Below are 109564 nucleotides of genomic sequence, written 5' to 3' on the forward strand. Positions count from 1 at the left end.
AAGAAGTCTTCCCAGGTGGCGTCGTCGCCGCCGAGCAGTTCGGCAACGGCCTCGCGGTCGCTCGGCAGGCCGGCCGCCTCGAACAGCGCGCCGTTGTAGCAGAGGCCCTGCGGGCCGATGTCGGTGCCGTAGCCGATGATGCGGCCGCTGGGGTCGGTGGCCTGGGCGAGCTTCCAGTCGACCCAGTCCGCCTTGCGGTCGTTGATGCCGTAGTCGGCCAGGTCGACGAACTGGTCGGAGACCTCCATGATCGAGCCGAGCCAGCCCTCTTCCAGCGCGACGATGTCGGAGAGGCCGGAGCCCGCCGCGATCTTCGTGAAGGTGTCGGTGCGGGCGTTTCCACCGGTGTCGATGTTCGTCGCGGTGATCGTGACGTTCTCGTTCTCCGCCTCGTACTGCTTGTACAGCTCGTCGTAGCCGAAGGTGCCGAACGTGGTGATGGTCAGTTCGACCGGGGTGTCGGATGATTCCGGCGACGTTCCTGCGCCGGAGGCGCAGCCTGTGGCCAGTAATGCGAATGCTGCTGCGCCGGCGACGGTGGCAACAGCAGTTGTGCGTCGTGAGAGCTTCACGGTCACTCCTTTGTGCGTGGTGTGTGGGTGGGTATTTTGTTGTGGTTGTTGCTAGAGAGCGCTCTCACTGCGGGGCAAGAGAGCGCTCTCACGACTGCTCAGCCGATGCTAGGGAAGGCGGGCGGGCTTTGTCAAGAGAGCGCTCTCTCGAATTTTTCTGGGCGCAGGGGTCCGGCCGCGCCGGGGCCGCGCGGAATGCCCAGCCATGCCGAGTACGCTCGGGAGTGTGTCTGAACTGCAACGCCCCCGTCGCCGGCTCTCCCGCCAGGTGCGGCTGCGGCGTACGATCGCCGCGGCCGTTCTCGCCGGCGTGATCGCCGGGGTCATTGCCATCGGCGCGGCGGCCGGCGCAGACCGCGACGCGCAGGCCTCGAACGAACCGAGCGAAACGCCGACCGCGACGCCGGACCCGACGCCGAGCGAGCCGGCGCGCCCGTCGCCCGACGTCACCGCGCCCCCGGTGCTCGTTCCGAGCTTCGACAAGTCCGCGCGCTCGATCGACGACCCCAATAGCATCTGGCTCGTGGTCAACAAGCTGCGCCCGCTCAACCCCGCCGACTACGCGCCCGCCGACCTCGTGACCGTGCCGGTGGCGCACACGTGGGACCCGCTCATGCGCCAGGAGGCCTCGGACGCCATCGTCGCGATGTTCGCCGCCGCGACATCCGAGGCGGGGCTCTCATTGGCCTCGAACAGCGCCTACCGCAGCTACTCCACGCAGGTCGAGCTCTACGCCGGCGACGACAACCTCACTGCGCGCCCCGGCTACAGCGAGCACCAGACCGGGCTCACCATGGACATCGGGGCCACCTCGGGCGTGTGCTCGCTGGCCACCTGCTTCACCGACACGGCCGAGGGCGTCTGGCTCCGCGACAACGCCTGGCGCTTCGGCTATTTGCTGCGCTACCCGGCCGACAAGACCGCGGTGACCGGCTATGACTTCGAGCCGTGGCACTTCCGCTACATCGGCGTGGAGCTCTCCACCGAGATGCACAACACCGGCTTCAGCACGCTCGAGGAGTTCTTCGGCCTGCCCGCCGCCCCGGCCTACCCGTAGGCGCTATGCGTGACGGGCCTCCGCGGCCTGCGCCGGCTGGATGACGATTCCGCCCATGTACGCTTCTGCCGCCTCGCAGCGGATTCCGTCGCAGTAGACGATGAGCCCGAAGCGGGTTTCCTCCAGCTCTGCCGGCATGCCGCCGTCGTAGAACGCCGCAACGCCCGCGCCATGGGGTGTCGTGTTGCCCACCCTCACGGGTCTGCCCGCCGCATCGGTGCTGCGGGCCACGCACGCTCGACAGAGATGCTGCGGGTAACGCTGGCTGGTTGCCGTCGGCCCCGCGCAGATCCCGCACGCCTGCTCGCTGTTCACCCTCGAAGCCTACCGGCCGCGATTGACGGGAGACCGGTGCGCGGCCAGCGTGACGTGCGCCAGACTGGGGGGCGCGGATGCCGCACGCTCCGCCCGACGAGGGGAGCTCCGTGAGCGCGAACACCGGGCAGCCCGCGCAGCACGCCGGGCCAGCGTCATCCGGCACGTCATTCGGCACGTCATTCGGCACGACATCTGGTGCGCCGGCCGGCGCCGCCCGCCGTAACCGCCGGTTCAGCCGGCGCCGCGGCTGGGTGCCGCTCACCATTCTGATCGTCAATCAGCTGCTCGCCGGCGTCGGCGTCGCCTCGGGGATCGCCGTCGGCGGTGTGCTCGCCCGCGAGCTCACCGGCGCCGTCACCCTCGCTGGCCTGGCGCAGACCGCCAGCGTGCTCGGGGCCGGCCTCGTCGCGATCCCGATGGCGCGCCTGGCCACCCGCGTCGGGCGGCACTGGGCACTCGCCAGCGGCTACGCCCTCGCCGTCCTCGGCGCCGTGCTCATTCTGGCCGCGGCGGCATCCGGCATCCTGCCGCTGCTCTTCCTCGGCCTCGGGGCGTTCGGGGCCGCCAGCGCCGCCGGCCTGCAGGCGCGCTTCGCCGCGACCGAGGTCGCAGCGCCGGGCTACGAGGCGCGCTCCATGTCGCTGGTTCTCTGGGCGACCACGATCGGCTCGGTCGCCGGCCCGAACCTCTCCACGATCGGCGCCCAGGTCGGCACCGCGCTCGGGATGGAGCCGCTGGCCGGCCCGTTCCTGTTCTCGGCCGTGGCCTTCGCTGCAGCCTCGCTGCTCGCTGCCCTGCTGCTGCGCACCCCGCCGGCCGGGGCGCTGGCGGCGGATGCCGCGGAGAAGGGCGCCGCGGCATCCGTCGGCGATGCAGGCAACCCGCAGCAGCCGGCACAGCCCGCGCAGCCGGCGGTGCGCACGCTGGACGCCCTCCGCATCGCCATGCGCCAGCCGCGCGCCGCCGTCGGCGTGCTCGCGATCGTCTGCTCGCACACCGTCATGGTGGGCGTCATGGTGATGACCCCGGTCAGCATGCACGAGCACGGCCTCTCGCTCGGCCTGCAATCGCTCGTGATCAGCATCCACATCTTCGGCATGTACGGGGCCAGCCCGCTGATGGGCTGGATGGCGGACCGCTGGGGCTCCGAGCGGGTCATCGCCCTAGCTGTCGCCCTGTTCACGGTGGCCGCGCTCATCGGCATCACGGTGCCCTCCGACAACATGATCGCCGTGCCGATCGCGCTCGGCCTGCTCGGGCTCGGCTGGTCGGCCGGCATGATCGGCGGTTCGGCGCAGCTCACCCAGGCCGTCGACCGCGAGGTGCGCGTGCCGCTGCAGGGCGCGACGGATGCGGCCATGAATCTGGCCGCGGCGAGCTCGGCGGCGCTCTCCGGCGTGATCCTGGCCTGGGGCGGGTTCCCCGCCTTGAATGCCCTCGCCCTGCTCGTCCTGGTGCCGCTGGTGCTGTTCGCGCTGCGCGCCCGACGCGTCGGCTGAGGCTCGATTCCGGGGGACAAAACCGATCGATACACTCCCCCTTTCGGGGGTGAGAAACCCTCATTTCTCACCTTCTGTGCAGCATCTGCACAGATCTCTGACATTTGGGCTTGTTCTGGTTGATGGTCCCCATTGGCTGATCAGAACGGATTTATGCGTCACCGTATCCCCATGCTCCTCACTCTTCCCGGCCACCGCCGAAACCTCGCCGGCGGCGCTGCCGGCCTCGCAGCCGTCGCCTGCGGCCTCCTCGTCGTGGGCCTCGGAACGGCCCCCGCCGGTGCCCAGACCGCGAGCGCGGCGGATGCCTTTGCGAAGCCCGCCACGACCCGGCGCGCGGCCCCGGCCAACACCGTGACGCCCATCCAGGAGCCCGTCAAGGTGCCCGTCGCCCTCGCCACGCCGGCCGTGGCATCCGGACCCGTCACCGGTGGCACCGTCGTCACCGTCGCCGGCGAGGAGCTGAACCAGGTCAGCGCAGTGCAGGTTGGCGGCGTGCCAGCCGTCGTCGTCGAAGCCACCCCGACCGCGCTCAGCTACCAGGTGCCCGTGGCCGCCGAGTTCGCCACCGGCACCGTCTCCGTCGAGCTGTTCGACGGCGCCGGCGCGGCCGTGCCCACCGCCGACCCCGTCGCCCTCGAGGCCGAGGCCGCGGCACAGGCCGCCGAGGAGGCCGCTGCGAAGAAGGCCGCCGCCGCGCAGGCCGCCGACCCCACCGTGCCCGTTGCCGCGCCCGCCGCCTTCGGGCGCCCCGCCGCCGAGTACGGCAGCGCCGAGCTGCGCTCCCTCGTGCTGAAGCCGGGCGTCGTCCTGCCCGCACTCCCCGCCGCACCCGCCGCCGCCCCCGCGCTGCTGAGCTTCGAGTACCTGCCCGACCCCCGCGTCACCGCGCAGACCGACTACGTGCTGCAGTACTGGGCCAACTACAACCCCGCATACATCGCCATCAACGGCAACGACTGCGTGAACTTCACCAGCCAGGGCCTCCTCGCCCGCGGCTGGGAGATGGACGGCGAGTGGAACTACGGCGCAGCCGGCGGCTCCGCCCCCTGGGTCAGCTCCACGGCGTTCCACAACTACATGGCCGCGCACCCCGAGCGCGGCACCGCGCTGGGCGATGACCAGCGGGCATCCGTCAAGGTCGGCGACGTCGCGCAGTTCGACTGGGACAACTCCGGCGACCGCGACCACACCTCCACCGTCACCCGGGTCGACAAGACCGCGGACGGCGTCACCATCTACGTGGCCGGGCACAGCAAGGATTCCGACTATTGGAACGTCGACCAGGCCATCGCCGGCGGCGGCTCCGTCTCGTACTGGAGCCTCAGCTAGCAGACCGCTGCCCGCGGAACCCGGTGCGCGCCGGGCGCCTTCCAAGAATCATGTGCTGAACTAGAGCGCTCGACCTGAAGGAAGCTCACATGCCACGTCCCCGCTGGTTCCTCCCCACCGCCCTGCTCGCGCTGCTCACCGGCACGATCGTCGCCGGGGTCGCGATCCTGCCCGGCCTCGGAGAGGCGGCCCCGGATGCCGGCATCGCCGGACTGCAGTCGGCCGCGCCGTCGCAGGAGCGTGCCGGCCGGGTCGACGCCGCGCCCGAGGTGCAGGCGCAGCTGGACTACGTGCACGCGCACTGGGACAGCTACAACACCGCCGAGTACGGCGTGCTCGACGACAACGACTGCGTGAACTTCACCAGCCAGTCGCTCGTCGAGCGCGGCTGGGAGATGGACGAGGAGTGGTGGACGGAGGGCACCGGGATGGACTTCGACTACACCCCGGCCTGGGTGAGCTCCACGGCGTTCATGAACTACCTCGACGAATCCGGCCGGGCCACGGCGCTCAGCGACGAGCAGCGCTCAGAGGTCAAGCTCGGCGACGTCGCCCAGTTCGACTGGGACAACTCGGGCGACCGCGACCACACGGCCGTCGTGACCGCCATCGAGGGCTCCGGCGACGACATCCAGATCTTCTACGGCGGGCACACGGATGACACCGACTTCCGCTCCGTCGACGAGGCAATCACCGAGATCCACCCCGGTGCGAGCGTCTACTACTGGAGCATCCCCTAGCGCGAACGCCCGCCCGCAGCCAGCCAGCGGATGCGGCGCCCGCAGCCACCCGAAAAATCGTTTCAACACGTGCTTTCGGGGCGCGCATCCGCCGACCGGCTACACGCGCGGGTGACGCGCGGCCGCTACCCGAGCGCGGCGTCGACGATGAGCCGGGCCTCCGCCTGCACCTGGCGCAGGTGGTCCTCGCCGAGGAACGACTCCGCGTAGATCTTGTAGACGTCCTCGGTGCCGCTGGGCCGGGCCGCGAACCAGGCGTTCTCGCTGACCACCTTCACGCCGCCGATCGCCGCGTCGTTGCCGGGCGCCCGCGAGAGCTTCGCCGTGATCGGCTCGCCCGCCAGCGTCGTGGCCGTGATGGCGTCGCCGTCGAGCCGGCCGAGCGCTAGCTTCTGGGCGGGGGTCGCCGCGGCATCCACCCGCTCGTAGACGGGGTCGCCGTGCTTGGCGACGAGGCCGGCGTAGAGCTCCGACGGCGACTTGCCGGTGACCGCGCGAATCTCGGCGGCGAGCAGGCAGAGCAGGATGCCGTCCTTGTCGGTGGTCCAGACGGTGCCGTCGAAGCGCAGGAACGAGGCGCCGGCGCTCTCCTCGCCACCGAAGCCGACCGAGCCGTCGACGAGGCCGGGCACGAACCACTTGAAGCCGACCGGCACCTCCCAGAGCCGGCGGCCGAGCGCCGCGGCCACCCGGTCGATCATGCTGGAGGAGACGAGGGTCTTGCCGATCGCGGCATCCGCCCGCCAGCCGCTGCGGTGCGTGTACAGGTAGTCGATCGCGACCGCGAGGAAGTGGTTCGGGTTCATCAGCCCGCCGTCGGGCGTGACGATGCCGTGCCGGTCGGCGTCGGCGTCATTGCCGGTGAGGATGTCGTAGTCGTGCTGGTGGGCGAGCACGGAGGCCATCGCCGAGGGGCTGGACGGGTCCATCCGGATCTTGCCGTCCCAGTCCAGCGTCATGAAGCCCCACTGCGGGTCGACGGCCGGGTTCACGACGGTCAGGTTCAGCCCGTAGTGGTCGCGGATCGCTCCCCAGTAGCCGACGGACGCGCCGCCGAGCGGGTCGGCGCCGATGTGGATGCCGCTGCGCTTGATCGCCGCCATGTCGATGATGTTCTCGAGGTCCTCGACGTAGCGGCTGCGGAAGTCGTACTGCTCCACGGCGCTCGGCTCGGCCCGCAGCACCTCGTGCAGCCCGCCGGCGATCAGCTCGTTGGCGCGCTTGGCGATCCAGCCGGTCGCGTCGGAGTCGGCCGGCCCGCCGTGCGGCGGGTTGTACTTGAAGCCGCCGTCGCTCGGCGGGTTGTGGCTCGGCGTCACGACGATGCCGTCGGCCTCGCCCTCGGCCCGCGTGGCCGGGTTGTTGTTCCAGAGCAGGATGGCGTGGGAGAGGGCCGGCGTCGGCACGTAGTCGTCGAACTCGTCCACCAGCACACGCACCTTGTTGCCGACCAGCACCTCGAGCGCCGTGGTCATGGCCGGGGCGCTCAGCGCGTGGGTGTCCGCGCCGATGAACAGCGGGCCGGTCACGCCCTGCGCGGTGCGGTACTCGACGATCGCCTGCGTGGTGGCGGCGATGTGGTCGTCGTTGAAGGAGGTCTTCAGCGAGCTGCCGCGGTGGCCGCTGGTGCCGAAGGCCACCCGCTGCGAGGCGTCGGCGGCATCCGGCTTCAACTCGTAGTAGGCGCGCACCAGGGCGTGTACGTCGATGAGGTCGGATGCCTGGGCCGGGGTTCCTGCGCGATCAGTCATGGCTCCAGTCTGGCACCGAGCGGCGCTGCCGGCCACGCCCGATCCCGCCCGCCGCAGCCGCCTCGGGGCTGACGCGGGCCGCGCCCGCTGCCGCCCGCCGCATTAGGCTGTGAGCCATGCCTGCACTCCACACCCAGACGACCGAGGTCAGTTACAGCTATCTGGGCCCGGCCGGCACCTTTACCGAGGCGGCGTTGAAGCAGGTTCCGGATGCCGCGGGCAAGACCTGGCACGCCGTGAACAACGTCGGCGAGGCGCTCGCCGACGTCGTCTCCGGGCGCAGCACCGCGGCGATGATCGCCATGGAGAACTCCGTCGAGGGCGGCGTCTCCGCCACCCAGGACGCCCTGGCGAACATGCCCGGCCTGCGCATCATTGGCGAGTACCTGGTGCCGGTGCGCTTCGAGCTGGTCGCCCGGCCCGGCACCGCGCTGGCCGACGTGCGCACCATCAACGCGCACCCCGTCGCCTACGCCCAGTGCGGCACCTGGCTGAACCAGGCGCTGCCCGGACACGGCCACATCCCGGCCTCCAGCAACGTGGCCGCCGCCGCGACCCTGCTGCACGGCAGCCTCGCGGATGCCGCGATCGCCCCGATCGGCATCACCGAGCACTACCCGCTCGACGTGCTGGCCGAGAACATCGGCGACAACAACAACGCCGTCACCCGCTTCGTGCTGGTCAGCCGCAGCCGCGTCATCCCCGCGCCCACCGGCGCCGACAAGACCAGCCTCATCGTCGAGCTGCCGGACGACGTCTCCGGCTCACTGCTCGGCATGCTCGAGCAGTTCTCGACCCGCGGGGTGAACCTCAGCCTGATCGAGTCCCGGCCGATCGGCGACGCCCTCGGCCGCTACCGCTTCATCATCGACGCCGACGGCCACATCAGCGACGAGCGGATGGCCGACGCGCTGCTCGGCCTGCGCCGGTTCAGCCCGAACGTGCTCTTCCTGGGCTCCTACCCGCGCGCGGACAAGCAGGCCATCGAGTTCACGTCCCGCTACGACGATGCGATCTTCGTCGAGGCCCGCCAGTGGCTGGCCGGGCTGCTCGACCCGACCCCGGAGGGGTAGCCCGCCGGTTACTGCGCGCGCGGCACCCGCAGCAGCAGCGCGCCGGCATCCGTCTTGAAACCGACGGCCGTCGCGACGCCGAACTCGTCGCCGTCGATCTCGAGCTCCTGCGCGCCGTCTTCGATGCGCAGCTCGATGGCCGTGCCGCGCAGGTAGACCATCTCGCTGCGCTTGTCGCCGCCGGTGAGGTCGAGAAACTGCCGGCCGACCGAGGTCTTGCGCAGCACCCGGTTCTCCCAGGCCACCCGGCGCCAGATCATCAGCCAGCCCCAGGCGTTCTTCGGCTGCAGCACGGCGACGTCGAGGAACCCGTCGTCCAACTCGGCGTCCGGGATCAGCTCGATGTTGCCCGGCAGCATGCCGAGGTTGGCCACCAGCACGGTGGCGACCCGCACCCGGTGGGAGTGTCTGCCCTCCATGCGATAGTGCAGGTGGAAGGGCTTGGACATGGGCAGAATTCGCAGTCCCGCATCGATGTAGGCCAGCCAGCCGACGCGCTTCTTCAGCGCCGGGTCGGTGTTGGAGATCATGGCGGCGTCGATGCCCACCCCGCTCATCACGAGCGAGACGTGCTGCTCGGTGCTGGAGTCCGGCCGGGTCACGTCGACCAGCAGGGCGTCGATGGGGCGCTCGGCGCCGGTGAAGGCGATGTCGAGCGCGGCCGGAACGTCGTTCACGGGAATCTCGAGGTTGCGGGCGAGCAGGTTGCCGGTGCCGGCGGGCACGATGCCCATGGCGGTGCCGGTTCCGCGCATGCCCTCGGCCACCGAGCGCACCGTGCCGTCGCCGCCGGCGGCGATCACCAGCGGCAGCCGCATCGCGACAGCGCGCTCGGCCATGCTCCGGCCCGGGTCGTCGGCTTCGGTCTCCAGCCAGACGGATGCTGCCCAGCCGTGCCGTTTCTCGGCCTGGTGCACCGCCTTCTTCAGCTCGTCCACGCCGCTCTTGCTCGGGTTGAAGACGATCGCGGCGCGCGGCTTGGCGGCGGCGGGGGGAGCCGCGGCATCCGGACTACTCAGGGTGGGCACGACACAAAGCTACGGCATCGGGGCGCGCGGGCCCTGAGCGGGCGGGGCGCGCCCGGCTCGCGGCGGAACTGGCGGGCGACGCGATTGGTAGACTGACCCGGTGATTGATCCCGTACTGCTGCGCGAAAACCCCGATCTCATCAAGGCCTCACAGGAGGCACGCGGTGATTCCGTCGAGCTGGTCGATGAGGCGCTCGCCGCCGATTCCGAGCGCCGCGCCGCCATCGCGCTGTTCGAGCAGCTCCGCAGCGAGCAGAACGTCTTCAGCAAGAAGGTCGGCCGCGCCGCTCCGGAGGAGAAGAAGGCGCTGCTCGCCGAGGTGCAGGAGCTCTCCGCGCGGGTCAAAGCCGCCAGCGCCGCCGCCGGCGAGGCCGAGGCGCGCTTCACCACGGCGATCCGCGCCATCGGCAACCCCATCATCGACGGCGTCCCGGCCGGCGGCGAGGACAACTTCGTCACGCTGCGCACCCACGGCGATACCCCGAGCTTCGACTTCGAGCCGCGCGACCACCTGGAGCTCGGCGAGCTGCTCGGCGCCATCGACATGGCCCGCGGGGCCAAGGTCAGCGGCGCCCGCTTCTACTTCCTCAAGGGCATCGGCGCCCGCCTCGAGATCGCGCTGATGAACATGGCGCTGGACCGGGCGCTCTCCGCCGGGTTCACGCCGCTCATCACGCCCACGCTGGTGCGCCCCGAGATCATGGACGGCACCGGGTTCCTCGGCGAGCACTCCGACGAGATCTACTACCTGCCCGTCGACGACCTCTACCTGACCGGCACCAGCGAGGTCGCCCTCGCCGGCTACCACTCCGACGAGATCCTCGACCTGTCGGCCGAGCCGCTCCGCTACGCCGGCTGGTCCACCTGCTACCGCCGCGAGGCCGGCTCGGGCGGCAAGGACACCCGCGGCATCATCCGCGTGCACCAGTTCAACAAGCTGGAGATGTTCGCCTATGTGCTGCCCGAGAACGCCGAGGCCGAGCACGACCGCCTCGTCGCCCTGCAGGAGGACATGCTGCAGGCCCTCGGCCTCAGCTACCGCGTCATCGACGTCGCAGCCGGCGACCTCGGCTCCAGCGCGGCCCGCAAGTTCGACATCGAGGCCTGGGTTCCCACGCAGGGCGCCTACCGCGAGCTGACCAGCACGAGCAACTGCTCCACCTACCAGGCGCGCCGACTCGACATCCGCTACCGCACCGACTCGGGCAAGACCACCCCGGTCGCCACCCTGAACGGCACGCTGGCCACCACGCGCTGGATCGTCGCCATCCTCGAGACGCACCAGCAGGCCGACGGCTCCGTCATCGTTCCGGAGGCGCTGCGGCCCTACCTCGGCGGCCTCGAGAAGATGGAGCCGCTCCAGCGATGACTTCCCCCCGGTGGCTCGTTGCCCTCGACGTCGACGGAACGATTCTGCACGAAGACGAGACGCTGACGGATGCCGTCCGCGACGCCATCGTGGCCACCCAGGCGGCCGGCCACGAGGTCACCCTCGCCACGGGGCGCAGCTGGGAGAGCTGCTGGCAGCTGATGGAGAAGATCGGCCTCACGCCGGAGTACGTGGTCTGCGCGAACGGCGCCCTGATCATGCAGCGCGACGCCGCCGCGTCGCACGGCTACCGCCGGGCGCACGTGGAGACCTTCGACCCGAAGCCCGTGCTCGACCGCATCCGCGACCACCTGCCAGAGGGCCGGTTCATGGTCGAGGACGCCGAGGGCTACCGCTTCTACACCGACGGCATGCTCGACTGGAACCTCGAGAAGGCGCGCAAGGTCGAGTTCGACGAGCTGAGCGACTCGCCGGCGACCCGCGTCGTCGTGCTCTCTCCTGACCACGACCTCGAGGAGTTCCTCAGCATCGTCGCGGGCATGGGCCTGCACCAGGTGACCTACTCGGTGGGCTGGACGGCCTGGTTGGACATCGCGCCGGAGGGCGTGAACAAGGCCACCGCCCTCGAGCGGGTGCGCGAAGCGCTCGGCATCCCGCGCTCCCAGTTGCTGGTCGCCGGCGACGGGCGCAACGACATCGACATGTTCGCGTGGGCCAGGGCCGAGGGCCGGGCCATCGCGATGGGCCAGGCGCCGGAGGAAGTCCTGGACGCCGCGAGTGAGGTCACCGGCAGCATCGAGGCCGACGGTCTCGCCACCGCTCTGCAGGCGTTCGCCGCCGGAAACTGAGCGCGCAGCGCCGCGCAGTTGCTGCGAAAAAGCCGGGAACTGGCGGTGCAGGTGCCGGGATCCAGTGTGCGCGCAGGATCGACTGGCATCCTAGAAATCCTGCGTTCAGCTAGAATCGGGCCTTGTTCGTTTCTTTCAGCCCTTCGTTCGTGAACGAGGATGATGGAAGTGTTCGGGAGGGCTGTCCGAGCGGCCGATGGAGCCAGTCTTGAAAACTGGTGGGCAGAAATGTCTCGTGGGTTCGAATCCCACGCCCTCCGCACTGTGTGCTTCGGGCACTTTATGAAGGGAAGTCAGTGAGCGAAGAGTTGCGCCCCCGCAGTCGCCGATCGATGAGAACGCCGACGATTGCCCGGCACGGTCGACTGAAGAAGTCGAACCCATTCGCCACCATCACCCGGTTCCTCGCCGCTGCGCTCGCCGTGCTCATGGTCAGCGGGGCATCCGTCGCCGCCATCGCCGCGTATGACCTCGCCGCGAGCGTCAAGCCCGGTGTCGAGCTGGTCGGCGACGACACCCCGGTCTCGATCCCGAAGATCGGCGCCTGGGAGGGCGGGCTCAACCTGCTCTTGGTCGGCAGCGACAGCCGCAAGGGCCAGGACCCGGCCTTCGGCGAAGACGACACCGGTGACCTCAACGACGTCACCATGCTCCTGCACGTGTCCGCCGACCACTCCAGCGCCACCGTGGTGAGCTTCCCGCGCGACATGTACGTGCCGATCCCGTCCTGCCCCGACCCGGAGGACGAGGACAACCCCTACCCGTCGATGAGCTACCAGAAGATCAACACCACGCTCAGCTACGGCGGACTGCCCTGCACCGTGCTCACGGTGGAAGAGCTCACCGGCCTCGACATTCGCTTCGCTGCCGAGGTGCAGTTCAGCGGCGTCATCGCCATGTCCAACGCCGTCGGTGGCGTGCCGGTCTGCGTCGGCGCACGCATCGAAGACGAGTACACGGGAATCTTCCTCGACCCGGGCGAGCACACGCTGATGGGCGTCGACGCGCTGCAGTTCCTGCGCACCCGCCACGGCGTCGGCGACGGCAGCGACCTCACCCGCATCGGCAACCAGCAGGTGTTCCTCTCCTCGCTGATGCGCACCATTAAGAGCGCAGACACGCTCAGCGATCCCGCCAAGCTCTACTCGCTGGCCAAGGCGGCCCTCAGCAACGTTGTCCTCTCCACCCAGCTGCAGAACGTCGACAACATGGTCGCCATCGCGATGGCCCTCAAGGACATCCCGCTCGAGCAGATCAACTTCGTGCAGTACCCGACCGGGTCCGTCGACGGTGGAGTTGAGCCGAACGTGGAGGCCGCAGACGCGCTGCTCGCGGCGCTCGTCGCCGACCAGCCGATCCAGCTCGGCGGCGCGACGGGCGGCACCCTGCCCGACCCGAACGCTCCGGTCGACCCGAACGCGACGATCGACGCCAGCGCCGTCGACGCGGACGGTGCGGTTGTCCCGGACGCCGCGGCCGACCCCGGCGCGACCGTGCTGCCGAGCGACATCCTGGGCCAAAGCGCCGGTCAGTACACCTGCTCCGACGGCCGCACGCTCGACGACCAATAGTTCGGAAGCCGCGATGGTCAAAACCGCTCCAAAAAGCGGATATGATTGTCGTCGTGTGTTCGCCTCGGCAAGCACACAGAGGAACCGTCGCATAGTTCGGCCTAGTGCACCACCCTGCTAAGGTGGAGTACCCTTTACAGGGTACCGTGGGTTCAAATCCCACCGGTTCCGCACTTCACAAAAACCCCCGCCTCGGCGGGGGTTTTTGCGTGAGTGGCCCATCGCAGCAGGAAGCCCCGCTCCGCCGACTCGAGGGGGCTGCCGAACGGTCGCGCGGTTGCCTCAAAGCAGCCGCGGCCCCCCCACTCTGGTGGGAGAGAATTGCGCGTGTTGGCTGTACGGTGAGAGTTTCTTACCTCGAGAGCGAGAACTTCAGAGTCATGCCGCGCACCACACCGCCTATTCCAAATGAAGCCGAAACCCCTCGCGCCAGCTTCTTCACGAAGCCGACTACTCGCCGCACGGCGGCGTTCGTGAGCGGCGGCGCTCTGCTGTTGGGTCTGATCTTTGGCAGCTCGGCGGCTGGTGCCAGCGGTTCCTCGGAGATCGCAGAGTTGAAGTCCGAGCTCGCACAGTCCGAAGAGGCATCGCTCGGCCTTGCTGCTGAGCTGGAGCAGCTGGAGAGCGACCACGAGAGCATCAGCGCATCCGAGGCAAAGAAAACCAAGACGATCGCCGCTCTGCAGGCAGACGCCGGCACCGCCGCGACCGCAGCCATAGCGCAAGCGGAGAAGATCACTGCGCTTGAGGCAGAACTTGCTGCGGCAGCTGCCGCGGTGGCCGCCGCCGCCCCGCCGGAGCCGGCCCCCGCCCCCGTTGCCGACACCCCCGTGACCAACACCTACTTCAAGAACTGCACCGCTGTGCGCAACGCGGGGGCCGCGCCGATCCGTGCCGGCGACCCCGGGTACGGCTCGCACCTTGACCGCGACGGAGATGGCGTGGGCTGCGAGTAGCGCCACGCTGTCGTTCCGGCGCTCGGTCACTCTGACACGCGGACGGGCAGATCCCGGCCGTGAACGGTGAGAGCTGCCAAGCACGCAGCCGCCCCCCGGGCGGCATCCAGAAACGCGTTTGGCCCTGCCCGCTGCGCGGGTGTGGGGGCTCAGTCCGGCTCGTCTGAGAAGGTTCGGACCACGCCGTGGGGCAGCGCTCGATTCAATCGCCCACCTCGGGGCCGATGAGGAGTCACGACGGCTTTGGAAGGCGGGTCGAGTGTATGCGGATCCCGGTATGCGGTCTGGATTTCGGCGGTGCCCTAGAGCGAACGGCGTCTGAGAGCGCTCAGTAGTGGCTCGTCAGGAAGTTCCTGATCCGCTCCAGGCCTTCGACGAGCTGGGAGTCATCGAGTGCATATGAGAACCGCAAGTGGCCAGGCGCGCCGAAGGCCTCGCCGGGAACGACTGCCACGTCGACTTCCTCCAGCAGCAAGGTCGAGAGCTGGAGGGTGCTGGTGACCGGCGCGCCGTTGAGCTTCAAAGCTCCGTCGAGCACGGCGCGGACATCCGGGAAGATGTAGAAGGCGCCGAGCGGCTTCGGGACAACGAATCCGGGAACGGTCTTGAGGATGTCGTATGCGATCAGCCGTCTCCGGTTGAAGACCGCACGCATCTGCCCGGGAAAGTCGCTGTTGTCGGCGAGAGCGGCGAGCGCGGCGCGCTGAGAGATGTTCGAAACGTTCCCGGTGGTGTGCGACTGGAAGTTCTTGACCGCCTCGATGACTGCGGGCGTCGAAATCGCCCAGCCGAGGCGCCAACCGGTCAGCACGTGGCTCTTCGCCAGTCCGTTCACGATGATGAGCTGATCGCGCGGCACGAAACGTGAAATCGAGGTGAAGGAGGCCGCGTCGTAGACGAAGTCGTGGTAGATCTCATCGGACATCACCCAGATGCGATTCTCGGTCACCCAGCGGCCGATCGCTCGGATCTCGTCCTCGGTGTAGACGGAGCCGGTGGGGTTTGACGGCGAGGTGAAGATGAGCAACTTGGTGCGCGGCGTTCTGGCGCGCTCCAGCTGGGCCACGGTGGTCTTGTAGCCAGACTCCGAGTCTGTCTCGACGGGCACGGTGATGCCGCCGGCGAGCTTGATCTGCTCGGGATAGCTCGTCCAATAGGGCGCGGGGAGAATGACTTCGTCGCCGGGGTTGAGCACCGCCGAGAGGGTGTTGAAAATCGCCTGCTTGCCCCCATTGGCCACTGCCACGTCGGCGGCGGAGAAGGACGTTCCGCTGTATCCGCTCGTGTACTCGGCGATCGCGGTGCGAAGTTCTGGGAGCCCCGTTGGGCCGCTGTAGTGGTGGTTCTTCGGCTCATCGATCGCCCGCTTGGCCGCCTCGGTGATGAAGGCGGGCGTGTCGAAGTCCGGCTCACCGGCGCCGAATGCGATGACGGGCCGCCCCTGGCTCGAATACAGCTTGGCCAATGCGTCGATTGCCTGGGGTGCCGACTCTGACACGGAAGCCAGGAGTCGAGACACGGTCAGATCAGTCATTGCGCTTCACTTTCTTCGGAGTGCCGGATGAACTCGACCACTTCTGCACCCGCACCGCCAAGTAGGAGAGCGCGAGGCAGAGCGCGACGTAGATGGAGCCCATGACCATGGCCGCGGGGATGATGGGGCTGCCGTACTGCATCTGGGTTCCGTAGAACTTCGCCAGATAGAGCAGCTCGGGATAGGTGACCATGAAGCCGAGGGCAGTGTCTTTGAGGGCCACGACGAGCTGGGAGATAATTGCGGGCAGCATGTTGCGGATCGCCTGCGGGGCCAGGATGACGGCGAGCACCTGGCCCTTGCGGAGCCCAATCGCTGCACCGGCCTCTGACTGGCCCTTGGGCAGCGAGTTGAGGCCCGCCCGGAAGATCTCCGCAAAGACAGAACCGTTGTAGATGGCGAGCCCCACCGTCACAGCGATGAATGGTGTGACGAAGGTGGCGCCGAGCACCGGCAGTCCGTAGTAGATCAGCATCATCAGCACGAGCAGCGGGATTGCGCGGAACGTCTCGGTGAGCCACGTGACGGAGGTGCGGACCCACCGCGCCGGTGAGAGCCGGCCCAGGAGGAGCAGCACGCCGAGTATGAGGGCGAGAATCGCCCCGGTGGCGAAGGCGCGGAGGGTCGACCCGGTGGTTTCCAGAATCTCGCGTTGGACGAGCGGGAAGGTGAAGAGTTCCCACTTGGCTGCCGCGAACTGTCCCGACTTGTAGAGCTGAACGACGATGAAGCCGAGGATGAGTGCGACGACGGTGATCGTGACGAATCCGGCGATGTTGCTCTTGCGTCGTCCCTTGGGGCCGAGCACGTCGAAGAGCTCTTGGGTGGCGTAGCTCACGATTGCGCCCACTTTCTTTCGAACTTTCGTTGCACGGCAGCCAGGCCCATGACGAGCAGGAAGAAGAAGAATGCCACCCACAAGAGGGTGGCGAGGAGGTTCTCGCCGCGCTCCGACATGTTGGCGGAAATTGCCCCGGCCTGCATGACGGAGAAGCCGCTCGCGACCGTGGTGTTCTTGAGCAGGGCGATGAAAACGCTGATCAGTGGCGGCACGACGTTGCGGAAAGCCTGCGGAACGAGGACGACGGTGATGACCTGGTCGAATGTGAGGCCGATCGCACGGGCCGCCTCGGTCTGCCCAACGTGGATGGAGTTGATTCCGGAACGGAAGACCTCGGCAACATAGCTGGCGGTATAGAGCACGAGCGCGATGATCGCGAGGGTCGTGTAGTCCAGCGCCGGAAGGCCGAGCTTGGGGTACCCGAGCGCGAAGAACATCATCAGCAGCGCGAGGGGCGTGTTCCTCAGTAAGTTGACGTACGTCGTGCCGACCGCCCGCATTGACGAGGAGGGCGAGATTCGCAGCACACCGATGACCACGCCGAGAAGTAGCGAGAACACCGCTGAGACGGCAAACATGAGCACCGTGTTCGCGAACCCCAGGACAAACAGGTCGAGGTTGTTGAGGAGAACATCCATGGGGGAATCCGTTCCGTAAACTGCTGAGCCTGCAGGGAGAGAGCCGCCGGGGGCGCGGCCCTCTCCCCGTCATATGGTCTGTGGCGACCTAGTAGTTGTCGACCGCTGCCGGCTCGAGCTCGACGCCCGAGGTGCCCAGAGTCTTGTCGTAGATCGCCTTCCAGACATCGGGGTTCTCGACGAGCAGACTGTTGACGAAGTGGCGCAGCGCTGTGTCGCCCTTGGCGATGCCGATGCCGAAGCCTTCGTTCGTGAACGGCGTGCCCACGACCTTCAGCTCGTCGGGGGCCAGCGTGACGTAGCCGATGAGGAGGGCCTCATCGGTGGTCACCGCATCGACCTGGTTGCTGAGCAGCGCATCGACGCACTGCGCCATGTTGTCGAACTCGACCGTTTCGACATCGGGGTGGTTCGTCTTGATGTACTGGATCGGTGTGGAACCGGTGATCGAGCACACCTTGTGCCCGGCGAGGTCTGACTCGCCCGCGATGGAGGTGTTGTCCTTGCGCACGAGGATGCTCTGACCGGTGGTCATGTACGGTCCGGCGAAATCGACGAGTTCTTTGCGCTTGTCGGAGATCGTGTACATGCCGACGATGAGGTCCACGTCGCCGTTGCTCAGCGACTGCTCCCGGCTCTGGCTCGGGATCGTGACGAACTCGATGCTTTCCTTGGCGAAGCCGAGCTCGGCGGCGAGCCAGGTGGCTAGCTCGATGTCGAAGCCGGAGCGGTCGCCGGTGGCAGAATCGCGCACGCCAAAGCCCGGCTGGTCTTCCTTGACCCCGAGAACAATGGTCCGGTTCTTCGTCATCGCGTCGAAGGTGGGGCTGCCGTCGATGGTGACGCTCGTCGCCACGGGGGACTCTGCGTCGGCCTTGACTGCATCCTCCTCGGGCGCCGCGGCGGTCGATGCGCACGCGCTCAGCATCAGTCCAGCGATTGCGGCTCCGGCGATCGCGATGGATAGGCGTTTTGTGATCATGGTTTCTCCTCGGGGGTGTGGCTTGGGGGTGATGGGGTCTAGCGGGCCAACACTTTCTGAAGAAAGTCACGGGCGCGCGTGGTTTTGGGGGCGGAGAAGAACTCGGTGGGGGTGGCCTCTTCGACTATCTGGCCGTCCGCCATGAAGATGATGCGGTCGGCGGCCTCGCGGGCAAAGCCCATCTCGTGGGTCACGGTGACCATCGTCATGCCGGTCTTCGCGAGGGCAAGCATCACGTCGAGGACTTCGCTGACCATCTCAGGGTCCAGTGCGCTTGTCGGCTCGTCGAAGAGCATCAGCTTGGGGCCCATCGCGAGGGCACGGGCGATGGCGACGCGCTGCTGTTGGCCGCCCGAGAGCTGGCTGGGCATCTTGTCGGCTTGGTCTGCGACTCCCACGCGGTCCAAGTGTTCGAGCGCGAGCGCACGGGCATCCGACTTCTTGGTCCGGCGCACCATCACCGGCCCGAGCATCACGTTCTCGAGCACAGTCTTGTGCGCGAACAAGTTGAAGGATTGGAACACCATTCCGACATCGGCGCGCAACGTCGCCAGTTCGCGCCCCTCGTCAGGCAATGCGACGCCATCAATGAAGATGTCGCCCGAGCTGATCGTCTCCAGGCGGTTGATGGCGCGGCAGAGGGTCGACTTGCCCGCGCCCGACGGACCGATGAGGGCAACGATCTCTCCGCGATTGACGATGGTGTTGACGTCGCGAAGCACGTGATTCTCACCATAGAACTTGTTCACCTTGTTGAGGATCACGAGCGGATTCGTCGCCGTCAGCGAGGGTATCGAGACTGTGTTGTTGAGATCCATTACCTGCGTGCTCATTTCCGGGTCGGTGTCCGTCGGACCGGCCTGCCGGGCGCGTCGGATGACGCGGGCGGCAGGCCAGGCCGGGGAAGGATGGGTGCGGCTACTGCACCCGCTGGATGAGAGCGCGCAATGACTCGTTCTCTGCTTCAGTGAGGTCGGTCAACGGGGGGCGGACGCGGCCGATCTCACGACCGGTCACGTTGAGGCCCGCCTTGATGATCGACACCGCGTACCCCTGCTTGCGGTCGCGGATCTCCAAGAACGGCAGCACGAAGTCGCGCAGGCCGGCGAAGACGAAGTCGTGGTCGCGAGCTCGGACGGCCGCGTAGAAGCTCAGCGCGAACTCGGGAACGAAGTTGAACATGGCCGACGAGTAGGTGGTCACGCCGAGCTCGAGGTAGGGGAGTGCGAAGGTCTCGGCAGTCGGAAGCCCGCCGATGTAGATCAGGCGATCGCCGAGTTGGCTGTAGATCCTCGTCATCTGGTCGATGCTGCCGACGCCGTCCTTGAAGCCGATGAGGTTCCGATTGCGCTCAGCGACACGGGCGACGGTGTCGGCCTGCAGTGACATGTTGGCGCGGCTGTACACGACGACACCCAGGTTGGTGCTCGCGCAGACGCCCTCGATGTACGCGGCCAGGCCATCCTGCGACGCCTCCGTGAGGTAGGGCGGGAACAACAGGATCCCGGCGGCCCCGGCCTGTTCGGCGATGCGGGCCTGCTCGATCGCGTTCGGCAGCGAGCCGCCGGCCGGTGCGAGGACGGGGACCCGTTCGGACGCCTCATCGACGGCGGCGGTGACGACGCGCGAAATCTCGTCGTTGGTCAGCGAGAAGAACTCGCCAGTCCCTCCGGCGGCGAACAGCCCGGCAACATCGTGGCTGCTCATCCAGGCAACGTGCTCGCGGTATCGCTTCTCGTCGAAGCTGAGGTCATCGGCAAAAGCTGTCACCGGGAAGGAGAGGAGACCGCTCCCTATTTTTGCCGCAAGGTCTTCCGGGCTGTACGCAGTCAAAGTCACGTCATCCTTTGTTTTGAGGTGATGAGTCGGGGAGTGGCTTCCCGACGGTTGTCTCAGCGTAAGGATCGCAACATGCCTCATCAACAGCACTTTTGAATGCTCCAATACCTTTCCAGCATGGCTGGGGTGCGGCGCTCACACGAGTGCGGAGGAGCTGAGCCGTTCCAAGGCGTTCCGGGTGGGTCGGAGGGCAGGATTGGTGTTATCCCTCCGCCAGATGGCGTGCAAGTGCACGATGGGCTCACGGTTCTCGGCGATGCTGCGGTAAGCGATGCCTGACATGCCCAGCCGCGTGGCGGAGGCAGGAACGAGAGCGATGCCCTTGTTGGCGGCGACCAGGCTCAGCATGCTGTGCACCTGCGTGATCTCCTGGCTGGGCACAGTGTTCACCGTCGCGAGCACCGTATCGACGAGACTGCGAAAGTACCGTGCCTCGTGCGGCGAGTAGGTGAGGATCTTCTCTCCACTCAGCTCCTCCACCGAGAGGGGGCGGGTCGTGACTGCGAGTGGATGTTTGCTGCCGATCGCGGCAACCAGTGCTTCGCGCCGGACGAGGGTGGACACGAGATCGGGTGACGGTGGCGTTTCGCGCACGAACCCGATGTCCACGGAGCCTCGGAGTACCGCGGCGATCTGATCCCGGGACACCATCTCGTGAATGTCAACGCGCAGTTCGGGTGCCACCGCGTCGATGTTGGCGAGAATGTCACCGAGCAGACCCATGATCCCTGTCGCTGTGATGCCGATCTTGATCTCACCGGCTTCCCCGTCTGCGATGCGCCTGGCGGTGTTCCTGGATGCCTCGGCGATGCTCAGGATCTTCGCCGCCTCGTCGCGGAAGGCCGCGCCGGCGGCTGTCAAGCGCACGCTCTTCTTGCTCCGGTCGAACAACGAGAATCCCAGTTCACCCTCAAGTTTCTGGATCTGCCGGCTGAGCGGCGGCTGCGTCATGTTGAGATGCTCGGCCGCGCGGCTGAAATGGAGTTCATCGGCAAGCACGATGAAGCTTCGGAGCTGGTCAAAAGTGAACATGGCCTCTTCGTTGGGGTCAGTGCTCGCCGCAGTTGTTGATCCGACGATACCTTCGCAGCATAACCCAATGCGTTTTTGGGCTTGGCGCCTCATGAACGCTTCGACCTAGCATGGGCCGGGATACGCACCGAAGCAGCCGGCAGGAGAACACACCATGGCAGACGCAACCACGGCCCGAGACGTCGAACAGATTGCGATTGGGGCGGATCGGGCGGCGGATGTCTGGGCGTCTACGAGTGCCACCGAGCGGGGTCGCGTGCTCAGGGCTGTCGCAGACGCCCTTGACGATGCCGCTGGCGAGCTCATCCCGATCGCGATGGCCGAGACGAACCTCGCTGAGGGACGACTCGCCGGCGAGCTGCGACGCACGACGTTCCAGCTCCGGATCTTCGCCGAGACGCTCGAAGAGGGCGGCTACCTCGATGTGCGCATCGACCACGCGGATGACGGCTGGCCGATGGGCGCGCCGCGCCCCGACCTGCGCCGCTCGCTGATCTCGGTCGGCCCGGTCGTCGTCTTCGCGGCCAGCAACTTTCCGTTTGCGTTCTCCGTTGCCGGAGGCGATACCGCCTCCGCGCTTGCCGCCGGCTCCTCGGTGATTCTCAAGGCGCATTCCGGGCATCCGGGCCTCTCCCAGCGCACCGCCGAGATTGTTGGCGACGCCCTCGCCGGTGCCGGTGCCCCCGCGGGGGTCTTCGCGGTCATCTTCGGCACAGAGGCCGGCCGGCTCGCCTTGCAGCATCCGCTCGTGAAGGCGGGTGCATTCACCGGGTCCATCGCCGGTGGTCGCGCACTCTTCGATCTCGCCCAGTCCCGCCCCGAGCCCATCCCCTTCTATGGGGAGCTCGGAAGCGTCAATCCCGTTTTCGTCACCCGCGCTGCCGCCTCGGCCAGGGGCGAGAGCATCGCGGAGGAGTTCGTGGGATCCTTCACTCTCGGAGCCGGTCAGTTCTGCACGAAGCCGGGCATCCTCTTCGTGCCGCGCGCCTCTGACCTGGCGTCCCGTCTTGCGGGAAGCACGTTGCCGCCGGCGGCGAAGCTGCTCAACGCGCGCATCCAGTCCGGCTTCCTCGATGCGCTCGCCGACGTGCGGAGCCATGCCGCGGTGCGGGTGTTGTGCGCGGGCGACGATGCGACCGACGGGCCGCCGGCCCCCACCCTCTTGGCGACCGACATCGCCGCCTTGTTGGACGATCCACAGGCCCTCCTGGCGGAGGTCTTCGGGCCGGCGGCACTGGTCGTCGAGTACGACGACGAAGCGCAGCTCCTCGATGTCGCCAGAGTCCTGGAAGGCCAGCTCACCGCAACCATCGTGGGGGAGGACGAGGACCAGATCGCGCCCGAGTTGATCCGTTTGCTGGCCAAGAAGGCTGGCCGGGTCCTCTGGAACCAGTGGCCGACGGGGGTCTCGGTGACCTACGCGCAGCAGCATGGCGGGCCATACCCGGCCACCACCGCCTCGGCATCCACCTCGGTGGGCACCGCGGCGATCACTCGCTTCCTGCGGCCGGTGGCCTTCCAGGGGCTCCCTCAGCACCTGCTGGCGGCCGAGCTGCGCGATGAGAACGAGCTCGGAATCCGCCGTCGTGTGAACGGCGCGCTCGGCTAGGCTCTCGCCCGTTCCCTCAGCGGCACCTGCACGCAGCCGCCCCCGGGCGGCATCCAGAAATGCGTTTGGCCCCACCCCCTGCTCGGGTGTGGGGCCAAACAGCGTGCGCCGGCTAGGCCCGCAGGAGAACCTTGCCGATACGGCCCGGCTCCGCGCTGGCGGCGGCCGCCGCCGTGATGTCGCCGAAGTCGAATGTGGCGGCGACGGGCAGCGTCAGGGTGCCGTCGAGCACGCGCCCGATCAGCTCCTGGAACAGCTGTCCCTTGAGCTCTGCCGGCATCTCGCGGCTGACCACGCTGCCCCAGAAGCCCTTGACGGTGATCTGCTTGAAGATGACGTCGCCAGAGGAGAGCTCGAGCTTCGGCGATGCCATGGCCCCGAACACGACGAGGGTGCCGGTCGCCGCCAGCGTGGACAGGACGTCGCCCGCGGCGGCGCCGCCGACGGAGTCGATGCCCACTCGGATGCCGGCACCTTCCGTGAGCGCGGCGAGCTCGGTGCGCCAGTGCTCAGAATCGGTGGAGATGACCTGCTCGATTCCCTGGGCGCGCAGCTCTTCGACGCCCTCGGCGCGGCGGACGAGGCCGACGACGTTGATTCCGCGAGCCGCCCCAAGCTGGGCGACCATGCGGCCCACGGCGCCGTTGGCGGCATTCTGGATGAGCCAATCGCCCGGCTGCAGGTCAAGCGAGTGCAGCAGGCTGAGTGCACTGAACGGCATGGAGACGAGTTGCGCGGCGGCCTCGTCTGACAGGCCTTCCGGCACGGGGATGAGAGCCGACGCGGGGGCGACGAAGTAGTCGGCCCACACGCCGAACGTCCCGCCGGTGGTGACGCGCTGGCCGAGGGCCAGGTGGGTCACGCCGTCGCCGAGCATGTCGACGACGCCGACGGCCTCGGTTCCCGCCTGCGCCGGCAGCTCGGGCTTGAAGCCGTAGGTGCCACGCACCGTCCACAGGTCGTGGTTGTGAATGGGGGAGAGCAGGGTGCGCACGCGCACCTCTCCGGCGCCGGGCAGCGGAAGCGGGCGTTCCTGCAGGCTCAGCACGGCGGCGGGGTCGCCAAATTCGGGGTGGACGAGGGCGTTCATGGTGGTGTTGCTCATCTGGGTAGTCCTCCGAGACTGTAGTGGTGAGGTCAATGTGGGGCGGATGCCCGGGCCGATGCCGCGGGCGGGTCAGCCCTCTGCGGCGGGATGCGCGCCCACGGCGCGCATCGTCTCCGTGAGGTGTTGCAGGGTTTCGATGAGGGAGGCGGCGGACTTCTCGTCCGACAGCCCGGTGCCGGCCGCGATCTTGGCTGGGATGCCGGCGAGCTCGGCGCGCAGCTCCAGGCCGCGGTCGCCGACCATCACGGTCACCACGCGCTCGTCGGCGGTGCGCCGCTCCCGCCGCACGAGGCCGCCCTCCTCCATCCGGCGAAGCAGTGGGGAGAGCGTGCCGGAATCCAGCTGCAGGTGCTCGCCCAGCGAGGACACCGTCTGGTCGCCCTCCAGCCACAGCGTCACCAGCACGAGGTACTGCGGGTAGGTGAGCCCCCACGGTTCGAGCAGGTGGCGGTAGGCCTGGGTCGTGGCGCGGGTCGCCGCATAGAGGGAAAAGCACACCATCTCATCAGTCACGGCCATAGATAAATGGTTGCACACAACTACATTGTGCACAACTTAAGTCGTGCACCGCCCGGCACTCCGGCCCGGCGAAGGGGTCGTCACACGGCCGTCATCTGCGGGCAACCCCAATGAATTGCACGAGCGTACGCTTGAGGGCGTGAACGCGCGACGACTTCCCACGATGTCCGATGACGGCATGAACTTCCACACCCGCAAATGGGTGCGGCCAGAGGACCTGAATGCCAACGGCACCCTGTTCGGCGGCAGCCTGCTCCGCTGGATCGACGAGGAGGCGGCGATCTACGCCATCATCCAGCTCGGCAACTTCCGGGTCGTGACCAAGTTCATCTCCGAGATCGAGTTCCAGGCCTCCGCGCTGCAGGGCGACCTCATCGAGATGGGGCTGATCGCGACGCACTTCGGCCGCACCTCGATCACCATGCGCGCCGTCGTGCGCAACATGATCACCCGGCGGGTCATCCTCTCCATCGAGAAGCTCGTGTTCGTGAGCCTCGACGACGACGGGCGCCCGCAGCCGCACGGCTTCACCCAGATCACGTACAACCGCGACCGCATGCCCACCGAGCACCCGGCGACGGGCGCGATTCGCCTGCCGGAGCGCTGAGCCGCACCGTTCGGCCGTTCGCGGGCTAGTCGGTGATCAGTCGCTTGCCGAGGGCGATGGTGTCGTCGATGCCATAGCCGAGGTGTTCGTAGAAGGCGACGACCTGCGGGTTCGTGGTGCGCACCTGCAGTGACAGTTTGGGGCAGCCCAGCTCGAGCAGGGCGGCCTCCACGTGCGCGACGAGCAGCCGCCCGACGCCCTGCCCCCGCGCATCGGATGCCGTCGCGAGATAGTTCATCCAGCCCCGGTGGCCGTCGTAGCCAGCCATGACGGAGCCGAGGACGCGGCCGCCGTCGTCGGTGGCGACCACGAACAGCTCGGGCTGCACCGTCGCCTTCCTGGCGATGTCCTTCCGCGGGTCGTTCCAGGGCCGGGTGAGCCCGGCATCCTGCCAGAGCGCGATGACCGCGTCGGTGTCCTCGGGGCGGAAGGGTCTGATCTGCATCACAACAGTCTCAAGCACCGAGGGGGCGCCCTGCGCCACTTCGGCGGCTTCCGCGCCACTTCAACGGGCGCGGAGGCCGCCGAACTGGCGCAGGGCGCCGGGCCGGCCCGGGTGGGGCAACGACGCCGGGCGCAGAGGCGTCAGGAGCCCGGGGCCGGGCCGGCAAGCGCGAGGCGGTACGACTGCATCGGGTCGCCACCGAGCGGATGCGGGATCTGCCCGCCGAACGGCACGAAGCCGGCACGCGTGTACATCTCGATCGCTCTGACGTTGGTCGTGCGCACCTCGAGGGTGAGCGAGCGGAACGCGGCGCGTGCGGCGTGTTCCACCGCATCGGCGAGGAGCGCCCTGCCGACGCCGCTCCCGACGCCACCCGGGTGAACGGCGAGGAAGTGCAACAGCGCCTCCCTCGGATCGGCGCGACCGGACTCCACCAGGGCGAACCCGTGCCGCGGGGCATCCACGACGGCGAATCGGACGATCGGATTCCCGAAGGCCGACCGCACTCGCTCGGCCATCGCCTCTGCATCCACGGTGCCGTCCCGCGCCTCGACGGCACGCACCCAGATCTCGGCGCACAGGTCCACGTCGTCGGGCAGCGCTCCCGCGCGGATGCGGAACGCGTCGGCAACATGCGCGAGGCTCATCGCCGCCCCGTGGCTGGCGCACGGTGGCGCACGATCGACTCAGGCATCCTCGTAGGGTAGGCGACTCCCGGCCCTGTCGGAAGTCGGTTTCAATGCGCCGGGTCTGCCTGGTGCGCCGGGCTGGACCGCGGGACACGCGCGAACAGGGTGTAGCCAGGCCCAGAGGGTCGCCGTGCACCCTGATGTTCGCTGTTTCGGCACTCCGAGGTGCGAGCGTTGACATGTGGACAACCCTGAACATATACTCGCCATGTTCATAGTTGTCCACGTACAAAGAAGTTCGGTTCGAATCAATGAAGATTGCAGTTGTCGGCAGTTACGGCGTCGGGCTCACGATGCGCGTTCCCCGCGTTCCCGCCCCTGGCGAGACCGTCTCCGGCGGAGCGTTCCAGGAGGGTCCAGGAGGCAAGGGGTCCAACCAGGCCATCGCCGCGGCGCGCCTCGGCGCCGACGTCTCGTTTCTCACCGCCATCGGCGCAGACGATTTCGGCCGTGCGGCCACGACGCTCTGGCGGGCGGAGGGCGTCGACGCCGAACACGTCGTCACGACATCCGCCCCCACCATGGTCGGGTTCATCCTCGTCGATCCTTCCGGCGAGAACTGCATCTCGATCGCCCCGGGGGCACTCGACGAACTGGATGCCGCATCGATCGAGCCGTTCCGCGCCGAGATCGCCGCCGCCGACATCCTCGTGGTCTCCATGGAGATCCCGCTCGCCGCCGCGACGGCGGCGCTGCGCATCGGCAGGGAGGTCGGCACACCCACGCTGCTGAACCCCGCGCCGGCCCAAGAACTCCCCGACGCGGTGTGGCCACTCGTCGACATCATCACCCCCAACCAGACCGAGGCGCCGGTGTTGCTCGGCCTCGCCCCCGACCATGGGCTGACTGACGCCGAGCTCATCACCGAGCTCCGGCGGCGCACGGGGGGATCGGCCATCCTCACCCGCGGCGGCCGCGGGGCGCTCGTCTCCGACGCCGACGGCACAGCCGAGGTTCCGGCGTTGCGCGTCGAGAAGGTCGTCGACACGACCGGCGCGGGCGACTCCTTCACCGCGGCGCTGGCCGTCGCCATCGCCGAGGGGCGCTCCCTCCGCGACGCGGCCCAGTTTGCCGCCGCCGCGGGCGCCCACGCCGTCACGATCGCCGGCGTCATCCCCTCCCTCCCCACCCGCGACCAGCTGAACCCCGAGATTGGATCGACCCGATGACCGCGACCTCCGTGCTTGCGCCGAAGGCCTCTTTCGACTTCCGCAAGCTTCTCCATGCGCGTGAGGCCGGCGTCTTCGCCGCTCTCGTTCTGCTCTTCATTCTCGGAACGGTGCTGTCGCCGAACTTCGCACAGTCCGGAAACCTGCTCTCGGTCGGCCAGCAGATCTCGCAGATCGGCATCATGGCGATCGGCGCCACCTTCGTCATCATCAATGGCGAGATCGACCTCTCGGTCGGCTCGATCTACGCGCTCGCGGCCATCTCGACCGGCATGGCGATCGCGGCAGGGCTCGCCTGGCCCGTCGCCATCCTGATCGGCCTCGGCGTCGGTGCGGTGGCCGGTCTGCTCAACGGCCTCGCGGTGGTGCTGCTCGGCGTCCCGTCCTTCATCGTGACCCTCGGCAGCCTGAGCGTCTTCCGCGGCATCACGCTGCTCATCTCGGATGGCGCGCCCATCTCGTTGAGCGCGAAGCAGCCCGGTGTGGCCGAGTTCACCCTCCTCGGCCAGGGCCGGCTCTTCGGCGTCGTGCCGATGCAGCTCATCATCTTCGCCGTGATCGCGGCGCTGGGCGTCGTTCTGCTCTCGCGCTCCCGCCTCGGATTCAACACATACGCGGTCGGCGGCAACCAGGAGGCGGCGCGGCTGGTCGGCATCAACGTCAAGACGGTCAAGCTCACCGCCTTCGTGCTCTCCGGCCTCACGGCGGCCATCGCCGGCGTTCTCGGGCTCTCGTTCCTCTCTTACGTGCAGGGTGTGACCGGCACGGGCCTCGAGCTCACCGTGATCTCGGCGGTCATCATCGGCGGCGCCGCCCTGTTCGGCGGCTCCGGAACGATGTGGGGAACCATCATCGGCGTCGCGTTCATCGGCCTGCTGCAGAACATCCTCAACATCAACGGGATCTCGTCCTTCTGGCAGACCGTCGTCACCGGTCTCGTGATCGTCGCCGCTGTCGCGGCCGACACCTGGCAGCGCAAGCGCAAGACCAGGGCCTGAGCCCCCCCCCCGCTCGTCGGGCCGGCCAGTCGGCTGTGCCCCCTCCGCACCACCCCTCTGCACCATCCCGCCCGGACACAACCAAAGGAGTATTGATGTCTATCCGAACCAAGACCCGCCGCTTGCGCGCGGTCGGTGCCATCGCCACGGCAGCTGCGCTTACCCTGAGCGGATGCGGCGCCATCACCTCCGGCAACGACGGCGCAGCCGCCGACGGCAGCTTCCACCTCGCCGACTACATTCAAGAGCGCATCGACGCTGGTGAGCCGCTGCGCATCAAGCTCAGCTACCACGACCCCTCCCTCGCTTTCGCCACCCCCATCAGCGAGGGCATGGAGCGGGCCGGTGAGGAGCTCGGCGCCGATGTGCAGTTGATCGGACCGACGGGTGGGGACGCCGCCAAGCAGGTCTCCGAGCTCCAGACGCTGATCCAGCAGAAGTCCGTCGACGCCCTCGCCGTCTCATCGGCATCCAGTGACGCACTGAAGCCGATCATCGCGCAGGCCTACGACGCCGGCATCCCGATCATCTCCTTCAACACCGACAACCCCGATTCGCAGCAGATGGGCTTCGTCGGCCAGGACCTCAAGGGCTCCGGGCAGTCGCAGGCCGAGGAACTCGTGGCTGCGCTCGGCGCCAACGCCTCCGGAAAGGTCGTCGTGTTCTCCCTCGACACCGGCGCCGGCTGGTCGCACGAGCGATTCAGCGGGTTCGAAGCGGGACTCGAGGGCAGCAAGCTGGAGATCGTCGGGCCGGTGAACGTCGGCAACGAGCCGAACGCCGCCTACAACACCGTCGAGTCGACCATGGCCGGCCAGTCCGGCGTCGTCGCCATCGCCGGCCTGGACTGCTGCTCCACCACCGCCGGTGCACAGTGGATCCAGCAGTCCGGCAACGCGGGCGCCATCACGATGGTCGGATTCGATCTGCTGCCATCGACCGCCGACTTCGTCGAGAACGGCGTCGTGACCTTCACCATCAGCCAGAACCCGGCCGAGCAGGGCTTCCAGGCCGTCAAGGTGCTTTATGACTTCCTGACGAACGGCACCGCGATCAGCGGCGTCGACACCGGCGCGCAGTTCATCACGAAGGAGAACCTCGGCGAAGCAACGGTGGAAGGCTAATGACGACGCTCTCGCCCCTCGGCGGCCCTGAAGATCTGCGGGCTCAGACCGGCGGCACCCAGCCTGCGATTCGAATCCGCGGCCTCAGCCGCAGCTTCGGCCCGGTGCGTGCGCTCGAAGACGTGAGCTTCGACGTGCCGGCCGGCGAGCTGACCGCGCTGCTTGGAGAGAACGGCGCCGGAAAGTCGACGCTGCTCAAGATCCTTGCCGGTCTCCAGCCGCCGAGCGGCGGGAGCGTCACCCTGTTCGGCCGGGAGGTCGACGCCTACGACCCGCACACCATGCTCACCGAGCACAGCATCGCCATCGTGCCGCAGGAACTCTCGCTGCTGCCCGACCGCACCGTCGCCGAGAACATCCTCGCCGGCGTCGAGCCGGGCAACCGCTTGTTCCCGTCGAAGCGCACCATGGTACAGCGCACGCTCGAGCTGCTGAGTGAGCTCGAGCTGCAGCTCGACCCGAACACCGTGGTGCGCACGCTCGACATGGCCACCCAACAGCTGGTCGTCGTCGCGCGCTCCATCGCCCGCGGCTGCCGCGTGCTCATCCTCGACGAGCCGACGGCGATGCTCACCCCGGCTGAGGCCGACCGGCTCTTCGCCCTCATGGCCAAGCTCAAGGCCGGCGGGACGACCCTGCTCTACGTGTCGCACCGGATGCCGGAGGTTTTCGCTCTGGCAGACCAGATCGAGGTACTGCGCGACGGTCGCCACGTCGCATCCTGGCGGCGTTCCGAGACGACGCCGGAGCAGGCCGTCGCCGCCATGGTCGGGCGCGAGCTCGGCCAGTTCACCAGCCGGGCCGAGCTGCACCCGGCCGCAGACCGATCCGGCAGCACCCCCGCCCTCGCGATCGCCGAGCTGAGCGGGCGACGCCACTCGGGAATCAGCTTCGAGGTGCGCCCCGGTGAGATCCTCGGCGTCGCGGGCCTGCCGGACTCCGGCAGGGTCGAGCTGCTGCACAACATCTTCGGGGCAGAGAAGGGCACGGGCGGAACGGTCGCGCTCGCGGGCCAGCTCTATGAGAACCGCAGCCCCATCGCGAGCGTCGCAGCCAAGCTCGCCTTCGTGCCCGGCGAACGCCGCGCGCAGGGACTGCTGACGACGATGAGCGTCGGCGACAACATCGGCGTGCTCACGGTGCGCGCGCTCAGCCGGCTCGGCCTCGTGCGGCGCGGCGCGTTCGACCGCAGCACGAGCGAGCGCGCCACGGCGCTCCGGGTGAAGACGGCGACAATCGACCAACCCATCACCAACCTCTCCGGCGGCAACCAGCAGAAGGCCATGCTCGCCCGCTGGCTCGCCATCGAGCCGACCGTGCTCGTGCTCGACGAGCCGACGCGCGGCGTCGACGTCGGCGCGAAGGCGGAGATCTACGAGCAGCTCTTCGCCCTGTCCAAGGGCGGCGTCGCAATGCTCTGCTCGTCGTCGGACCTCCCCGAGCTGCTGACCATCACCGATCGAATCGCCGTGCTCAGCGAGGGGCGCCTGGTCGGCATCGTCGACACCGCCTCGGCCACCGAGGAGTCGATCATGGCGCTCGCCACCGGCGCGGTCGCCTCGGCCGCCTGAACCACCAACCCAACCCCAACGAAAGGACCGCTATGAAGCGCAACGGCATCCTCAACGCCGAACTGAGCGGTGCACTCGGCACGCTCGGCCACACCGACCTCATCCTGATCGTCGACGCCGGATTCCCGATTCCCCGAGACGCCCACCGCATCGACCTTGCCATCGCCCCGAACCTCCCCGACCTGCGCCAGGTCATCAGCCTCATCGCCGAGGAGATCATCGTGGAGGGCGTCGTGCGCGCCGACGACGTTCCGAGCAACAACCCGCGACTCGACGACTGGCTGAAGGAGCGCTTCGCTGACGCCGAGTTCACCACACGCCCGCACGCCGAGGTGCTCGGCGAGCTCGCCAAGCAGGCGAAGGTCATCGTTCGCACCGGGGCCTTCGAGCCGTGGGGCAACATCGGGCTGTTCTGCGGCGTCGACGTTCCACGCTGGTTCGGCGGCGACGGCGTCATCGCCCCCGACTACTACGCATCCAAACTCTGAACCCCGGGCGTCGTCGGCGCCCACCCCCGGCATGCGCGGCATGCCACACAGCCACGAGAGAAAGATAGACAAGTGACAGAGACAAGCAACCACTCCGACCTCACACTGACCCCCGCCGAGATGGCGCCGTACATTCAGCACACCAAGATCGACGTCGGGGCGACCCGCGACGAGATGGTGGCGCACGCGCAGGAGGCCATCTCGTACGGCTTCAACGCCGCCATGGTGCCGGCATCCTGGGTGCCGCTTGTCGCGGCCGAGCTCGCCGGAACCGGCATCGGCATCGCCTCCGCCCTCGACTTCCCGACCGTCGGTGTGATGACCAGCGCCGGCAAGGCCGCCGAGGCGGCCGAGATCGCGCGGCTCGGGGCGACCCAGCTCGACATCGGCGTGCAGCTCGGCTGGCTGAAGAGCGGCATGTTCGACGAGTTCCGGGAGGACATCGCGGGTGTCGTGCGCGCATCGGGAATTCCCGTCAAGGTAATGCTGGAGCTGCCGCTGCTGACGGATGCCGAGAAGGAGGCCGCGGTCGAACTCGCCATGGAGGCCGGCGCGTCCTACCTGAAGAACGCGAGCAGCGGCCAGATCGAGACCGCGAACCCGACCAGTGTTCGGTTCCTCGTCGACCGTGCCCGCGACGGCGTGCTGGTCAAGGCCTCTGGGTCGATCAAGGGCTACGCGCAGGGCCTCGAACTGTTGCGGGCCGGCGCCGTGCTGCTCGGAACGAGCGCGGGCATCGCGATCGTCACCGACTCGAGCGACGAGAACACGACAAGCTACTGATCGCCCCCACCGCCCCGATTGTGTATACAGTCGGGGCGGTGGTAAGCATTATCGAGTCCTAGGGAGTTTCGTGAGCACCACGTCGAGCGCAGCGATCAATCGCGACGCCCCCGTCGCCATCCATGCGCAGATCTCAGAGGGCATCCGCTCCCGAATCGCATCGGGAGAGTGGCCCGCGCACTATCGGTTGAAGAGCGAGCCAGAGCTCGCTCATGACCTCGGCGTGAGCCGCGGCACGCTCCGCCGAGCCCTGACGACGCTCATCCAAGAGGGACTGCTGCGTCAGGTGCGGGGCCGCGGGACGTTCGTCACCTCGACGACGATCGAGCCTGCCATTGCTCAGAAGCTCAGCACGCTCTCCGAGGACTTCGCGAACCAGGGCATCGTCACCACGACCACGGTCTTGGAATGCTCGCTCATCGACCCGCCGCGGCCGATCGCCGCACTGCTGGACGTTCCCGCCGGCGGCTCCGTGCTGAAGCTGGTTCGTTTGCGCAGCACCGACCGCGGGCCCGTCGCCTTGCTCTTCAACTATGTGCGTACGGACCTCGCGCCCGGAATCGAGGGCGTCGACTTCACGACGGCCAGCCTCTTCGGCACACTGGAGGGCGCCTACGGTCTCAAGATCGATGCCGCCCGACGCACCTTCAGCGCGCAGGCGGCCGAGGCCGACGTGGCCGCGCAGCTCAACCTCGAGACCGGTTCGCCCGTGCAGTACCTGCAACAGGTGACCTACCTCGCCGACGACCGTCCCGTCGAGTACTCCGACGTCTGGATTCACAGCGGACGGCTGCAGGTCACCTCGCTGCTGTCGCGGCGCTAGCGTCTGGGCATGCTTGGCTCCGACGTCGCACAGTGTGCGTACGCGGCGACAGCTCCCACGGATGCGCCTGATCTTTCTGGCAGGGGGCGCCCTGCGCCACTTCGGCGGGGTCCGCGCCACACTATGTGGCGCGGACCCCGCCGAAGTGGCGCGCAGGGTTAGCCGAGGTTCGGCTCCCAGTCGATCGCCGGGGCGATGTGGTCGGCGATGGTCTGCAGCAGGCGCGCGTTGTAGTCGACGCCGAGTTGGTTCGGCACGGTGAGCAGCACGGTGTCGGCGGCCTGCACGGCGGCGTCGGCGGCCAGCTCGGCCGCGATCTGGTCGGGCTCGCCGGTGTAGCTCTTGCCGAAGCGGGCGATGCCGCCGTCGATGTAGCCGACCTGGTCCTGGCTCTCGCTGGAACGGCCGCCGAAGTAGCGCCGGTCCTCGTCGGTGGTGACGGGGATGACGCTGCGGCTGATCGAGACGCGGGGCGTGCGCTCCCAGCCCTGCTCGGCCCAGGCGGCGCGGAACATGGCGATCTGCTCGGCCTGCAACTGGTCGAACGGCACCCCGGTGTCCTCGGTGAGCAGGGTCGAGCTCATCAGGTTCATGCCCTGCTCGGCGGCCCACTGACCGGTGGCGCGGCTGCCGGCGCCCCACCAGATGCGGTCGGCGAGCCCGGGGGACTGCGGCTCGATCGCGAGCGGCTCGTAGCTGCCGGTCATCTGCGGGTTCGGCTCTGCCACGCCGGCGCCGGTGATGGCGGCGCGGAACAGCTCCGTCTTGACGCGGGCGAGGTCGGCATCCGCCATGCCCTCCGGCGGCACGTAGCCGAAGGTGCGGGCGCCGTTCAGGGCAGGCTCGGGTGACCCGCGGCTCACGCCGAGCTGCAGCCGGCCGCCGCTGATCAGGTCGGCCGCGGCCGCCTCCTCGGCCATGTAGAGGGCGTTCTCGTAGCGCATGTCGATGACGCCGGTGCCGATCTCGATGCGCGAGGTGCGGGCGCCGATCGCCGCGAGGAGCGGGAACGGCGAGGCGAGCTGCTTCGCGAAGTGGTGCACGCGGAAGTAGGCGCCGTCGATGCCGATCTCCTCGGCGGCCTCTGCCAGCTCGATGGATTGCAGCAGCACGTCGCTGGCGCTGCGCGTGCGCGAGCCGGGGATGGCCTGGTAGTGCCCGAAGGAGAGGAATCCGATGCGTTTCACACCGAGTGCAGCGTCGGGGATCGCGCCGTTATTCCTGCGTCATAGACTGCCGAGCATGCGATTCGGAACTTTCATCCCCCAAGGCTGGCGCCACGACCTCGTCGACATCGACCCCAGTGAGCACTGGGACACCATGCGGGCCCTGGCCCAGTCGGCGGATGCCGGCCCCTGGGAGTCGATCTGGGTGTACGACCACTTCCACACCGTGCCGGCCCCCACCGACCAGGCCACGCATGAGGCGTGGACGCTGATGAGCGCCTTCGCCGCCGTCACCGAGCGCGTGCGCATCGGCCAGATGTGCACCTGCATGAGCTACCGCAACCCTGCCTACCTGGCCAAGGTCGCGGCGACCGTCGACATGATCAGCGGCGGCCGCACCGAGATGGGCATCGGCGGCGGCTGGTACGAGCAGGAGTGGCGCGCCTACGGCTACGGCTTCCCCGGCATCCCCGAGCGGCTCGGCCGCCTCCGCGAGGGCGTCGACATTATGAAGCAGGCGTGGACGACAGGCGAGGCGACCCTCGACGGCCAGTACTACCAGGTGGACAAGGCCATCGTGCAGCCGATGCCGCCGCAGCAGGGCGGCATCCCGATCTGGGTCGCCGGCGGCGGCGAGAAGGTCACGCTGAAGATCGCGGCGCAGTACGCTGACTACACCAACTTCACCGGCACGCTCGAGGAGTTCGACCACAAGAGCGCCGTGCTGCGCGGGCACTGCGAGGCCATCGGGCGCAACTTCGGCAGCATCACCCGCTCCTCGAACTTCAACACCATCATCGCCGACACCGAGGCCGAGGTGGCCGAGCGCATCGACGCCGTCGAGGCGCGCATGGCCCGCCACGTCGGGGCGGACACCGCCGCCGAGTACGTGCACGCCAACTACCACTCGGGCGCCCCGGGCGTCGGCACGCCGGAGCAGGTGATCGAGCGCCTGCTCGAGCGCCAGAAGCACGGACTCGGCTACTCGATCCACTACTTCCCCGAGGCGGCGTACGACCGCTCGACCCAGCAGCTGTTCGAGCAGACCGTGATCCCGGCGCTCGCCGACTCGGCGGGCGACGAACTGTAGACTGTATACGCAAGCGACGAAGGCGCCCTTACCGGGGCGCCTTTGCGCGTTAAAGCGGGCCGCGCAGCTGCGGCATCCGTCCGGCCTCACCAGGCATCACGCGATCGTCTGCGCTTGCACGCACCCAAGGAGATACACAGTCATGAAGTCGACCCGTATGGTCACCGTCGCCGCGCTCGCCCTGGGCGCCGCACTCGCTTTCACCGGTTGCGCCGCTGAGGCAACCCCCGAGGCGGCCCCCGCCAACACCGCATCCGCCGAGGCCTGCTCCGAGGTGCGCAACGTCACCAACGGCGCCCTGAACACCCTGGCCGGCGACCTCGCCGCCGACCCGGCCGGCAAGTCCGACTACTTCGGCCAGCTGACCGAGCGCGTCGACGCCCTGATCGGAACCGTCGAGAACGACGCGGCCGACGCCGCGTTCTCGTCGTTCTCTGCCGCGCTGGGCGAGGCGGGCGCCTACGTCGCCACCGTGTCGACCGAGGCTCCGGCCGAGGACGCCGAGACCGACCCGGCGCTCATCGCCGCCACCACGGCCGTGCAGGACGCCTCCGTCGAGGCCGCGTCGAACTGCTCCGCCCAGTAACACCACCTCGCGAGCGCAGCAGCTCGCTCGAGCGCTCTGCTCGACACCCGGATGCCGGGGCGACACACTCTGTCGCCCCGGCATCCGTCGTTGGAGGCGCGGCTAGCGGTACTCCGGGTTCGCCTCGAAGCCGAAGCGCTCGCCGTTGTCCCACTCGCGGCGGAGGTTGCCGAAGGCGGGCACGCCGCCGTTGGCCCGGAGCATCGCGGCCAGGTGCATCAGGTTCCAGCTCATGAACGTGGTGTTGCGGTTGGTGAAGTCGCTCTCCGGGCCGCCGGAGCCCGGGTCGAGGTAGCTCGGGCCCGGCCCGATCGCGCCGATCCAGCCGGCATCCGCGGCCGGCGGAATCGTGTAACCGATGTGCTGCAGGCTGTACAGCAGGTTCGACGCGCAGTGCTTGACGCCGTCCTCGTTGCCGGTGATGATCGCGCCGCCGACCTTGCCGTAATACACGTACTGGCCGGCGTCGTTGAACAGGCCGGACATCGCATAGAGCCGCTCCACGATCCGCTTCGTGACCGAGCTGTTGTCGCCCAGCCAGATCGGCCCGGCGACGACCAGGATGTCGGCGGCGCGCACCGTGTCGAAGATCGCCGGCCACTCGTCGGTGGCCCAGCCGTGCTCGGTCATGTCCGGGTAGACGCCGGTCGCGATGTCGTGGTCGATCGCCCTCAGCACGTCGACGTGCACGCCCTGCTTGCGCATCAGCGCGGCGCTCAGATCGATGATGCCCTGGGTGTTGCTGACCTCGGGCGAGCGTTTGAGCGTGCAATTGATGAACAGTGCACGCAGGCCCGCATACTCTAAATCTGTCGGGGAGCTCATGCCCCGTAGTCAAGCACCGCATGCCGGTGCTGGCTAGGGGTGGGGAGGGGCCGCGTGCGGCGCGGGGACGCCGAACGGCACCCGCCGGCCCGAGCTTCGCGGGCGGCGCTTCCACGCCGCGCGCAGGAATTTGCAGCGGTTGTCGTAAACTTGCGCGCATGTCGAGGAGATTGGCCGAAGTCGCCCGCAAGGTGGGCGTCAGCGAGGCGACCGTGAGCCGGGTGCTCAACGGCAAACCGGGGGTCTCGGCCTCCACCCGCGAGTCGGTGCTCACCGCGCTGGACGTGCTGGGCTACGAGCGGCCGACCAAGCTGCGTGGGGAGCGGGCGCGGCTCGTCGGGCTCGTGATGCCCGAGCTGCAGAACCCCATCTTCCCCGCGTTCGCCGAGGTGATCAGCGGGGGCCTGGCCCAGAACGGCTACACCCCCGTGCTCTGCACGCAGACGGCCGGCGGCATTTCGGAGTCAGACTACGTCGAGCTGCTGCTGCACCAGCAGGTGTCCGGTGTGATCTTCGTCGGCGGGGCGTACGCCCAGGCCGACACCTCGCACGACCACTACGAGCGGCTGCGCGAGCTCAAGCTGCCCACTGTGCTCGTGAATGCCCCGGTGCCGGAGCTGAACTTCGCCACTGTCTCGTGCGACGACGCCGTCTCGATGGAGCAGGCGTTCGGGCACCTCGTGCAGCTCGGCCACGAACGGATCGGGCTCCTGCTCGGACCGGTCGACCACATGCCGTCGCGGCGCAAGCTCGCCTCCGCCCTGAAGATCGCCGACAAGGTGGGCGTCGATCTCGGGCCGGAGCGGATCGTGCACTCGCTCTACTCGCTTGAGGCCGGCCAGGCGGCGGCGACCAAGCTCCTCGCCACCGGGGTCACCGGCATCGTGTGCGCGAGCGACCCGATGGCGCTCGGCGCCGTGCGGGCCGTGCGCCGCTCCGGGCTGCGCGTTCCCGACGACGTCTCGGTGATCGGCTTCGACGACTCGGCGCTGATGAACTGCACCGAGCCGCCGCTGACGACGGTGCGCCAGCCGATCGAGTCGATGGGGCGCATGATCATCGAGCTGCTGATGCGCCAGATGAGCAGCGACAATGCGCACGGCGACGAGCTGATCTTCGCGCCGGAGCTCGTCGTGCGGGCCTCCACCGCCCGGCCCCCGCACTGAGCCGGCGGGTTCCGTCAGGCTCAGCCAGCGGGCCTTCTCGGCAGTTTCGCCAGGCATGCCCGCGTGCCCGGGCGTGGGCCTGCCCGCTGAGCGAGCTTGTCGAAATCCCGGCGAATCGAGCGACCAGAGCCGTTTTCGGAGCCGTTTTCCGAGCCGAAATCTGCCGCAAACCGACGCAAGCTAGCGCAAGCCGTTTGCAAATTGTTTAGTACTTGCATCATTTTGTTGCAAACACTACTTTCGACCTCACAACGATGGTGTTGCCCCCGGGCTCCGCCACCGACAACTGGCTCCGGCGCAGAAACTCTGCGCGGCTGTGTGAGGAGAACCCCGAGTGACTCTGCCCGTTCTGGCAACCGACACCATCGAGACGACGGATTCGGATGCCCTCTGGTGGCGAAGCGCCGTGATCTACCAGGTCTACGTGCGCAGCTTCGCCGATGGCAACGCCGACGGCACCGGTGACCTCGCCGGCGTCCGCGCTCACCTCGGCTACCTGAAAGACCTCGGCGTCGACGCCATCTGGTTCAACCCGTGGTACCCGTCGCCGCTGGCCGACGGCGGCTACGACGTGAGCGACTACCGCGACATCCACCCGGCCTTCGGCACCCTGCGCGAGGCAGAGCTGCTGATCGCCGAGGCGCTGGCGCTCGGCATCCGCACCATCATCGACATCGTCCCCAACCATGTCTCCGATCAGCACCCCTGGTTTCAGGCCGCCCTAGCCGCCGGCCCCGGCTCGCCCGAGCGCGAGCGCTTCTGGTTCCACCCCGGTGCCGGCGAGGGCGGCAACGAGATGCCGAACCACTGGGTGTCGAACTTCTCCGGCGACACGTGGACCCGCACCACGAACCCCGACGGCAGCCAGGGCGAGTGGTACCTGCACCTGTTCACCCCGGAGCAGCCCGACCTCAACTGGAACCACCCCGACGTGCGGCGCGAGCACGAGGAGATCCTGCGCTTCTGGTTCGACCGGGGCGTCGCCGGCGTGCGCATCGACTCCGCCGCGCTGCTGGTCAAGGCCGCCGGGCTGCCGGAGGTGCCTGAGGCGCCGGGCCCCGGCGAGCACCCCAACACCGACCGCGACGAACTGCACCAGATCTACCGCGACTGGCGGGCGATCGCCGACTCCTACGAGGGCACCCGCGTGCTCGTCGGCGAGCTGTGGCTGCCCGACGCCGAGCGCTTCGCCAAGTACCTGCGCCCCGACGAGATGCACACAGCGTTCAACTTCGACTTCATGACCAGGCCCTGGGATGCCGCCGAGCTGCGCACCTCGATCGACCAGACGCTCGCCGCGCACGCCCCGGTCGGCGCGCCGTCGACCTGGGTGCTCTCCAACCACGACATCACCCGACCGGTCACCCGCTACGGCCGCGACGACTCCTCCTTCGACTTCCTGAAGAAGCGCATCGGAACCCCGACTGACCTCGAGCTCGGCGTGCGCCGGGCGCGGGCCGCCGCCCTGCTCACGGCGGCGCTGCCCGGGTCGCTCTACATCTACCAGGGCGACGAGCTGGGCCTGCCGGAGGCCGAGGGCATCCCGGCCGCCCTGATCCAGGACCCGATGCACTTCCGCTCCGGCGGGGTGGATCCAGGGCGAGACGGATGCCGCGTGCCGCTGCCCTGGCGCGGCACCGAGCCGCCGTTCGGCTTCAGCGCCGACGCTGCCGAGGCTGCCAACGGCGCCCAGCCGTGGCTGCCGCAGCCGAGCGAGTGGGCGACGCTCACGGTGCAGGCTCAGGAGAGCGACCCACGCTCGATGCTCTGGCTCTACCGCCAGGCCCTGCGCACCCGCAAGCGGGAGGCGGCGCTCGGTGACGGCGGGCTGCACTGGCTGCCGAGCGATCCGGACGTGCTGGCCTTCGCCCGCGGCGACCGCTTCGTCAACGTCACGAACCTCTCGTCGGCGGCGATCCCGTTGCCCGCCCACGACAGCATTCTGCTCAGCAGCAGCGCCCTCGACGGCGGCCTTCTCCCCGCCCAGGCCACCGTCTGGCTCCGAGTTTCCCCGCAACACCCACAGCACCACAAACACACCGAAAGGATCCGACAATGAAGTCTCCAAGACGAGTGCTCATGCTCACAGTGGCGACCCTCGCGGGCGCCGCACTGCTGGCCGGCTGCACGGCCAGCCCCGAGGCAGAGAGTGGCGGCAAGACCAAGATCACCGTGGTCAGCCTCATCCCCGGCACCGAGCAGGCGGCGTTCGACGCCTTCGACGCGCAGGTCGCCCAGTTCGAGAAGCTGAACCCAGACATCGAGGTCGAGGGCGTCGAATACGAGTGGACGGCCCCCACCTTCGCGGCTCAGCTGGCCGGCGGCACCCTGCCGGACGTCTTCCGCATCCCGCTCACCGACGCCAAGACGCTCATCGCCAACGGCCAGCTCGCCGACCTGACCAGCCAGGTCGAGGCGCTGCCCTTCTACGACAAGTTCAACCCGAGCGTGCTCGCGGCCGCGCAGGACGCGAGCGGCAACGTCTTCGGCATCCCGCGTGAGGCCTACGCGATGGGCTTGCAGTACAACCGCGCCCTGTTCGAGGAGGCCGGGCTCGACCCGGAGAAGCCGCCGACAACCTGGGACGAGGTGCGCGAGTACGCCAAGACCATCTCGGAGAAGACCGGCCAGGCCGGCTTCATGCAGATGTCGCAGAACAACACCGGCGGCTGGCAGCTGACGGCGGCGACCGTCGCCCGCGGCGGCGCGATGGAGGAGGTCTCCGGCGACACCGTCACCGTCACGGCCGACAACCCCGCCACCAAGGAGGCCCTGCAGTACCTCAAGGACCTCCGCTGGGGCGACAACTCCATGGGCAGCAACTTCCTGTTCGACTGGGGAACCATCAACCAGGCGTTTGCGGCCGGCCAGATCGGCATGTACACCAGCGGCTCCGACCTCTTCACCTCCCTCACCCGGGAGAACAATCTGAACCCTGACGACTACGGCCTCGCCGCCATGCCGCTCGGTGACTCGCAGGACGCCGCCGTGATGGGCGGTGGCACCCTCAACGTCGTCAACGTGAAGGCGTCGGATGCCGTCAAGGAGGCCGCCGTGAAGTGGATCTCGTTCTACGACCTGAACAAGCTCCTCGACGAGGATGCCGCAGTGCTGGACGCCCAGACGCTCAGCGCAGCCGGTCAGGCCGTCGGAACCCCGGCCCTGCCGATCTTCGACCAGGCGACGCTTGACCAGTCGCGCGAGTGGATCGCCGACTACATCAACGTGCCGCAGGACCAGGTGCGCTTCTTCGCGGAGGGCAACGCCGGCCGCACGATCAACGGCGAGCCGGCCGCGCACACCCAGGAGCTCTACGGCGCCCTGGACGTGGTGGTGCAGGCCGTGCTCACCGACCAGAACGCCGACGTCGACGCCCTGCTCAAGCAGGTGAACACGACCATCCAGGCGCTCGTCGACGCCGACTAGGCGCCGCACGACCGGCGGATGCCGCGCACGGGAGCGCGGCATCCGCCCCTTCTCCCGTTTCACGCACCACGCCAGAGAGAGTCAGCATGAGCCTGCTTGAGCATCCACCGATCGAGAGCGCTGCTCCACCGGAGTCGCCGGGGGCGTCGCGTCGCGTGCGACGCAGGACCCCGTTCACCTGGCTGCGCGGCGGCGGCCTCGGCAGCCTGCTGTTCGCCCTGCCGATGCTTCTCATCTTCGGCATCTTCGCCTGGTTCCCCATCGTGCGGGCCTTCGTGATGAGCTTCCAGAAGACGAACCTCGTCACAGACCCCACCTTCGTCGGCCTCGACAACTTCTTGAAAGTGTTCAACGACCCGGTGTTCTACACGGCCGTGCAGAACACCGCCTGGTTCGCCCTGCTCGCGCTGCTGTTCGGGTACCCGCTGCCCCTCATCGCCGCCGTGCTGATGAGCGAGGTGCGCCGGGCCAAGGGCCTCTACAGCGCGCTCGCCTACCTCCCGGTCGTCGTGCCGCCCGTCGTGGCGGTGCTGCTCTGGAAGTTCTTCTACGACGCCAGCCCGACCGGCGTGTTCAACACGATTCTCGGCTGGGTGGGGATTCCGCCGCAGCCGTGGATCCAGGACGCCACCATGGCGATGCCCTCGCTCGTGCTCGAGGCGACCTGGGCGGCGGCCGGTGGAACGGTCATCATCTACCTGGCGGCGCTCACCTCTGTCGCGCCCGAGCTCTACGACGCTGCCGAGGTAGACGGGGCCGGCATCTGGCGCAAGGTCTGGCACGTCACGCTGCCGCAGCTGCGCGGCATCCTGCTCATCACCTTCATCCTGCAGATCATCGGCACCGCACAGGTGTTCCTCGAGCCGTTCCTCTTCACCGCCGGCGGCCCGGCCAACTCCACCGTCACCGTGCTGCTGCTGATCTACCGCTACGCCTTCCAGAACAGCCTCGGAGGCGACTACGGCGCGGCGACGGCACTCAGCCTGATGCTGGCGATCTTCCTGGCGCTGCTCTCCCTTGTTTACTTCCGCCTCACCAAATCCTGGAGCCAGAATTGACCGCCGCACCGGATACCGACCGCGGTATCGTCTCCGTCTCCGACTGGCGCAAGCCCGGCGTGCGCCGGCCGCTTCGGCTCAGCCACCTCGCGCTGCTCGGTGTGCTCATGGTCTCCGGCCTCGGCCCGCTGCTCTGGCTGGCGAAGGCGGCGATCACACCCACCCAGGACACGCTCCGCACCCCGATGGCGATCTTCCCGAACGGCGTGGACTGGGCCAATCTCAGCACGGCATGGAACACCATCGGCCTCGACGTGCAGTTCATGAACACGGTGTGGGTGGCACTCGGGTCCTGGGCTGTGCAGCTGATCGTCGCCACGACCGGCGGCTTCGTGCTCGCCGTGCTGAAGCCGCGCTGGGCGCCCGTGCTGAACGGCATGGTCGTCGCCACGCTGTTTGTGCCGGCCGTTGTCCTCTTGGTGCCGCTCTACCTCACCATCCTCAACGTGCCGTTCCTCGGAATCTCGCTGATCAACACCTTCTGGGCGGTCTGGTTGCCGGCCGGGGCGAGCGCGTTCAACGTCGTGCTCGTCAAACGCTTCTTCGACGGCCTCCCACCCGAGATCTTCGAGGCGGCCCGCACCGACGGGGCCGGGCCGTTCCGGTTGTTCTGGTCGATCGTGCTGCCGATGTCCAAGCCCATCATCGGCGTCGTGTCGGTGTTCGCGATCATCGCCGCCTGGAAGGACTTCCTCTGGCCGTCGCTCGTGCTCGCCGACCCCAAGGTGCAGCCGCTCTCGGTGCGCCTGCCTGCCCTGCAGCAGACGATCGAGCTCGACGTCTACCTGGCGGCGCTGGCCATCTCGACGCTGATCCCGATCGTGCTGTTCGTGCTGTTCCAGAACATGTTCCTGCGCAGCGCCGGAATGGGCGGAGCCGTGAAGGGCTGAGCGAGGGAGCCTCCGGCTAGAGTGGCCGCACCACGATCGGCGGGAGCGCGGATGGGCACGCACTGGGGCAGGACGGTCGTGTTGGTGCGCGACTACGACGAGGCGATCGCCTTCTACCGCGACGGCTTCGGCTTCGAGGTGCTCTTCGACGAGCCGGGGGAGGGAGGATTCCGGCTGCTGCACCTCGGCACCGGCGGCGAGACCGGCCTCTGGCTGATGCGGGTGCTGCCCGGCGACGAGCACCTGGTCGGTGCGCAGACCGGCGGGCATCCGCTGGGCGTGCTCTACGTCGACGACCGTGATGCCGCGCTCTCCCGCCTGGCCTCGATCGGCACGCTGCCGGCGCAACCACCGGGCGCCGACGCCGACTCCCGCTGGGCGCACGTGAAGGATCTCTACGGCAACGAGATCGTGCTGGTGGAGATGCTCGAGCCGAGCGCCTAGTCTGTCGGCATGGAGCACCCGCGGCTCTTCGAACCCGGCGACCCGCTCGTGCAGCGGGTGCGTGAGCTCTGCCTCGACCTGCCAGAGGCGGTGGAGGTCGAGGCCTGGGGGCGGCCCACCTTCCGGGCGCGCAAGCCGATCTTCGTGCATGTGGGCTCCTCGATGCAGCGGCCGTACTCCATCGTCTTCAAGACCGACCCGGACGAGCACCCTGCCCTGGAGCAGGACGAGCGGTTCTTCCACGCGCCCTACTACGACGGGGCAAAGTGGCTCGCGATCGACTTCGATCAGCCGCGCACCGACTGGCAATTCCTGGCCGAATTGATCGAGACCTCGTACCGGCAGGTGGCCGTGACACGCCAGGCGCGACTGCTCGAATTGGCGAGACCGCGCGGCTCGGGCTATAGTAACTAAGTTGCTTCTGAGCGCCTAGCTCGCCCAGATGCCCAACATGCGCCCGTAGCTCAACGGATAGAGCATCTGACTACGGATCAGAAGGTTGGGGGTTCGAATCCCTCCGGGCGCACAGACAAACCCCCGCAATCATCGCGATTGCGGGGGTTTTTTGTTTCCCGCGACGCCGGCAGCGTGTGTCGAATGATGACAGCGCCCATCGCGCCGGTCACGGGGCTGCGCGATGCTGGATTGATGAACACCCTCCCGTGTCCGCCGACCGACACACTCCGGCAGCAGCGCAGCAGCATCAAGTGGACCCGGTTCCCCGCCGACGTGCTCCCGCTGTTCGTCGCGGAGATGGACTACGCCGTCGCCCCCGCGATTGTGGACAAGCTGGTCGAGCGGGTGCGGAGCTCCGACATCGGCTACCTCGACGGCCCCGGCGAGCTCGCCCCGGCCTTCGCCGCCTTCGCCGGCGACCGGTGGGGCTGGACCGTCGACCCGGCGTCTGTGCACCTGGCCACCGATGTGAGCGTGGGAATCGTCGAGGCCCTGCGGCTGGTGCTGCCGCGCGGCGGGCGGGTCGCGTTCACCCCGCCGGTGTACCCGCCCTTCTACGAACTGGTCGAGGAGGCGGCGGCATCCGTCGTGGAGGTGCCCCTGGTGGAGGTCGGCGGCGCCTGGGCGATCGACCTGGTCGCGCTGGAGCGGGAGTTCGCGGGCGGCGTCGACGCCTTCCTGCTCTGCAACCCGCACAACCCGCACGGGCTGGTGCACGACCCGGCCACGCTGGCCGAACTCGCACGCCTCGCGGCGAGGTACGACGTCTTCGTGCTCTCCGATGAGGTGCACGCGCCGCTCGCGCACCCAGGCGTCACCTTCACGCCGTTTGCGCCGATCGCGGATTCCGCCGGCGGGCGGGCGGCCACGGTGACCTCTGCCAGCAAGGCATGGAACATCGCCGGGGCCAAGTGCGCGCTCATCATCGCGGCGGATGCCGCCACCGCCCAGCTGCTCGACCTGCTGCCAGAGGAGGTGGCGTGCCGCACCAGCATCCTGGGCCTGCACGCCAACATCGTCGCGTTCTCGTGCACCGACTGGCTCGACGAGACGGTCGAGCGGATCGTGGCGAACGACCGCCTGCTCGACGAGCTGCTGCGCGCCCAGCTGCCCGCCGCCGTCTACCACCGCCCGAGCGCCGGCTACCTCGCCTGGCTGGACCTGCGCGGTCTGGGGCTCGGCGCCTCGCCCTACACGCGCATCCTGCACGAGGCTCGCGTCGCGCTCAACGACGGTGCCGCGTTCGGCACCGGGGGCGCCGGTTTCGCCCGCCTGAACCTCGCCTGCTCCCCGGACACCCTGCGGGAGGCCATCACCCGCATCGCCGCTCTCGTCGCGCAGGTCGCCACGGATGACGCAGGCGCCGCAATTCTCGTTACCGAAGGAGCCGGCGATGCCGTACAACGAACTGCCTGAGAGCCGCCAGGCCGAGCTTGCCGCGGCCGCGCCGCTGGCCCCGGCGACGCCCCTGTTCGACTGGGAGGGCTGCGGATTCGACACCCGGCAGGTGCACGCCGGCGACTACTCCGACCAGAACCGCGGGGCGCGCGTGCCCCCGATCACCCTGAGCGCCGGCTACGTCTTCGACTCCTTCGACGACAGCGTCGCCCGCTTCGCCGGTGAGTCGCAGAACCCGATCTACTCCCGTCAGGGCAACCCCACGAACGCCGTCGCCGAGCAGCGGATCGCGTCGCTGGAGGGCGGCACCGCCGCCGTCGCGGTGTCATCGGGGCAGGCGGCGATCACCGCGGCCCTGCTCGCGCTGGCCGAGTCCGGCGAGCACATCGTGTCGACCTCGAGCATCTACGGCGGCACCCGAATCCTCTTCGGCCGCAGCTTCCGCCGCTTCGGCGTGAGCGTCGACTACGTCTGGGACATCGACGACGACGCCGAGTGGGAGCGGGCCATCCGGCCCGAGACCAAGGCGATCTACACCGAGACGATCCCGAACCCGCGCAACGACGTCGTCGACATCGCCCGAATCGCCGAGGTGGCGCGCCGCCACGGCATCCCGCTCGTCGTCGACAACACGGTCGCCACGCCCTACCTGATGCGCCCGTTCGAACACGGCGCAGACATCGTGGTGCACTCCAGCACGAAGTTCCTCTCCGGCCACGGCGCCGGGGTGTCCGGGGTCATCGTCGACGGCGGCCGCTTCGACTGGGGCGCGACCGGCCGCCGCTATCCGCTGCTCACCGACCCGCCCCGGCCGGGGGCCGCCTCCTACCTCGACCGCTTCGGGCCGACCGCGTACGCCCAGTACGTGCGCGAGGCCGTCGTCAACGACATCGGGCCCTCGCTCTCCCCGTTCAACGGCTTCCTGCTGCACCAGGGCATCGAGACGCTGTCGCTGCGGATGGACCGCCACGTCGAGAACTCGCAGACCATCGCCCGCTGGCTCACCGAGCAGCCCGAGGTCGTCGGCGTCGACTACGCCGGCCTGCCGGAGAGCCCGCTGCACGAGCTGGCACAGCGCGACTACAACGGCCGCACCGGCTCGGTGTTCGCCTTCACAGCCGCCGGCGGCATCGAGGGCGCGCGCGCCTTCACCGACGGGCTGCGTGTGTTCAGCCGGATGACGGGCATCGGCGACACCCGGTCGATGGTGTTGCACCCGCTCACCAGCACCCACGGGTCCTTCCCCACCGAGCTGAACGAGCGCCTCGGCATCACCCCCGGCCTGCTGCGCCTCTCGGTGGGTATCGAGTCGGTCGACGACCTGCTCGCCGACCTGCGCCGCGGCCTCGACCGGGTGGCGCTGCTGCGGTAGCCCCGGCCGTGACCGCCCGCCGGCCGGTCAGGCGAGCGCGACGGCGAGGGTGAGCGCGGCCTGGACGAGGCAGCAGGGTGTCATCGTCATCCGTCCCGCGCGGCTGCGTGAGATCCCGTTTCTGCCCGTGCCGAGCAGGAAGCAGCCGAAGAGCGCCCACACTCCCCACCCCGTGAGGCGGGCGGCTCCGGGCCAAACGTGATTGGGTGGGGGTCATGACGATCTCCTCGACACTCACGGAACGGGACCGCCGGCACCTGCGCCGGTGCGTGGACCTGGCGCACGAGGCGCTCGACGCGGGGGATGAGCCGTTCGGCTCGATCCTCGTCGACCAGGACGGCGAAGAACGATTCGCGGACCGCAACCGGGTCGCCGGCGGTGACCACACGCGGCACCCGGAATTTGAGATTGCACGCTGGGCCGCCACCCACCTCACCCCCGCGCAACGCGCCCTGGCGACGGTGTACACCTCGGGTGAGCACTGCCCGATGTGCGCGGCGGCGCATGCCTGGGTGGGGCTCGGCCGGATCGTCTATGCCAGCAGCAGCGCGCAACTCTCGCAGTGGTACCGCGACTGGGGGATCCCGCCGGGCCCCGTCGCTCCCTTGCCGGTGAACACGGTTGCCCCGGCAGTCGCCGTTGCCGGGCCGGACGCCGAGCTGAGCGCGGAGGTCCGGGGGCTCCATGCGCGACTGCGGGGCGTCGAGTAGGCCACTGACGGCCGCCATGGGCAGTCGCTGAGCTGCTGGGGGACCGCCTCGAAAGCGAAGCGCGGCAGAATAGAACAATGGCCGCAGCAGAGAGCACCCGCGAACACCCCGGAACCACCGCACTGTGGGCGGCCCGCGACCAACTCCTCGAACTCCGCACCGATTCGGCGCGGGCGAGCGCCGAGTTCCGCTGGCCGGATGTCGGCCCCGACTTCAATTGGGCGCAGCACTGGTTCGATGTGCTGGCCGCCGGCCCCGACGGCACCGGCAACGACGACACCGCGCTCTGGATCGTCGAGGAGGACGGCCGCGAGGCCCGCTACAGCTTCGCCGAGCTGAGCGCGCGCTCCAACCGCCTCGCCAACTGGCTGCGTGCAGAGGGCGTCCGCCCCGGCGACGCGGTCATGCTCATGCTCGGCAACCGGGTCGAGCTCTGGGACTCCATGCTCGCCGTGCTCAAGCTCGGCGCCGTCATCCTGCCGAGTTCCGTCGTGCTCGGACCGGCCGAGCTGACCGACCGCGTCGAGCGGGCCGCCGTGCGCTTCGTCATCGCCGACCCGACGGATGCCGCCAAGTTCGCCGACGTGCCGGGCGACTACCGCGGCATCTGCGTGGGCGCCGGGGCGGCCGGCAGCGCGACCGCTGCTCCCGCCGGCTGGCTGGACATGGCCGATGCGGCGGCCGCGCCGGCATCCGCCATCGAGAACACCGTCGGCAGCGACGACCCGGCCCTCATCTACTTCACCTCCGGCACCACCAGCCTGCCCAAGATGGTCGTGCACAGCCACCTCTCCTACCCGGTCGGGCACCTGAGCACCATGTACTGGCTCGGCGTGCAGCCCGGCGACGTGCACATGGCCATCAGCTCCGCCGGCTGGGGCAAGCACGCCTGGAGCAGCTTCTTCGCCCCGTGGATCGCCGGCGCCACCGTCTTCGTCTACAACTACGCCCGCTTCGACGCCGCCGCCCTCGTCGCCCAGCTGGACCGCGCCGGCGTGATGACGTTCTGCGCGCCGCCGACCGTCTGGCGGATGCTGATCCAGAGCGAGGTGCGGGTCAAGCCGCACGCACTCCGCGAGCTGCTGTCGGCGGGCGAACCGCTGAACCCCGAGGTGATCGGCCGCATCCGCGAGTGGTGGGGGCTGGACATCCGCGACGGCTACGGCCAGACCGAGACCACCGCGCTCATCGGCAACACCCCCGGCAACCCGATCGTTCCCGGTGCTATGGGGCGCCCGCTGCCCGGCGTGCACGTCGCGCTGATCGACCCGCTCACCGGCAAGCCGACCGCGGGCGACGAGGGCGAGATCTGCCTCGACCTCGCCACCCGGCCGCTCAACCTCATGACCGGCTACCTCGGCGCCCCCGAGCGCACCCGCGAGTCGATGCGCGGCGGCTTCTTCCACACCGGCGACGTCGCGTCCCGCGCCGCCGACGGCACGCTCACCTTCATCGGCCGCACCGACGACATCTTCAAGTCCAGCGACTTCAAGGTCTCGCCCTTCGAGGTCGAGAGCGTGCTGATCGAGCACCCGGCCGTCGCCGAGGCCGCCGTCGTGGGGGCCCCGGATGCCACCAGGCTCAACATCACGAAGGCCTACATCGCCCTGGCCGCCGGCGTCGTCGCCGACGAGGCGACCGCCCTCGCGGTGCTCGCGCACGCCCGCGCTGCCCTGCCGCCGTACATGCGGGTGCGCCGGATCGAGTTCTTCGAGCTGCCGAAGACCGCTTCTGGGAAGATTCGCAGGGTTGAGCTGCGCCAGCGCGAGATCGATGCCGCCGAGGCCGGCCTGCGCGCGCCGGGCGAGTGGCGCGAAGAGGACTTCCCGGGGCTCAAGCGCGGCTGAGTCCCGGCGGAAGATCCGCACGGTGGCGGGCGAGAGCGGCCCGGCGCCGTCTTCGGCGCGCCCGCTCGGCGGTCGCCGCGGCGGGGCGGCCTGGACTGCCGGGGCCGCGCCGGCGCGGCGGGCGCGCGGCCGCCGGAATCCATGCGTTTGGATGCTTTGCCCAGCCAAAAATGAGCTTTCGTCCATTTTCGTCGACCAGCCTTGATGCTTTGCGCCTGACAGCGCCCCGCCGAACGAAGGATCACCGCTCCCGTTATGCTTCACCACTCGCCTGCCCCCACAGCCGCCCCGAGCCGCCCCGACTCCGTCGAAGAATCCGCCCGCTCGCGGCGCCGCTTGAAGGCCACGCGCGTAGCCCGCCGCCGCTTGCTCATCGCCGGCGGTGTGCTCGCCACCTGCGCGATCGTCGGCTCGACCTTTGCGATCAGCGCCGCCTCCGAGAGCCAGGCCGCCCAGCGTGAGACCGAGATGCTGAACGCCAGCGCGTCGCTCAACGACGAGGGGCGTGACGTCTACGGCAACCTCATCGCCGCGCACACCAAGAAGGATGCCGCGGCCACGATCGATGCCGCCGGCGTCGCCCTGGCCGGCGCAGAGGGCAAGGTCGACACGGCCCCGCTGGCGGCATCCGTCGCCTCGCTCGAGGGCTTCGAGCTGCTCGCCGTCGACGAGGTCACCGGGCTCATCGAGCAGACCCAGGCGCAGATCGGCAGCGTGCAGGCCGCCGTCGCCGAGCACGAGCGTGCCGCAGCCGAGGCTGCAGCCGCGCAGGCCGCCGCCGCCGACCGGGCATACGCGAACACCCCGGAGGGCGCCCGGACGGTCGCCCGCGCCATGGCCGCCGAGAAGTACGGCTGGGGCGACGACCAGTTCGCCGCGCTCGAGAAGCTCTGGCAGAAGGAGTCCGGCTGGTCGTACACCGCGTACAACGCGTCGAGCGGCGCCACCGGCATCCCGCAGTCGCTGCCCGGCAGCAAGATGGCCAGCGCCGGCTCCGACTGGGAGAGCAACGCCGCCACCCAGATCGCCTGGGGCCTGGAGTACATCGCCAGCGTCTACGGCAGCCCCGCCTCGGCCTGGTCGCACTCGCAGTCGGTCAACTGGTACTAGGCCCGCACCACAAGACAGCGCCCGGAGATGCTCCGGGCGCTGTTTTTGCACTCCGGGCACTTTCGTGCATAATTGCACTTCGTGTCTGAGAGTGCAAAAAGCCCAGCGGATGCCGCAACGCCAGGCCTGCGTGAGCGGCGCATGGGCCGCACCCGCCGCGAGCTCACCGCCAACGCCCGCCGGCTCACCGTCGAGCACGGCCTGAACGGATTCACCGTCGAGGAGCTCTGCGAGATCGTCGGCGTCTCCCGCCGCACCTTCTTCAACTACTTCCCCTCCAAGGAAGAAGCCGTCATCGGCCACCGCGACGACGGCCTGGACGCCGAGGCGCTCACCGAGTTCATCAACGCCCGGCCCGCCGACTGCGTCGGCCTCTCCCCGACGCTGCTGGACGACCTGCTCGAGATGGTGATCGTGACCCTCGGGCAGTTCCGCGACGAGGGCGCCGACATCACGCCGCCGGAGGCCGTGATCGCCCGCGAGCCGCAGCTGCTCGGCAAGTTCCTCCGCGAGGGTGCGGAGATGGAGCGCCTGCTCGTCGGCGTCATCGCCACCCGCGAGGGCCTGCCGGGGGGCGACGCGGTGGCCGAGATGGCCGTCGCCGTGCTCACCGCCATCGTGCGCCGCGCCGCCGCACTCTTCTTCCGGCCCGGCAACGACATCTCATTCATCGAACACCTGACAAGCTCGGCGGACGCCGCGACCGCGCTCTTCGCCGCCGCGCTCCGCCGGTAGCCGGCCACCCCAGCCTCCCTCTGAACGACACGACGAAAGAAGCGCATGACCGCCGCATCAACCGAGCAACCGCTGCTGCTCACGCAACGACGAATCTGGATCATCTTCGGCGCCCTCATCGCCGGCATGATGCTCTCCAGCCTCGACCAGACCATCGTCTCCACCGCCATGCCGACGATCGTCGGCCAGCTCGGCGGCGTTGAGCACCAGGCCTGGATCACCACCGCCTACCTGCTGGCGACCACGATCGTCATGCCGATCTACGGCAAGTTCGGCGACGTGCTCGGCCGCCGCAACCTGTTCCTCATCGCGATCGCGCTGTTCACCCTGGCCTCCGTCGGCGCCGCGTTCGCGCCCGACTTCTGGACCTTCGTCGTCTTCCGTGCCATGCAGGGCCTCGGCGGCGGCGGTCTGATGATCCTCTCCCAGGCGATCATCGCCGACATCGTGCCCGCGTCCCAGCGCGGCAAGTACCTCGGCCCGCTCGGCGCCATCTTCGGCCTCTCTGCCATCGCCGGCCCGCTGCTCGGCGGCTTCTTCGTCGACCACCTCACCTGGCAGTGGGCGTTCTACATCAACATCCCGATCGGCATCGCCGCGTTCGCCATCGCCTGGTTCACGCTGACCCTGCCGAGCAAGAAGGCGACCAAGCGCGTCGACGTCGCCGGCGTCGTCACCCTCTCCCTGGCCACCACCCTGCTCATCTTCTTCACCGACTTCGGCGGCAAGTCCGACTTCGGCTGGGGCGCCCTCGAGACGTGGATGCTCGGCGCCGGCTTCCTCGCCGCGGTCTCCGCCTTCGTCTGGGTGGAGTCGCGCGCCCAGGACCCGATCATCCCGCTCGGCCTGTTCCGCAACCCGATCTTCATCAACGCCACCGCCATCGGCTTCACCCTCGGCCTCGGCATGTTCTCGGCGATCGCCTTCGTGCCGACGTTCCTGCAGATGTCCTCCGGCACGTCTGCTGCCGCATCCGGCCTGCTCATGCTGCCGATGATGGTCGGCATGATGGGCACCTCGATCTGGTCGGGCCTGGCCATCACCAAGACGGGCAAGTACAAGCTCTACCCGATCGTCGGTGCGCTCGTCACCGCCGCGGCCATGGTCGCCATGACGTCGCTGGCCGCCTCCACTCCGATCTGGCTGATCTGCGTCTACCTGTTCGTGTTCGGCGCCGGCCTCGGCCTGATCATGCAGGTCGTCGTGCTCGTGGTGCAGAACGCGGTCGACCCCGAGATGGTCGGCACCGCCACCAGCACGAACAACTACTTCCGCGAGGTGGGCGCCTCGCTGGGTGTCGCCATCTTCGGTGCCATGTTCGCCTCGCGCCTGTCTGAGAAGCTCACCGACATCTTCGCCGGCTCGGGGGCGGCGGATGCCGGCGGCGCGGCGGCCTCGCTCGACCCGCAGACGCTCGCGAAGCTGCCGGAGCCCGTGCGCGATGCCATCGTCACGGCCTACGCCGACTCACTGGCGCCGGTGTTCTGGTACCTGATCCCGTTCATCCTGATCGCCTTCGTCTTCGCGCTGTTCCTCAAGCAGGTTCCGCTCTCCGACCAAGCCGGAATGGTCGCCCGCGGCGAGGCCATCGGTGGGGCAGAGGCCGAGGCCCTCGAGGCCGCCCAGCGAGCCGGTGCCGTTGCGGATGCCGGTGCGGATGCCGACCTGGACCCCGCAGCGGATCCCGTCGGAGTGAGCACCGGCTCCATCGCCACCGGCCCCGGTGCACCGGACGAGGCGGACGCCCCGCGCGCCTAGCCCGCACCGCGCCGCGCGCGCCGAAATGACAGTTGAGTGTGTTCCCGATGCCCGGGAACACGCTCAACTGTCATCTGGAGGCAGAGACCGATGCGGGCAGCGGATGCCGGCGCGGCACCCAACAGGCGACCGCGCGCCGGTAGGCGTCGAACTCCGCGCCGAAGCGCGCCGCCAGGTCAGCCTCCTCGAGCGGGCGCACCAGGTAGTTCCAGACCACGGAGCCGCTGAGCGCGTAGAGAACGACCAGCCAGGAGCCCGCCAGCAGTCCGACGGCGACGCCCTGCGCGATGCCGGCGACGGCCATGGGGTTGCGCACGAGCCGGTACGGCCCGGCGATCACGAGCCTGCGGGGCATCGCCGACGGCAGCGGCGTTCCCTCGCCCCGGGTGGACATGGTGAACGCCGCCCAGAGCCCGAGCGCGCTCGCGGCGGCGAGCAGCACCCCACCGGCGAGCCGCACCATGAGTGGGGCGTCGAGGCCCAGCTGCCAGCGCCCCTCCACGAAAACGATCGCGGCGGGGATCACCCCGAGGAACAGCCCCCAGAACACGACGATCTGGCCGGCCGTGCGGCCGAGCTGCACCCGCGGTGCCGCGGGGCGTGCCAGCCGGAAGCCGAGCGGGCCCGCAACCAGGCGCGCGGCCGGAATCCAGCCCGCCGTGACGAGGAAGCCGGCAGCTGCCGTGCCGAGCAGAGCGGCGAGCATGAGCAGGCCGCCCCAGCCGGCCAGTCCGGTCACCGTGGCGTAGAGCGCCATCCCGGCGGTCACGATCGCCGTCCAGGGCACGAGCACCCAGAGCGCGGCGCGGATGCCGGCCGCGACGAGGGCGGATGCCGCCACGAACAGCGGCACGTCGAGGGCGGCGATGGCGACGGCATCCAGCCCGCCGAGGGTCGCCGTGCGCACCGCGTCAGAGCTGAAGACCCCGATCCACCAGAGCGCCCCGGCGGCGGCCTGCGCCGCGAAGTAGGCCCGCCCGAGGCGCGCGCCCCCGCGGAACCCGGGCGTGAACGGGCTCAACCGGGAGCGGCCGGGGGCTGGCATGGGCCCAGCCTAGGGGCGGCCGGGCGCGGGCGTGCGCGCCGACACACAGGCGTCCGGACAGGCGGGCGTTCGGGCAGGCAGGCGTCCGGACAGGCAGAGACCCGGGGCGGATGCCATGCGGCATCCGCCCCGGGTCTCGACATGTGTTGGGGCGGCGCTGGGGTCAGTGCCCCTTGCGCTGCTTGAGGAATCCGGTGTCGGCCTTGACCTCGCGCTTTGCTGCGCGCTTGTCCTTCAGCGAGGCCTGCGGGGCCTTCTTGGCGTTGCTGGCCTTGGGTGACTTGTCTGCCATGAGACATCTCTCCTTCTTCTGGCTCGATGAGCTTCCGAAGACCATAGCCCATTCCCTGTACGAAAGCATCTTGTATCTGACCAGCAAAAAAGCCCCCGAAAGTTGCTATGGTAGGCCGTTACGGTTCACGAGAGAGGAGTACGTTGTGGACGCATTTTTGAAACGAGTGGAGTCGCTCACCAGTGAGGAGATTGCGCTGATCGCATCAGCACAAGCCGCAGCGCAGCGCACCGCTCGCGGCCAGGCCTACCGGCAGGGGCGGCAGAACGTCGCCCGCCTCGACGAGGGTGGCGCCGTGGCGGCGCGCATCGAGGAGAGCTTCCTCAATGCCGTGCGCGAATCCGGCTTCACGGGCGAGAAGGTGCGCGCCCAGTCGGCCGTGCGCTGGGCGGGGTTGGTCGCGGCGTTCCGCGCCGAGCTCAGCGCCGACGAGTGCGAGGCCCTCGAGTCCGCGTGGCTGTCCGGCCTCGAGCAGGCCGCCAGCGAGCTCGCCGCGGCCGTCTAGCCACGCGGGCCGACAGCACCCCCAGCAGATCCCCGTCGGCGCTATCCGTCGGAGGCGCAGCAGAGCTATCATCATCGTGCGCGGGCCCAACGCTCGCGCACGATGACGCGTTAACGCTCCGCCCGCACGGTCGGTGCGCGAAGCCGCTGTCGCCGACCCGAAAGGCACGCAGGCTATGGAGCCCGAACTCCAGAAGTCAGTACGCGCGTTGACGGCGCGTGCCCGCCGCCCGCAGCCCTGCGTCGCGCCGTCCATACCTCGACGACGCCCGCGGCCCGTGGCAGCCCGCCACACGGCCGGGCACCCACTTCGCATGACGCGTGGGTGCATCGCGACTCACCTGGCAATGTTCGGGTTGCCTGTGTGAGGGGCATCCCGCGAGGGAATGCCGCGGTGGGGCGGGGGGTAGGGCCTTCGCCCCACCGTCATGCTCGGGGGCGGGTAGCCGGGTCTGTCCGGGTCTGTCCACACCGGATCGCCGGAGACGGACGGCCGGGTCAGGCCGGGCCGGCGCCGCGCAGCTTGTCGCAGAGGGCGGTGAGCTGGCGGAGCTCGTCGTCATCGAGCGCGCCGCCGACACGGCGGGTGATCGAGTCCATGTGCGAGACGGCCACCCGGCGAAACAGCTCGTAGCCAGCATCCGTCAGCACGATCACGGTGCCGCGCCCGTCGTGGGGGTCGTGCTCCTTCTCGAGCAGCCCGCGGGCGCTCATCCGGTCGACCAGGCGGCTCACGCTCGGCTGGGTGAGCAGCATCTGGCGGTTCAGCTCGCGCAGCCGCAGCCGCCTCTCGGGGTGCAGCGAGAGCGTGAACATCACGTCGTACTCGTTCAGCGAGATCTCGCGCGAGGGGAACTCGGCCGCGAGTGTGCGCATGACGGTGACCTGCGCACGGAACAGCGACTCCCATGCGGCGACTGCTTCGGCCCTGTGGCTCATTTCGCCTCCCCTGAATAAGGATAGGCAGTCGGGGCGATCGGCACACAACTGGGCTTCCGGGAGCGGCAGTTAACGGACTGAGGGCCGGTCGTTGAGGCTAACGACCGGCCCTCTCCCTTTGCACCAAGAGTGTCCTGCAATCACATTCTGCGCCAGCTGCCACAGCAAACAACTGGCGCTCTTTGAATATATAACGAAGCGGTAACGAAAGCTAGTTATCGGATCGTTATTTTCTCTGAGAGTTTCCTCTGTGCTGGTTCGGTGCCTGCTGCGCGGCGCATGACAGCCCACTCGGAGGGCGCTACTGCGCCGGGTTGGCGGTGCTGCGCGCGCGGAGGTGGAGGCGCTCGCCCTGCTTTCCGAACATGCTGAGGATCTCGACGGCGCCGGCGCCGGTCGACCCGAACCAGTGCGGATTCCGCGTGTCGAACTCGGCGGCCTCGCCAGCGCCGAGCACGATGTCGTGCTCGCCGAGCACGAGCCGGAGGCGCCCGGAGAGCACGTACAGCCACTCGTGCCCGGTGTGCGTCTTGAGGTCGACCGTCTGTTCTGACGCCGGGATGACGACCTTGTACGCCTGCGGCTCGCCCGGGTGCGCCGAGAGCGGCGTGAGGATGCGGCCGTCGGCGCGCGTCGTCGCCCGTTGCACCCGGGGGTCCTCGATGCGCGGGGCCGTGACGATCCGATCGAGGGGAACGCCCAGCGCTGCGGCGATCGGCAGCAGCAGCTCGAGGCTCGGCTTGCGCTGGCCGGATTCCAGCCGGGAGAGCGTGCTCTTGGAGATGCCGGTCGCAACCGACAGCTCGTCCAGGGTGAGATCCCCCTGCTGGCGGATGCGGCGGAGCCGTGGGGCGATCTGTTCGAGTTCGGCGGCGACTCTGAGGGTGGCGCTCATCTGCCCATCCAAGCAGCCTGTTGCCATTTCAGCAACAGAAGTCCCCGTTTCGATGCCGGCGGTGCGAGTGTGAGCACGGAGGTGGTGACCATGACGACAACGACCAACCACGATGTGATCATTCTCGGAGCGGGCGCGGCAGGGCTGAGCGCCGGACTCGTGCTGGCCCGAGCCCAGGCCGACGTGCTGCTGATCGATTCCGGAGCGCCCCGCAATGCGGCTGCAGCGGACGTGCACGGCTTCCTCTCGCGGGACGGGATGCCGCCGGCGGAACTGGCCGCGCTGGCCCGGCGCGAGGTCGGTGCGGCGGGCGGTGTGCTGCGCGCGGGGGAGGTGACGGAGGTCGCGGGGAGTGCAGACCGCGGCTTCGCGGTGACCATGGCCGACGGCTCGGTCGAGCGCGGGCGGGCGCTGCTCTTCGCCACCGGGTTGAGCGACGAGCTCCCGGAGCTGGAGGGCCTGCGGGAGCGCTGGGGCACACTCGTCCACCACTGCCCCTACTGCCACGGCTACGAGGTGTGCGGCCAGGCCATCGCGGTGATCGGCGGCCCGGCCCGGGCGATGTCGATCAAGCAGGCCGGACTCCTGCGGCGCTACAGCGAGCGGGTGGCGCTCATCAGCAACGGCATCGAGCTGACAGAGCCCGAGCGGCACCGGCTGGAGGCGTTCGGCGTGCACCTGGTCACCGGAATCGCGTCCGGGCTCCGGGGCGAGCCGGGAGAGCTGGACGCCGTCCTCCTCGAGGATGGGCGCACGATCGCCTGCGACGCCGCCTTCATCGCCCCGCGGCCGCGCCCCCACGATGCGCTGCTGCGCTCACTCGGCTGCGCCACCGAGCAGGGCTCGGGGCTCGTCGCCGTCGATGCCAGCGGCCAGAGCAGCGTTCCGGGGGTCTGGGCGGCCGGCAATGTGGTCACGCCGGGCGCTCAGGTCATCACGGCGGCCGGCGCGGGGAGCGCGTCGGCCATCGCGATCAACGGCTGGCTGCTCGAGAAGGACCTCGACCTCGCATCCGCCGGCTGACCAGCCCGCCCCGCTCCGAATCACCCACGAAAGGCAGACAGCATGTCAGAGAACGTCCCCCAGCCAACCGAAACCCAGCCAACCGAAATCCGGCCGACCGGAACCCAGCAGGCCGGAACCCAGCCCCCGCGCCCGCCGTCGGTTCACGCGCGGGCGCTGATCACGTGGCTGGCGATCTTCCCGCTCGTCACCCTGGGCTTCTACGTTCTGGAGCCGTTCGCGGGAGGGTGGAACCCCGTCCTCCGCGCGTTCGTCCTCTCGATCGTCGTCGTGCCGCTCGCCGCGTACCTGGTCGTGCCGCAGCTCCTGCGCGGGTACCTGTCCCTCCGCGGGCGTTGGGCCGGCGGCCCTCGGCTCTAGAAGAAGTCGGGGCTGGGCGTGGAGGCCTGGCGGATCGAGACGTCGGCGTGACGGTCGAAGCGGTAGCCGATGCCGCGCACGGTGCGCACGATGTCCTCGTAGCCGCCGAGCTTGGAGCGCAGGCGGCGCACGTGCACGTCGATGGTGCGCTCGTTGGGCGCCTCGTCCTCGTCAGCGTTCCAGAGCGACCCGATGAGCTCGGCGCGGTCGATGGTGCGTCCCTCGCGCAACACGAGGTACTGCAGCAGCTCGAACTCCTTATAGGTGAGGGCGGCGGCGTCGCCGTCGAGCAGCACGCGCTTGCGGCTGATGTCGACGATCACGCCGGCCGGGTGGCGGTCGGCGGCGTCCGTGTCCTCCTGCTGGCGGTGCTTGGCCAGCGCAGCCGGGTCCTGCAGTGCGAGGCGCACGACGTCGACGTCGCGGCCGCCGGAGCCCTGCGGGGCCAGCGCGACGGCGGCGTAGGTCTGGGCGCTCGGGGCGAGTTCGCCGGCGAGCTCCTTGAGTGCCTCGACCAGGCGGTGCAGGCTGGTGCCCTCCGCGGCGGCCTTGGCCTCGTCGAGCCCGACGTAGAGCACGAAGCCGCGGGCCTCTGTGCCCTCGGGGACGGCGCGGATGCGCGGGGCCGGGGCGGCGACGGGTGCCGGGGCGAGCGAGAGCTCAGCGCGGGCGGAGGTGAGGGGAGCGGGGGAGAGCTGTGCGATCGACATGGGGTGTCCTTCTGATGATGTGAGACGCGTGGAACCCCGCGCAGACGCGCTCACCGCGGCCCTGTGGAGGGCCCAGCGGGTCGGCGTTCATTGGCGACCTGAGGGTTCGAGAACGAAGCAGCGAAGCTGCGGGTGAGGCGGCGTTCAGAGGCCGTCACCGGTACGAAGCGCTCCGTGTGCGGGGCTTCGGGAGTTCGACCGATCGGGGGCGTGGCCCGGTCAGAGCGTTCTCGACTGTGGTTCGCGGGTCAGCGGCACATTCGACAGAACGAAGCGTTACCACCGGGCATCATCATCCCGGTAGTCCTCTGTGCCTCGAAGGAGGTCAGGGGGTGAGCGTTCGTTGTCATGGCTGTAGTTAAGCGAGTGTTACGCCGGGTGTCAATTCAGTGACCGAAAATGACGCGCTATGGCACGCATGGTGTGCGGTGCGCACGGGGCGAGGCGGCATGATCCATGACAACGAGGGCATCTGCGAAAGAATCGACGATGAAACACGAATTCATCGGATTTTCGTGACCAGTATCACGTTCGGCGCGTTGCAAGGCGAAGAAGCTGCATTGCGACGGAAACGCCGCCGCCCGGCCTGGCGGTGCGCAGGCTGGGCGGCGGCGTGAACGGATGCCGCGGCATCCGTGAGAGGGGGTTCCTAGACGGTGCCGTACAGGCGGTCGCCGGCGTCGCCGAGGCCCGGCACGATGTAGCCGTGCTCGTTGAGACGCTCGTCGAGGGCGCCGAGCACGATGGTGATCTCGCGGCCGGCCATGGCCTTCTCGACGGCCTCCAGGCCCTCGGGGGTGCCGAGGATGCAGATCGCCGTGACGTCCTTGGCGCCGCGCTGGAACAGGAACTCGATGGCCGCGGCCAGGGAGCCGCCGGTGGCCAGCATCGGGTCGAGCACGAAGCACTGGCGGTCGGAGAGGTCGTCGGGCAGGCGCTCGGCGTAGGTGGTCGGCTCGAGGGTCTCCTCGTCGCGGGCCATACCGAGGAAGCCGACCTCTGCGGTGGGGACGAGCTTGACCATGCCCTCGAGCATGCCGAGGCCGGCGCGCAGGATCGGAACGATCAGCGGCTTGGGGTCGCCAATGCGCACACCCTGGGTCTCGGCGACGGGCGTCTGGATGGTGACCGGCTCGACCCGCACATTGCGGGTGCCCTCGTAGGCGAGGAGCGTCATGAGCTCTTCGGTGAGTGAGCGGAACACCGGCGACGAGGTGTTCTTGTCGCGCAGCACCGTCAGCTTGTGCGTGATGAGCGGGTGGTCTGCAACGTGTACTCGCATAGGCTCAATCTTAGTTCGACCGCGCCTCGGAATGAGGCGAAAACGGCCCTCCGGGAGGAGAACATGAGCCAGCAGGCCCTGCACAGCGAGTGGATGCGGCGCGCCATCGCCGAGGCGAGGGGCGCACTGGCCACCGGCGACGTGCCGGTCGGGGCGGTTCTGCTCGATGAAACGGGCTCCGTGATCGCCTCCGGGCGCAACGAGCGGGAGTTGCTCAACGACCCGACCGCGCACGCCGAGATCGTGGCGATGCGGGCGGCGACCGCGGCGCGGCGCGACTGGCGGCTCGAGGGCTGCACGCTCGTGGTCACCCTGGAGCCGTGCGTGATGTGCGCCGGCGCGATCCTCGCGGCCCGGCTGCCGGTCGTCGTCTTCGGCGCCTGGGACGAGAAGGCCGGGGCATCCGGCTCGGTCTACGACGTGCTGCGCGACCGCAGGCTGCAGCACCGCGTCGAGGTGTTCGCCGGCGTCGAGGAGGCCGAGTGCTCGGCGCTGCTCACCGACTTCTTCGCCGACCCCGCCCGCCGGCCCTAGCGGTCGCGCGGGCTGGCCTCCCCGTCGGCCGAGTAGCGAGGAACGAGCGTATCGAGACCTCGCACGAGGCTCGGTTTCCGGTGGTGTCGGGGTCTCGATACGGCCCTGGCGGGCCTACTCGACCAGCGGGAGAGGGGGCTCCCCGTTGGCTCGAGGGAGCGCCGGCGACCGAAGTCAACAGCGCCCGATGCCGGCACTACTCGGCGATGCCGTCGAGGTACTCGCTGAACAGCCGGCGCGAGGCCTGCTGCATCGTGGCGTTGTAGCGCTCGTTCTCGGCCCGCAGCGTGTCCGCGGCGACGCCCTCAGCTGCGAGTGCCTCCGCGCTGTCCTCGAGCCAGCGCTCGTGCATCTCCGGCGTCACCTCGGGGTGGAACTGCACGGCCAGCGCCCAGTTGCCGATGCCGAACGCCTCGTTGCGGTACTCCGGAGAGCCGGCCAGCCGGGTCACGCCCTCCGGCAGCTCGAAGGTGTCGCTGTGCCACTGCATCACGGGAACCCCGGCGATGTGGCGCACCGGCGAGCTGGCACCCTCGACGGTGGGCTCGACGCTGCGGTAGCCGATCTCGTTGCTCGGGCCCTTGTAGACCGTGCTGCCGAGCGACTCCGCCATCAGCTGCGCGCCGAGGCAGACGCCGAAGACCGGCCGCTCAGCCTCGAGCCGGGCGCGGATCAGGGCGATCTCGTCGACGAGGTACGGGTGCTCCGCGCTCTCGTACACGCCCATGTCGCCGCCGAGCACGACGACGAGGTCGGCCGCGGCCGGGTCAACGGCCGAGAAGTCGGCGCCCGGGGTGTCGAGCACCGTCAGCGCGTAGCCGTGCTCGCGCAGCACCGGCTCCAGGTTGCCGAGGTGGATCGTCTCGTCGTGGCGCAGCACGAGCGCCATGCGCAGCCGGTCGCCGACGCCTGCGTCATCCGGCGTGGAGGGTGCAGCCGAATCGAGGGAGGCCATGGCTACTCGAGGCCCTTGATCACGATGGTGTCGGTCGGCGGGTTGGGGCCGTTGAACTTCGAGAAGACGTCTGGCTCCAGGTAGATCACCCTGGCGGTCGGGACGGCCACGCGGATGCGGGCCTCGATCGCGTCGATGTCGTGCGCGACGTCGGAGAAGCGCTTGCCGGCCGGGAAGGCGATCTTGGCGCCGACCAGCAGCTCCTCCGGGCCGAGGTAGAGCGTCTTCATGTGGATGATGCCCTCGTGCTCGGTGCCGGCCATGATCGCGTCCTCGATGGCGGCGGCATCCGCGGGGTTCGCGCCCTCGCCCACGAGCAGGCTCTTGGTCTCGATTCCGAGCACAACGGCGACGGCGATGAGCAGGAGGCCGATGAACAGGGTGCCGATGGCGTCATAGAGGCCGTCGCCGGTGATCGCGGTCAGGCCGACGCCGATGAGGGCGAAGACGAGGCCGCAGAGGGCCGCGACATCCTCGAGCAGCACGACGGGCAGCTCGGGGGCCTTGGAGTGGCGGATGAACGCCACCCAGCCCTGCTTGCCGCGCACGTGGTTGCTCTCGCGCACGGCGGTGCGCAGCGAGAACGACTCGAGCACGATCGCGATGAGCAACACGACGATCGGCAGCCACCACCAGGCCGGGTCGAGCGGATGCGGGTCCTGCAGCTTGCTGACGCCCTCATAGAGCGAGAACACGCCACCGACGGAGAACAGGATGATCGACACGACGAAGGCGTAGACGTAGCGCTCGCGTCCGAAGCCGAAGGGGTGCTCCGCGTTCGCCTTGCGCTTGGCCTTGCGCCCGCCGAGCAGCAGGAGCAACTGGTTGCCGGCATCGGCGACGGAGTGCACACCCTCGGCGAGCATCGAGGAGGAGCCCGAGAGGGCTGCCGCGATGAACTTGGTGATGGCGATACCCGTATTAGCGAGGAAGGCCGCGATGATCGCCTTGTTTCCACCCGATGCACTCATGGGGTAATCCTAGGATGGTGGCGTGACCACTACACACCTGCCTGCAATCACGTTCCTCGGTGCCGGATCGATGGCGGGTGCCGTCATCGCGGGGCTGCTGAAGCCAGAGGTCGTCGTCGCCGGCGGCATCCGCACCACCAACCGAACGGCCGCACGGGCCGCAGAGTCCGCCGCGCTGGAGGGCGTCACGGCGTTCGCGACGGAGGACGACCCCGAGGCGAACCGCGCCGCCGTGCGCGGCGCGCAGATCGTCGTCGTCGCCGTGAAGCCCGCGATGGTGCCCGACCTGCTCCGCGAGATCGCCGACGCGCTCGAGCCGGGCACTCTCGTCATCAGCGTCGCCGCCGGCGTCACGATCGCCACCTTCGAGTCGCTGCTGCCGGAGTCTGTCGCCGTCATCCGCTCCATGCCGAACACCCCCGCCGTCGTCGGGCGGGCCGTCACCGGGCTCGCCGCCGGCACCCGCGCCTCCGCCGAGCAGCTGGCGCTCGCCGTGGCCCTGTTCGAGACCGTCGGCTCGGTGCTGGTGATCCCCGAGGAGCAGATCGACCCGCTCAGCACGATTTCGGGCTCCGGCCCCGCCTACGTCTTCTACCTGATCGAGCAGCTCACGGCCACGGCCGTGGCGAAGGGGTTCACCCCGGAGCAGGCCGCGCTGATGGTGAACGACACCTTCCTCGGCGCGAGCGAGCTGCTCGCGGCTTCCGGCGAGAGCCCGGCCGAGCTGCGCCGCCGGGTCACCAGCCCGAAGGGCACCACAGAGCGGGCCATTGCCGTGCTCGAGCAGGCCGGCCTGAGCGCCCTGTTCGACGAGGCGACGGATGCCGCGCTCGCCCGCGCCCGCGAGCTCGCCGCCGGCTAGCCGCTCCGCGGCAGCTGGGCCGAGAGAGTCCGAGCACACAAAACGGCCTGGCGGTGCACCGCCAGGCCGTTTCGTGTTGCGCTTTACGAGCGGGGCGAGGAATCGACGAGCTCGGGGCCGCCAACGGCCGCTTCGAGTTCCGCGATCTCCCGGGCTCCGGCGTCGGGGCCCGCGTGGAAGATCCCGAGCTTGCGCTCCTTGATCATGAGGCGGCGGCTGCGGGCCGCGTCTTTGTTGTGCCAGCGGTCGATCCAGGCCAGGCCGAGGGCGGAGAGGATGAAGATGGTGTGGATGGCGACCTGCCAGAGCACGCCGGCCTCCGAGTAGACCTCGCCGGTCAGGTTCTCCACCTCTTCGGCGCCGAGATCGTTCACCTCGATGAACGTCTTCAGAAGGTGAATCGAGGAGATGCCGATGATCGACATCGCGAGCTTCGTCTTGAGGACGTTCGAGTTGACGTGGGAGAGCCACTCCGGGCGATCCCGGCTGTCCTCGAGATTCAGCTTCGAGACGAAGGTCTCGTAGCCGCCGATGATCACCATGATGAGCAGGTTGGCGATCATGACCACGTCGATGAGGCCGAGCACCCCGAGCATGACGACGGCCTGCTCCGCCTTCCGCGGGTCGGTCACCACGTGCTCGGCGAGGTGCCAGAGCTCGCCCATGAACTGGAACACGTAGAGCAGCTGGGCGACGATGAGGCCGAGGTAGAGCGGGGCCTGCAGCCAGCGGCTGAGGAAGATCAGGCTGCCGACGGAGTTCGTCCAGCGGGATCCGATGGTGGGGGTGGGGGTTGCGGGGTTCATCGGATTCCTGCCTCGGTCTCTTCGATTACAAGTTCGCGTTCTTCAAATTCGGCCATCGCGCCCCAGCGGTCGATCCAGGCGAGGCTGATCGCGGAGACGATGAAGATCGTGTGGATGATCGACTGCCAGAGCACGCCGGAGACGGTGTACGTCTCGGTGGCGCCGTGCCCCGAGCCGCCGAGGTTGGAGACCTCGATGAAGGTCTTCAGCAGGTGGATGGACGAGATGCCGACGATCGACATCGCGAGCTTCGTCTTCAGCACGTTCGCGTTGACGGTGCTCAGCCACTCCGGCCGGTCCTGGGACTCGCCGGTGTCGATCTTGGACACGAACGTCTCGTAGCCGCCGACCACGACCATGATCACGAGGTTCGCGACCATGACGACGTCGATCAGCCCGAGCACCCCGAGCATCACCGCGTTCGCGTCGATGTCCATCGGGTCCGAGAGCACCGCGTCGCTCATGCCGATCAGCTCGTTGATGAACACGGCGGCGTAGAGCCCCTGCGCGACGATCAGGCCCAGATAGAGCGGCGCCTGCAGCCAGCGGCTGAGAAAGATGAGGTAGCCGATGGCGTTCGCCCATTGGGCGAGGGGGTTCTTGAAACGGGAAGTTTTGGGGCCTTGTCGTGCGTTCACTTACCCAATTATGAGCGCATTTTGCCCAGCTAACGCACAGTTAATACATGGCTAACGCTCAGCGAAAGGCTGCCGATAGTCAGCCCTAGGCGGCCCGTTCTCAGGTGCCGAGGGCCGCGAAACGCTCGAGGTCGCCCTCGGTCCCGGAGGCGATGATGAGGTCGTGGTTGGAGATCACGGTGTCGGCCGTCGCGTAGGTGAACGGGCGGCCGGGGCTCTTCACGCCGACGACGGTGATGCGGTGCTTGGTGCGCACACCGGAGTCGGTCAGCGACTTGCCGCGGATCGGCTTCGGCGGGTACATCTTCACGAGGGCGAAGTCGTCGTCGAACTCGATGAAGTCGAGCATGCGGCCGCTCACCAGGTGGGCGGTGCGCTCGCCGGCCTCCGCCTCCGGGTAGATCACGTGGTTGGCGCCGATGCGCTCCAGGATCTTTCCGTGCGACTGCGAGATGGCCTTCGCCCAGATCTGAGGGATGCCGAGGTCGACGAGGTTCGCCGTGATCAACACGCTGGCCTCGACCGAGGAGCCGACGGCACAGACCGCGACCGAGAAGTCCTGCGCGCCGATCTGGCGCAGCGCGTCGATGGAGCGGGCATCCGCCTGCACGGCGTGCGTCACGCGCTCCGCCCACTTCTGCACGAGGGCGGCGCTGTCGTCGACGACGAGAACCTCGCGGCCGAGCCGGTCGAGCTGGCCGGCAGTTGCCGCACCGAAGCGGCCGAGGCCGATCACGAGCACCGGGGCGTCGTGTCTATTGCGATCAACCAACGATGGGCCTCTCCTCTGGGCGTTTGAACAGCTGGCGGCGCTCGCTGGATGCCAGGGCTGCCGCGAGTGTTACTGTACCAATCCGGCCCATGAACATGGTGGCGGCCATGATGTAGACGCCCTCCGGGGGGAGGTCGGCGGTGAGCCCCGTCGAGAGCCCACAGGTGGCGAAGGCCGAGATCACGTCGAACAGCACGTAGTCGAACGGCGCCTTCGTGATCTGCAGGATGGCGATGCTGGAGACGGCGACGATGGTGGCGCCCCAGAGCACGACGCTGACGGCGAGGCGCAGGATGTCGCGCGGGATGCGGCGGCCGAAGGCCTCCATCGACTCGTTGCCCCTGGCCTCGGCGAAGGCGGCCAGGAACAGGACGGCCAGCGTGGTGACCTTGATGCCGCCGGCGGTGGACGCAGAGCCGCCGCCGATGAACATGAGCATGTCGCTGACGAGCAGGCTGGAGCCGTGCAGGTCGGCGATGTTGATCGTGGCGAAACCGCCGGAGCGCGTCATCGCCGAGAGGAAGAAGGCCTGGAAGATTGTCTCTGCCGCGCCGTGGCCGCCGAAGGTCTTCGGGTTGTCGAACTCGAGCAGGATGTAGAGCAGGCCGCCGGCGGCCAGCAGCAGGCCGAACGTCACGAGCGTCAGCTTGACGTGCACCGACCAGCGGCGGGGGCGCCGCCAGCCTCGCACCAGGGCGTAGATCACCGGGAAGCCGATGGCGCCCAGGATGACGCCCACCATCAGTGCCGAGAGGAAGAAGTAGTCGTCGGCCCACGGCGTCAGGCCCTCGGGGTTGGGGTTGAAGCCGGTGTTGGTGAACGCCATGGCCGCGTAGTAGAGGCTGTGCCAGGCGGCCTCGCCCGCCTGCACGCCGACGGCAAGCATGCGGGGGAACAGCATCAGCGCCACGACGGCCTCGATGACGAGGGCGCTCACCGCCACGGTCGCGAGCAGGTTGCCCACCTCGCCGAGGCGCACCGTCTGGCCCTCATTCACCGGACCGACGTGGATGCGGGACGGGTTGCTGTCGCTTGCCGCCAGCAGTTTGGCGCGCAGCCCGAGGCGGCGCGAGATGACCATGCCGAGGATCGAGGCCAGCGTCAACACGCCGATGCCGCCGACGTTGACGCCGATGAACACGAGGACGTCGCCGAAGTCCGACCAGTGCGTGGCCATGTTCACCGTGGAGAGGCCCGTGACGCAGATGACCGAGACGGCGGTGAACAGGGCATCCGGCAGCGCGGTGACCTGCCCGTTCTCGGCCGCAATCGGCAGCGAGAAGAGCAGCGTGAACAGCATGACGAGCGCGGTGAAGATGGCGATCGCGAAGCGTGACGGAGAGTGGCCTGCGAAGTGGTCGACACCGTCGCGGATACGCCCGGGTACGGAGCTCAACCTGAGCGGTGCACGCAGTTGGCGCATCGCCATACCGATCTATTCCTCTCCGCCGGACACGCGCTGTGTCGAATGGTCATGGTACTCCCCACAGGGAGTGACTAGCCTTGATCCCATGGCGGACATCTTTGACGTGGTAGCAGACCCGACCCGACGCGACATTTTGGGCATCCTGTTGGCGAAGCACAACACGCGCTCAGATGCGGCGGGCGAGATCAGCGTCTCAGAGATCGTCGCGGAGCTCGGGCTCAGTCAGCCGACCGTTTCCAAGCACCTCAAGGTGCTGCGCGAGGCCCGTCTGGTTGCCGTGCGCGAGGAGGGCCAGCACCGCTACTACCACCTCGACCACGCCCCGCTGGAAGCCATCGAGGACTGGCTGATCCCGTTTCTGAGCGTCGACTTCGACGCGGTTGTGCGCGAGGGGGACTTCGCGGATGCCGGCCTCAAGGACGAGCAGCGTGCCTTCGCGACCGCCATCGGCAAGGCGTTCGCCGACACCTCCGTGAAGGTCAGCTCCGTGGTGAAGGATGTCGCGCCCAAGAAGTGGCGCCGCTACGAGTAGTGCCCCACGGCACCTCCGCTGAGTGAGCCGGTCGAAATCCCGGCCCTAGACAAGTGTGCGCCCGCGGCCTAGAGTTTCGTCACCTGCACGCGTCACTCGAGTCACACCTGTCACACGCGCACCGTGCAGCGAGGGCCTACCCGGGGCCCGCCGGGCCGCGAGCGAGGAATCATGGCACAGGATCTTTCTGATGTGCGCTTTCTGACGGTCGCCGAAGTGGCCGCGATGATGCGGGTCTCCAAGATGACCGTGTACCGGCTGGTGCACGCCGGAAAACTGCCCGCCATCCGATTCGGACGCTCTTTTCGAGTGCCGGAATCCGCCGTTCAAGAGGCCGTTGAGCACCACGTCAGCGGTTCTGGGTGAACTTTCGGCAAGAGAACCCCGTCGAATCCGGTAGACTGGCCACTTAGTTTCGGCTGCACTCGCAGTCATCCAAAATCTTGTGAGGTTTGTGTGGGTTCTGTAATCAAGAAGCGCCGCAAGCGTATGGCGAAGAAGAAGCACCGTAAGTTGCTTCGTAAGACTCGCCACCAGCGTCGCAACAAGAAGTAAGCCGGAGAACTCGCCGCGTCCGCGCGGTGGGTCCTTCAGGCAGCGAGCGCTAGACCCCTGGGTCTAGCGCTTATTGCTGTTAAAGCGTCGATTTCTGCGCCCGGGCGGTCCGCTCGGCGTGCGGGGCCCCGACTAGGCTGGAACGGTGACCACCCCCGTTCTGACGCTCATCGGCAAGCCCGGATGCCACCTCTGCGACGATGCGCGCGCGGTCGTGGCCGCGGTGCTGGCCGATCTCGCCACCGAGCATCCCGCCGACGCGATCGTGTTCGAGGAGAAGTCGATCCTCGACGATCCCGCTCTGCACGAGCGCTTCGTCGAGGAGATCCCCGTCGTGCTGATCAACGGCGCGGTGCACAACTACTGGCGCATCGACCCGGTGCGCCTCACGAAAGCCCTGCAGGAGGCGCAATGACCATCCGTCACATCGTGTCGTGGAGGCTCGCCGAGAGTGACCCAACGCTGAAGGCAGCGCAGGCCGCCGAGATCAAGACCGGCCTGGAGGGCCTGCGCGGCCAGATCGACGGCATGAGCGCCATCGACGTCGGCCTCAACGTGCTGAATCCAGGCGCCAACTGGGATGTCGTGCTGATCGCCGACTACGCCGACGAGGCCGCGCTGGCCGGCTACCAGGTGCACCCGGCGCACGTCGCCGTGGCCGGATTCATCAAGTCCGTCGTGGCCGAGCGCAGCTGCGTCGACTTCCAGCTCGGCGCATAGCGCCCGGCAACGAGAAACGCGCATGTCCCGGAACCCGGGGCATGCGCGTTCTGCGTGTGTGTGAGGCCTAGGCGAGCGCCTTGGCCTTCAGCGCGTCAAACTCGGCCTGGGTGATGGCGCCGGAATCCAGCAGGGCCTTCGCCTTGTTGATCTCCTCGGCGGGGCTCGACGAGCTGGCAACCTGCTTGATGTACTGCTCGCTCGCGCGCTGCGCGGCGGCGACGTCCTTGGCCTGGCGCTCGGCCATGCCCTTGCCGCGGGCGATGAGGTACACCAGCGCGGTCAGGAACGGCAGGAAGATCAGGAAGATGATCCAGAGCGCCTTCCACCATCCGTTGAGCTTGTGATCGCGGAACAGGTCGCCGATGATCGCGAAGATTGCGAACAGGTAGGCGATGAATGCGAATGCCCAGAAGAACGCCCACAGGACGTTCCAGAAGTTTTCCCAAATGCTCATTGACTCTTCCCCTCATCGTGCTGTGTGACGTTCCCAATTGGAGGTCGTTGGGGGACACGCTATCGCCGTTCTCCCAGCCAGCGGAAGTACATGACACGCTTTGCCCGCCACAGAGCCGATAATCCTGCCACCCTAGATTTTCGCGCGGGACCGGGTCTAGATTGTCGAACAGCGCGTCGCGCTGGCGGCGCCGCCAGTCCTGCACTGCGCTGGCGGCCTCGCACCGGGAACTCGTGTGAGGTGGGGAGCGGCTCGTGGCCAAGGATTTCACCGGCAGCATCAAGTTGGACGTTCGGGACTCCGTCCCCGATTGGGACGCGTTCCTGGGCGCCGCCGCCCCGGTGGGCGCGCCGAATGTTCTCGTCGTGCTCTACGACGACACCGGCCAGGCGGCCTGGTCGCCCTACGGCGGTCGCATCAACATGCCCACGATGGACCGGCTCGCGGCTGACGGCCTCACCTACTCGCAGTGGCACACGACGGCGCTCTGCTCGCCGACCAGGTCCACGTTCCTGACCGGCCGGAATCACCATTCCAACGGCTTCGCGACGATCTCCGAGTCCTCGACGGGCTTCCCGGGGTACAACTCGCACATCCCGCCGGAGAACGCCACGATGGCCAACATCCTGCGCGACGCCGGATGGTCGACATACTGGGTGGGCAAGAACCACAATGTGCCGATCGATGAGTGGACGGCCGGCGCCTCGAAGAAGAACTGGCCGCTCGGCCAGGGCTACGACCGTTTCTACGGCTTCATCGGGGGCGAGACCAACAACTGGTACCCGTCGCTCGCCGAGGACAACCACTACATCGATCAGCCCGCCCTGCCGGAGGACGGCTACCACCTCTCGAAGGACCTGGCCGATCAGGCGCTCAAGATGATCAGGGACTCGAAGCAGACCGAGCCGGACAAGCCCTGGTACCTGTGGTTCTGCCCCGGAGCCAACCACGCCCCGCACCACGCGCCAGAGGAGTACATCGCCAAGTACAAGGGCCAGTTCGACGACGGCTACGAGGCATACCGCGACTGGGTCGTGCCACGCATGATCGAGCGCGGGCTGCTGCCGGAGGGGACGACGTTCGGCGACATCAACCCGATGCCCGACGGCACCTTCAGCCAGACCGACGAGGTGCGCCCCTGGGCAGAGCTCAGCGCGGAGGAGCGGGCGATGTTCTCGCGGATGGCCGAGGTGTTCGCCGGATTCTCGGAGTACACCGACGCGCAGGTGGGGCGCATCGTGGACTACCTCGAGGAATCCGGCCAGCTCGAGAACACTCTCATCATCTACTGTGCCGACAACGGGGCGTCCGGTGAGGGCAGCCCGAACGGTTCCGTCAACGAGGGCAAGGTCTTCGGCGGCTACCCGGATGACGAGGCGCAGAACCTCACGATGGTCGACGAGCTCGGCAGCCCCGACACCTACAACCACTATCCGACCGGCTGGGCGATGGGCTTCTCCGCGCCGTACAAGATGTTCAAGCGCTACACCTACCAGGGCGGGGTCTGCGACCCGATGGTGATCCACTGGCCGGCCGGCATCCAGGCCAAGGGCGAGGTGCGCAACCAATACCACCACTCGACCGACATCGTCGCGACGATCCTCGACGTGTGTGGCGTCGAGATGCCGAAGAGCTACAACGGCGTCGAGCAGAGCCCGCTCGCCGGGGTGTCGATGCGCTACTCCTTCGACGCGGCGGCGGACGGCCCGACGCAGAAGGAGACGCAGTACTACGAGATGCTCGGCAGTCGCGGCATCTGGCACAAGGGCTGGAAGGCCGTCGCCGAGCATGGCCCGGTGAGCGGCATGAGCGGCTTCGACAAGGACGTCTGGCAACTGTTCCACACCGACGTCGATCGCGCGGAGGCCCACGATCTCGCGGAAGAGTTCCCCGAGAAGCTCGAGGAGCTCAAGGCGCTCTGGATGAGTGAGGCCGAGGCGAACAAGGTGCTGCCGCTCAACGACCTGCAGATCATCGGCAACCCCAAGGACTTCGAGACGTTCGTGAACATGGAGTTCAAGGTGCCGGTGCCGCCGAGTGGCCAGTACACCTACTACCCGGGCACGACGGAGATCCCGGAGCGCTCGGCGGCGAACGTGCACGGGGTCTCCTACAAGATCCTCGCCGAGGTCGATCTCACGGCCGACGCGGAGGGCGTCATCTTCGCCCACGGCTCTCGGTTCGGCGGCCACGCCCTGTTCATCAAGGACGGCGAGGTGAGCTACGCGTACAACTTCCTCGGGATCCCGCCGGAGGATCGCATCTCGGCGCCGCTCAAGCTGACCGGCAGGCACATCATCGGCGTGGAGTTCACCAAGGAGCGGATGGGCGAGTACCGCGAGGGCGTCGGGCCCCTCAAGCTCTACATCGACGAGCAGCTCGTTGGCCAGCAGGAGATCCGCACGGTGCTCGGGCACTTCTCGCTCTGCGGCGAGGGACTCTGCATCGGCTACGACAGCGGCGACGCCGTCTCCAGCGCCTACAGGGGGTCGCGATTCGAATTCACCGGCGGCACGATCGAGAAGGTGGTGTTCGACATCGGCGACGACGTGTACGTCGACGTCGAGGCTCACCTGGCCGCAGCGTACGCCAGAGACTGAGCCGGGTCGAACGGGGCTGAGCCGAACGGAGCAGAGCCGAGCTGAGCTGCGCGGCCCCGGCCGATCGGCCGGGGCCTGGGGGATCCGGAGGGGGTATTCAGATGCGAGACACGCTGAGGTCGTGGGCGGAGACCCCGACGCGCAGGCGCATCGTCGACTTCGTCGAGCGGGTGAGCGGGGTCGGGCCCGGGGCGGTTCCGGCCGCCGAGCGGGTCGCGGTCTTCGACAACGACGGAACGCTGTGGACGGAGAAGCCGATGCCGACGCAGCTGCACTACATCGTGCAGCAGTGGGCGGCCGCGGCGTCGGCTGACCCCGCACTGGCCGAGCGCCAGCCGTATGCGGCCGCGGTCGGCGGCGACTTCGGCTGGCTGAGTGACGCCGTCGACAAGCACTACGCGGGCGACGACAGCGATCTGAAGCTGCTGATCGGGGCCATCCTCACCTCGACGGACGGCGTCGCCGTTCAGGACTACGAGAGAGCCGTCGCCGAGTTCTACCGCAGTGCCCGGCACCCGACCCTCGGCACGCCCTATCGCGGAGCCGTCTACCAGCCGATGGTCGAGCTGCTGCGCTACCTGGAGGCGCACGGCTTCAGCTGTTACATCATCTCGGGCGGCGACCGGGACTTCATGCGGCCGATCACGAGCGAGTACTACGGCATCCCGCCCGAGCGCGTCGTCGGCTCCGCGGTCGGGCTGAGCTATGACGCAGAGAGCGCCGAGGTGCGCTACGGGGCCACCTTCGACTTCATGGATGACGGCCCGATGAAGCCGGTGCGCATCTGGACCAGGATCGGGCGCCGCCCGATCCTCGCCGCCGGCAACTCCAACGGCGACATCGAGATGCTGCGCTACACCCAGGGCAGCCCGGACTCCCTCGCGCTGCTGATCCACCATGACGACACCTCTGGGCGCGGCGATGCCCCCTACGACTCCGGGGCAGAACGGGCGCTCGCCGCGGCGGCCGAGCACGACTTCACCGTCGTCAGCGTGCGCGACGACTGGACGAGCGTGTTCGTGCCGCAGGCCGCCGCGGGCACCGCGTGACGGGCCTGGGGAGCCGGCCCGTGACATCGACGCCGGGGCCGCGACCACCCGCCGAGAAACGGCGCGCCTGGTTCGCGCCGACGCTGCGCGGATACCGGCGTGAGTGGATCGGGCCCGACGTCATCGCAGGGCTCGCCGCCGGGGCGGTCGTCGTGCCGCAGGGGATGGCGTACGCCACCATCGCGAGCCTGCCCGTGCAGATCGGCCTGTACAGCTGCATGGTGCCGATGCTCGTCTACGCCCTGCTCGGCGGCGCCCGCGCGATGAGCGTCTCGACGACATCGACGATCGCCACCCTCACCGCGACGACGCTGGTGAGCGCCGGGGTGGCCGTCGGCTCGGATGACGCCGTCCGCGACCTGACGACGCTGACCCTGCTGGTCGGCGTCATCCTGCTGCTGGCCCGCCTGCTCCGGCTGGGCGCCATCGTCGAGAACATCAACAAGTCCACGATCCTCGGCATCCAGATCGGGGTGGGGGCGACCGTCGCCGTCGGGCAGCTGCCCACGCTGCTCGGCGTCGACAGCAACTTCACCGGGCACGGCTTCATCCGCTCAATCAATGCGGTGATCGTGGCGCTGCCGACCGTGAATGTTCCAACGCTGTTGCTCTCCGTGTGCTCGATCGCCGTGCTGTTCGGGTTCAAGCGCTTCGCCCCGCGCATTCCGGGGCCGCTCATCGTCGTGGCCGGCGGCATCCTGCTCATCGCCTTCACCGGGGCGCGGGCGGCGGGGGTCTCGGTGATCGCGCCGGTGCCGCAGGGCCTGCCGCTGCCGAGCCTGCCGGCACTCGGTGACATCGTGGACCTGATTCCCGGGGCGCTCGCCATCGCCGTGATGGCGTTCCTCGAGTCGGCGGCGGTGGCCCGCGGCATCCGCGCGGCCGGCGAGAAGCAGATCGACAGCAACCAGGAGCTGCTCGCCACCTCGGCCGCCAGCATCGCAGGGTCGTTCTTCTCGACGCTGCCGGCCGCGGGCGGCTTCTCGCAGAGCGCGGTGAACCTCGCCGCGGGGGCCCGCTCCCAGCTGTCGACGCTGGTGACCGTGGCGTTCGCGGTGCTCGTCGCGCTCTTCCTCGGACCGGTGCTCAGCCTCTTGCCGGAGGCCACACTGGCCTCGATGGTGTTCGTCGCCGTCATCGGGCTCATCGACGTGCCGTCGCTGCTGCGGCTGGCGCGAGTCAATCGACCCGATTTCTGGACCACGGTCGCCACCGCCGCCGTCGGCCTCACCGCCGGCCTGCTCCCGGCCGTCGCGGTCGGGGTCGCCCTGACCCTGCTGCTGATCCTCATCGAGCTCAGCAAAGTCAGGGTCACGGTGGGGGAGCGGCGCGGCCCGGTGCTCGCCGTCGTCGTGGGCGGGCCGCTCTACACCGCGAATGTGTTGGAGACCGAGCAGGCGGTGCTCGCAGCCGCCCGGGCCGCCGAGGGGCTGGGCGCGGTGGTTCTCGACCTCGGCCGCATGGCAACGACATCGGTCACCGTGCTCGACACGCTCGCCGACCTGGACAGGGAGCTGGCGTCGCAGGGGGTGCAGCTGCGCATTGCCGCCCTCCCGGATGCCGCCCTCCTGATTGCCCGGCGCACGAGCTGGTTCCATGGGCTCGAGGCCGACGGTCGGGTGTTCGACAGCGTCGAGTCCGGGATGGGGTAACAGGATGGACGGCGGCGCGGTGGGCGACTTCTTCGGTTCCAGCGACATCAGCGGATGGGACCTGCTGTTCGCGACGCTGGTGGTCGTCGCGGGCTGGGTCGTGTCGATCTTCGTCAAGCGCGGTGTGACGGCGCTGCTCACTCGGACGCCGGGAATCTCGCCGGGCGCCACCCTGCTCATCGCGCGGATCGCGAAGTACGTGGTGATCCTGCTGGGCATCGGCATCGGGCTGAGCTTCCTCGGCGCCTCGGTGCAACCGCTGCTCGCAATCGCGATCATCGTCGGGGTCGTGATCGCGCTCGCGCTGCGCGGCGTCGCCGACAACTTCGCGGCCGGCGTCGTGCTGCAGTCGCGGCACCCGATCAAACCGGGCGACGAGATCGCCACCGACGACTACGTGGGCACCGTGCTCGAGCTCAACGGCCGCACCGTGATCCTGCGCACCGCTGACGGGCGCACCGTGCACGTGCCGAACGGGCGCCTGCTGCAGGAGCCGGTCGTCAACCACTCCCAGGCGGGTGCCCGCCGCAGCGAGGTGGAGGTGCGCGTTGCCGCCGGGGTGCTGCCGCCGGAACGGCTCGGCGAGGTGCTCTCCGCCGCGGCATCCGCGGTCGACGAGGTGCACACGACCGAACCGGCGCGGACCCTCATCATCTCCGTCGAGCCACGCCGGATCATCGCCAGGGTGCAGTACTGGCACCATCCGATGCGCGGCGTCGCCGTCACCTCCGCCGTCGTGACAGCACTGGCGGCGGCGTGCGCGGAGCGCCAGCTGCCGGCCAGCGTCACGTCCGCGCTGCCGCCTCCGCCGCTGACACAGTCAGGGGAGCTCTGATGACCGCCTTGACCGACATGCCCGCAGGGGCGCCGTCCCCGCGGACGGCGCTCCTGCTCTCGATCCCGGCGATCCTGATCGGCCTCGTGACGGCCGTCGTGCTGATCGGCCTGACCGTTCTCGCCGACTGGCTGGAGACGCTCGTCTGGCAGGGGCTGCCCGGCCTTCTCGGCGTCGGCGACACCACCGGCTGGTGGACGATGGGCGTGCTCACGCTGACCGGGCTCATCGTCGGACTGATCGTCTGGCTCGCGCCCGGCCACGCCGGGCCGGACCCGGCGACGACGGGCCTCGTGGCGCCGCCGCTCGCGCTCGGCGTGCTTCCCGCGCTTGCCGCCGTGCTGGTGATCGGCGAGGCCGGCGGTGTGAGCCTCGGGCCGGAGAACCCGGTCATCGCGATCAACACCGCGCTGACCGTGGCCATCACGGCCAAGCTCTGGCCCCGGGTGCCCCTCCAACTCGTGGTGCTGATGGGCGCCGCCGGCACGATCGGCGCACTGTTCGGGACGCCGGTCGGGGCGGCCCTGGTCCTCACCGGGATCGTGGGGATGACGAGCGGCGGCGGCGCGCTCTGGGACAAGCTCTTCCTGCCGCTGGTCTCGGCCGGGACCGGATCGCTGGTGATGGCGATCGCCGGTCGGCCCAACCTGTCCGTCGACGTGCCGGCGTTGGGCGCTCCCGAGCTGATCGACCTGGTGAGCGGCGTTGCCGTCGCGGCCGTCGCCGTGCTCCTCGGCCTCCTCGGCGTCTACCTCTTCCCGCTGCTGCACCGCCTCTTCCACCTCCTGCGCAACCCCGTGCTGCCGTTGACGATCGCGGGGGCGCTGCTCGGCGTGCTCGGCGTGCTCGGCGGCCCGGACACGCTGTTCAAGGGCTTGACGGAGATGAAGGACCTCACGGCGAATGCCGCCGAGCTCAGCGTCGGGCAGCTTGTGGCCGTGACGCTGATCAAGCTGGCCGCCCTCCTCATCGCCGCAACGGCCGGGTTCCGGGGCGGGCGGGTCTTTCCCGCTGCGTTCATCGGGGTTGCGGTCGGCCTGGTCGCCCATGCGGTGTTCGCCGGGATCCCGCTCAGCCTGGCGATCGCGTCCGGCGTGCTCGGCATGGTCCTGGTGGTCACCAGGGACGGCTGGCTCTCGTTGTTCATGGCGGTGACCGTGGTGGCTGACATCACGGTGCTGCCGCTGCTCTGCATCATCGTGCTGCCGATCTGGCTGATGGTCACCCGGCAACCGCCGATGCTGATCGGCAGCAGCACCCCGACGGCGGCGCCCGCCGGCCCGTCGACCCCACCCCACTGATGCGCGTTCCGCGCCACGAAGGAGCACCATGGGTCCAGTAATCGGCAACATCCTCCCGCTCGCGCTCGGCATTGCGATCAGCCCGATCCCGATCATCGCCGCGATCCTCATGCTGCTCTCGCCCCGCGCGCGCAGCACCAGCGTCGGGTTCCTGCTCGGCTGGGTGCTCGGCATCATCGTCGCCGTCGGCGTGTTCACCCTGCTTTCCAGCGTGCTGCCGGAGAAGGACCCGGATGCCTCCCAGCCGATCGCCGGGTGGATCAAGATCGCGATCGGCGCGCTGTTGCTGCTGCTCGCCCTCAAGCAGTGGCGCGGCCGACCGAGGGAGGGCGAGCAGGCGGCCCTGCCCGGGTGGATGTCGGCCATCGACTCTATGACCGCGGTGCGCGCCGCCGGGCTCGGCTTCGTGCTCTCGGCCGTGAACCCGAAGAACCTGCTGATGGCTGCCGGCGCCGGCGTCATCGTCGGCAGCGCGGGCCTCGACGGCGGTGCGATCGTGCTCAGTCTGGCGATCTTCGTCGTGATCGCCGCGGCATCCGTCGCCGTGCCGGTGATTGCCTACCTCGTCGCGGCCCCCGCGATGGAGGCGCCGCTCGAGCGGCTGCGCGTCTGGCTGCAGCAGAACAACTCCACGGTGATGGCCGTGCTGCTGCTGGTGATCGGCGTGGTCATGGTCGGCAAGGGGATCGCGAGCTTCTGAGCCGTTGCACCGAGATACCCCCCGGGGGTACTATGGGGGCATGACGAACACCACGACTTCTGACCTGAACCCTGCCGACCTGGGCCTCACGAGCATCTCGGAGGGCGCCAGCTGCTGCGGTGGCGGTGGCGGGGGCTGCGGCAGCAGCGACGCGGTCGCCGAGCCGCGCGAGGAGGCGGCGGCATCCGTCAGCACCGAGCTGCAGGTGACCGGAATGACCTGCGGGCACTGCGTCACGAGCGTCACCGCCGAGCTCAGCGCCCTGCCCGGGGTCACCGGCGTCGCCGTCGCGCTCGTCGCGGGCGGCCTCTCGACCGTCACCGTGCAGAGCGAAGCCCCGCTGGCGACGGAGTCCGTCGCGGCCGCGATCGACGAGGCCGGCTACGCCCTGGCCTAGCAGCACCGCCCCACAACGCACCGAGCGGGGGCTTCCGCACAGTCCCGGTGATGGACACTGTGCGGAAGCCCCCGCTCGGTTTCGTTCTGCTGGGGCCTACGGCTCGAGGCGGGTCGGGCCGCGGAAGAGGTAGGTGACCTCGCGGATCGACGCCTGGTGCAGCATGAGCATCAGCACGCGGGCCAGGCCCATGCCGAATCCGCCGTGCGGCGGCACGCCGTAGCGGAAGAAGTCGAGGTAGGTGCCCAGCTCCTCCGGGTCCATGCCCTTGTCCTCTGCCTGCGCGACGAGCACGTCGATGCGGTGCTCGCGCTGGGCGCCGGTGGAGATCTCGGTGCCGTTGAACAGCAGGTCGTAGCTGTTGGTCAGGCTCGGGTCGCCCTCGTGGCGCATGTGGTAGAACGGGCGGATGCTGGACGCGTAGTCGGTGATGAACACGAACTCGTGCCCGAGCTTCTCGGCGACGTACGCCGAGATCTGGCGCTCGCCCTCCGGGTCCATGTCGTCGTCGGCGCGGGGGATCTCATAGCCGCGCTCGGCGACGATCTGCTTCGCCTCGGCGAGCGGGATGCGCGGGAACGGGCGAGAGGGCACCGTGATCTCGACGTCGAACAGCTCCTTGATCGCGTCGCCGTGCTTGGCCTTGACGGCCGTGAAGCCGGCGACGAGGAGCTCCTCGTGCAGGTTCATCACGTCTTCGTGCGAGTCGATCCAGCTGATCTCGGTGTCGACGCTGGTGAACTCGGTGGCGTGGCGGCTGGTGAAGGAGTGGTCTGCGCGGAAGGCCGGGCCGACCTCGAAGATCTTGCCGAAACCGGCCGACTGCGCCATCTGCTTGTAGAACTGCGGGCTCTGCGCCAGGTACGCCTTGCCCTCGAAGTACTCGACCTCGAACAGCTCGGCGCGCGACTCGCTCGCCGACGCCATCAGCTTCGGCGTCTGGATCTCGATGAAGTCGTTGTCGACCCAGTACTCGCGCATGGCGTGCAGGAAGGTGGTCTGGATCTTGAAGATGAGGTTCTGCTTGGGGTGGCGCAGGTCGAGGAAGCGCCAGTCCATGCGCTTGTCGAGGCCCGAGTCGGTGGCGATCGGGGTCTCGGCGATGGCCTCGCTCACAACGGTGAGGCTCTCGATCTTGACCTCGAGGCCGCCGAGCTTCACGCGCTCGTCCTGCTTCAGCTGCCCGGTCACGGTGATGAAGGAGCCGTTGGCGAGGTCCGAGATCGCCTCCGTGGTGGCCAGGCGGGCCTCGGCCGCCGCCAGCTCCTCGCCCTCGAGTGCGACGGTGCCCGCTTCGGCATCCGTCACCGGGAGGGCGCGCAGGGCCGGGTTCACCAGCTGGGCGGCCCCGGATTCATCGCGCAGCACGATGAACTGCACCTTCTTCTGGTCGCGCACGGTATCGACCCAGCCAGACACCGTAACGGGGCCGTCGGCCAGGGCGGAAAGGTCCTTGATCAATACACGAGAAGTCACGCGGTCAATCCTACCTTCGGTGCTCTGCCCTCAGAACTGGCGGCGTGACGCAGAGGCGTTCCCGGGTTAGCATCAGCCATGAAGAAGCCCGCTGCGGTGCTTGTCATCGCCTCATTCCTCGCCCTGGCCTTGGCCAGCTGCGCCGCCCCGGCCGCGCAAGCTCCGAACACGTCTGAGCCGACCGAATCGAGCACCGCCGCTGCGCCGGAGACCACAGCCGAGTCGGAGCCCGCTGCTGAGCCGGCACAGCGCGCTGCCAGCGTCACGGTTTCCGTCGAGGGCATCGCGATTCTGGCGGCGGACGGAGCGACCCTGGCCGAGTTCGGCTACTTCGACGCCGATGCCGCCCCGGCGATCGCCGCACTCACCGAGGCCTTCGGCGCGGAACCCGTGGTGACGCACCAGGATGCCGTCACCCACTTCGCCGCGGCCGACGAGCTGAACTGGGGCGGATTTGAACTCATCGACCTCGACACGGAGACGAGCTTCCCCGACTTCCCCAACTACTTTGTGCGGATCGGCACGGCGGGCAGCGGCGGGGTGGCGATTGCCAGCACCGACGGCGTGCACGTCGGCATGACGGGCACCGAGGTCGGGGCACACTCCTACCGAGACTGGATCGACACGGGCGGCGGCACCGAGAAGGCGATGTTCCTGCTCGAGCAGCAGCCCGTCGAGGGCGAGTTCTACCCGGACTATGAGCCGGCCGCCCTCTCGGTGCGCGTCATGGCGTCCTCGCCGGACGGCGTCGTCGAGCAGATCATGGCGCCGACCGCGAACTGGGGGAGCTGAGCGAGCGCGCACACAGGAAGGCGGGGCAGATTCACAGCATGCCCCTCCGTAGACTTGAGCCCGTGGTAGCCAGACAGATCCACCTCGTCCGTCACGGAGAGGTGCACAATCCCGAGCGCGTGCTGTACGGGCGCCTTCCGGGGTATCGGCTTTCCGAGCTCGGCCAGGAGATGGCCGCCGCTGCTGCCGCCGATCTGGCCGGCCGCGGCATCCGCTACTCGGCCCTCTACGCCTCACCCCTGCAGCGCACACAGGAGTCGGCGGCGCCCGTCGCGGCCGCGCTGAACCTGCCGGTGCAGCTGGAGCCGCGCATCATCGAGCCGGCGAACCACTTCGAGGGCCAGCGGATGCGCGAGGCGCTGAAGCAGCCCGCCAACTGGCCGGCACTCGTCAACCCGCTGCGCCCGAGCTGGGGAGAGGCGTACAAATCGATCGCCGCCCGCATGGTCGCCGCCATGAACGACGCGTGGGAGACCGCGGCGCTTCTGCCCGACGGCGCCGAGGGCGACATCGTGATGGTCAGCCACCAGCTGCCCATCTGGACCACCCACAACTTCCTGGCCGGCGACCGGCTCTGGCACGACCCGCGGCAACGCCGCTGCGCGCTCTCCAGCATCACCAGCTTCAGCCGCTTCGGCGGCACCTTCGTGGAGACCGGCTACACAGAGCCGGCCGCATCGATCTCGGCGCACGCCGTGGACCTGGGAGCCGTGTGATGGCAGTTTTCACCCGTAAGCGACTGCTCGGAGCCGTGGCGGTCGCCGTGGCATCCGTCGCCCTGCTGGCCGGCTGCTCGAACGACCCGCTCGCCGAGCAGTACCGCGAGGGAAGCAACAAGAACTACATCTCCGGCACCGGTGTCGTGAAGGAGATCGCGCTGGAGAACCGCGGCGAGGCCATCGACTTCGAGGCGCAGGACTTCGCCGGCGAGACGGTCTCCTCCGAGGACTTCCGCGGCGAGGTGCTCGTGGTGAACTTCTGGTACGCCAGCTGCGCGCCCTGCCGGGCCGAGGCGCCCACCCTCGAGGCGGTGAACCAGCAGTTCGCCGGCCAGGGGGCCAGCCTGCTCGGCGTGAACGTGCGCGACCAGGTCGACACGGCGCGCGCCTTCGAGGAGACCTACGGCGTGACGTACTCGTCGATCGCCGACATCAACGACGGCAGCATGCAGCAGGCCTTCGGCAACGAGGTGCCGCCGAACGCCGTGCCGACGACGCTGGTGCTCGACCAGGAGGGGCGCGTCGCCGCCCGGATCCTCGGCCAGATCAAGGACGAGTCGATCCTGCGCACCCTCGTGCGGGACACCATCGCCGAGGCCGAGTAACACCGTGGGCGAGATCGTTTTCAGCGGGCAGTTGCTGCTCGCGATCCCGATCGCGATCCTGGCCGGCCTGGTCTCCTTCCTCTCTCCCTGCGTGCTGCCGCTCGTGCCCGGCTACCTGGGCTACATCGGCGGCCTCAGCGAGATCCCCGCCGACAAGGACGAGGCCCGCGCGGTGCGCCGCCGCCTGCTGCTCGGCGTCTCGCTGTTCGTGCTCGGCTTCACCGTCGTCTTCGTCGCCTACGGCGCCCTGTTCGGGGCACTCGGCCTGTGGCTGGCGGCCAACGAGACGCTCATCATCCAGATTCTCGGCGTCTTCGTCATCCTGATGGGACTCGTCTTCATCGGCCAGTTCACCTTCCTGCAGCGCACCATCAAGCCGTCCTGGAAGCCGGTCACCGGCATTGCCGGCGCACCCCTGCTCGGCCTGGTCTTCGGCCTCGGCTGGACGCCGTGCATCGGCCCGACGCTGGCCGTCGTGATGAGCCTGAGCACGGATGCCGGTTCCGCCGGCCGCGGCGCCCTGCTCGGCCTCGCCTACTGCATCGGCCTCGGCGTGCCGTTCCTGCTCGTGACGCTCGGCCTCAGCTGGGTCACCGGATCGGTTGCATTCTTCAGACGGCATATTCGTGCCGTCAACATCATCGGAGGTGCACTGCTCATCGCGATCGGTGTGCTCATGGTCTCGGGTCTCTGGACTCTGTGGATCTACCAGCTCGCAGGAGGGATTGGCAGCTTTGTCCCGGCCATCTGATTACGTTGACGCCGGCGCGCCGAATCGCGCGCCACAGGGTGAGATCAACCAGCCCCAGCTCGGATTCGTCGGCTGGATGCGCTGGTTCTGGCGCCAGCTCACCAGCATGCGCACCGCGCTGTTCCTGCTGCTCCTGCTCGCCATCGCCGCCGTGCCGGGCAGCCTCGTGCCGCAGCGCTCGAGCGACCCGAACGGCGTCACCCAGTACTTCAACGACAACCCCGACCTCGCGCCGGCCCTCGACAAGATCCAGGCCTTCGACGTCTACACCTCCGTCTGGTTCTCCAGCATCTACCTGCTGCTCTTCGTCTCGCTGATCGGCTGCGTGATCCCGCGCACCAAGCACCACCTGCAGGCGCTGCGCGCGAAGCCGCCGAAGACGCCCGCCCGGCTCTCGCGGCTGGCCGGTTTCACCGCGCGCACCGTTCCGGCCGAGCAGGCCGACGCGGCGTCCGCCATCGACTCGGCCCGCAGCCAGCTGAAGGCGGCCGGCTACCGCACCGCCCTGTTCGACGGCGTCGTCGCAGGCAAGCGCGAGTTCTCGGTCTCGGCCGAGCGCGGCTACCTGCGCGAGACCGGCAACCTGGTGTTCCACTCCGCACTCGTCGGCGTGCTCGTCACCGTCGGCTTCGGCGGCGGCTTCGGCTTCGCCGGCCAGCGCGTCGTCGTCGAGGGGCAGACCTTCGTCAACACGCTGCTCGCCTTCGACTCGTTCAACCCGGGCCGCTTCTTCGACCCGGACTCGCTCGAGCCGTACAAGCTCACCCTGGACAGCTTCGACGTCGTCTACGAGACCGAGAACCAGGACGCCTTCGGCGCCCCGACCGACTTCGCGGCCAACGTCACCGTTGAGCACAAGGGGCAGGAGCCGGTTCAGGAGCAGGTCAAGGTCAACGAGCCGCTGCGCACCGGCGGCACCGATGTCTACCTGCTCGGCAACGGCTACGCGCCGACGATCACCGTCACCAACCCGGCCGGCGAGGTCGTCTTCACCGACTCCATCCCGTTCCTGCCGCAGGACGCGCAGCTGACCTCGCTCGGCGTGGTCAAGGTGCCGGACGGCCTGGCCGAGCAGGTCGGCATGATCGGCTTCTTCTACCCGACGCAGGCCGCCAGCGAGCCGCCGTTCTTCTCCAGCTTCCCCGATCTCGAGTTCCCGATGCTGACGCTCGACGTCTACTCGGGCGACCTCGGCATCGACGACGGCACGCCGACCTCCGTCTACACGCTCGACATCGACACCATGACGCAGCTCACCCGCGGCGACACGGGCGTCGACTCGATCCAGTTGATGCCCGGCCAGAGCGCCGAGCTGCCGGGCGGCCTCGGCACCGTGAGCTTCGACAACGTCGACCCGAACGCGCCGGCCGCCGGCGAGCCGGTGAGCGACTACTCGCACAGCGTGCACCGCTTCGCCTCCTTCGACATCCACCACGACCCGACCCAGTTCTGGGTCGCGTTCTTCGCGGTGCTCGTTCTGCTCGGCCTCGGCACCTCGCTGTTCGTCCCACGCCGCCGCGTGTGGGTGAAGGCGATCGAGGAGTCCGACGGCTCGCTGCGGCTCGAGTACGCGGGCCTGGCCCGCGGCGAGGACCCGGCGCTCGACGAGGCCGTCGCGGCCCTCGCGAGCAAGCACGCCGCCGGGCTCGGCATCCCCGATGTCGATCCCGCTTCCCCCTCCACCCCATCCGCCCCCACCCCTCGCGCTGGCGAGACAAGCGACCTAGGCTAACTCCGTGGCATTCGACGAAATCTCCATCATCGCGCTCTACTCGGCCATGGCCGTGTACGCGCTGGCATTCATTGCGTTCTCGATCGACCTCGCCAAGCGCTCGGCGGTCGTGGGCGCGGTGCAGGATGCCGCGGCCGAGGCCGCCGCAGGCGCTGCCTCCGGCGCTGCAGTCGCGGGCACCGCGGCGCAGAACGCGGCAGGCGGCACCGTGCTGACCGCGGAAGCCCCGGCATCCGCCGCCGCCAAGCGCGTCGGGCTCGGCAGTGTCGACTACGGCCGCTCGCCCGCGCTGCGCGTCGGCATGGCGCTGACCGTGGTGGGCTGGCTGCTGCACCTCTCCGCCACCGTGCTGCGCGGCGTCGCCGCCGAGCGCGTGCCGTGGGCCAACATGTACGAGTTCGCGATGACCGGCACGCTGGTCATGGTGACGGTGTTCCTGATCGTCAACATCAAGTTCGACCTGCGCTTCCTCGGCACCTTCGTCACCGGCATGGTCGTCATCCTGCTCGGCCTGGCGACCGTCAACTTCTACGTCAGCGTCGTGCCGCTGCCGCCGTCGCTGCAGTCGGCCTGGCTCGTCATCCACGTCTTCGTCGCGACCTCCAGCATGGGCTTCATGGCGCTCGGCTTCGGCCTCTCGGTGGTGCAGCTGATGCAGACCCGCCGCGTCGCCCAGCCGCTCGAGAAGCGCTCGCGCGGCCTGCGCTTCCTCGACACGCTGGCCCCGGCCGACAAACTGGAGAGCCTCGCCTACCGCGTGAACATCGTCGGCTTCATCCTCTGGACGTTCACCCTGATGGCCGGCTCTGTCTGGGCCGAGGCGGCCTGGGGCCGCTACTGGGGCTGGGACACCAAGGAAGTCTGGACCTTCATCATCTGGGTCATCTACGCCGGCTACATCCACGCCCGCGCGACCCGCGGCTGGCGCGGCTCCCGCTCGGCCTGGCTGTCGATCATCGGCTTCTCGGCGATCCTGTTCAACTACACGATCGTCAACCTCTTCTTCAAGGGGCTGCACGCCTACTCGGGCCTGTAAGCCGCCGGCTGCTCTCACGCCACTTGCGCATAGTCTGCGCCAGCTCAGCTGGCGCGGACTCGGCGCAAGTGGCGTGTTTGCGTGGGCGGCGGAGGTGGCGCGTGTGCGCGGGCGGGGCGGCCTGCGGTGGGCGGGCTACAGGGCGCGCTCGCGCTCGAGCACGGTGTAGGCGCGGGCGATGCGGGCGATCCACCAGTCGCGGCGGGCTGGAGCCGCGGCGTACCGGCCGAGCAGGGCCGCGTCGGGCTGTACCCGGCGGACGGCGATGGAGCCGCCGTCGGCGAGCAGGGGGTCCGTCGTGACGTCGGCGGCGAGCAGCGAGGCCGTGCCCAGCCCACAGTCGTATTCCAAATCGGGAATGCTCGCGGCGAGGGAGGCGCCCATGCTCAGGCCGATCGAGGTGTCCAGGGCACTGGAGACCACGACGGGCAGGCCGACCTGCTGCACGATGTCGAGGGCACGGCGGATGCCGCCGAGCGGCTGCGCCTTGATCACGATCAGGTCTGCGGCGCCCGCGGCGGCCACGGCGAGCGGGTCGCTAGCCCGGCGCACGCTCTCGTCGGCGGCGATCGGGATGCCCATGTAGGCCGTGCGGCGGCGGATCTCGGCGAGCTCCTCCACGCTGGCGCAGGGCTGCTCGGCGTACTCCAGGTCGAACTCGGCCAGGGCGTGCAGGGCGTGCTCGGCCTCGTCGACGTTCCAGCCGCCGTTCGCGTCGATGCGCACCCGTCCCTCGGGGCCGAGCGCCTCGCGGGTCGCCCGCACGCGGGCCACGTCGTCGGCGAGCGTCTGGTCGCTGGCCGCCACCTTGACCTTGGCGGTGCGGCATCCGGGGAAGCGGGCCAGCACCTCGGGCACCTGTTCGGCCGCGATGCCCGGGATCGTGGCGTTCACGGGGATCCGCTCGCGGAGCGGGGCCGGGGTCGCCCGCCAGCCGAAGTCGATCGCGGCGCGCAGCCAGTTCGCCGCCTCGGCGTCGTCGTACTCGACGAACGGCGAGAACTCGGTCCAGCCCTCCGGGCCCTCGAACAGTGCCGCCTCGCGCACGGTGATGCCGCGGAACTTGGTCACCATCGGCAGGGTGACCACCCGCGCGTGGGTGAGAATCTCGGCGAGCTCCGGCAGCGGCGACTGGGTCATGTGCCCAGTCTGGCACCGCGGTCATAGGCTGGGAGCATGACTGCCCAGGTTTCCGAGATCTTCGACGCGAGCCAGTGGAGCGAGGTGCCCGGATTCGAGGCGCTCAGCGACATCACCTACCACCAGAGCCTCGACGGCCGGGTGGCGCGCGTCGCCTTCAACCGGCCCGAGGTGCGCAACGCGTTCCGGCCGCGCACCGTCGACGAGCTCTACGCCGCGCTGGAGGACGCCCGGGTCAACCCGCGCATCGGCGTCGTGCTGCTGACCGGCAACGGGCCGAGCCCGAAGGACGGCGGCTGGGCGTTCTGCTCCGGCGGCGACCAGCGCATCCGCGGCCGCGACGGCTACAAGTACGCCGAGGGTGAGACGGCATCCGGCATCGACGCCGCCCGCTCTGGCCGCCTGCACATCCTCGAGGTGCAGCGATTGATCCGCTTCATGCCCAAGGTCGTCATCGCCGTGGTCCCCGGTTGGGCGGCCGGCGGCGGGCACTCGCTGCACGTCGTGTGCGACCTCACCATCGCCAGCGAGGAGCACGGCAAGTTCAAGCAGACGGATGCCGACGTCGGCAGCTTCGACGCCGGCTATGGCAGCGCGTACTTCGCCCGCCAGATCGGGCAGAAGAACGCCCGCGAGGTGTTCTTCCTGGCCCGCGAGTACTCGGCGCAGCGCGCCTACGAGATGGGCGCGGTGAACGCCGTCGTGCCGCACGCCGAGCTTGAGGCCGTCGCGCTCGAGTGGGCGCAGGAGATTCTCACCAAGTCGCCGACCGCGATCCGCATGCTGAAGTTCGCATTCAACGCGGTTGACGACGGACTGGTCGGCCAGCAGGTCTTCGCCGGCGAGGCCACCCGGTTGGCCTACGGCACAGACGAGGCCGTCGAGGGCCGCGACTCCTTCCTGGAGAAGCGCGAACCCGACTGGTCGCCGTACCCCTGGCAGTTCTAGGCCGCATGATGACCAGGCCCCTCCGGGTGATGGACGGCGCGGCGGCGCACGCCGTGCTGCTGGCGCTGCGCGCGGCGCTCTCCGGCGACGGCCCCGCCGTGCTGCCCGCGGCGGCGCCGCTGGGCGAGGCCGTCGAAACCCGCGTGCCGCGCCGGGTCGCCTTGGTGATCGAGACGTCCGGCTCCACCGGCACCCCGAAGCGGGTCGCGCTCAGCACCGACGCGCTGCTGGCCTCGGCGGCGGCCTCCGCGGCTGCCCTCGGCGGCGCCGGCCAGTGGCTGCTGGCCCTGCCGACGCACTACATCGCCGGTGCGCAGGTGCTGGTGCGCTCCATCGTCGCCGAGACCGAGCCCGTGATCCTGCCCGCCGGGCACTTCGACCCGCTCGTCTTCGCCGAGCACGCCGCCCGGATGGACGCCCCGCTGCGCTTCGTCTCGCTGGTGCCGGTGCAGCTGGCCCGGGTGGTCGAGGCGGCCGAGGCCGACACCGTTGTGCTCGCAGCCGCGCGCCGCTTCGACCGGATCTTGGTCGGCGGCCAGGCCACGCCGCCCGCACTGATCGCTCGCGCCGAGGCGCTCGGCCTCCGCGTGACGCGCACCTACGGCTCCTCCGAGACGGCCGGCGGCTGCGTCTACAACGGTGTGCCGCTGCACGGCACCCGGCTGCACCTCGAGGGTGTACCGGGCGACGGCGGGCTGATCGAGCTCGGCGGACCGATGCTGGCCGAGGGCTACCTGGCCGCGGACGGCAGCCTGGACGCCGAGCGGACGGCATCCGCCTTCACCGAGCACCACGGCGACCGCCGCTACCGCACCGGCGACCTCGGTGAGCTGGTCGACGGGCGGCTGCGCGTGCTCGGCCGCTCCGACAACGTCATCATCAGCGGGGGAGAGAAGGTCTCGCTCGAGGCCGTCGAGCGTGTGCTGCACGGCCAGCGCGGCTTCGAGTCCGCCGTCGCCGTCGCCCTGGCCGACCCGGTGTGGGGGCAGGCGATCGTCGTGGCCAGGGCGGATGCCGCCGACACCGGCGACGGCGCCGACCTCGAGCGCGTGCGTGCGGCCGTGGCAGCCGCCCTCGGCCCCGCGGCCCGGCCGCGCGCCCTGCACACCGTCGCCGAACTGCCGCAGCTGCCGTCCGGCAAACTCGATCGCGCCGCACTCGCCCGGCTGATCGCAGCGGATGGTGCGCGAACCCGGGATTAGCATGGGGGTGTGGCAGCATCCTCCCGGCCCTCGAGGCCCAAGCAACAGCGAATGAATCCGGCAGCGACGGGACGACCCGGCGCAGGGAAAAACGGAGCAGGCAAGAACGGCGGCAAGACGCCGGCCCGGGCGCAGGGCGCGACGGCCGGTGACTGGGTCTCCGGGGCCCGGCTCCGCACGCTGCCGCTGGCCATCGCGCCGGTCGCGCTCGGCACCGGGGCGGCCGTCGTCGCCAACGGCAACGGGCACTGGGAACCCGTGCTCGCGGTGCTCTGCCTCGTCGTCGCCCTCTGCCTGCAGATCGCCGTGAACTACGCCAACGACTACTCCGACGGCATCCGCGGCACCGACGACCACCGCATCGGCCCGGCCCGGCTGACCGGCTCCGGGGCGGCCGCCGCCAAGCAGGTGCTCGTGGTGTCCTTCGCTTTCTTCGGCCTCGCCGCGCTCTCCGGCCTCGCGATCGTGCTCATCACCCAGCAGTGGTGGTTGCTCGCCGTGGGCGCCGCCGCCATCGCCGCCGCCTGGTTCTATACCGGCGGCAAGCACCCCTACGGCTACTACGGCCTCGGCGAGGTCTTCGTCTTCGTCTTCTTCGGCCTCGTCGCCACCTGCGGCACCACCTGGGTGCAGGCCGGCGCCATCAACACCGAGAGCTGGCTCAGCGGCATCGCGATCGGGCTCATCGCCTGCGCGGTGCTGATGGTCAACAACCTGCGCGACGTCGCCCCGGACACTGCCGCCGGCAAGCGCACCCTCGCCGTGCTCGTCGGGCCGCGCGCCGGCAAGGTGCTGTTCTGCGTGTTCCTGTTCGTGCCGTTCGCGATCGCCGGCTTCTTCGCGCTGTTCTACCCGCTCGCCTGGCTGACGTTCTTCGTGCTGCTGCTGGCCCTGCCGGCTGGCATCATCGCCGCGACGGCGAAGACGGCGCCCGAGCTGATCCTGGCGCTCAAGCTCACCAGCTTCACGGCGCTCGGCTACGGCCTGGCGCTCGGGGCCGCATTCGCCTTCTAGGCGCCCCCGGTTCCACGCAAAAAACAGGAGGAGAGCCCGGCCGGCCGCACATGCGGCCCGGTGGGGCTCTCCTCCTGTTTTTCTGAAGCGGATGCTGCGGCGCGGGCACCGCGCTGCAGCTAGCTCTGGCGCGACTCGGGGGTTGCGGGGGTCTCGGCGGCCGGGGCGGCGGGGGCCTCGTCGAGCGCATCGAGAACGGCATCCTCGACCTCGTCGTCCTCGCGGACGGGCGCCTTCTCGGCGTGACGCACCTCGTAAAGCTCGCGGGCGACGCTCTCACGCGGCTTGCGGAAGAAGATGAACGAGACGCACAGGCCGATCACGGCGGCCAGCACGGTGGCGATCCACGGGTTCACCTGAATGAACAGCAGCACGATCAACGGCACAAAGAAGGCCAGCAGCCGTACGACGGTAAAGGTGATCCAGGAGCGCTTATTCACCCTTTCAGTGTAGGCGAGAGCCGCTGGACGCCTGCCGGGCAGACCGCCAGCTTGCTCCCACACTTCGCGGCCTAGACTGGGGGCATGACCCGCCTGCTGTTTGGACTCGCAGTCGCGGCCGTGGTGCTCACGGTGTACGCGCTCGTCGACGCCGCGCTTTTCGACCGCAGCCGCATCAGGGGCCTTCCCCGCTTCGCCTGGATTCTGGCCATCCTCTTCGTGCCCGTGATCGGCGCCCTGCTCTGGTTCGTCGTCGGACGCGGCCGCCGAGGCTCCTCGCCGCGCGGCCCCCGCACCGTGGCCCCGGACGACGACCTCGAGTTCCTCGGCCAGCTCGGCCGAGACGCCCAGCAGGAGCAGCGCATCCGCAGGCTCGAGCAGGAGCTCTCCGACCTCGACGGCGGCACGCCCCGCCCCGGCACACCGAACGCGGGCCCCCGGCCCGGCACCACCCCCGGCACCGGCCCCGGCGCCGCAACCCCGGGCGGCAACGACGAGACTGGCGACGCCCCCGGCCCCTCCGGCTCGCGGGATGCCTGAGCGCACCGAATCTGGGCTTCAGCCGGCACTGAGCGCCGCCGAGCCCGCGGGCAGCGGCAGCCCGGCCACTGACTTCGCCTGGGCGTTGCTCACCGAGCTGGTGCGCCGAGGCGTGCGCCACCTGGTTGTCAGCCCCGGCTCGCGCTCGCAGGCGCTGGCGCTGGCCGCCGCAGAGCTGGAGCGCCTCGGCGCCGTGCAGCTGCATGTGCGGATCGACGAGCGCAGCGCCGGCTTCACGGCCCTCGGCATCGGCGTCGAGTCCGGGGTGCCCGCCGCAGTGATCACCACCTCCGGCAGCGCGCCGGCCCATCTGCATCCCGCCGTGCTCGAGGCCCACCACGGCCGGGTGCCGCTGCTGGTGCTGAGCGCCGACCGGCCGCACGAACTCCGCGGCATCCGCGCCAACCAGACCACCCTGCAGGATGGGCTGTTCGGGCCCGCCGCGCGCCTGGCGGCAGACCTCGACGCCCCCGACGAGGCGACGGATGCCGGCACCGCCGCCGCCCTCGCGGCGCGCGCCTTCGAGTTCGCGGTTGGCACGCCGGAGCCCGGTCCCGTGCACCTCAACCTGGCGCTGCGCGAGCCGCTCTCCGCGCCAATCCCGCCCGCCGCGCTCGACCGGTTCCGGGCCGAGCTGGACGCCGAGACCGCCCGCGCGGCGCTGCCGGCCGCGGCATCCGCCCTGCCGGCGGGCGACCCGGTCGCCGAGCCGACGCACATCGAGCGGCGCATCGGCACCGTCGTCGTCGCCGGGGCCGGCGCCGGCCCGGAGGCCGAGGCGTTCGCCCGCGCCGGGCACTGGCCGCTGCTCGCCGAGGTGTCCAGCGGCTCCCGCTTCGGCCCGAACCTCGTCGTCGCCGCCCGCGAACTGCTCGGCTCGCCCGAGTGGGCGCCGGAGTTCGGCGAGCAGGTCGACCGCGTCATCGTCTTCGGCCACCCGACGCTCAGCCGCGAGGTGCCGGCCCTGATCGCCCGGCCCGGCGTCGAGACCGTCGTCGTCGACCCCGTCGGCCGCGAGTGGTTCAACCCGTCGCGCTCCGCCCAGCGCGCATTCGCCGTGCACACCGACGACGGCGCCGCCAGTGCCGAGGAGCGCCGCTGGGTCGGCCGCTGGGTGCACGCCAGCCGGAGCATCCGAGACGCGGCCGAGAGCCCGGCCGGCTCCGCCGCGACGGCCGACGCGGATGCCGCCGCCGCGCCGCTGCGCAGTGGGGTCGCCCTCGGCGGCCACGTCGAGAATTTCGCGGCGCAGCGCGAGTACGTCGCCACCGAGTTTCGCGCGATCCGGGCTCCGCTCACCCGCAGCAGCCTCATGCAGGCCGTCTGGGCGGCCAGCTGGCCCATGGACCGGCTCGTCTTCGGCGCCAGCCGGCTCATCCGCGAGGCCGATCGCGTCGTGCCGGGCAAGAAGATCCCCGTGCACGCCAACCGCGGCCTCGCCGGCATCGACGGCACCATCGCCACCGCGATCGGCATCGCCCTGGCCGCGCCGGAGGGCGCGGGCCTGGTGCGCGTCGTGCTCGGCGACCTCGCCGCCCTGCACGACGTCTCCTCGCTCTTCCTCGGGGTGGGGGAGGAACGCCCCCGGCTGCAGCTGATCATCGGCAACGACGGCGGCGGCACCATCTTCGACTCCCTCGAGGTGGCCCAGCGCGCACCCGTGGACGCCTTCGACCGGGTGCAGTACACGCCGCAGGACACCGACTTCGCCGCCGTCGCGGCATCCGCAGGGTGGGCGCACACCCGCGTGACCACCCGCGGCGGCCTGAGCGAGGCGCTCACCGCGGCCGTCACCGGCCCGACGATCATCGAGGTTCCGCTGCCCCGCTGACCGTGCCGCCCTAGCGGCGGGCACCGGCACGCGGCAAGATGGCCCTACGCAACCGAGGGGAGCCATCGTGGGCCATGCAGCAGAGAGCATCTGGGACGCGGAGCCGGGCGAGAGCCTGCGGGTGGGCCCCGGCTTCGTGCTGGCCGACGTCGACACCGACTCGGCCCCCGGCTACCGCGGCGACAAGCAGAGCGCCGGCGATGACCTCGCAGCGGGCGCTGCCGAGTTCGACCAACTGCAGGAGATGTTCTTCGCGAACAGCCGACTCGGCGATGAGCGCAAGATCCTGCTCGTGCTGCAGGCGATGGACACCGCTGGCAAGGGCGGGATCCTCCGCCATGTCATCGGCGCCGTCGACCCGCAGGGCGTGCAGATCACCGCCTTCAAGAAGCCGACGGACGAGGAGCTCGCCCACGATTTCCTCTGGCGCATCCGCCCGCACGCACCAGGGGCCGGGATGATCGGCGTCTTTGACCGCTCGCACTACGAGGACGTGCTGATCGGACGGGTGCGCGAGCTCGCCCCGGCCGCCGAGATCGAGCGCCGCTACGACGCGATCAACGCCTTCGAGCGGCAGCTCGTCGACGAGGGCACCACCGTCATCAAGGTGATGCTGCACCTCGGCGCCGACGAGCAGAAGAAGCGGCTGCAGGATCGGCTCGCCCGCCCGGAGAAGCATTGGAAGTTCAACCCGGGCGACATCGATGAGCGCCTGCTGTGGCCGAAGTACCGGGAGGCGTACCAGGTCATGTTCGACCGGACGTCAACGCAGGATGCCCCCTGGTATGTGATCCCGGCAGACAAGAAGTGGTACGCCCGGCTCGCCGTGCAATCGCTGCTGATGGATGCCTTGCGCGGCATGAACTTGAGCTGGCCGGTCGCGGACTTCGACGTCGAGCACGAGAAGAAGCGACTCGCCGCGTCCTAACCGGCATAAGCGGTTACGGATCGGGCTTGATCTCAACCTCGGTTGAGGCATCGGCGGCACCGAGCTGCGCTTCGTGCCGTTCGGCGCGGGCGCCGCCACACATCCCGTCAACCACCTGGCGATCACCGTGCCGCGCAACCAGTTCGCCGCGGCGCGGCACTGGCTCCTGGAACGCACAGCCGTCATCGAGCTGGACGGCGAGAGCGGGTTCGCGCTGGGGGAGCCGTGGCACTCCGTCTACTTCCTCGGCCCCGACGGCATCATCCTCGAGTTCATCGCCAGGCACGGTCTGCCGAACGACAAGGTCGAGCCGTTCGGGGCTCGGTGCGACGGTGGCCGCCCGAGCGTGACCGCCCGAGCGTGACTGACCGGGAGTGGCCGCGCCGGCTAGAGCAGGGCGTCGACCATCGGGCGGAACTTCATCCGGGACTCGGCGAGCTCCTGCTCCGGCTGCGACTCCGCGACGATGCCGCAACCGGCATATGCGCGGATGCCGCCGTCGGCGTCGATCTGGGCACAGCGCAGCGCGATCGCCCACTCGCCGTCGCCGGCCGCATCCACCCAGCCGACGGGCCCGGCGTAGCGGCCACGGTCGAACGGCTCCAGCTCGTCGATCAGGGCGAGCGCGACATCCGTCGGCGTGCCAGCGACGGCGGCCGTCGGGTGCAGGGCGGCGATCAGGTCGAGCGAGGTCGAGCCGTCGCTCAGCGTGCCCTCGATATCGGTGGCCAGGTGCCAGAGGTTCGGCAGCTTGAGCGTGAACGGCACCTCGTCGGCGGCGACGTGGGTGGCGTGCGGGCGCAACGTGGCCAGCAGGCTCTGCACGGCGAACTCGTGCTCGTCGTTGTCCTTCTCCGAGGTGGCGAGGGCCACGGCCGCGGCCTGGTCGGAGGCCGGGTCGGGGCCGCGGGAGATCGTGCCGGCCAGCACGCGCGCGCTCAGATCGCCGTGGTGCGCACGGATCAGCGTCTCCGGGCTGGATCCGACGAGGCCGTCGACGGCGTAGGTCCAGCAGTCCGGGTAGCCGGCGGCCAGCACCCGCAGCACCCGGCGCAGGTCAGCGCCGGGCGGCAGCTGGCCGACGAGGTCGCGGGCGAGCACCACCTTGCCCACCTCGTGCCGGTTGATGCGCTCGATCGCCTCGCCCACCAGCTCCAGGTAGCCCTGCGCGTCAAGGGAGCCGGGGCTGAGCGTGACCGAGTACTCGGCCCCGAACGCCCGTGCGGCGGGCAGCTCGGTCGGCGGCGCGGGCGTCGACGCGGCCGCGGCATCCGCCGTGCCCACCCGGGTGACCCAGCAGGCACCGTCGCGCTTGCCGACGATGAGCTCGGGCACTATCAGCACGCTGCTCTGGCCGGAGAACGCCGAGAAGGCGAAGGCGCCGAAGGCGAGCAGGCCGGAGCCGGGCACGCCGAGCGGGTCGATGACGCTGGCCCGGTCGACGATGGTGCGCCAGGCGGCCGCCGCGTCGGCGAAGCGGCTCGGTCCGTGAAACTCGAGGCGCAGGATCTCCCCGATGCCGGCGAGACCGTCGCCGCGGCGCTGCCAGAGCAACGGGTCGCGCGCATCGACGAGGGCGGCCAGCTCGGCCAGGTCGTCGACGGGTCCGGGCAACGGCGAGGTCTCCACGTGCAGAACGGGCAGGCGAGCATCCGAAACAGTCACCGCACCAGACTACGGGCCTGCGTGCTGGGCGATGCCCGGTAACTCTCAGGGAGAACCCTCCATGCTCGATACACTTGAGTACGTGACCAAAGCAGACCTGAGCAAGCGCCCGGCGCAAGTTGCCGCCATGTTCGACGAGGTCGCCGAGGGATACGACCGCACGAATGCCGTCTTGAGCATGGGCAACGCCACACTGTGGCGGGTCGCAACCACCAAGGCGGTCGGTCCCAAGCGCGGCGAACGCATCCTCGACATGGCCGCAGGAACGGGCACCTCCAGCGCCAGCCTCGCCGCCAGCGGCGCGCACGTCGTTGCCGGAGACTTCTCGCCCGGCATGATCGAGGTCGGCCGCAAGCGCCAGGCGCACATGTCGAACATCGAGTTCGTCGAGGCGGATGCCACGGCCCTGCCCTTTGCCGACAACGAGTTCGACGCCGTCACGATCAGCTTCGGCCTGCGCAACGTCGTCGAGCCGGAGAAGGCCCTGGCCGAGTTCTACCGGGTCACCAAGCCCGGCGGCCGCGTCGTCATCTGCGAGTTCTCCACCCCTCCCGTCGGCTTCGTGCGCTGGGGCTATGGCTGCTACCAGCGCTACGTCATGCCCACCCTGGTCAAGCTGGCCAGCACCAACGACGCCGCCTACGACTACCTCAACGAGTCGATCCGCGAGTGGCCGGACCAGCGCACGCTCGCCTCGTGGCTGCGCCGCGCCGGGTTCACCGGCGTCGAGTTCCGCAACCTCACCCTCGGCGTCGTCGCCCTGCACCGCGGCGTGAAGCCGCTCGCCGCCGCAGATGCCGCGCAGGAGGCCCCGGCCGTCGAGGCTGTGCCCGCCGCAGCCCCGGCCGCCGAGACGAAGGCCGCCGAGCAGGCGACTGCCAAGCCAGCTGCCGCTAAGCCCGCTGCCGCGAAGCCCGCACCCGCGAAGGCTACCGCCGCCAAGCCGGCCGCTGTGAAGCCGGCTGCCGCGAAGCCCGCACCGGCGAAGCCCGCCGCTGCCAAGCCCGCACCGGCGAAGCCGAGCACGGCCAAGCCCCGCACCCCCGAAACTCCTCCCGCGTCGCCCCCCGAGACCGCGGCATCCTAAACACATCGCAATCGTTAGGCTGTAACAGTGAAACCGAGTGTCCCCGTTGTGCGTCGCGGCAGTGCCCTTGCATCGCAGCTCGGTCTCAGTGACCGCATCCTTGCGACATCCGCCGACCGCAGTCTCGCCAAATCGATCGACGCCGGCCTCGACCGGGTCGAGGAGGGCCTGCTGCGCGAGGTCCGGTTCGCCGACGCGATCGCCGACGTCACCACCCGCTACCTGCTGAACGCCGGCGGCAAGCGGGTGCGCCCGATGCTGACGCTGCTCACCGCGCACCTCGGCGACGGCGTCACCGACGAGGTCATCACGGCGGCCCAGGCCATCGAGATCACCCACCTCGCCTCGCTCTACCACGACGACGTCATGGACGACGCTGACAAGCGCCGCGGCGTGCCCAGCGCGCAGACCGTCTGGGGCAACTCCGTCGCGATCCTCGCGGGCGACCTGCTGTTCGCCCGCGCCAGCCAGCTCATGGCCGGCCTCGGCGAGGGCGCCATCCGCCTGCAGGCCGACACCTTCGAGCGCCTCGTCCTCGGGCAGCTGCATGAGACCGTCGGCCCGAACCCCGAAGACGACCCGGTCGAGCACTACATCAACGTCCTCGCCGACAAGACCGGCTCGCTCATCGCCGCCGCCGCCCAGGCAGGCATCATCTTCTCGAATGCGCCGAGCGCGTTCGAGCGGCCCATCGTCGAGTTCGGCGAGCGCATCGGCGTCGCCTTCCAGCTCATCGACGATGTCATCGACCTCTCGCAGCAGCCGGAGGAGACCGGCAAGGTGCCCGGCACCGACCTGCACGCCGGCGTCGTCACCCTGCCGCTGCTGCGCCTGCGCGAGCTGGCACTGACGGATGCCGGGGCAGCCGACCTGCTCGCGCGCCTCCAGGAGCACGTGCTCGGCACCCCGCTGCCCGCCGCGGACGGCGACCCGGCTCTCCGCGCCGCGGCCGTCGCACAGAGCGCCGCCCTCGTCGACGAGCTGCGCGAGCACGCCGTCACCGCATCCACCCTGGCCGAGGCGCACAGCTGGGCGCGCAACGCCGTGGCCGCGCTGGCCCCGCTGCCCGACGGCAGCGTCAAGAAAGCACTGACCCGTTTTGCAGACACCATCGTCGAGCGTTCCAGTTAGCTCAAGTGAGGACGAACCCATGACCAAGCTTCGCCTGGCCATCGTAGGAGCCGGCCCCGCCGGCATCTACGCCGCCGACATCCTATTGAAGGCCGAGAAGTCCTTCGACGTGTCGATCGACCTGTTCGACGCCCTGCCCGCGCCGTACGGCCTCGTCCGCTACGGCGTCGCGCCGGACCACCCCCGCATCAAGGGCATCATCAACGCGCTGCGCGAGGTGCTCGACCGCGGCGACATCCGCATCTTCGGCAACGTCAAGTTCGGCGAGGACATCACGCTCGAAGACCTGAAGCGGCACTACAACGCCGTCATCTTCGCCACCGGCGCCGTCAAGGACGCCGACCTGAGCATCCCCGGCATCGAGCTGGAGGGCAGCTACGGCGCCGCCGAGTTCGTCAGCTGGTTCGACGGCCACCCCGACTTCCCGCGCGAGTGGCCGCTGGAGGCCCGCGAGGTCGCCGTCATCGGCAACGGCAACGTCGCCCTCGACGTGTCGCGCATCCTGGCCAAGCACGCCGACGACCTGCTCGTCACCGAGATCCCCGACAACGTCTACGCCGGCCTCAAGGAGTCTCCGGTCACCGACGTGCACGTGTTCGGACGCCGCGGCCCGACCTCGGTCAAGTTCACCCCGCTCGAGCTGCGCGAGCTCGGCGAACTGCGCGACGTCGACATGATCGTCTACGACGAGGACTTCGACTACGACGACGCGGCCCGCGCTGCCGTCGCCGGCAACAAGCAGGTCTTCGTCATCGACAAGGTGCTGAACCAGTGGCGCCAGCGCGAGGTCGGCCAGGCCAGCCGCCGCCTGCACCTGCACTTCTTCGCCAAGCCGCTCGAGGTGCTCGACGACGGCAACGGCCACGTCGGCGGCTTCCGCTTCGAGCGCACCGCGCCCGACGGCGAAGGCGGCGTCGTGGGCACCGGCGAGATCCGCGAGATCCCGATTCAGGCCATCTACCGCGCCGTCGGCTACTTCGGATCGCCGCTGCCCGGCGTGCCGTTCGACAAGAAGCGCGGCGTCATCCCCAACCGGGAGGGCCAGGTGCTGGTCAAGGACCCGGATACCGGCCACAGCCAGCAGATGTACGGCGTCTACGCCACCGGCTGGATCAAGCGCGGCCCCGTCGGCCTGATCGGGCACACCAAGTCCGACGCCATGGAGACGGTGCGCCACCTGATCAACGACCTCGGCAACTGGTGGACCCCCGAGCAGCCCGACGAGGAGAGCGTCGTCAAGATGCTCGACGAGCGCGGCATCCGCTACACCGACCTCGACGGCTGGCACAACCTCGACGAGCACGAGAAGGCTCTCGGCGAGGCGCAGGGCCGGACCCGCATCAAGGTCGTGCCGCGCGAGGAGATGGTCGACATCTCGACCGGCACCGAGGCCGCCGCGCAGGCCTAGGCCGCCTCGCCCCGACTGCAGGACAGAGTGCCCAGGCACGGACGATCCCCAGGATCTCGTCTGGATCTGGGCACTCTTTCCTTTCTCGGCGGCGGCGGATGCCGGGGCACTAGGGTGGGCCCGTGACCGATTCGCGCAAGGCCGAGCAGTGGGTGCCCGACGTGCTGGGCGGCAACTTCGAGCAGCTGACGCTGCCGCTGAAGCCCGATGCGGAGGGCGAGGTCGTGGCGACGCTCGTGCGCTACACCGCCATGCGCCCGCTGGACCTGCGCACGCTACCGGCCGACGGCGCGGATGTGCTCTACGTGCACGGCTGGTCGGACTACTTCTTCCAGACCCACCTCGCCGAGTACTGGCGCAGCATGGGGGCGCGCTTCTACGCGCTCGACCTGCGCAAGTACGGGCGCAGCCTGATGCCCCACCAGACGCCCGGCTTCGTCGACGAGCTGAGCATCTACGACGAGGACATCGAGGCGGCGTTGGAGGCCATGGGGCACGGGGCGGTCAAGCCCGGGCCCAGGGTGCACGTCGACAAGCGGCGGCCGCTGATCCTGATGGGGCACTCCACCGGGGGCCTCACGCTCAGCCTCTGGGCGGCGCGGCACCACGGCCGGGCGCAGGCGCTCGTGCTGAACAGCCCCTGGTTGGAGTTCCAGGCGCGCGGCATCGGCCGCGAGGTGATCGCCCCGGCCGTCGTCCTCGGCGCGAAGGTGGCCCCGCTGGCGCCGCTGCCGACCGTCGACCTCGGCTTCTACACGCGCACCGTCTCCAAGGACCTCGATGGCGAGTGGGTCTACAACAAGCAGTGGCGCCCGCAACGCGGCTTCCCCATCCACCCGGCCTGGCTGAAGGCCGTGCTGCGCGGACACGGCACCGTCGCAGCGGGCATCGACGTCGGAGTCCCTGTGCTCTCCATGATGTCGACGCGCTCGACCATCTCACTGGTCTGGTCGCCGGCGATGCTCACCAGCGACAGCGTGCTCGTCGTCGACGACATCGCGGTGCGCTCGCTCCGGCTCGGCCCGAGCGTGACGGTGGAACGGCTGGACGACGCGATCCACGACGTGATCCTCTCGTCCAAGCCCGTGCGCGAGGCTGCGTTCGCCGCCATGACCCGCTGGCTGCGCGGCTACCTGCCGCGCTGACATCCGCCCTCCGCGCCCTAGGCGCGGGCGAAGGGGCCCGTGAGGGCCGACCACTGCAGAAGCATGATGGTCTTGGCGTCGACGATGTCGGTGCCGATCATGGCGAGGGCCTCGTCGATGCCGAGCTCGAGCGCCTCGATGTCCTCGCCCTCCTCCTGCAGGCCGCCGCCGGCGCCGGAGCGCGTGCCCTCGTCGTAGGGCGCCGCGAAGAAGTGCAGCCGCTCGGTGACCGAGCCGGGGCTCATGAACACGTCGAACACGTGCTCGACCGGGCCGATGGTGTGCCCGGTCTCCTCCTCGGCCTCGCGCCGGATCGCCTGCTCCGGGGCGTCGTCGTCGAGCAGGCCGGCGGCCACCTCGATGAGGTTGCCGTCCGGATGCCCGTTCACGTAGGCGGGGAAGCGGAACTGGCGGCTCAGCAGCACGGTGCGCCTGGCCACGTTGTAGAGCAGGATGCAGGCTCCGTCGCCGCGGTCGTAGGTTTCGCGCTCCTCGACGGAGACGTGGCCGTCGCTGTGCTGGAAGTCAAAGGTGGTGGAGCGGGTGACGAACCAGTTCGAGGTGAGCACGCGCACGTCGAGCACGTTCACGCGCGGGTTGCCGGTGAGGCCCCGCCCGGCCTGGTCGAGGCCGGTGCGACCGCGGCGGTCGGGCACGTCGAGCCCGGGAATGCCGGCCCCACCCGGGCGCTCCGCCTGATCGGCGGGCGTCGCGGGCGAGGCCGGCTCCTCGGTCATCAGCGGAAGTTGACGAACTGGAGGGCGACGTCGAGGTCCTTGCCCTTCAGCAGCGACATGGTCTCCTGCAGGTCGTCGCGGCTCTTGGAGGAGACCCGGAGCTCGTCGCCCTGGATCTGGCTCTTGACGCTCTTGGGCGCCTCGTCGCGGATGATCTTGTTGATCTTCTTCGCGTTCTCCGAGTCGATGCCGGCCTTCAGCGAGGTCTCGATGCGGTACTCCTTGCCGGAGGCGAAGGGCTCGCCGGCGTCCAGGCTGCGCAGCGAGATGCCGCGCTTGATCAGCTTGGCCTCGTAGACCTCGAGGATCGCCTTGGCGCGCTCCTCGCTGTTCGCCTTGATGAGGACCTTCTCGCCGCTCTGCTCGATCGAGGCGCCGACGTTCTTGAAGTCGTAGCGCTGGGCAACTTCCTTCTGGGCCTGGTGCAGGGCGTTCTCGCCCTCCATCGGGTCGACCTTGGAGACGATGTCAAAAGTGGAATCAGCCATGCCTCGATGTTAGCCCGCGGCGCGCTTTCGCGGGCGGGGCAAGGCGGCCGTGCGGCTACGCCGGGGGCGGCGTGGCGGTGCTGGAGCGCACCACCAGGTCGAACGGCAGCGCCACCGAGGGCTGCACGGGGTAGTTCCGCTCGGGGTGCAGCTCCTCCATCAGCATCTGCACCGCCTTCTCGCCCTGGGCCCGCGGGTACTGCGCCACCGTGCTCAGCCCGAAGAAGTCGGCGAGGTCGTGGTCGTCGATGCCGATGATCGAGACGTCCCGTGGCACGCTCAACCCGAGGTCCTTCGCGGCGAGGATCGCGCCGATCGCCATCTCGTCGCTGGCCGCGTAGATCGCGCTCGGCCGGCCGTGCGGGCTGCCGAGCAGCTGCTTCGCCGCCTGGTAGCCGCCCTGGATCGTGAAGTCGGCCGGGCGGAACAGGGCGGGGTCGACGGGCAGGCCGGCATCCACCAGGGCGCTCTCATAGCCGACGCGGCGGCTGGACGGCAGGTGGAAGTCGACGTCGAGTTCGAGCACGCCGCCGATGTGGCCGATGCGGCGGTGGCCGAGGGCGATCAGGTGCTCGGTGGCCAGGCGGGCCACGGCGGCGTCGTCGACGGCGAGGGTGCGGACGCCGGGGATCGGCCCGCCGACGCCGACGAGCGGCTTTTTCAGCCGGTGCAGCCGGGCGACCTCGTCGCCGGTCAGCTCGAGCGAGATGGCGATGACGGCGTCGACCCGCTGGCGCAGCAGGAAGTGCTCGAACACGCTCTGCCGCTCGCTGCCGTTGCCGGCCAGGTTGTAGAGGGTGACGTCGTAGCCGTCGCGCAGCAGGGCCTGCTGGGCGCCCTCGAGCACGGTGGAGAAGAACCAGCGGTTGAGGAACGGCACCACGACACCGATGTTGCGGGTGCGGCCGGAGGCCAGGCTCGACGCGTTCGAGGAGACGACGTAGCCGAGCGCGTCGGCGGCCAGCTCGACCTTGAGCTTGGTCGGCTCGGAGACGGAGCCGTTCCCGCTCAGCGCGCGCGAGACGGTGGCGGTCGAGACACCGGCGAGCTTCGCCACCTCTTCGATGCCGGCCATGCTGCGGCCACCTTCCGTTGTGCCTGCGGGATACGCCTGAAGTCTAGCGAGGAGGCCCCGTCGCGGTGCCGCCGGGCCGCCCGCGCGCCGTCGGTGGGGCGGGCGCCACGGCATCCGAAACGCCCGGGTTTCCACTCGCTGTTTCCTCAATTTCACGAGATGGCCGTTGATACGTATGATTGTGGAGCGTCTTCGGTCAGGTGGATACATATGGTCGGGTGCGCACTGGCGAGTTACCCAAGCGGCCAAAGGGATCTGACTGTAAATCAGACTGCTCAGCATTCGGGGGTTCGAATCCCTCACTCGCCACAGGCAAAACCCCGGAATCACTGAGATTCCGGGGTTTTTTCGTTCTCGGATGCCGGGGCTACTCGCTGAGCGGCGGCGAGTACTTCAGCACGAAGGCGAGCGCCTCGTCGGCCACCTCGCGCCAGCCGGAGTCGATGGTGAGCGAGTGCCCGCGGCCCGGGATCGTCACGAGCTCGGTTACCCCCGGGTTCTTCGACTGCAGCTCGTAGCTGGCGTGGACGATGGCCGGCGGCACCGTGTTGTCCTTCTCGCCGGAGATGAGCAGCAGCGGCCCGCGCGCATCCGCCTTGGTGTCGACCTTCGTCTCGGCGAAGGGGTTGAGGTTGGCCGTGGCCGCCTGGAACAGCGGGACGCCGGAGGCGGGCACGTGGTAGGTCTCGTAGAGCTCGCGCGCCTCCGCCTCGTCGAGGTTGTTCGCCCAGCCAAAGGTGAACTCCTCGAAGGTGAGCGCGACGGCACGGTTGACGTTCGCCGGGTTCCGCAGCACCGGGAACGCCGACTTGAGCGAGGAGCGCGGCAGCGTCAGCACGCCCTGGAACGGGGCGTTGTCGATGGACACCGTCGAGGAGGCTGCCCCCTCGCCGGCGATCTTCTGCGCGATCAGCCCGCCGAAGGAGTGGCCGATGACAACCGGCTGCTGGGTGAGCGCCGAGATCGCCTCCAGGTAGTGCTCTGTCACCTGCTTGACCATCTTCTTCGCGAAGACCTCCGGGTCCTTCCTCGCCGCCTCGACGCTGTCCGGGTCGTCCGGCCAGCCCGGCGCCAGGGTGACGTAGCCGTTGTCCTCGAACAGCTCCCGCCACTTCTGCCAGCTGCTGGAGAGCAGCCAGAGTCCGTGGATGAACACCACTGGTCGGGCCTCCGACTCATTGGCGCGTGCGACTTCGAGCTGTTCCGATTCGGTCAAGCTGCTCACGGTGGACCTCTTCCTCGGGCGCAGTGCCCGTGATGCCGGATGGGCGGCTCCGCCCGGCACGATGTTACGCCGCGCCACGACCCCTGAACAGGGGGCGTAGCATTCACGGGTTTTCGAGCGGCCTCACAGCGCGCTGCGGGGCCGCTCTGCGAAACTTGACTCCACCCACGGCGCGCAGAGGAGTTGGATCGACATGATGGCTCCGACAGCGCGCTCGGTGGAGACGCGGGAGCGCATCCTCGCGGTGGCCGCAGAGGAGTTCGCAGACCGGGGTTACGCCGGCACGTCGATCGGCGGCATCGCCGAGCGGGCCGGCGTCGGCAAGGGCCTGGTGCAGTACCACTTCAAGGCCAAGGTCGACATCGCCGTCACGCTTGTGCAGTCCACGTTCGCGCAGGCCCCGTTCGCCAACGTGGTCACCGTCGACCCGCCGCCGCGTGGGGTCGCCGCGATCGTCGCCTCGATCCGCGCCGTCTCCCGGGCCTTCCGCGACAACGTCCGCGTGCGGGCCGCCGTGCGCCTCGTGCGCGAGTACGACATCATCCCCGTCGTCTTCCCCACGCCCTACGTCGGCTGGATGGCCGTGATGGCGCAGTGCCTGCGCGATGCGACGGATGCCGGCGACATCCCGCCCGGCCTCGACTTCGAGACGGAGGGCTGGCACCTGGTCGCCACCTTCACGGGGGTGCAGGAGACCTCGCAGCGGCTCACCCAGCGCGAGGACCTGCCCGAGCGAATCGAGGAGATGCTGCAGCGCCAACTGCGCCTGCTCGGCGTCATCGACCCGCAGAGGTTTCTGTGAGCCGCATCTGGCGCTGTACACAAAATATAGTACGATCGTACTAAGGGACACGCTCGGCCGGGGGACGCGAGCTGGTGCCGGCGGCACAGGGGGGAACAGTCGCCGGTGCCCCCTTGCTCCCCGCGCAGCTTCGCCGCCGTGCTGCCTCAGGCCGGCCAGCCCTCCCGCGCGAGCAGGGTGATCGTGCGTGCCAGCCAGGCCTCGTAGTCGGCCTGACTCCAGCCGGACTCCCGCACCAGTTGCCCGTAGCTCTCCGGTGACACGAGAAAGGACAGCGCCTCGGCCAGGCGCGCTGGCGGAACGCTGGCCGCCACCATGCCGCGCTCGGTCAGCACGGCGACGAGCGTGTGGAAGTCGGCGCGGCGTCGCTGCTGCAGAGCGGCGAGCTCCTCGGCGACGACCGAGTCGGACGAGGCGGCGGCGAGGAATGCGGCCCAGAGCCGGCTGCTGCGCCGGTTGGCCTCGGCCACGAAGTGCACGATCCCGCGGAGGTAGTCGGCGTCATCCGCCGTCTCGGTGATGGCGGCGATGGGCTCGTGGTCGGCGAGCGAGTCGCGCCCCTCGCGGCCGGCGAAGCTCTGCTCGAAGGCGGCCAGCAGCAGGTCGCGCTTGGGGCCGTTCAGCTTCACGGTCTCCACGGAGACGCCCGCGGCCCTCGCGATGTCGGCGAGCGAGGTGCCGCCGTAGCCGGTGGCCGAGAAGCACTCGGCTGCGGCCTCGAGGATGCGGCGTCGCGTCTCGGCTGCCTGGCCGGCGCGCAGGGAGGAGTTGTAGCTGCGCGTGGCGGGCGGGGCAATCTCATCCGACATATTGACTGGCCTCCCAAGGTAGTGAATACTTCTGCGGTACAAACAATTCTAGTGCGCACACCAGTCGGGTCTGGCGGGTGCCCATCTTCCCCATCTCTGAGAGACGCGTCATGACCTCCTACTTGATCTGCAGCACCCCCGTCCACGGCCACGTCACGCCGTTGCTCGCCGTCTCGCGCCACCTGGTGGCGCGGGGGCACCGAGTGCGCTTCCTGACCGGCGCCCGCTACCGCGACGCCGTGACCGCCACCGGCGCCGAGCACCTGCAGCTGCCGGCGGAGGCCGACTACGACGACACCAACATGGATGCCGCGTTCCCCGGACGGGTCGGCAAGAGCGGCGTGCCCGGCATCCGCTGGGATATCAGCAACATCTTCTTGAAGCCGGCGCCCGCCCAGATCCGAGCCGTCGATGAGGCGGTGCTCGCCGAGCCGACCGACGCCATCCTGGTGGAGAGCATGTTCATCGGCTCGATGGGGCTGCTGGCCCGCCCCCGGGCGGAGCGCCCCGCCATCGTCAGCCTGGGCATCATCCCGCTCGGGCTGGGCAGCGTCGACACGGCGCCATTCGGCCTCGGCATCCTGCCCAAGCCCGGCCTCGCCGGCCGCCTGCGCAACGCCGCGCTCCGGGTGGTCACCGAGAAGTTCATCTTCGGCGGGCTGCAGAAGGAGGCCGCGGCGATGATCCTCGCCACGACGGGCCGCCCGCTCGACGTCTTCTTCATGAGCGGCGCCTCGCAGGCCGACGCGATCGTGCAGTTCACCGTCGCCGACTTCGAGTACCCGCGCCGCGAGCTGCCCGAGACCGTTCACTTCGTCGGGCCCGTCTCGCGCACCACCCCGAGCGTGACGCCGCTGCCGGCGTGGTGGGGCGAGCTCGACGGCTCCCGCCCCGTCGTGCACGTGAGCCAGGGCACCGTGGCGAACAAGGACTACGAGGAGCTCATCGCGCCCGCCATGCGCGGGCTGGCCGGAGAGGACGTGCTGGTGCTGGTGAGCACCGGCGGGCGCCCGGTCGAGAGTCTGCCGCAGCCGCTGCCCGCCAACGTGCGCGCCGCCGAGTATCTGCCCTACGACGCGCTGCTGCCGCTCACCGACGTGTTCGTCAGCAACGGCGGCTACGGCGGGGTGCACTACGCGCTCGAGCACGGGGTGCCGCTCGTGGTCGCCGGCACCACCGAGGACAAACTTGAGGTGAACGCCCGCGTGGAGTGGGCGGGCGTCGGCGTGAACCTGCGCAGCCACAAGCCGGCGCCGGATGCCGTCGCAGCCGCCGTGCGCACGGTGCTGGTCGACCCGGGCTACGCCGCGCGCAGCCGGGCGATTGGCGCGCAGATCACCGCGTCCAGTGGGTTGGCCGGGCTCGAGGAGGTCGTGCAGACGCTGACCGCCCAGGCCGCCGTGCGCCGGTAGGCCCGGGCGCTCGCCGGCCGGGTGGCCGGGTGGCCGGGCGGCTGGGCAGCTAGGCCGTCTGGCTCGTCGGGGGAGCCTCGGAGGCGAGGATCTCGGCCGCGTTGCTGTCGATCCACGACATCAGCGGCAACAGGTGCGCGCTGAGCTCCCGACCACGGGCGGTGAGACTGTAGTCGACCCGCGGCGGGATCACCGCCTGCGCCTCGCGCAGCACGAAGCCGTCGCGCTCGAGGGTGCGCAGCGTCTGCGCCAGCATCTTCTCGCTGATGCCCTCGATGCCGCGGCGGAGCTCGCCCCAGCGGTGCGACTCGCGCGAGAGCGCCAGCAGCACGAGCACGCCCCACTTGCTCGTGACATGGTCGAGAACGGTCCGGCTCGGGCACGCCGCCGGGAAGATTCCCTCGGTCGTTCCCGGGATTGCCTGCAGCTGCACATTTCTTACCGTCACGTATGTACCTTACCAAAAGGTGGGTACCTGCGGATGGGAAGTATCCCGGACCGATGCCGGTTGTACCGGGAAGCGGCCGGAGCGGCCGCGGATCTCGCCGCCCGTCTGGGCGGGCTCGAAAGGAAGACCATGACCCTCGTCATCACCGGAGCAACAGGCCAGCTCGGCACCCTCGTCATCGACGCGCTGCTCGAGCGCGGCGTTCCCGCCGCGAACATCGTCGGCACGGGCCGCAACGAGCAGCGCCTGGCCGCACTGGGCGCGCGCGGCATCCGCACCGCCGTCGCCGACTACAGCGACGGGGCCGCACTCGAGCGGGCCTTCGCCGGCGCCGAGGCGGTGTTGCTCATCTCCGGCAGCGAGGTCGGCCAGAGGGTCGCCCAGCACGCCACCGTGATCGACGCGGCCAAGACGGCCGGCGTCGCGCGCCTCGTCTACACCAGCGCCCCGCACGCCACCACGTCCGCGCTGATCCTGGCCCCCGAGCACAAGGCGACGGAGGAGCTCATCGCGGCGTCCGGCATCCCGGCAACGATCCTGCGCAACGGCTGGTACACCGAGAACTACGCCGGCGCACTCGACCAGGCCGCCAGCGGCGAGATCGTGGCCAGCGTCGGCGACGGCCTCGTCGCGAGCGCCAGCCGCGCGGACTACGCCGAGGCCGCCGCGATTGCGCTGGCCGACCCGAGCCACGTCGGCCAGGTCTACGAGCTGAGCGGCGACGTCGCATGGACGCACGCCGAGCTCGCCGCCGTTGCCGCCGAGCTGCTCGGGCACTCCGTCGCCTACCGCAGCCTCACCCCGGAGCAGCACCTGGCCGCCCTGGAGCAGGCCGGGCTCGACGCCGGAACGGCCGGCTTCGTCGTCGCGCTGGACGGCAACATCCGCGACGGCCTGCTTGCCGAGACGAACGGCGAGCTCGCCCGGCTGCTCGGCCGACCGACCACCCCGCTGCGCGACGGCCTCGCGGCCGGGCGTGAGACGCTCGCCGCCTAGCATCCGCCCGGCCCGCGCCGCCGGGCTTGCACGCCCCCGCCCCCGCTTTCGAGGGGCGGGGTAGCGTGGGGGCATGAGCGCTGAACTGTTGGACATGGCCCGCCGGATCGCCCTTCAAGCCGGGGCCCTGGCGGCCGAGCGCCGGCGCGAGGGGGTCAGCGTGGCGGCGAGCAAATCGAGCGACGTCGACATCGTCACGGCGGCCGACCGTGAGACAGAGGCGCTGATCCGCGCCCTGATCGCGCTGGAGCGCCCCGACGACGCCTTCTACGGGGAGGAGTCGGATGCCGCGGCCGGCAGTTCCGGCCTCGTCTGGGTCGTCGACCCGATCGACGGCACCGTCAACTACCTCTACGGCAGCCCCGCGTGGGCGATCAGCATCGCCGTCGGAGAGTTGGGCGAGGCCGGTGACGCCGGCGCCGAGCCAACCGCGGGCTGGCGGGCGCTCGCCGGAGTGGTCTACGCGCCGAGCACCGGCGAGCTCTTCGTGGCATCAGCCGGCGGCGGGGCCTGGCTCGAGCACGTCGGCTCGCCGGACGCCGCCCCCGAGCGGTTGCTGGTCAACCGCGGTGCCGAGCTCGCCCACGCCCTGATCGGCACCGGCTTCTCCTACACGGCCGGGCGCCGGGCGGCGCAGGCCGAGGTGCTGCGCACGCTGCTGCCGCTCGTGCGCGACATCCGCCGCGTCGGCTCGGCTGCCCTGGACCTCTGCGCCGTGGCGGCCGGCCGGCTCGACGGCTACTACGAGCGCCACCTCAACCCGTGGGACCACGCGGCCGGCGCCCTCATCGCGGCCGAGGCCGGCGCTCAGGTGGCCGGCCAGAACGGTGCCCCCGCGACCGCCGATCTGCTGATCGCGGCGGAGCCCGAGCTGTTCGCCGCGCTGCACGGCGCCCTCCTGGCCGCGGAGTGAGCGGCGACCTTCCGGGCCCCCGGCTCACGACGGAGCGCCTGCTGCTGCGCCGCTGGAACGAGGCCGACCGGGCGCCGTTCGCCGCCATCAACGCCGACCCGCGGGTGATGGAGCACTTCCCGGCGGTGCTGGATGCCGCGGCATCCGATGCCCTGATCGAGCGCATCGAGCAGGGCTTCGAGCTGCACGGCTTTGGACTGTGGGCGGTCGAGCTGCGCGGCACGGGGGAGTTCATCGGCTTCGTCGGCCTCTCCCGACCGGGCTTCACCGCGCACTTCACCTCTCCGGAGCACCCGGCCGTCGAAGTGGGCTGGCGCCTGGCCGCCGACTCGTGGGGCAACGGCTACGCCAGCGAGGCGGCATTCGCGGCACTCGCCTTCGGCTTCGACACGCTCGGCCTGCTCGAGATCGTCTCGTTCACCGCGACGGGCAATCTGCGCTCGCGGCGGGTGATGGAGCGCATCGGGATGACGCGCGACCCGGCCGACGATTTCGCCCACCCGGCCCTGGCCGCCTCGGACCGATTGAGCGCGCACGTGCTGTATCGAGTCGCTCGGCCGGTGCCGGGCGGCGGTGCGTAATGCCCCCGAATGGACTGCCCCCGTCCGGGGGTGATTGAATAGACCTGCATAGCCTTTTCAGACGCAGGAGGTTAGCCTTTATGAATTCGTTACCTGGGTGAGCCCAAGGTGATCACCTCGTAATGCTTCCCGCCCACCTCGCCGAGAGTCCCCCACTTGCCTGCTGAACATACTGCCCCGGATGCCCCCGCCTCCGGCACAGCTGGCTTGGCGACGCCGGAAGCCGGGGCGCCCGCGCAGCCGTTGACTCGTCGCGAAATGCGCGAGCGCGAGCGGGCCCTGGAGCTCGCCGCGAACGGTTCGCAGGAGCCGGCCACGGCCGTTCTGCCGATCGCCGTCGCTCCGGTCGCCGATGAGGTGCCCACGCGCACAGCGATCCTCCCGACCATCCCGCAGCCCGAGGCGCACACCGCGGAGTCCTACTCCGATCTGCTCAGCTCGCTCCTGCTGCCGCCGCGCGAGCCCGCTCCGCTGGCCTCCGCCGAAGACTTCATGAACGCGGCGGCCCCGGCCGCCTTCGCTGCGCCGACCGATTCGGACGAGGCGCCCGTGCTTCGCCGTTCGCGTCGCGCGGCAGACGTCGACTTCGACGCGATCGTGCCCGGTGCGCCTGCAGCCGACCCCGGCTCCCGTCGCGGCGCACGCACTCGCGGCCCCGTCGCGGCCCTGGGCGCCAGTGAGCTCAGCGCCGGTGGCCTCGACACCCCGCCCGCCGATTCCCTGGACGACGAGCTGGGCGACGATGACCACACCGTCGGCACGCTG

Annotated in this window: 114 protein-coding genes, 4 tRNA genes and 1 pseudogene (2 of these 119 only partly in view); 79 read left to right on the top strand and 40 right to left on the bottom strand. The window is 69.4% G+C overall.

Going from position 1 to position 109564, the window contains the following annotated elements:
* On the bottom strand, positions 1-578 hold the start of the coding sequence (locus tag BLT62_RS02075; protein WP_407937554.1) for an ABC transporter substrate-binding protein. 745 nt of this gene lie to the left of the window's left edge; 578 of the gene's 1323 nt are visible here — the first part of the coding sequence; the start codon lies at positions 576-578; its stop codon lies beyond the left edge, outside the window.
* Between the two features lie 220 nt (positions 579-798).
* Here BLT62_RS02075 and BLT62_RS02080 point away from each other — a divergent pair, with 220 nt between their 5' ends.
* Positions 799-1629, top strand: coding sequence for a M15 family metallopeptidase (locus BLT62_RS02080; protein WP_231919309.1), 831 nt, complete (start codon positions 799-801; stop codon positions 1627-1629).
* 3 nt (positions 1630-1632) lie between these two features.
* On the opposite strand, the gene BLT62_RS02085 is transcribed toward BLT62_RS02080, so the two are convergent.
* Positions 1633-1944: a hypothetical protein gene (locus BLT62_RS02085; RefSeq protein WP_083362569.1), complete on the bottom strand. Its 312-nt coding sequence runs from the start codon at positions 1942-1944 to the stop codon at positions 1633-1635.
* A gap of 110 nt (positions 1945-2054) precedes the next feature.
* Between BLT62_RS02085 and BLT62_RS02090 the strand changes: the two genes are divergently transcribed.
* From BLT62_RS02090 to BLT62_RS02100, 3 genes are all read left to right on the top strand, one after another.
* On the top strand, positions 2055-3446 hold the full coding sequence (locus BLT62_RS02090) for an MFS transporter (protein ID WP_172829607.1): 1392 nt from the start codon (positions 2055-2057) through the stop codon (positions 3444-3446).
* Between the two features lie 171 nt (positions 3447-3617).
* Complete coding sequence (locus BLT62_RS02095; protein WP_172829608.1) at positions 3618-4778, top strand: amidase domain-containing protein; 1161 nt, start codon at positions 3618-3620, stop codon at positions 4776-4778.
* Positions 4779-4867: 89 nt separating this feature from the next.
* Positions 4868-5518, top strand: coding sequence for an amidase domain-containing protein (locus tag BLT62_RS02100; RefSeq protein WP_083362572.1), 651 nt, complete (start codon positions 4868-4870; stop codon positions 5516-5518).
* A gap of 125 nt (positions 5519-5643) precedes the next feature.
* On the opposite strand, the gene pgm is transcribed toward BLT62_RS02100, so the two are convergent.
* A complete protein-coding gene (pgm, locus tag BLT62_RS02105; protein ID WP_083362573.1) occupies positions 5644-7269 on the bottom strand; it encodes a phosphoglucomutase (alpha-D-glucose-1,6-bisphosphate-dependent) in 1626 nt (541 codons plus the stop codon).
* A gap of 116 nt (positions 7270-7385) precedes the next feature.
* Here pgm and pheA point away from each other — a divergent pair, with 116 nt between their 5' ends.
* Positions 7386-8342, top strand: a complete 957-nt coding sequence (gene pheA / locus BLT62_RS02110) for a prephenate dehydratase (RefSeq protein WP_083362574.1) — start codon at positions 7386-7388, stop codon at positions 8340-8342.
* Between the two features lie 8 nt (positions 8343-8350).
* Here pheA and BLT62_RS02115 read toward each other — a convergent pair whose 3' ends face one another.
* Positions 8351-9370, bottom strand: a complete 1020-nt coding sequence (locus BLT62_RS02115) for a diacylglycerol/lipid kinase family protein (RefSeq protein WP_083362575.1) — start codon at positions 9368-9370, stop codon at positions 8351-8353.
* A 100-nt stretch (positions 9371-9470) separates the two neighbouring features.
* On the opposite strand from BLT62_RS02115, the gene serS reads away from it, so the two are divergent.
* The 6 genes from serS to BLT62_RS18060 all read left to right on the top strand — a co-directional run bounded on the left by serS (position 9471) and on the right by BLT62_RS18060 (position 14075).
* A complete protein-coding gene (gene serS / locus BLT62_RS02120; protein WP_083362576.1) occupies positions 9471-10739 on the top strand; it encodes a serine--tRNA ligase in 1269 nt (422 codons plus the stop codon).
* Complete coding sequence (locus BLT62_RS02125; protein WP_083362577.1) at positions 10736-11548, top strand: HAD family hydrolase; 813 nt, start codon at positions 10736-10738, stop codon at positions 11546-11548. Before serS ends, BLT62_RS02125 begins: the two co-directional genes overlap by 4 nt.
* 175 nt (positions 11549-11723) lie before the next feature.
* Positions 11724-11808: transfer RNA gene (locus tag BLT62_RS02130), tRNA-Ser, on the top strand.
* A gap of 72 nt (positions 11809-11880) precedes the next feature.
* On the top strand, positions 11881-13119 hold the full coding sequence (locus BLT62_RS02135; RefSeq protein ID WP_083362578.1) for an LCP family protein: 1239 nt from the start codon (positions 11881-11883) through the stop codon (positions 13117-13119).
* 80 nt (positions 13120-13199) lie between these two features.
* Positions 13200-13290: transfer RNA gene (locus BLT62_RS02140), tRNA-Ser, on the top strand.
* A gap of 209 nt (positions 13291-13499) precedes the next feature.
* Positions 13500-14075, top strand: a complete 576-nt coding sequence (locus tag BLT62_RS18060; protein ID WP_083362579.1) for an excalibur calcium-binding domain-containing protein — start codon at positions 13500-13502, stop codon at positions 14073-14075.
* Positions 14076-14403: 328 nt separating this feature from the next.
* Here the strand turns inward: BLT62_RS18060 and BLT62_RS02150 are convergent, their stop codons facing one another.
* The 7 genes from BLT62_RS02150 to BLT62_RS02180 all read right to left on the bottom strand — a co-directional run bounded on the left by BLT62_RS02150 (position 14404) and on the right by BLT62_RS02180 (position 20941).
* A complete protein-coding gene (locus BLT62_RS02150; RefSeq protein WP_083362580.1) occupies positions 14404-15609 on the bottom strand; it encodes a pyridoxal phosphate-dependent aminotransferase in 1206 nt (401 codons plus the stop codon).
* Positions 15602-16447, bottom strand: coding sequence for an amino acid ABC transporter permease (locus tag BLT62_RS02155; protein ID WP_083365257.1), 846 nt, complete (start codon positions 16445-16447; stop codon positions 15602-15604). Before BLT62_RS02155 ends, BLT62_RS02150 begins: the two co-directional genes overlap by 8 nt.
* Complete coding sequence (locus BLT62_RS02160; RefSeq protein WP_083362581.1) at positions 16444-17088, bottom strand: amino acid ABC transporter permease; 645 nt, start codon at positions 17086-17088, stop codon at positions 16444-16446. Before BLT62_RS02160 ends, BLT62_RS02155 begins: the two co-directional genes overlap by 4 nt.
* A gap of 88 nt (positions 17089-17176) precedes the next feature.
* On the bottom strand, positions 17177-18070 hold the full coding sequence (locus BLT62_RS02165) for a glutamate ABC transporter substrate-binding protein (protein WP_083362582.1): 894 nt from the start codon (positions 18068-18070) through the stop codon (positions 17177-17179).
* Positions 18071-18108: 38 nt separating this feature from the next.
* Positions 18109-18888 (bottom strand): amino acid ABC transporter ATP-binding protein, encoded by a 780-nt coding sequence (locus BLT62_RS02170; protein ID WP_083362583.1) that lies wholly within the window; start codon positions 18886-18888, stop codon positions 18109-18111.
* 100 nt (positions 18889-18988) lie between these two features.
* On the bottom strand, positions 18989-19903 hold the full coding sequence (gene kdgD / locus BLT62_RS02175) for a 5-dehydro-4-deoxyglucarate dehydratase (RefSeq protein WP_083362584.1): 915 nt from the start codon (positions 19901-19903) through the stop codon (positions 18989-18991).
* Between the two features lie 141 nt (positions 19904-20044).
* A complete protein-coding gene (locus BLT62_RS02180) occupies positions 20045-20941 on the bottom strand; it encodes a LysR family transcriptional regulator (RefSeq protein ID WP_172829609.1) in 897 nt (298 codons plus the stop codon).
* Positions 20942-21095: 154 nt separating this feature from the next.
* On the opposite strand from BLT62_RS02180, the gene BLT62_RS02185 reads away from it, so the two are divergent.
* Entirely contained in the window at positions 21096-22550 is a 1455-nt protein-coding gene (locus BLT62_RS02185) for an aldehyde dehydrogenase (NADP(+)) (protein WP_083362586.1), read from the top strand.
* A gap of 112 nt (positions 22551-22662) precedes the next feature.
* On the opposite strand, the gene BLT62_RS02190 is transcribed toward BLT62_RS02185, so the two are convergent.
* Both BLT62_RS02190 and BLT62_RS02195 read right to left on the bottom strand, forming a co-directional pair.
* Positions 22663-23640, bottom strand: coding sequence for a zinc-binding dehydrogenase (locus BLT62_RS02190; protein ID WP_083365258.1), 978 nt, complete (start codon positions 23638-23640; stop codon positions 22663-22665).
* Between the two features lie 87 nt (positions 23641-23727).
* Positions 23728-24177 carry a MarR family winged helix-turn-helix transcriptional regulator gene (locus BLT62_RS02195; protein WP_172829610.1) on the bottom strand — a complete coding sequence of 150 codons (450 nt, stop codon included), beginning with the start codon at positions 24175-24177 and terminating at the stop codon, positions 23728-23730.
* Between the two features lie 163 nt (positions 24178-24340).
* Between BLT62_RS02195 and BLT62_RS02200 the strand changes: the two genes are divergently transcribed.
* Complete coding sequence (locus BLT62_RS02200) at positions 24341-24784, top strand: acyl-CoA thioesterase (protein WP_083362587.1); 444 nt, start codon at positions 24341-24343, stop codon at positions 24782-24784.
* A 25-nt stretch (positions 24785-24809) separates the two neighbouring features.
* On the opposite strand, the gene BLT62_RS02205 is transcribed toward BLT62_RS02200, so the two are convergent.
* Both BLT62_RS02205 and BLT62_RS02210 read right to left on the bottom strand, forming a co-directional pair.
* Positions 24810-25229 carry a GNAT family acetyltransferase gene (locus BLT62_RS02205; protein ID WP_083362588.1) on the bottom strand — a complete coding sequence of 140 codons (420 nt, stop codon included), beginning with the start codon at positions 25227-25229 and terminating at the stop codon, positions 24810-24812.
* 140 nt (positions 25230-25369) lie between these two features.
* Positions 25370-25876, bottom strand: coding sequence for a GNAT family N-acetyltransferase (locus BLT62_RS02210; protein ID WP_083362589.1), 507 nt, complete (start codon positions 25874-25876; stop codon positions 25370-25372).
* A 293-nt stretch (positions 25877-26169) separates the two neighbouring features.
* Between BLT62_RS02210 and BLT62_RS02215 the strand changes: the two genes are divergently transcribed.
* The 7 genes from BLT62_RS02215 to BLT62_RS02245 all read left to right on the top strand — a co-directional run bounded on the left by BLT62_RS02215 (position 26170) and on the right by BLT62_RS02245 (position 32874).
* Positions 26170-27087, top strand: coding sequence for a ribokinase (locus BLT62_RS02215; RefSeq protein ID WP_083362590.1), 918 nt, complete (start codon positions 26170-26172; stop codon positions 27085-27087).
* Positions 27084-28085, top strand: a complete 1002-nt coding sequence (locus BLT62_RS02220) for an ABC transporter permease (RefSeq protein WP_083362591.1) — start codon at positions 27084-27086, stop codon at positions 28083-28085. Before BLT62_RS02215 ends, BLT62_RS02220 begins: the two co-directional genes overlap by 4 nt.
* 95 nt (positions 28086-28180) lie before the next feature.
* Positions 28181-29209: a sugar ABC transporter substrate-binding protein gene (locus tag BLT62_RS02225; protein WP_083362592.1), complete on the top strand. Its 1029-nt coding sequence runs from the start codon at positions 28181-28183 to the stop codon at positions 29207-29209.
* Positions 29209-30780, top strand: a complete 1572-nt coding sequence (locus BLT62_RS02230) for a sugar ABC transporter ATP-binding protein (RefSeq protein ID WP_083362593.1) — start codon at positions 29209-29211, stop codon at positions 30778-30780. Before BLT62_RS02225 ends, BLT62_RS02230 begins: the two co-directional genes overlap by 1 nt.
* A 32-nt stretch (positions 30781-30812) precedes the next feature.
* The gene (gene rbsD, locus BLT62_RS02235; RefSeq protein ID WP_083362594.1) at positions 30813-31268 is read left to right on the top strand and encodes a D-ribose pyranase; all 456 of its coding nucleotides are present in this window, start codon (positions 30813-30815) and stop codon (positions 31266-31268) included.
* A gap of 72 nt (positions 31269-31340) precedes the next feature.
* On the top strand, positions 31341-32051 hold the full coding sequence (gene deoC, locus BLT62_RS02240; protein ID WP_083362595.1) for a deoxyribose-phosphate aldolase: 711 nt from the start codon (positions 31341-31343) through the stop codon (positions 32049-32051).
* A 70-nt stretch (positions 32052-32121) separates the two neighbouring features.
* On the top strand, positions 32122-32874 hold the full coding sequence (locus BLT62_RS02245) for a GntR family transcriptional regulator (RefSeq protein WP_083362596.1): 753 nt from the start codon (positions 32122-32124) through the stop codon (positions 32872-32874).
* A gap of 158 nt (positions 32875-33032) precedes the next feature.
* Here BLT62_RS02245 and BLT62_RS02250 read toward each other — a convergent pair whose 3' ends face one another.
* The gene (locus tag BLT62_RS02250; protein ID WP_083362597.1) at positions 33033-34061 is read right to left on the bottom strand and encodes an LLM class flavin-dependent oxidoreductase; all 1029 of its coding nucleotides are present in this window, start codon (positions 34059-34061) and stop codon (positions 33033-33035) included.
* Positions 34062-34116: 55 nt separating this feature from the next.
* On the opposite strand from BLT62_RS02250, the gene BLT62_RS02255 reads away from it, so the two are divergent.
* Positions 34117-35130, top strand: coding sequence for an LLM class F420-dependent oxidoreductase (locus tag BLT62_RS02255; RefSeq protein ID WP_083362598.1), 1014 nt, complete (start codon positions 34117-34119; stop codon positions 35128-35130).
* 142 nt (positions 35131-35272) lie between these two features.
* Positions 35273-35716, top strand: a complete 444-nt coding sequence (locus BLT62_RS02260) for a hypothetical protein (protein ID WP_156786215.1) — start codon at positions 35273-35275, stop codon at positions 35714-35716.
* A gap of 102 nt (positions 35717-35818) precedes the next feature.
* Here the strand turns inward: BLT62_RS02260 and BLT62_RS02265 are convergent, their stop codons facing one another.
* Positions 35819-36541: a flavodoxin family protein gene (locus BLT62_RS02265; RefSeq protein ID WP_083362600.1), complete on the bottom strand. Its 723-nt coding sequence runs from the start codon at positions 36539-36541 to the stop codon at positions 35819-35821.
* 158 nt (positions 36542-36699) lie between these two features.
* Here BLT62_RS02265 and BLT62_RS02270 point away from each other — a divergent pair, with 158 nt between their 5' ends.
* From BLT62_RS02270 to BLT62_RS02340, 15 genes are all read left to right on the top strand, one after another.
* On the top strand, positions 36700-37707 hold the full coding sequence (locus BLT62_RS02270) for a LacI family DNA-binding transcriptional regulator (protein ID WP_331710511.1): 1008 nt from the start codon (positions 36700-36702) through the stop codon (positions 37705-37707).
* 334 nt (positions 37708-38041) lie between these two features.
* Complete coding sequence (locus tag BLT62_RS02275; protein WP_083362602.1) at positions 38042-39766, top strand: glycoside hydrolase family 13 protein; 1725 nt, start codon at positions 38042-38044, stop codon at positions 39764-39766.
* Complete coding sequence (locus BLT62_RS02280) at positions 39763-41133, top strand: extracellular solute-binding protein (RefSeq protein ID WP_083362603.1); 1371 nt, start codon at positions 39763-39765, stop codon at positions 41131-41133. The genes BLT62_RS02275 and BLT62_RS02280 overlap by 4 nt, the downstream gene beginning before the upstream one ends.
* 86 nt (positions 41134-41219) lie before the next feature.
* Positions 41220-42191, top strand: a complete 972-nt coding sequence (locus BLT62_RS02285; protein ID WP_172829611.1) for a carbohydrate ABC transporter permease — start codon at positions 41220-41222, stop codon at positions 42189-42191.
* Entirely contained in the window at positions 42188-43081 is an 894-nt protein-coding gene (locus tag BLT62_RS02290) for a carbohydrate ABC transporter permease (RefSeq protein WP_231919310.1), read from the top strand. Before BLT62_RS02285 ends, BLT62_RS02290 begins: the two co-directional genes overlap by 4 nt.
* 51 nt (positions 43082-43132) lie before the next feature.
* Positions 43133-43525 (top strand): VOC family protein, encoded by a 393-nt coding sequence (locus BLT62_RS02295; RefSeq protein ID WP_083362604.1) that lies wholly within the window; start codon positions 43133-43135, stop codon positions 43523-43525.
* Positions 43526-43534: 9 nt separating this feature from the next.
* Positions 43535-43939: an MmcQ/YjbR family DNA-binding protein gene (locus BLT62_RS02300; protein ID WP_083362605.1), complete on the top strand. Its 405-nt coding sequence runs from the start codon at positions 43535-43537 to the stop codon at positions 43937-43939.
* A gap of 39 nt (positions 43940-43978) precedes the next feature.
* A tRNA-Arg gene (locus tag BLT62_RS02305) sits at positions 43979-44051 on the top strand.
* 122 nt (positions 44052-44173) lie between these two features.
* On the top strand, positions 44174-45397 hold the full coding sequence (locus BLT62_RS02310) for a MalY/PatB family protein (RefSeq protein ID WP_172829612.1): 1224 nt from the start codon (positions 44174-44176) through the stop codon (positions 45395-45397).
* Positions 45375-46751 (top strand): O-acetylhomoserine aminocarboxypropyltransferase/cysteine synthase family protein, encoded by a 1377-nt coding sequence (locus BLT62_RS02315; protein WP_083362607.1) that lies wholly within the window; start codon positions 45375-45377, stop codon positions 46749-46751. Before BLT62_RS02310 ends, BLT62_RS02315 begins: the two co-directional genes overlap by 23 nt.
* Positions 46752-46966: 215 nt before the next feature.
* Positions 46967-47461, top strand: a complete 495-nt coding sequence (locus tag BLT62_RS02320; RefSeq protein ID WP_083362608.1) for a nucleoside deaminase — start codon at positions 46967-46969, stop codon at positions 47459-47461.
* Positions 47462-47538: 77 nt separating this feature from the next.
* On the top strand, positions 47539-49308 hold the full coding sequence (locus BLT62_RS02325) for an AMP-binding protein (RefSeq protein WP_083362609.1): 1770 nt from the start codon (positions 47539-47541) through the stop codon (positions 49306-49308).
* Positions 49309-49563: 255 nt separating this feature from the next.
* The gene (locus BLT62_RS02330) at positions 49564-50418 is read left to right on the top strand and encodes an aggregation-promoting factor C-terminal-like domain-containing protein (RefSeq protein WP_083362610.1); all 855 of its coding nucleotides are present in this window, start codon (positions 49564-49566) and stop codon (positions 50416-50418) included.
* Positions 50419-50499: 81 nt separating this feature from the next.
* Positions 50500-51153: a TetR/AcrR family transcriptional regulator gene (locus tag BLT62_RS02335; protein WP_231919311.1), complete on the top strand. Its 654-nt coding sequence runs from the start codon at positions 50500-50502 to the stop codon at positions 51151-51153.
* 45 nt (positions 51154-51198) lie between these two features.
* A complete protein-coding gene (locus BLT62_RS02340) occupies positions 51199-52911 on the top strand; it encodes an MDR family MFS transporter (protein WP_083362612.1) in 1713 nt (570 codons plus the stop codon).
* A gap of 70 nt (positions 52912-52981) precedes the next feature.
* Here the strand turns inward: BLT62_RS02340 and BLT62_RS02345 are convergent, their stop codons facing one another.
* Positions 52982-53956, bottom strand: coding sequence for a methyltransferase family protein (locus tag BLT62_RS02345; protein ID WP_083362613.1), 975 nt, complete (start codon positions 53954-53956; stop codon positions 52982-52984).
* 163 nt (positions 53957-54119) lie between these two features.
* A complete protein-coding gene (locus tag BLT62_RS18275) occupies positions 54120-54248 on the bottom strand; it encodes a hypothetical protein (RefSeq protein WP_269457794.1) in 129 nt (42 codons plus the stop codon).
* Between the two features lie 145 nt (positions 54249-54393).
* Here BLT62_RS18275 and BLT62_RS02350 point away from each other — a divergent pair, with 145 nt between their 5' ends.
* Positions 54394-54753: a hypothetical protein gene (locus BLT62_RS02350; protein WP_156786216.1), complete on the top strand. Its 360-nt coding sequence runs from the start codon at positions 54394-54396 to the stop codon at positions 54751-54753.
* A gap of 497 nt (positions 54754-55250) precedes the next feature.
* On the opposite strand, the gene BLT62_RS02355 is transcribed toward BLT62_RS02350, so the two are convergent.
* Complete coding sequence (locus tag BLT62_RS02355; RefSeq protein WP_083362615.1) at positions 55251-55691, bottom strand: MarR family winged helix-turn-helix transcriptional regulator; 441 nt, start codon at positions 55689-55691, stop codon at positions 55251-55253.
* Positions 55692-55992: 301 nt separating this feature from the next.
* Positions 55993-56586 (bottom strand): helix-turn-helix domain-containing protein, encoded by a 594-nt coding sequence (locus tag BLT62_RS02360; RefSeq protein ID WP_083362616.1) that lies wholly within the window; start codon positions 56584-56586, stop codon positions 55993-55995.
* A 90-nt stretch (positions 56587-56676) separates the two neighbouring features.
* On the opposite strand from BLT62_RS02360, the gene BLT62_RS02365 reads away from it, so the two are divergent.
* Both BLT62_RS02365 and BLT62_RS18065 read left to right on the top strand, forming a co-directional pair.
* Positions 56677-57609, top strand: a complete 933-nt coding sequence (locus BLT62_RS02365) for an NAD(P)/FAD-dependent oxidoreductase (protein ID WP_083365262.1) — start codon at positions 56677-56679, stop codon at positions 57607-57609.
* Between the two features lie 42 nt (positions 57610-57651).
* Entirely contained in the window at positions 57652-57969 is a 318-nt protein-coding gene (locus tag BLT62_RS18065) for a hypothetical protein (protein WP_231919312.1), read from the top strand.
* Here BLT62_RS18065 and BLT62_RS02375 read toward each other — a convergent pair.
* Positions 57966-58679: a winged helix-turn-helix domain-containing protein gene (locus BLT62_RS02375; RefSeq protein WP_083362617.1), complete on the bottom strand. Its 714-nt coding sequence runs from the start codon at positions 58677-58679 to the stop codon at positions 57966-57968. The genes BLT62_RS18065 and BLT62_RS02375 overlap by 4 nt on opposite strands.
* A gap of 389 nt (positions 58680-59068) precedes the next feature.
* Between BLT62_RS02375 and BLT62_RS17580 the strand changes: the two genes are divergently transcribed.
* Positions 59069-59296 (top strand): hypothetical protein, encoded by a 228-nt coding sequence (locus tag BLT62_RS17580; RefSeq protein ID WP_156786217.1) that lies wholly within the window; start codon positions 59069-59071, stop codon positions 59294-59296.
* Positions 59297-59328: 32 nt separating this feature from the next.
* On the opposite strand, the gene upp is transcribed toward BLT62_RS17580, so the two are convergent.
* Positions 59329-59961, bottom strand: coding sequence for a uracil phosphoribosyltransferase (gene upp, locus BLT62_RS02380; protein ID WP_083362618.1), 633 nt, complete (start codon positions 59959-59961; stop codon positions 59329-59331).
* Positions 59962-60024: 63 nt separating this feature from the next.
* On the opposite strand from upp, the gene tadA reads away from it, so the two are divergent.
* Entirely contained in the window at positions 60025-60495 is a 471-nt protein-coding gene (gene tadA / locus BLT62_RS02385) for a tRNA adenosine(34) deaminase TadA (protein ID WP_083362619.1), read from the top strand.
* A gap of 196 nt (positions 60496-60691) precedes the next feature.
* Here tadA and BLT62_RS02390 read toward each other — a convergent pair whose 3' ends face one another.
* Both BLT62_RS02390 and BLT62_RS02395 read right to left on the bottom strand, forming a co-directional pair.
* Positions 60692-61450: a glutamine amidotransferase gene (locus BLT62_RS02390; protein ID WP_083362620.1), complete on the bottom strand. Its 759-nt coding sequence runs from the start codon at positions 61448-61450 to the stop codon at positions 60692-60694.
* Positions 61451-61452: 2 nt separating this feature from the next.
* The gene (locus BLT62_RS02395) at positions 61453-62421 is read right to left on the bottom strand and encodes a cation diffusion facilitator family transporter (protein WP_083362621.1); all 969 of its coding nucleotides are present in this window, start codon (positions 62419-62421) and stop codon (positions 61453-61455) included.
* A 22-nt stretch (positions 62422-62443) separates the two neighbouring features.
* Between BLT62_RS02395 and proC the strand changes: the two genes are divergently transcribed.
* The gene (gene proC / locus BLT62_RS02400; protein WP_083362622.1) at positions 62444-63283 is read left to right on the top strand and encodes a pyrroline-5-carboxylate reductase; all 840 of its coding nucleotides are present in this window, start codon (positions 62444-62446) and stop codon (positions 63281-63283) included.
* An 83-nt stretch (positions 63284-63366) separates the two neighbouring features.
* Here proC and BLT62_RS02405 read toward each other — a convergent pair whose 3' ends face one another.
* From BLT62_RS02405 to BLT62_RS02420, 4 genes are all read right to left on the bottom strand, one after another.
* A complete protein-coding gene (locus tag BLT62_RS02405; RefSeq protein ID WP_083362623.1) occupies positions 63367-64089 on the bottom strand; it encodes a TIGR00645 family protein in 723 nt (240 codons plus the stop codon).
* Entirely contained in the window at positions 64086-64727 is a 642-nt protein-coding gene (locus tag BLT62_RS02410; RefSeq protein WP_197675158.1) for a TIGR00645 family protein, read from the bottom strand. Before BLT62_RS02410 ends, BLT62_RS02405 begins: the two co-directional genes overlap by 4 nt.
* A gap of 100 nt (positions 64728-64827) precedes the next feature.
* Positions 64828-65499, bottom strand: a complete 672-nt coding sequence (locus BLT62_RS02415; protein WP_083362624.1) for a potassium channel family protein — start codon at positions 65497-65499, stop codon at positions 64828-64830.
* Complete coding sequence (locus BLT62_RS02420; protein ID WP_172829760.1) at positions 65492-66922, bottom strand: TrkH family potassium uptake protein; 1431 nt, start codon at positions 66920-66922, stop codon at positions 65492-65494. The genes BLT62_RS02415 and BLT62_RS02420 overlap by 8 nt, the downstream gene beginning before the upstream one ends.
* Before the next feature lie 88 nt (positions 66923-67010).
* Here BLT62_RS02420 and BLT62_RS02425 point away from each other — a divergent pair, with 88 nt between their 5' ends.
* The 5 genes from BLT62_RS02425 (at position 67011) to BLT62_RS02445 (ending at position 68732) form a co-directional block, all read left to right on the top strand.
* Positions 67011-67457, top strand: a complete 447-nt coding sequence (locus BLT62_RS02425) for an ArsR/SmtB family transcription factor (RefSeq protein WP_083362626.1) — start codon at positions 67011-67013, stop codon at positions 67455-67457.
* 171 nt (positions 67458-67628) lie between these two features.
* Positions 67629-67823, top strand: coding sequence for a helix-turn-helix domain-containing protein (locus BLT62_RS02430; protein ID WP_083362627.1), 195 nt, complete (start codon positions 67629-67631; stop codon positions 67821-67823).
* A gap of 90 nt (positions 67824-67913) precedes the next feature.
* A complete protein-coding gene (locus tag BLT62_RS02435; RefSeq protein ID WP_003792170.1) occupies positions 67914-68012 on the top strand; it encodes a 30S ribosomal protein bS22 in 99 nt (32 codons plus the stop codon).
* Positions 68013-68157: 145 nt separating this feature from the next.
* Positions 68158-68427, top strand: a complete 270-nt coding sequence (locus tag BLT62_RS02440) for a glutaredoxin family protein (protein WP_083362628.1) — start codon at positions 68158-68160, stop codon at positions 68425-68427.
* Positions 68424-68732, top strand: coding sequence for a Dabb family protein (locus BLT62_RS02445; protein WP_083362629.1), 309 nt, complete (start codon positions 68424-68426; stop codon positions 68730-68732). Before BLT62_RS02440 ends, BLT62_RS02445 begins: the two co-directional genes overlap by 4 nt.
* Positions 68733-68799: 67 nt before the next feature.
* Here the strand turns inward: BLT62_RS02445 and BLT62_RS02450 are convergent, their stop codons facing one another.
* Positions 68800-69189: an SHOCT domain-containing protein gene (locus BLT62_RS02450; protein ID WP_083362630.1), complete on the bottom strand. Its 390-nt coding sequence runs from the start codon at positions 69187-69189 to the stop codon at positions 68800-68802.
* A gap of 254 nt (positions 69190-69443) precedes the next feature.
* On the opposite strand from BLT62_RS02450, the gene BLT62_RS02455 reads away from it, so the two are divergent.
* From BLT62_RS02455 to BLT62_RS02485, 7 genes are all read left to right on the top strand, one after another.
* Positions 69444-71789: an arylsulfatase gene (locus tag BLT62_RS02455; RefSeq protein WP_083362631.1), complete on the top strand. Its 2346-nt coding sequence runs from the start codon at positions 69444-69446 to the stop codon at positions 71787-71789.
* 101 nt (positions 71790-71890) lie between these two features.
* Complete coding sequence (locus BLT62_RS02460) at positions 71891-72838, top strand: HAD family hydrolase (RefSeq protein ID WP_083362632.1); 948 nt, start codon at positions 71891-71893, stop codon at positions 72836-72838.
* 20 nt (positions 72839-72858) lie between these two features.
* On the top strand, positions 72859-74490 hold the full coding sequence (locus BLT62_RS02465) for a SulP family inorganic anion transporter (RefSeq protein ID WP_083362633.1): 1632 nt from the start codon (positions 72859-72861) through the stop codon (positions 74488-74490).
* 4 nt (positions 74491-74494) lie between these two features.
* Positions 74495-75325 (top strand): mechanosensitive ion channel family protein, encoded by an 831-nt coding sequence (locus BLT62_RS02470; protein ID WP_172829613.1) that lies wholly within the window; start codon positions 74495-74497, stop codon positions 75323-75325.
* Positions 75325-76626 (top strand): ion channel protein, encoded by a 1302-nt coding sequence (locus BLT62_RS02475; protein ID WP_083362635.1) that lies wholly within the window; start codon positions 75325-75327, stop codon positions 76624-76626. The genes BLT62_RS02470 and BLT62_RS02475 overlap by 1 nt, the downstream gene beginning before the upstream one ends.
* A gap of 28 nt (positions 76627-76654) precedes the next feature.
* Positions 76655-77326, top strand: coding sequence for a GAP family protein (locus BLT62_RS02480; protein WP_083362636.1), 672 nt, complete (start codon positions 76655-76657; stop codon positions 77324-77326).
* A gap of 40 nt (positions 77327-77366) precedes the next feature.
* Positions 77367-77723 (top strand): heavy-metal-associated domain-containing protein, encoded by a 357-nt coding sequence (locus BLT62_RS02485; RefSeq protein WP_083362637.1) that lies wholly within the window; start codon positions 77367-77369, stop codon positions 77721-77723.
* Between the two features lie 96 nt (positions 77724-77819).
* Here BLT62_RS02485 and aspS read toward each other — a convergent pair whose 3' ends face one another.
* Complete coding sequence (gene aspS, locus BLT62_RS02490) at positions 77820-79199, bottom strand: aspartate--tRNA(Asn) ligase (RefSeq protein WP_083362638.1); 1380 nt, start codon at positions 79197-79199, stop codon at positions 77820-77822.
* Positions 79200-79277: 78 nt separating this feature from the next.
* Between aspS and BLT62_RS02495 the strand changes: the two genes are divergently transcribed.
* The 6 genes from BLT62_RS02495 to ccsB all read left to right on the top strand — a co-directional run bounded on the left by BLT62_RS02495 (position 79278) and on the right by ccsB (position 84834).
* A complete protein-coding gene (locus BLT62_RS02495) occupies positions 79278-79991 on the top strand; it encodes a hypothetical protein (protein WP_083362639.1) in 714 nt (237 codons plus the stop codon).
* Between the two features lie 62 nt (positions 79992-80053).
* Positions 80054-80707 carry a histidine phosphatase family protein gene (locus BLT62_RS02500; protein ID WP_083362640.1) on the top strand — a complete coding sequence of 218 codons (654 nt, stop codon included), beginning with the start codon at positions 80054-80056 and terminating at the stop codon, positions 80705-80707.
* On the top strand, positions 80707-81315 hold the full coding sequence (locus tag BLT62_RS02505; RefSeq protein ID WP_083362641.1) for a TlpA family protein disulfide reductase: 609 nt from the start codon (positions 80707-80709) through the stop codon (positions 81313-81315). Before BLT62_RS02500 ends, BLT62_RS02505 begins: the two co-directional genes overlap by 1 nt.
* Positions 81316-81319: 4 nt before the next feature.
* On the top strand, positions 81320-82066 hold the full coding sequence (locus BLT62_RS02510; RefSeq protein ID WP_083362642.1) for a cytochrome c biogenesis CcdA family protein: 747 nt from the start codon (positions 81320-81322) through the stop codon (positions 82064-82066).
* Positions 82050-83798: a cytochrome c biogenesis protein ResB gene (gene resB, locus BLT62_RS02515; RefSeq protein ID WP_083362643.1), complete on the top strand. Its 1749-nt coding sequence runs from the start codon at positions 82050-82052 to the stop codon at positions 83796-83798. The genes BLT62_RS02510 and resB overlap by 17 nt, the downstream gene beginning before the upstream one ends.
* Before the next feature lie 46 nt (positions 83799-83844).
* Positions 83845-84834, top strand: a complete 990-nt coding sequence (gene ccsB, locus BLT62_RS02520) for a c-type cytochrome biogenesis protein CcsB (RefSeq protein WP_083365265.1) — start codon at positions 83845-83847, stop codon at positions 84832-84834.
* Between the two features lie 135 nt (positions 84835-84969).
* Here the strand turns inward: ccsB and BLT62_RS02525 are convergent, their stop codons facing one another.
* A complete protein-coding gene (locus BLT62_RS02525; protein ID WP_083362644.1) occupies positions 84970-85974 on the bottom strand; it encodes an o-succinylbenzoate synthase in 1005 nt (334 codons plus the stop codon).
* Positions 85975-86010: 36 nt separating this feature from the next.
* Between BLT62_RS02525 and BLT62_RS02530 the strand changes: the two genes are divergently transcribed.
* The 3 genes from BLT62_RS02530 to BLT62_RS02540 are packed head-to-tail and all read left to right on the top strand — an operon-like array spanning position 86011 to position 89138.
* The gene (locus BLT62_RS02530; protein WP_083362645.1) at positions 86011-86922 is read left to right on the top strand and encodes a 1,4-dihydroxy-2-naphthoyl-CoA synthase; all 912 of its coding nucleotides are present in this window, start codon (positions 86011-86013) and stop codon (positions 86920-86922) included.
* Between the two features lie 8 nt (positions 86923-86930).
* On the top strand, positions 86931-88124 hold the full coding sequence (locus BLT62_RS02535; RefSeq protein WP_083365266.1) for an AMP-binding protein: 1194 nt from the start codon (positions 86931-86933) through the stop codon (positions 88122-88124).
* A gap of 51 nt (positions 88125-88175) precedes the next feature.
* The gene (locus BLT62_RS02540; RefSeq protein ID WP_083362646.1) at positions 88176-89138 is read left to right on the top strand and encodes a 1,4-dihydroxy-2-naphthoate polyprenyltransferase; all 963 of its coding nucleotides are present in this window, start codon (positions 88176-88178) and stop codon (positions 89136-89138) included.
* Between the two features lie 119 nt (positions 89139-89257).
* Here BLT62_RS02540 and BLT62_RS02545 read toward each other — a convergent pair whose 3' ends face one another.
* The gene (locus tag BLT62_RS02545; RefSeq protein WP_083362647.1) at positions 89258-89578 is read right to left on the bottom strand and encodes a DUF4229 domain-containing protein; all 321 of its coding nucleotides are present in this window, start codon (positions 89576-89578) and stop codon (positions 89258-89260) included.
* An 84-nt stretch (positions 89579-89662) separates the two neighbouring features.
* Between BLT62_RS02545 and BLT62_RS02550 the strand changes: the two genes are divergently transcribed.
* The 4 genes from BLT62_RS02550 to BLT62_RS02565 all read left to right on the top strand — a co-directional run bounded on the left by BLT62_RS02550 (position 89663) and on the right by BLT62_RS02565 (position 93241).
* A complete protein-coding gene (locus BLT62_RS02550) occupies positions 89663-90118 on the top strand; it encodes a PLD nuclease N-terminal domain-containing protein (RefSeq protein ID WP_083362648.1) in 456 nt (151 codons plus the stop codon).
* Positions 90111-91949: a 2-succinyl-5-enolpyruvyl-6-hydroxy-3-cyclohexene-1-carboxylic-acid synthase gene (gene menD / locus BLT62_RS02555; RefSeq protein ID WP_083362649.1), complete on the top strand. Its 1839-nt coding sequence runs from the start codon at positions 90111-90113 to the stop codon at positions 91947-91949. Before BLT62_RS02550 ends, menD begins: the two co-directional genes overlap by 8 nt.
* A 67-nt stretch (positions 91950-92016) precedes the next feature.
* Positions 92017-92877 (top strand): PPK2 family polyphosphate kinase, encoded by an 861-nt coding sequence (locus BLT62_RS02560; protein WP_156786218.1) that lies wholly within the window; start codon positions 92017-92019, stop codon positions 92875-92877.
* A gap of 73 nt (positions 92878-92950) precedes the next feature.
* Positions 92951-93241: a VOC family protein gene (locus BLT62_RS02565; protein ID WP_083362650.1), complete on the top strand. Its 291-nt coding sequence runs from the start codon at positions 92951-92953 to the stop codon at positions 93239-93241.
* A 23-nt stretch (positions 93242-93264) separates the two neighbouring features.
* On the opposite strand, the gene BLT62_RS02570 is transcribed toward BLT62_RS02565, so the two are convergent.
* On the bottom strand, positions 93265-94542 hold the full coding sequence (locus tag BLT62_RS02570; RefSeq protein WP_231919313.1) for an isochorismate synthase: 1278 nt from the start codon (positions 94540-94542) through the stop codon (positions 93265-93267).
* Positions 94543-94624: 82 nt separating this feature from the next.
* Here BLT62_RS02570 and ubiE point away from each other — a divergent pair.
* The 4 genes and pseudogenes from ubiE to BLT62_RS02590 form a co-directional block, all read left to right on the top strand.
* Positions 94625-95419, top strand: a pseudogene (gene ubiE / locus BLT62_RS02575) (bifunctional demethylmenaquinone methyltransferase/2-methoxy-6-polyprenyl-1,4-benzoquinol methylase UbiE); the annotation flags it as partial.
* 237 nt (positions 95420-95656) lie between these two features.
* On the top strand, positions 95657-96760 hold the full coding sequence (locus BLT62_RS02580) for a polyprenyl synthetase family protein (RefSeq protein WP_083362652.1): 1104 nt from the start codon (positions 95657-95659) through the stop codon (positions 96758-96760).
* 19 nt (positions 96761-96779) lie between these two features.
* Positions 96780-98168 (top strand): FAD-dependent oxidoreductase, encoded by a 1389-nt coding sequence (locus tag BLT62_RS02585; protein WP_083362653.1) that lies wholly within the window; start codon positions 96780-96782, stop codon positions 98166-98168.
* A 122-nt stretch (positions 98169-98290) separates the two neighbouring features.
* The gene (locus BLT62_RS02590; protein WP_083362654.1) at positions 98291-99313 is read left to right on the top strand and encodes an alpha/beta hydrolase; all 1023 of its coding nucleotides are present in this window, start codon (positions 98291-98293) and stop codon (positions 99311-99313) included.
* A 17-nt stretch (positions 99314-99330) separates the two neighbouring features.
* On the opposite strand, the gene BLT62_RS02595 is transcribed toward BLT62_RS02590, so the two are convergent.
* The 3 genes from BLT62_RS02595 to BLT62_RS02605 are packed head-to-tail and all read right to left on the bottom strand — an operon-like array spanning position 99331 to position 101613.
* Positions 99331-100050, bottom strand: a complete 720-nt coding sequence (locus BLT62_RS02595; protein WP_083362655.1) for an NUDIX domain-containing protein — start codon at positions 100048-100050, stop codon at positions 99331-99333.
* Positions 100050-100538 (bottom strand): YajQ family cyclic di-GMP-binding protein, encoded by a 489-nt coding sequence (locus BLT62_RS02600; protein ID WP_083362656.1) that lies wholly within the window; start codon positions 100536-100538, stop codon positions 100050-100052. The genes BLT62_RS02595 and BLT62_RS02600 overlap by 1 nt, the downstream gene beginning before the upstream one ends.
* Positions 100539-100593: 55 nt before the next feature.
* Positions 100594-101613, bottom strand: a complete 1020-nt coding sequence (locus BLT62_RS02605) for a LacI family DNA-binding transcriptional regulator (RefSeq protein ID WP_083362657.1) — start codon at positions 101611-101613, stop codon at positions 100594-100596.
* 227 nt (positions 101614-101840) lie between these two features.
* On the opposite strand from BLT62_RS02605, the gene BLT62_RS02610 reads away from it, so the two are divergent.
* Positions 101841-101922 (top strand) — tRNA-Tyr (locus BLT62_RS02610).
* A gap of 58 nt (positions 101923-101980) precedes the next feature.
* On the opposite strand, the gene BLT62_RS02615 is transcribed toward BLT62_RS02610, so the two are convergent.
* On the bottom strand, positions 101981-102838 hold the full coding sequence (locus tag BLT62_RS02615; protein WP_083362658.1) for an alpha/beta hydrolase: 858 nt from the start codon (positions 102836-102838) through the stop codon (positions 101981-101983).
* 196 nt (positions 102839-103034) lie between these two features.
* Here BLT62_RS02615 and BLT62_RS02620 point away from each other — a divergent pair, with 196 nt between their 5' ends.
* Positions 103035-103640 (top strand): TetR/AcrR family transcriptional regulator, encoded by a 606-nt coding sequence (locus BLT62_RS02620; protein ID WP_172829614.1) that lies wholly within the window; start codon positions 103035-103037, stop codon positions 103638-103640.
* A gap of 146 nt (positions 103641-103786) precedes the next feature.
* On the opposite strand, the gene BLT62_RS02625 is transcribed toward BLT62_RS02620, so the two are convergent.
* Complete coding sequence (locus tag BLT62_RS02625; RefSeq protein WP_083362660.1) at positions 103787-104449, bottom strand: TetR/AcrR family transcriptional regulator; 663 nt, start codon at positions 104447-104449, stop codon at positions 103787-103789.
* Between the two features lie 110 nt (positions 104450-104559).
* On the opposite strand from BLT62_RS02625, the gene BLT62_RS02630 reads away from it, so the two are divergent.
* Positions 104560-105861, top strand: coding sequence for a glycosyltransferase (locus tag BLT62_RS02630; protein ID WP_083362661.1), 1302 nt, complete (start codon positions 104560-104562; stop codon positions 105859-105861).
* A 49-nt stretch (positions 105862-105910) separates the two neighbouring features.
* On the opposite strand, the gene BLT62_RS02635 is transcribed toward BLT62_RS02630, so the two are convergent.
* Positions 105911-106309: a winged helix-turn-helix transcriptional regulator gene (locus BLT62_RS02635; protein WP_083362662.1), complete on the bottom strand. Its 399-nt coding sequence runs from the start codon at positions 106307-106309 to the stop codon at positions 105911-105913.
* Positions 106310-106438: 129 nt separating this feature from the next.
* Here BLT62_RS02635 and BLT62_RS02640 point away from each other — a divergent pair, with 129 nt between their 5' ends.
* From BLT62_RS02640 to BLT62_RS02655, 4 genes are all read left to right on the top strand, one after another.
* Positions 106439-107305 carry an NAD(P)H-binding protein gene (locus BLT62_RS02640; protein ID WP_083362663.1) on the top strand — a complete coding sequence of 289 codons (867 nt, stop codon included), beginning with the start codon at positions 106439-106441 and terminating at the stop codon, positions 107303-107305.
* Positions 107306-107378: 73 nt separating this feature from the next.
* Positions 107379-108218, top strand: coding sequence for an inositol monophosphatase family protein (locus tag BLT62_RS02645; protein ID WP_083362664.1), 840 nt, complete (start codon positions 107379-107381; stop codon positions 108216-108218).
* Positions 108215-108799 carry a GNAT family N-acetyltransferase gene (locus tag BLT62_RS02650; RefSeq protein WP_083362665.1) on the top strand — a complete coding sequence of 195 codons (585 nt, stop codon included), beginning with the start codon at positions 108215-108217 and terminating at the stop codon, positions 108797-108799. The genes BLT62_RS02645 and BLT62_RS02650 overlap by 4 nt, the downstream gene beginning before the upstream one ends.
* A 156-nt stretch (positions 108800-108955) precedes the next feature.
* Positions 108956-109564, top strand: the start of a protein-coding gene (locus BLT62_RS02655; RefSeq protein WP_172829615.1) for a M23 family metallopeptidase. The gene runs 930 nt beyond the window's last position; the window shows 609 of its 1539 coding nt (coding positions 1-609); it begins with the start codon at positions 108956-108958; its stop codon lies beyond the right edge, outside the window.

The sequence above is a fragment of the Microterricola viridarii genome (assembly GCF_900104895.1).
Lineage (GTDB): Bacteria > Actinomycetota > Actinomycetes > Actinomycetales > Microbacteriaceae > Microterricola > Microterricola viridarii.

What these genes read in the sequence shown, in the direction of transcription:
- BLT62_RS02430 (WP_083362627.1), top strand. Translation starts at nt 67,629, where the DNA reads ATGGCACAGGATCTTTCTGATGTGCGCTTTCTGACGGTCGCCGAAGTG.
- BLT62_RS02215 (WP_083362590.1), top strand. Translation starts at nt 26,170, where the DNA reads ATGAAGATTGCAGTTGTCGGCAGTTACGGCGTCGGGCTCACGATGCGC.
- BLT62_RS18065 (WP_231919312.1), top strand. Translation starts at nt 57,652, where the DNA reads ATGTCAGAGAACGTCCCCCAGCCAACCGAAACCCAGCCAACCGAAATC.
- pgm (WP_083362573.1), bottom strand. Translation starts at nt 7,269, where the DNA reads ATGACTGATCGCGCAGGAACCCCGGCCCAGGCATCCGACCTCATCGAC.
- BLT62_RS02645 (WP_083362664.1), top strand. Translation starts at nt 107,379, where the DNA reads ATGAGCGCTGAACTGTTGGACATGGCCCGCCGGATCGCCCTTCAAGCC.
- BLT62_RS02620 (WP_172829614.1), top strand. Translation starts at nt 103,035, where the DNA reads ATGGCTCCGACAGCGCGCTCGGTGGAGACGCGGGAGCGCATCCTCGCG.
- BLT62_RS02220 (WP_083362591.1), top strand. Translation starts at nt 27,084, where the DNA reads ATGACCGCGACCTCCGTGCTTGCGCCGAAGGCCTCTTTCGACTTCCGC.
- BLT62_RS02300 (WP_083362605.1), top strand. Translation starts at nt 43,535, where the DNA reads ATGGAGCACCCGCGGCTCTTCGAACCCGGCGACCCGCTCGTGCAGCGG.
- BLT62_RS02480 (WP_083362636.1), top strand. Translation starts at nt 76,655, where the DNA reads ATGGGTCCAGTAATCGGCAACATCCTCCCGCTCGCGCTCGGCATTGCG.
- BLT62_RS02625 (WP_083362660.1), bottom strand. Translation starts at nt 104,449, where the DNA reads ATGTCGGATGAGATTGCCCCGCCCGCCACGCGCAGCTACAACTCCTCC.
- BLT62_RS02310 (WP_172829612.1), top strand. Translation starts at nt 44,174, where the DNA reads ATGAACACCCTCCCGTGTCCGCCGACCGACACACTCCGGCAGCAGCGC.
- BLT62_RS02505 (WP_083362641.1), top strand. Translation starts at nt 80,707, where the DNA reads ATGGCAGTTTTCACCCGTAAGCGACTGCTCGGAGCCGTGGCGGTCGCC.
- BLT62_RS02420 (WP_172829760.1), bottom strand. Translation starts at nt 66,922, where the DNA reads ATGCGCCAACTGCGTGCACCGCTCAGGTTGAGCTCCGTACCCGGGCGT.
- BLT62_RS02360 (WP_083362616.1), bottom strand. Translation starts at nt 56,586, where the DNA reads ATGAGCGCCACCCTCAGAGTCGCCGCCGAACTCGAACAGATCGCCCCA.
- BLT62_RS02260 (WP_156786215.1), top strand. Translation starts at nt 35,273, where the DNA reads ATGAAGTCGACCCGTATGGTCACCGTCGCCGCGCTCGCCCTGGGCGCC.
- BLT62_RS02405 (WP_083362623.1), bottom strand. Translation starts at nt 64,089, where the DNA reads ATGAACCCCGCAACCCCCACCCCCACCATCGGATCCCGCTGGACGAAC.
- BLT62_RS02125 (WP_083362577.1), top strand. Translation starts at nt 10,736, where the DNA reads ATGACTTCCCCCCGGTGGCTCGTTGCCCTCGACGTCGACGGAACGATT.
- BLT62_RS02340 (WP_083362612.1), top strand. Translation starts at nt 51,199, where the DNA reads ATGACCGCCGCATCAACCGAGCAACCGCTGCTGCTCACGCAACGACGA.
- BLT62_RS02160 (WP_083362581.1), bottom strand. Translation starts at nt 17,088, where the DNA reads ATGGATGTTCTCCTCAACAACCTCGACCTGTTTGTCCTGGGGTTCGCG.
- BLT62_RS02390 (WP_083362620.1), bottom strand. Translation starts at nt 61,450, where the DNA reads ATGGCCTCCCTCGATTCGGCTGCACCCTCCACGCCGGATGACGCAGGC.
- BLT62_RS02535 (WP_083365266.1), top strand. Translation starts at nt 86,931, where the DNA reads ATGACCAGGCCCCTCCGGGTGATGGACGGCGCGGCGGCGCACGCCGTG.
- menD (WP_083362649.1), top strand. Translation starts at nt 90,111, where the DNA reads ATGCCTGAGCGCACCGAATCTGGGCTTCAGCCGGCACTGAGCGCCGCC.
- BLT62_RS02185 (WP_083362586.1), top strand. Translation starts at nt 21,096, where the DNA reads ATGGCAGACGCAACCACGGCCCGAGACGTCGAACAGATTGCGATTGGG.
- BLT62_RS02325 (WP_083362609.1), top strand. Translation starts at nt 47,539, where the DNA reads ATGGCCGCAGCAGAGAGCACCCGCGAACACCCCGGAACCACCGCACTG.
- BLT62_RS02375 (WP_083362617.1), bottom strand. Translation starts at nt 58,679, where the DNA reads ATGTCGATCGCACAGCTCTCCCCCGCTCCCCTCACCTCCGCCCGCGCT.
- BLT62_RS02180 (WP_172829609.1), bottom strand. Translation starts at nt 20,941, where the DNA reads ATGTTCACTTTTGACCAGCTCCGAAGCTTCATCGTGCTTGCCGATGAA.
- BLT62_RS02230 (WP_083362593.1), top strand. Translation starts at nt 29,209, where the DNA reads ATGACGACGCTCTCGCCCCTCGGCGGCCCTGAAGATCTGCGGGCTCAG.
- BLT62_RS02640 (WP_083362663.1), top strand. Translation starts at nt 106,439, where the DNA reads ATGACCCTCGTCATCACCGGAGCAACAGGCCAGCTCGGCACCCTCGTC.
- BLT62_RS02170 (WP_083362583.1), bottom strand. Translation starts at nt 18,888, where the DNA reads ATGGATCTCAACAACACAGTCTCGATACCCTCGCTGACGGCGACGAAT.
- BLT62_RS02205 (WP_083362588.1), bottom strand. Translation starts at nt 25,229, where the DNA reads ATGCAGATCAGACCCTTCCGCCCCGAGGACACCGACGCGGTCATCGCG.
- BLT62_RS02470 (WP_172829613.1), top strand. Translation starts at nt 74,495, where the DNA reads ATGGACGGCGGCGCGGTGGGCGACTTCTTCGGTTCCAGCGACATCAGC.
- BLT62_RS02195 (WP_172829610.1), bottom strand. Translation starts at nt 24,177, where the DNA reads ATGGCCGTGACTGATGAGATGGTGTGCTTTTCCCTCTATGCGGCGACC.
- BLT62_RS02150 (WP_083362580.1), bottom strand. Translation starts at nt 15,609, where the DNA reads ATGACTGATCTGACCGTGTCTCGACTCCTGGCTTCCGTGTCAGAGTCG.
- BLT62_RS02225 (WP_083362592.1), top strand. Translation starts at nt 28,181, where the DNA reads ATGTCTATCCGAACCAAGACCCGCCGCTTGCGCGCGGTCGGTGCCATC.
- BLT62_RS02330 (WP_083362610.1), top strand. Translation starts at nt 49,564, where the DNA reads ATGCTTCACCACTCGCCTGCCCCCACAGCCGCCCCGAGCCGCCCCGAC.
- BLT62_RS02445 (WP_083362629.1), top strand. Translation starts at nt 68,424, where the DNA reads ATGACCATCCGTCACATCGTGTCGTGGAGGCTCGCCGAGAGTGACCCA.
- BLT62_RS02595 (WP_083362655.1), bottom strand. Translation starts at nt 100,050, where the DNA reads ATGACCGAGGAGCCGGCCTCGCCCGCGACGCCCGCCGATCAGGCGGAG.
- BLT62_RS02630 (WP_083362661.1), top strand. Translation starts at nt 104,560, where the DNA reads ATGACCTCCTACTTGATCTGCAGCACCCCCGTCCACGGCCACGTCACG.
- BLT62_RS18060 (WP_083362579.1), top strand. Translation starts at nt 13,500, where the DNA reads ATGCCGCGCACCACACCGCCTATTCCAAATGAAGCCGAAACCCCTCGC.
- BLT62_RS02095 (WP_172829608.1), top strand. Translation starts at nt 3,618, where the DNA reads ATGCTCCTCACTCTTCCCGGCCACCGCCGAAACCTCGCCGGCGGCGCT.
- BLT62_RS02165 (WP_083362582.1), bottom strand. Translation starts at nt 18,070, where the DNA reads ATGATCACAAAACGCCTATCCATCGCGATCGCCGGAGCCGCAATCGCT.
- BLT62_RS02265 (WP_083362600.1), bottom strand. Translation starts at nt 36,541, where the DNA reads ATGAGCTCCCCGACAGATTTAGAGTATGCGGGCCTGCGTGCACTGTTC.
- BLT62_RS02135 (WP_083362578.1), top strand. Translation starts at nt 11,881, where the DNA reads ATGAGAACGCCGACGATTGCCCGGCACGGTCGACTGAAGAAGTCGAAC.
- BLT62_RS02280 (WP_083362603.1), top strand. Translation starts at nt 39,763, where the DNA reads ATGAAGTCTCCAAGACGAGTGCTCATGCTCACAGTGGCGACCCTCGCG.
- BLT62_RS02425 (WP_083362626.1), top strand. Translation starts at nt 67,011, where the DNA reads ATGGCGGACATCTTTGACGTGGTAGCAGACCCGACCCGACGCGACATT.
- BLT62_RS02530 (WP_083362645.1), top strand. Translation starts at nt 86,011, where the DNA reads ATGACTGCCCAGGTTTCCGAGATCTTCGACGCGAGCCAGTGGAGCGAG.
- BLT62_RS02100 (WP_083362572.1), top strand. Translation starts at nt 4,868, where the DNA reads ATGCCACGTCCCCGCTGGTTCCTCCCCACCGCCCTGCTCGCGCTGCTC.
- BLT62_RS02365 (WP_083365262.1), top strand. Translation starts at nt 56,677, where the DNA reads ATGACGACAACGACCAACCACGATGTGATCATTCTCGGAGCGGGCGCG.
- BLT62_RS02320 (WP_083362608.1), top strand. Translation starts at nt 46,967, where the DNA reads ATGACGATCTCCTCGACACTCACGGAACGGGACCGCCGGCACCTGCGC.
- BLT62_RS02210 (WP_083362589.1), bottom strand. Translation starts at nt 25,876, where the DNA reads ATGAGCCTCGCGCATGTTGCCGACGCGTTCCGCATCCGCGCGGGAGCG.
- BLT62_RS02540 (WP_083362646.1), top strand. Translation starts at nt 88,176, where the DNA reads ATGAATCCGGCAGCGACGGGACGACCCGGCGCAGGGAAAAACGGAGCA.
- BLT62_RS02255 (WP_083362598.1), top strand. Translation starts at nt 34,117, where the DNA reads ATGCGATTCGGAACTTTCATCCCCCAAGGCTGGCGCCACGACCTCGTC.
- BLT62_RS02355 (WP_083362615.1), bottom strand. Translation starts at nt 55,691, where the DNA reads ATGAGCCACAGGGCCGAAGCAGTCGCCGCATGGGAGTCGCTGTTCCGT.
- BLT62_RS02395 (WP_083362621.1), bottom strand. Translation starts at nt 62,421, where the DNA reads ATGAGTGCATCGGGTGGAAACAAGGCGATCATCGCGGCCTTCCTCGCT.
- BLT62_RS02285 (WP_172829611.1), top strand. Translation starts at nt 41,220, where the DNA reads ATGAGCCTGCTTGAGCATCCACCGATCGAGAGCGCTGCTCCACCGGAG.
- BLT62_RS02550 (WP_083362648.1), top strand. Translation starts at nt 89,663, where the DNA reads ATGACCCGCCTGCTGTTTGGACTCGCAGTCGCGGCCGTGGTGCTCACG.
- BLT62_RS02270 (WP_331710511.1), top strand. Translation starts at nt 36,700, where the DNA reads ATGTCGAGGAGATTGGCCGAAGTCGCCCGCAAGGTGGGCGTCAGCGAG.
- ccsB (WP_083365265.1), top strand. Translation starts at nt 83,845, where the DNA reads ATGGCCGTGTACGCGCTGGCATTCATTGCGTTCTCGATCGACCTCGCC.
- pheA (WP_083362574.1), top strand. Translation starts at nt 7,386, where the DNA reads ATGCCTGCACTCCACACCCAGACGACCGAGGTCAGTTACAGCTATCTG.
- BLT62_RS02600 (WP_083362656.1), bottom strand. Translation starts at nt 100,538, where the DNA reads ATGGCTGATTCCACTTTTGACATCGTCTCCAAGGTCGACCCGATGGAG.
- BLT62_RS02450 (WP_083362630.1), bottom strand. Translation starts at nt 69,189, where the DNA reads ATGAGCATTTGGGAAAACTTCTGGAACGTCCTGTGGGCGTTCTTCTGG.
- BLT62_RS02475 (WP_083362635.1), top strand. Translation starts at nt 75,325, where the DNA reads ATGACCGCCTTGACCGACATGCCCGCAGGGGCGCCGTCCCCGCGGACG.
- BLT62_RS02605 (WP_083362657.1), bottom strand. Translation starts at nt 101,613, where the DNA reads ATGGCCGGCATCGAAGAGGTGGCGAAGCTCGCCGGTGTCTCGACCGCC.
- BLT62_RS02495 (WP_083362639.1), top strand. Translation starts at nt 79,278, where the DNA reads ATGAAGAAGCCCGCTGCGGTGCTTGTCATCGCCTCATTCCTCGCCCTG.
- tadA (WP_083362619.1), top strand. Translation starts at nt 60,025, where the DNA reads ATGAGCCAGCAGGCCCTGCACAGCGAGTGGATGCGGCGCGCCATCGCC.
- upp (WP_083362618.1), bottom strand. Translation starts at nt 59,961, where the DNA reads ATGCGAGTACACGTTGCAGACCACCCGCTCATCACGCACAAGCTGACG.
- BLT62_RS02460 (WP_083362632.1), top strand. Translation starts at nt 71,891, where the DNA reads ATGCGAGACACGCTGAGGTCGTGGGCGGAGACCCCGACGCGCAGGCGC.
- BLT62_RS02525 (WP_083362644.1), bottom strand. Translation starts at nt 85,974, where the DNA reads ATGACCCAGTCGCCGCTGCCGGAGCTCGCCGAGATTCTCACCCACGCG.
- BLT62_RS02315 (WP_083362607.1), top strand. Translation starts at nt 45,375, where the DNA reads ATGCCGTACAACGAACTGCCTGAGAGCCGCCAGGCCGAGCTTGCCGCG.
- BLT62_RS02190 (WP_083365258.1), bottom strand. Translation starts at nt 23,640, where the DNA reads ATGAACGCCCTCGTCCACCCCGAATTTGGCGACCCCGCCGCCGTGCTG.
- BLT62_RS02485 (WP_083362637.1), top strand. Translation starts at nt 77,367, where the DNA reads ATGACGAACACCACGACTTCTGACCTGAACCCTGCCGACCTGGGCCTC.
- BLT62_RS02200 (WP_083362587.1), top strand. Translation starts at nt 24,341, where the DNA reads ATGTCCGATGACGGCATGAACTTCCACACCCGCAAATGGGTGCGGCCA.
- rbsD (WP_083362594.1), top strand. Translation starts at nt 30,813, where the DNA reads ATGAAGCGCAACGGCATCCTCAACGCCGAACTGAGCGGTGCACTCGGC.
- BLT62_RS02345 (WP_083362613.1), bottom strand. Translation starts at nt 53,956, where the DNA reads ATGCCAGCCCCCGGCCGCTCCCGGTTGAGCCCGTTCACGCCCGGGTTC.
- BLT62_RS18275 (WP_269457794.1), bottom strand. Translation starts at nt 54,248, where the DNA reads ATGGCAGACAAGTCACCCAAGGCCAGCAACGCCAAGAAGGCCCCGCAG.
- BLT62_RS02295 (WP_083362604.1), top strand. Translation starts at nt 43,133, where the DNA reads ATGGGCACGCACTGGGGCAGGACGGTCGTGTTGGTGCGCGACTACGAC.
- BLT62_RS02585 (WP_083362653.1), top strand. Translation starts at nt 96,780, where the DNA reads ATGACCAAGCTTCGCCTGGCCATCGTAGGAGCCGGCCCCGCCGGCATC.